General features: G+C 41.2%; 122 protein-coding genes, 2 pseudogenes and 9 riboswitches (2 of these 133 cut by a window edge). Of the genes and pseudogenes, 34 read left to right on the top strand and 90 right to left on the bottom strand.

The window, feature by feature from the left end; translation table 11 throughout:
- Positions 1-32, bottom strand: the start of a protein-coding gene (locus tag GJU41_RS11680; RefSeq protein ID WP_154318649.1) for a sulfite oxidase-like oxidoreductase. 565 nt of this gene lie to the left of the window's left edge; 32 of the gene's 597 nt are visible here — the first part of the coding sequence; it begins with the start codon at positions 30-32; the stop codon falls past the left edge of the window.
- 107 nt (positions 33-139) lie between these two features.
- Here GJU41_RS11680 and GJU41_RS11675 point away from each other — a divergent pair, with 107 nt between their 5' ends.
- Complete coding sequence (locus GJU41_RS11675) at positions 140-724, top strand: biotin transporter BioY (protein WP_070876060.1); 585 nt, start codon at positions 140-142, stop codon at positions 722-724.
- A 182-nt stretch (positions 725-906) separates the two neighbouring features.
- Here the strand turns inward: GJU41_RS11675 and GJU41_RS11670 are convergent, their stop codons facing one another.
- Complete coding sequence (locus GJU41_RS11670) at positions 907-1,440, bottom strand: DUF6241 domain-containing protein (protein ID WP_070876059.1); 534 nt, start codon at positions 1,438-1,440, stop codon at positions 907-909.
- A 188-nt stretch (positions 1,441-1,628) separates the two neighbouring features.
- On the opposite strand from GJU41_RS11670, the gene GJU41_RS11665 reads away from it, so the two are divergent.
- On the top strand, positions 1,629-1,772 hold the full coding sequence (locus tag GJU41_RS11665; RefSeq protein WP_154318648.1) for a hypothetical protein: 144 nt from the start codon (positions 1,629-1,631) through the stop codon (positions 1,770-1,772).
- A gap of 121 nt (positions 1,773-1,893) precedes the next feature.
- Here the strand turns inward: GJU41_RS11665 and GJU41_RS11660 are convergent, their stop codons facing one another.
- From GJU41_RS11660 to GJU41_RS11650, 3 genes are all read right to left on the bottom strand, one after another.
- Positions 1,894-3,222 (bottom strand): Na+/H+ antiporter family protein, encoded by a 1,329-nt coding sequence (locus tag GJU41_RS11660; protein ID WP_154318647.1) that lies wholly within the window; start codon positions 3,220-3,222, stop codon positions 1,894-1,896.
- Positions 3,223-3,529: 307 nt separating this feature from the next.
- On the bottom strand, positions 3,530-5,020 hold the full coding sequence (locus GJU41_RS11655) for a leucyl aminopeptidase (protein WP_070876057.1): 1,491 nt from the start codon (positions 5,018-5,020) through the stop codon (positions 3,530-3,532).
- Between the two features lie 15 nt (positions 5,021-5,035).
- The gene (locus GJU41_RS11650; RefSeq protein WP_070876116.1) at positions 5,036-5,419 is read right to left on the bottom strand and encodes a DUF309 domain-containing protein; all 384 of its coding nucleotides are present in this window, start codon (positions 5,417-5,419) and stop codon (positions 5,036-5,038) included.
- 173 nt (positions 5,420-5,592) lie between these two features.
- Here GJU41_RS11650 and GJU41_RS11645 point away from each other — a divergent pair, with 173 nt between their 5' ends.
- Both GJU41_RS11645 and GJU41_RS11640 read left to right on the top strand, forming a co-directional pair.
- Positions 5,593-6,072, top strand: coding sequence for a divergent PAP2 family protein (locus GJU41_RS11645; protein ID WP_070876056.1), 480 nt, complete (start codon positions 5,593-5,595; stop codon positions 6,070-6,072).
- Positions 6,073-6,085: 13 nt separating this feature from the next.
- Positions 6,086-6,901, top strand: coding sequence for a cobalamin-binding protein (locus GJU41_RS11640; RefSeq protein WP_154318646.1), 816 nt, complete (start codon positions 6,086-6,088; stop codon positions 6,899-6,901).
- Between the two features lie 168 nt (positions 6,902-7,069).
- Here GJU41_RS11640 and GJU41_RS11635 read toward each other — a convergent pair whose 3' ends face one another.
- The 5 genes from GJU41_RS11635 to GJU41_RS11620 all read right to left on the bottom strand — a co-directional run bounded on the left by GJU41_RS11635 (position 7,070) and on the right by GJU41_RS11620 (position 10,910).
- Entirely contained in the window at positions 7,070-7,768 is a 699-nt protein-coding gene (locus GJU41_RS11635; protein ID WP_154318645.1) for a 3D domain-containing protein, read from the bottom strand.
- 140 nt (positions 7,769-7,908) lie between these two features.
- Entirely contained in the window at positions 7,909-8,208 is a 300-nt protein-coding gene (locus tag GJU41_RS11630) for a YuiB family protein (RefSeq protein ID WP_070876115.1), read from the bottom strand.
- A 93-nt stretch (positions 8,209-8,301) separates the two neighbouring features.
- Complete coding sequence (locus GJU41_RS24660) at positions 8,302-8,427, bottom strand: YuiA family protein (protein ID WP_170292796.1); 126 nt, start codon at positions 8,425-8,427, stop codon at positions 8,302-8,304.
- Between the two features lie 163 nt (positions 8,428-8,590).
- On the bottom strand, positions 8,591-9,073 hold the full coding sequence (locus GJU41_RS11625; protein ID WP_170292780.1) for an NUDIX domain-containing protein: 483 nt from the start codon (positions 9,071-9,073) through the stop codon (positions 8,591-8,593).
- A 613-nt stretch (positions 9,074-9,686) separates the two neighbouring features.
- Complete coding sequence (locus GJU41_RS11620) at positions 9,687-10,910, bottom strand: NAD(P)/FAD-dependent oxidoreductase (RefSeq protein ID WP_170292779.1); 1,224 nt, start codon at positions 10,908-10,910, stop codon at positions 9,687-9,689.
- A gap of 391 nt (positions 10,911-11,301) precedes the next feature.
- Here GJU41_RS11620 and yumC point away from each other — a divergent pair, with 391 nt between their 5' ends.
- Positions 11,302-12,297: a ferredoxin--NADP reductase 2 gene (gene yumC / locus GJU41_RS11615; RefSeq protein WP_070876051.1), complete on the top strand. Its 996-nt coding sequence runs from the start codon at positions 11,302-11,304 to the stop codon at positions 12,295-12,297.
- Positions 12,298-12,365: 68 nt separating this feature from the next.
- On the opposite strand, the gene GJU41_RS11610 is transcribed toward yumC, so the two are convergent.
- Positions 12,366-13,112, bottom strand: coding sequence for a hypothetical protein (locus GJU41_RS11610; RefSeq protein WP_070876050.1), 747 nt, complete (start codon positions 13,110-13,112; stop codon positions 12,366-12,368).
- A gap of 122 nt (positions 13,113-13,234) precedes the next feature.
- Here GJU41_RS11610 and GJU41_RS11605 point away from each other — a divergent pair, with 122 nt between their 5' ends.
- Positions 13,235-13,753, top strand: coding sequence for a hypothetical protein (locus GJU41_RS11605; protein WP_154318642.1), 519 nt, complete (start codon positions 13,235-13,237; stop codon positions 13,751-13,753).
- Between the two features lie 55 nt (positions 13,754-13,808).
- On the opposite strand, the gene GJU41_RS11600 is transcribed toward GJU41_RS11605, so the two are convergent.
- The 3 genes from GJU41_RS11600 to GJU41_RS11590 form a co-directional block, all read right to left on the bottom strand.
- A complete protein-coding gene (locus GJU41_RS11600; protein ID WP_070876048.1) occupies positions 13,809-14,171 on the bottom strand; it encodes a HesB/IscA family protein in 363 nt (120 codons plus the stop codon).
- Positions 14,172-14,256: 85 nt separating this feature from the next.
- On the bottom strand, positions 14,257-15,117 hold the full coding sequence (gene dapF / locus GJU41_RS11595) for a diaminopimelate epimerase (RefSeq protein WP_070876047.1): 861 nt from the start codon (positions 15,115-15,117) through the stop codon (positions 14,257-14,259).
- A 139-nt stretch (positions 15,118-15,256) separates the two neighbouring features.
- Entirely contained in the window at positions 15,257-16,477 is a 1,221-nt protein-coding gene (locus tag GJU41_RS11590; RefSeq protein ID WP_170292795.1) for a NupC/NupG family nucleoside CNT transporter, read from the bottom strand.
- 247 nt (positions 16,478-16,724) lie between these two features.
- Here GJU41_RS11590 and GJU41_RS25410 point away from each other — a divergent pair, with 247 nt between their 5' ends.
- Positions 16,725-17,174 (top strand): DUF2225 domain-containing protein, encoded by a 450-nt coding sequence (locus tag GJU41_RS25410; protein WP_318185593.1) that lies wholly within the window; start codon positions 16,725-16,727, stop codon positions 17,172-17,174.
- On the top strand, positions 17,146-17,448 hold the full coding sequence (locus GJU41_RS25405; protein ID WP_396653213.1) for a DUF2225 domain-containing protein: 303 nt from the start codon (positions 17,146-17,148) through the stop codon (positions 17,446-17,448). Before GJU41_RS25410 ends, GJU41_RS25405 begins: the two co-directional genes overlap by 29 nt.
- Before the next feature lie 138 nt (positions 17,449-17,586).
- Here GJU41_RS25405 and GJU41_RS11580 read toward each other — a convergent pair whose 3' ends face one another.
- The gene (locus GJU41_RS11580) at positions 17,587-17,829 is read right to left on the bottom strand and encodes a YuzB family protein (RefSeq protein WP_070876045.1); all 243 of its coding nucleotides are present in this window, start codon (positions 17,827-17,829) and stop codon (positions 17,587-17,589) included.
- 283 nt (positions 17,830-18,112) lie between these two features.
- Between GJU41_RS11580 and GJU41_RS11575 the strand changes: the two genes are divergently transcribed.
- Positions 18,113-19,180: an NAD(P)/FAD-dependent oxidoreductase gene (locus GJU41_RS11575; protein WP_070876044.1), complete on the top strand. Its 1,068-nt coding sequence runs from the start codon at positions 18,113-18,115 to the stop codon at positions 19,178-19,180.
- Between the two features lie 171 nt (positions 19,181-19,351).
- Here the strand turns inward: GJU41_RS11575 and GJU41_RS11570 are convergent, their stop codons facing one another.
- The gene (locus tag GJU41_RS11570) at positions 19,352-19,540 is read right to left on the bottom strand and encodes a hypothetical protein (RefSeq protein ID WP_154318640.1); all 189 of its coding nucleotides are present in this window, start codon (positions 19,538-19,540) and stop codon (positions 19,352-19,354) included.
- A gap of 82 nt (positions 19,541-19,622) precedes the next feature.
- Between GJU41_RS11570 and GJU41_RS11565 the strand changes: the two genes are divergently transcribed.
- On the top strand, positions 19,623-20,369 hold the full coding sequence (locus GJU41_RS11565; RefSeq protein ID WP_070876113.1) for a lipase family protein: 747 nt from the start codon (positions 19,623-19,625) through the stop codon (positions 20,367-20,369).
- Between the two features lie 50 nt (positions 20,370-20,419).
- Here the strand turns inward: GJU41_RS11565 and GJU41_RS11560 are convergent, their stop codons facing one another.
- Positions 20,420-20,743 (bottom strand): YuzD family protein, encoded by a 324-nt coding sequence (locus GJU41_RS11560; protein ID WP_070876043.1) that lies wholly within the window; start codon positions 20,741-20,743, stop codon positions 20,420-20,422.
- Between the two features lie 219 nt (positions 20,744-20,962).
- Here GJU41_RS11560 and GJU41_RS11555 point away from each other — a divergent pair, with 219 nt between their 5' ends.
- Complete coding sequence (locus tag GJU41_RS11555) at positions 20,963-21,184, top strand: NifU family protein (RefSeq protein WP_070876112.1); 222 nt, start codon at positions 20,963-20,965, stop codon at positions 21,182-21,184.
- 199 nt (positions 21,185-21,383) lie between these two features.
- On the opposite strand, the gene GJU41_RS11550 is transcribed toward GJU41_RS11555, so the two are convergent.
- From GJU41_RS11550 to yutH, 7 genes are all read right to left on the bottom strand, one after another.
- Complete coding sequence (locus GJU41_RS11550; protein ID WP_154318639.1) at positions 21,384-23,372, bottom strand: S9 family peptidase; 1,989 nt, start codon at positions 23,370-23,372, stop codon at positions 21,384-21,386.
- A 311-nt stretch (positions 23,373-23,683) separates the two neighbouring features.
- Positions 23,684-24,619, bottom strand: a complete 936-nt coding sequence (thrB, locus tag GJU41_RS11545) for a homoserine kinase (RefSeq protein ID WP_170292794.1) — start codon at positions 24,617-24,619, stop codon at positions 23,684-23,686.
- On the bottom strand, positions 24,616-25,674 hold the full coding sequence (gene thrC / locus GJU41_RS11540) for a threonine synthase (protein ID WP_070876109.1): 1,059 nt from the start codon (positions 25,672-25,674) through the stop codon (positions 24,616-24,618). The genes thrB and thrC overlap by 4 nt, the downstream gene beginning before the upstream one ends.
- Positions 25,674-26,972 (bottom strand): homoserine dehydrogenase, encoded by a 1,299-nt coding sequence (locus GJU41_RS11535; protein ID WP_070876042.1) that lies wholly within the window; start codon positions 26,970-26,972, stop codon positions 25,674-25,676. The genes thrC and GJU41_RS11535 overlap by 1 nt, the downstream gene beginning before the upstream one ends.
- 220 nt (positions 26,973-27,192) lie before the next feature.
- Positions 27,193-27,366, bottom strand: coding sequence for a hypothetical protein (locus GJU41_RS11530; protein ID WP_154318637.1), 174 nt, complete (start codon positions 27,364-27,366; stop codon positions 27,193-27,195).
- 51 nt (positions 27,367-27,417) lie between these two features.
- Positions 27,418-28,383: a 2-hydroxyacid dehydrogenase gene (locus GJU41_RS11525; RefSeq protein ID WP_154318636.1), complete on the bottom strand. Its 966-nt coding sequence runs from the start codon at positions 28,381-28,383 to the stop codon at positions 27,418-27,420.
- Between the two features lie 64 nt (positions 28,384-28,447).
- Positions 28,448-29,443, bottom strand: a complete 996-nt coding sequence (yutH, locus tag GJU41_RS11520; RefSeq protein WP_083328167.1) for a spore coat putative kinase YutH — start codon at positions 29,441-29,443, stop codon at positions 28,448-28,450.
- A gap of 171 nt (positions 29,444-29,614) precedes the next feature.
- On the opposite strand from yutH, the gene GJU41_RS11515 reads away from it, so the two are divergent.
- Positions 29,615-30,115 (top strand): phosphatidylglycerophosphatase A family protein, encoded by a 501-nt coding sequence (locus tag GJU41_RS11515; protein ID WP_070876039.1) that lies wholly within the window; start codon positions 29,615-29,617, stop codon positions 30,113-30,115.
- A gap of 496 nt (positions 30,116-30,611) precedes the next feature.
- Here GJU41_RS11515 and GJU41_RS11510 read toward each other — a convergent pair whose 3' ends face one another.
- Positions 30,612-31,382 carry a TIGR01457 family HAD-type hydrolase gene (locus tag GJU41_RS11510; protein WP_154318635.1) on the bottom strand — a complete coding sequence of 257 codons (771 nt, stop codon included), beginning with the start codon at positions 31,380-31,382 and terminating at the stop codon, positions 30,612-30,614.
- A gap of 82 nt (positions 31,383-31,464) precedes the next feature.
- Positions 31,465-31,902: a DUF86 domain-containing protein gene (locus GJU41_RS11505; protein ID WP_070877935.1), complete on the bottom strand. Its 438-nt coding sequence runs from the start codon at positions 31,900-31,902 to the stop codon at positions 31,465-31,467.
- Positions 31,903-32,047: 145 nt separating this feature from the next.
- On the opposite strand from GJU41_RS11505, the gene GJU41_RS11500 reads away from it, so the two are divergent.
- Positions 32,048-32,314 (top strand): DUF3055 domain-containing protein, encoded by a 267-nt coding sequence (locus GJU41_RS11500; protein ID WP_070877938.1) that lies wholly within the window; start codon positions 32,048-32,050, stop codon positions 32,312-32,314.
- 52 nt (positions 32,315-32,366) lie between these two features.
- On the top strand, positions 32,367-32,654 hold the full coding sequence (locus GJU41_RS11495) for a cytosolic protein (protein ID WP_070877939.1): 288 nt from the start codon (positions 32,367-32,369) through the stop codon (positions 32,652-32,654).
- A 24-nt stretch (positions 32,655-32,678) separates the two neighbouring features.
- Here GJU41_RS11495 and GJU41_RS11490 read toward each other — a convergent pair whose 3' ends face one another.
- Positions 32,679-32,954 carry a YutD family protein gene (locus tag GJU41_RS11490; protein ID WP_070877943.1) on the bottom strand — a complete coding sequence of 92 codons (276 nt, stop codon included), beginning with the start codon at positions 32,952-32,954 and terminating at the stop codon, positions 32,679-32,681.
- A 113-nt stretch (positions 32,955-33,067) separates the two neighbouring features.
- Here GJU41_RS11490 and GJU41_RS11485 point away from each other — a divergent pair, with 113 nt between their 5' ends.
- The gene (locus GJU41_RS11485; protein ID WP_154318633.1) at positions 33,068-33,718 is read left to right on the top strand and encodes a YhcN/YlaJ family sporulation lipoprotein; all 651 of its coding nucleotides are present in this window, start codon (positions 33,068-33,070) and stop codon (positions 33,716-33,718) included.
- A 699-nt stretch (positions 33,719-34,417) separates the two neighbouring features.
- Here GJU41_RS11485 and lipA read toward each other — a convergent pair.
- The gene (gene lipA, locus GJU41_RS11480) at positions 34,418-35,314 is read right to left on the bottom strand and encodes a lipoyl synthase (protein ID WP_070874692.1); all 897 of its coding nucleotides are present in this window, start codon (positions 35,312-35,314) and stop codon (positions 34,418-34,420) included.
- A 271-nt stretch (positions 35,315-35,585) separates the two neighbouring features.
- On the opposite strand from lipA, the gene GJU41_RS11475 reads away from it, so the two are divergent.
- Positions 35,586-36,533 carry a M23 family metallopeptidase gene (locus GJU41_RS11475; protein ID WP_070874896.1) on the top strand — a complete coding sequence of 316 codons (948 nt, stop codon included), beginning with the start codon at positions 35,586-35,588 and terminating at the stop codon, positions 36,531-36,533.
- A gap of 45 nt (positions 36,534-36,578) precedes the next feature.
- On the opposite strand, the gene GJU41_RS11470 is transcribed toward GJU41_RS11475, so the two are convergent.
- The 28 genes from GJU41_RS11470 to GJU41_RS11335 all read right to left on the bottom strand — a co-directional run bounded on the left by GJU41_RS11470 (position 36,579) and on the right by GJU41_RS11335 (position 64,274).
- Complete coding sequence (locus GJU41_RS11470) at positions 36,579-36,683, bottom strand: methionine/alanine import family NSS transporter small subunit (RefSeq protein ID WP_139149042.1); 105 nt, start codon at positions 36,681-36,683, stop codon at positions 36,579-36,581.
- Positions 36,683-38,188: a sodium-dependent transporter gene (locus GJU41_RS11465; protein ID WP_154318632.1), complete on the bottom strand. Its 1,506-nt coding sequence runs from the start codon at positions 38,186-38,188 to the stop codon at positions 36,683-36,685. Before GJU41_RS11465 ends, GJU41_RS11470 begins: the two co-directional genes overlap by 1 nt.
- A gap of 209 nt (positions 38,189-38,397) precedes the next feature.
- Entirely contained in the window at positions 38,398-39,960 is a 1,563-nt protein-coding gene (locus GJU41_RS11460) for a Na+/H+ antiporter NhaC family protein (protein ID WP_154318631.1), read from the bottom strand.
- A 138-nt stretch (positions 39,961-40,098) separates the two neighbouring features.
- Positions 40,099-40,281: riboswitch (Lysine riboswitch) on the bottom strand.
- 74 nt (positions 40,282-40,355) lie between these two features.
- Positions 40,356-41,123 (bottom strand): sporulation protein YunB, encoded by a 768-nt coding sequence (gene yunB / locus GJU41_RS11455; protein ID WP_070874697.1) that lies wholly within the window; start codon positions 41,121-41,123, stop codon positions 40,356-40,358.
- A gap of 130 nt (positions 41,124-41,253) precedes the next feature.
- Positions 41,254-41,556, bottom strand: a complete 303-nt coding sequence (locus GJU41_RS11450; RefSeq protein WP_070874699.1) for a YunC family protein — start codon at positions 41,554-41,556, stop codon at positions 41,254-41,256.
- Positions 41,557-41,617: 61 nt separating this feature from the next.
- Positions 41,618-43,021 carry a bifunctional metallophosphatase/5'-nucleotidase gene (locus tag GJU41_RS11445; protein WP_070874701.1) on the bottom strand — a complete coding sequence of 468 codons (1,404 nt, stop codon included), beginning with the start codon at positions 43,019-43,021 and terminating at the stop codon, positions 41,618-41,620.
- A gap of 185 nt (positions 43,022-43,206) precedes the next feature.
- Positions 43,207-44,031, bottom strand: coding sequence for a sulfite exporter TauE/SafE family protein (locus tag GJU41_RS11440; RefSeq protein WP_070874702.1), 825 nt, complete (start codon positions 44,029-44,031; stop codon positions 43,207-43,209).
- A gap of 20 nt (positions 44,032-44,051) precedes the next feature.
- Complete coding sequence (locus GJU41_RS11435; protein WP_070874704.1) at positions 44,052-44,909, bottom strand: DUF72 domain-containing protein; 858 nt, start codon at positions 44,907-44,909, stop codon at positions 44,052-44,054.
- Between the two features lie 310 nt (positions 44,910-45,219).
- Entirely contained in the window at positions 45,220-46,617 is a 1,398-nt protein-coding gene (gene sufB / locus GJU41_RS11430) for a Fe-S cluster assembly protein SufB (RefSeq protein ID WP_070874706.1), read from the bottom strand.
- Between the two features lie 38 nt (positions 46,618-46,655).
- On the bottom strand, positions 46,656-47,093 hold the full coding sequence (sufU, locus tag GJU41_RS11425) for a Fe-S cluster assembly sulfur transfer protein SufU (RefSeq protein WP_070874708.1): 438 nt from the start codon (positions 47,091-47,093) through the stop codon (positions 46,656-46,658).
- Positions 47,083-48,303, bottom strand: coding sequence for a cysteine desulfurase (locus GJU41_RS11420; protein ID WP_070874710.1), 1,221 nt, complete (start codon positions 48,301-48,303; stop codon positions 47,083-47,085). The genes sufU and GJU41_RS11420 overlap by 11 nt, the downstream gene beginning before the upstream one ends.
- The gene (gene sufD, locus GJU41_RS11415) at positions 48,303-49,607 is read right to left on the bottom strand and encodes a Fe-S cluster assembly protein SufD (RefSeq protein WP_070874712.1); all 1,305 of its coding nucleotides are present in this window, start codon (positions 49,605-49,607) and stop codon (positions 48,303-48,305) included. The genes GJU41_RS11420 and sufD overlap by 1 nt, the downstream gene beginning before the upstream one ends.
- Positions 49,608-49,624: 17 nt before the next feature.
- Positions 49,625-50,410 carry a Fe-S cluster assembly ATPase SufC gene (sufC, locus tag GJU41_RS11410; RefSeq protein WP_070874714.1) on the bottom strand — a complete coding sequence of 262 codons (786 nt, stop codon included), beginning with the start codon at positions 50,408-50,410 and terminating at the stop codon, positions 49,625-49,627.
- Between the two features lie 179 nt (positions 50,411-50,589).
- Positions 50,590-50,760 (bottom strand): YuzK family famiily protein, encoded by a 171-nt coding sequence (locus GJU41_RS11405; protein ID WP_154318630.1) that lies wholly within the window; start codon positions 50,758-50,760, stop codon positions 50,590-50,592.
- 197 nt (positions 50,761-50,957) lie between these two features.
- Positions 50,958-51,326 (bottom strand): carboxymuconolactone decarboxylase family protein, encoded by a 369-nt coding sequence (locus GJU41_RS11400; RefSeq protein WP_070874716.1) that lies wholly within the window; start codon positions 51,324-51,326, stop codon positions 50,958-50,960.
- 169 nt (positions 51,327-51,495) lie between these two features.
- Positions 51,496-52,329 carry a MetQ/NlpA family ABC transporter substrate-binding protein gene (locus tag GJU41_RS11395; protein WP_070874718.1) on the bottom strand — a complete coding sequence of 278 codons (834 nt, stop codon included), beginning with the start codon at positions 52,327-52,329 and terminating at the stop codon, positions 51,496-51,498.
- A gap of 13 nt (positions 52,330-52,342) precedes the next feature.
- Complete coding sequence (locus tag GJU41_RS11390) at positions 52,343-52,999, bottom strand: methionine ABC transporter permease (RefSeq protein ID WP_070874720.1); 657 nt, start codon at positions 52,997-52,999, stop codon at positions 52,343-52,345.
- Positions 52,992-54,017, bottom strand: a complete 1,026-nt coding sequence (locus GJU41_RS11385; RefSeq protein WP_070874722.1) for a methionine ABC transporter ATP-binding protein — start codon at positions 54,015-54,017, stop codon at positions 52,992-52,994. The genes GJU41_RS11390 and GJU41_RS11385 overlap by 8 nt, the downstream gene beginning before the upstream one ends.
- Before the next feature lie 280 nt (positions 54,018-54,297).
- Positions 54,298-54,410, bottom strand: a riboswitch (SAM riboswitch).
- Positions 54,411-54,514: 104 nt separating this feature from the next.
- The gene (locus GJU41_RS11380; RefSeq protein WP_154318628.1) at positions 54,515-55,837 is read right to left on the bottom strand and encodes an O-acetylhomoserine aminocarboxypropyltransferase/cysteine synthase family protein; all 1,323 of its coding nucleotides are present in this window, start codon (positions 55,835-55,837) and stop codon (positions 54,515-54,517) included.
- A gap of 70 nt (positions 55,838-55,907) precedes the next feature.
- A riboswitch (SAM riboswitch) is annotated at positions 55,908-56,016 on the bottom strand.
- A 77-nt stretch (positions 56,017-56,093) separates the two neighbouring features.
- Complete coding sequence (locus GJU41_RS11375) at positions 56,094-56,423, bottom strand: hypothetical protein (protein WP_154318627.1); 330 nt, start codon at positions 56,421-56,423, stop codon at positions 56,094-56,096.
- Between the two features lie 155 nt (positions 56,424-56,578).
- On the bottom strand, positions 56,579-56,887 hold the full coding sequence (locus tag GJU41_RS11370; protein WP_070874730.1) for a thioredoxin family protein: 309 nt from the start codon (positions 56,885-56,887) through the stop codon (positions 56,579-56,581).
- A gap of 33 nt (positions 56,888-56,920) precedes the next feature.
- Entirely contained in the window at positions 56,921-57,268 is a 348-nt protein-coding gene (locus GJU41_RS11365) for a toprim domain-containing protein (protein ID WP_154318626.1), read from the bottom strand.
- 135 nt (positions 57,269-57,403) lie between these two features.
- Complete coding sequence (locus tag GJU41_RS11360; protein WP_154318625.1) at positions 57,404-57,649, bottom strand: YusG family protein; 246 nt, start codon at positions 57,647-57,649, stop codon at positions 57,404-57,406.
- A 53-nt stretch (positions 57,650-57,702) separates the two neighbouring features.
- Positions 57,703-58,086, bottom strand: a complete 384-nt coding sequence (gene gcvH / locus GJU41_RS11355; RefSeq protein ID WP_070874736.1) for a glycine cleavage system protein GcvH — start codon at positions 58,084-58,086, stop codon at positions 57,703-57,705.
- A 58-nt stretch (positions 58,087-58,144) separates the two neighbouring features.
- Positions 58,145-58,507: an arsenate reductase family protein gene (locus GJU41_RS11350; protein WP_170292778.1), complete on the bottom strand. Its 363-nt coding sequence runs from the start codon at positions 58,505-58,507 to the stop codon at positions 58,145-58,147.
- A 153-nt stretch (positions 58,508-58,660) separates the two neighbouring features.
- Entirely contained in the window at positions 58,661-60,445 is a 1,785-nt protein-coding gene (locus tag GJU41_RS11345) for an acyl-CoA dehydrogenase family protein (protein WP_070874740.1), read from the bottom strand.
- Between the two features lie 254 nt (positions 60,446-60,699).
- Complete coding sequence (locus GJU41_RS11340; protein WP_154318623.1) at positions 60,700-61,875, bottom strand: acetyl-CoA C-acetyltransferase; 1,176 nt, start codon at positions 61,873-61,875, stop codon at positions 60,700-60,702.
- Positions 61,876-61,889: 14 nt separating this feature from the next.
- On the bottom strand, positions 61,890-64,274 hold the full coding sequence (locus tag GJU41_RS11335) for a 3-hydroxyacyl-CoA dehydrogenase/enoyl-CoA hydratase family protein (protein ID WP_154318622.1): 2,385 nt from the start codon (positions 64,272-64,274) through the stop codon (positions 61,890-61,892).
- Positions 64,275-64,476: 202 nt separating this feature from the next.
- Here GJU41_RS11335 and GJU41_RS11330 point away from each other — a divergent pair, with 202 nt between their 5' ends.
- On the top strand, positions 64,477-64,626 hold the full coding sequence (locus GJU41_RS11330) for a YuzL family protein (RefSeq protein WP_083328076.1): 150 nt from the start codon (positions 64,477-64,479) through the stop codon (positions 64,624-64,626).
- An 876-nt stretch (positions 64,627-65,502) separates the two neighbouring features.
- Here the strand turns inward: GJU41_RS11330 and GJU41_RS11325 are convergent.
- Complete coding sequence (locus GJU41_RS11325; RefSeq protein ID WP_154318621.1) at positions 65,503-66,423, bottom strand: proline dehydrogenase family protein; 921 nt, start codon at positions 66,421-66,423, stop codon at positions 65,503-65,505.
- 177 nt (positions 66,424-66,600) lie between these two features.
- Between GJU41_RS11325 and GJU41_RS11320 the strand changes: the two genes are divergently transcribed.
- Together GJU41_RS11320 and GJU41_RS11315 are read left to right on the top strand one after the other, a co-directional pair.
- Positions 66,601-66,870, top strand: a complete 270-nt coding sequence (locus tag GJU41_RS11320; RefSeq protein WP_154318620.1) for a hypothetical protein — start codon at positions 66,601-66,603, stop codon at positions 66,868-66,870.
- Positions 66,871-66,882: 12 nt separating this feature from the next.
- A complete protein-coding gene (locus GJU41_RS11315) occupies positions 66,883-67,221 on the top strand; it encodes a spore coat protein (RefSeq protein ID WP_133312510.1) in 339 nt (112 codons plus the stop codon).
- 196 nt (positions 67,222-67,417) lie between these two features.
- Here the strand turns inward: GJU41_RS11315 and GJU41_RS11310 are convergent, their stop codons facing one another.
- Positions 67,418-68,134, bottom strand: coding sequence for a gamma-glutamyl-gamma-aminobutyrate hydrolase family protein (locus tag GJU41_RS11310; protein ID WP_154318619.1), 717 nt, complete (start codon positions 68,132-68,134; stop codon positions 67,418-67,420).
- A gap of 89 nt (positions 68,135-68,223) precedes the next feature.
- Positions 68,224-68,766, bottom strand: a complete 543-nt coding sequence (locus GJU41_RS11305) for a GNAT family N-acetyltransferase (protein ID WP_070874754.1) — start codon at positions 68,764-68,766, stop codon at positions 68,224-68,226.
- Positions 68,767-68,887: 121 nt separating this feature from the next.
- Between GJU41_RS11305 and GJU41_RS11300 the strand changes: the two genes are divergently transcribed.
- On the top strand, positions 68,888-69,112 hold the full coding sequence (locus tag GJU41_RS11300; protein ID WP_070874756.1) for a hypothetical protein: 225 nt from the start codon (positions 68,888-68,890) through the stop codon (positions 69,110-69,112).
- A gap of 42 nt (positions 69,113-69,154) precedes the next feature.
- Here GJU41_RS11300 and GJU41_RS11295 read toward each other — a convergent pair whose 3' ends face one another.
- The 5 genes from GJU41_RS11295 to GJU41_RS11275 form a co-directional block, all read right to left on the bottom strand.
- Positions 69,155-69,421, bottom strand: a complete 267-nt coding sequence (locus GJU41_RS11295) for a DUF2573 family protein (protein ID WP_070874758.1) — start codon at positions 69,419-69,421, stop codon at positions 69,155-69,157.
- 23 nt (positions 69,422-69,444) lie between these two features.
- The gene (locus tag GJU41_RS11290; protein WP_070874760.1) at positions 69,445-70,191 is read right to left on the bottom strand and encodes an IucA/IucC family C-terminal-domain containing protein; all 747 of its coding nucleotides are present in this window, start codon (positions 70,189-70,191) and stop codon (positions 69,445-69,447) included.
- A gap of 2 nt (positions 70,192-70,193) precedes the next feature.
- Positions 70,194-71,003, bottom strand: coding sequence for an ABC transporter ATP-binding protein (locus GJU41_RS11285; protein ID WP_070874762.1), 810 nt, complete (start codon positions 71,001-71,003; stop codon positions 70,194-70,196).
- A 74-nt stretch (positions 71,004-71,077) separates the two neighbouring features.
- On the bottom strand, positions 71,078-72,133 hold the full coding sequence (locus GJU41_RS11280) for a FecCD family ABC transporter permease (RefSeq protein ID WP_070874764.1): 1,056 nt from the start codon (positions 72,131-72,133) through the stop codon (positions 71,078-71,080).
- Positions 72,133-73,134 (bottom strand): FecCD family ABC transporter permease, encoded by a 1,002-nt coding sequence (locus tag GJU41_RS11275; protein WP_070874766.1) that lies wholly within the window; start codon positions 73,132-73,134, stop codon positions 72,133-72,135. The genes GJU41_RS11280 and GJU41_RS11275 overlap by 1 nt, the downstream gene beginning before the upstream one ends.
- Before the next feature lie 242 nt (positions 73,135-73,376).
- Between GJU41_RS11275 and GJU41_RS11270 the strand changes: the two genes are divergently transcribed.
- Positions 73,377-74,375 carry an ABC transporter substrate-binding protein gene (locus tag GJU41_RS11270; RefSeq protein ID WP_154318618.1) on the top strand — a complete coding sequence of 333 codons (999 nt, stop codon included), beginning with the start codon at positions 73,377-73,379 and terminating at the stop codon, positions 74,373-74,375.
- A gap of 88 nt (positions 74,376-74,463) precedes the next feature.
- Here the strand turns inward: GJU41_RS11270 and GJU41_RS11265 are convergent, their stop codons facing one another.
- Positions 74,464-76,104, bottom strand: a complete 1,641-nt coding sequence (locus tag GJU41_RS11265; RefSeq protein WP_154318617.1) for an acyl-CoA dehydrogenase family protein — start codon at positions 76,102-76,104, stop codon at positions 74,464-74,466.
- Between the two features lie 139 nt (positions 76,105-76,243).
- On the opposite strand from GJU41_RS11265, the gene GJU41_RS11260 reads away from it, so the two are divergent.
- Positions 76,244-76,969 (top strand): ZIP family metal transporter, encoded by a 726-nt coding sequence (locus GJU41_RS11260; protein ID WP_070874772.1) that lies wholly within the window; start codon positions 76,244-76,246, stop codon positions 76,967-76,969.
- 186 nt (positions 76,970-77,155) lie between these two features.
- On the opposite strand, the gene GJU41_RS11255 is transcribed toward GJU41_RS11260, so the two are convergent.
- From GJU41_RS11255 to GJU41_RS11220, 8 genes are all read right to left on the bottom strand, one after another.
- Entirely contained in the window at positions 77,156-78,463 is a 1,308-nt protein-coding gene (locus GJU41_RS11255; RefSeq protein WP_224771414.1) for a TrkH family potassium uptake protein, read from the bottom strand.
- 28 nt (positions 78,464-78,491) lie between these two features.
- Entirely contained in the window at positions 78,492-79,148 is a 657-nt protein-coding gene (locus GJU41_RS11250; protein ID WP_154318616.1) for a potassium channel family protein, read from the bottom strand.
- Between the two features lie 99 nt (positions 79,149-79,247).
- A riboswitch (cyclic di-AMP (ydaO/yuaA leader) is annotated at positions 79,248-79,392 on the bottom strand.
- A gap of 410 nt (positions 79,393-79,802) precedes the next feature.
- Positions 79,803-82,217 (bottom strand): heavy metal translocating P-type ATPase, encoded by a 2,415-nt coding sequence (locus GJU41_RS11245; RefSeq protein ID WP_154318615.1) that lies wholly within the window; start codon positions 82,215-82,217, stop codon positions 79,803-79,805.
- A gap of 223 nt (positions 82,218-82,440) precedes the next feature.
- Positions 82,441-82,647: a copper chaperone CopZ gene (gene copZ, locus GJU41_RS11240; RefSeq protein ID WP_070874778.1), complete on the bottom strand. Its 207-nt coding sequence runs from the start codon at positions 82,645-82,647 to the stop codon at positions 82,441-82,443.
- A gap of 20 nt (positions 82,648-82,667) precedes the next feature.
- Complete coding sequence (locus tag GJU41_RS11235) at positions 82,668-82,994, bottom strand: metal-sensitive transcriptional regulator (RefSeq protein WP_154318614.1); 327 nt, start codon at positions 82,992-82,994, stop codon at positions 82,668-82,670.
- A gap of 71 nt (positions 82,995-83,065) precedes the next feature.
- A complete protein-coding gene (locus GJU41_RS11230) occupies positions 83,066-83,743 on the bottom strand; it encodes a response regulator transcription factor (RefSeq protein WP_070874782.1) in 678 nt (225 codons plus the stop codon).
- A 3-nt stretch (positions 83,744-83,746) separates the two neighbouring features.
- Positions 83,747-85,108: a sensor histidine kinase gene (locus GJU41_RS11225; protein ID WP_154318613.1), complete on the bottom strand. Its 1,362-nt coding sequence runs from the start codon at positions 85,106-85,108 to the stop codon at positions 83,747-83,749.
- Positions 85,109-85,251: 143 nt separating this feature from the next.
- The gene (locus GJU41_RS11220; RefSeq protein WP_154318612.1) at positions 85,252-86,499 is read right to left on the bottom strand and encodes a dicarboxylate/amino acid:cation symporter; all 1,248 of its coding nucleotides are present in this window, start codon (positions 86,497-86,499) and stop codon (positions 85,252-85,254) included.
- 162 nt (positions 86,500-86,661) lie between these two features.
- Positions 86,662-86,802, bottom strand: a riboswitch (cyclic di-AMP (ydaO/yuaA leader).
- Between the two features lie 118 nt (positions 86,803-86,920).
- On the opposite strand from GJU41_RS11220, the gene GJU41_RS11215 reads away from it, so the two are divergent.
- The 3 genes and pseudogenes from GJU41_RS11215 to GJU41_RS11205 all read left to right on the top strand — a co-directional run.
- Positions 86,921-87,649, top strand: a complete 729-nt coding sequence (locus GJU41_RS11215) for an alpha/beta fold hydrolase (RefSeq protein ID WP_154318611.1) — start codon at positions 86,921-86,923, stop codon at positions 87,647-87,649.
- A 252-nt stretch (positions 87,650-87,901) separates the two neighbouring features.
- Positions 87,902-88,758: pseudogene (locus GJU41_RS11210) on the top strand (PhzF family phenazine biosynthesis protein).
- Between the two features lie 263 nt (positions 88,759-89,021).
- Positions 89,022-89,324, top strand: a pseudogene (locus tag GJU41_RS11205) (YunG family protein); the annotation flags it as partial.
- A gap of 251 nt (positions 89,325-89,575) precedes the next feature.
- Here GJU41_RS11205 and GJU41_RS11200 read toward each other — a convergent pair.
- Together GJU41_RS11200 and GJU41_RS11195 are read right to left on the bottom strand one after the other, a co-directional pair.
- On the bottom strand, positions 89,576-91,369 hold the full coding sequence (locus tag GJU41_RS11200) for a M3 family oligoendopeptidase (RefSeq protein WP_154318610.1): 1,794 nt from the start codon (positions 91,367-91,369) through the stop codon (positions 89,576-89,578).
- 160 nt (positions 91,370-91,529) lie between these two features.
- A complete protein-coding gene (locus tag GJU41_RS11195) occupies positions 91,530-91,706 on the bottom strand; it encodes a twin-arginine translocase TatA/TatE family subunit (protein ID WP_070874800.1) in 177 nt (58 codons plus the stop codon).
- 222 nt (positions 91,707-91,928) lie between these two features.
- Positions 91,929-92,105, top strand: a riboswitch (Lysine riboswitch).
- Positions 92,106-92,240: 135 nt separating this feature from the next.
- Between GJU41_RS11195 and GJU41_RS11190 the strand changes: the two genes are divergently transcribed.
- Together GJU41_RS11190 and bcaP are read left to right on the top strand one after the other, a co-directional pair.
- Positions 92,241-93,653 (top strand): amino acid permease, encoded by a 1,413-nt coding sequence (locus tag GJU41_RS11190; RefSeq protein WP_224771398.1) that lies wholly within the window; start codon positions 92,241-92,243, stop codon positions 93,651-93,653.
- A 109-nt stretch (positions 93,654-93,762) separates the two neighbouring features.
- Positions 93,763-95,151 carry a branched-chain amino acid transporter BcaP gene (bcaP, locus tag GJU41_RS11185; protein WP_154318609.1) on the top strand — a complete coding sequence of 463 codons (1,389 nt, stop codon included), beginning with the start codon at positions 93,763-93,765 and terminating at the stop codon, positions 95,149-95,151.
- 89 nt (positions 95,152-95,240) lie between these two features.
- Here bcaP and GJU41_RS11180 read toward each other — a convergent pair whose 3' ends face one another.
- A complete protein-coding gene (locus GJU41_RS11180; RefSeq protein WP_154318608.1) occupies positions 95,241-96,419 on the bottom strand; it encodes a D-alanyl-D-alanine carboxypeptidase family protein in 1,179 nt (392 codons plus the stop codon).
- 179 nt (positions 96,420-96,598) lie between these two features.
- Here GJU41_RS11180 and GJU41_RS11175 point away from each other — a divergent pair, with 179 nt between their 5' ends.
- From GJU41_RS11175 to GJU41_RS11160, 4 genes are read left to right on the top strand one after another with little or no spacing between them, the layout of a single operon-like run.
- On the top strand, positions 96,599-97,180 hold the full coding sequence (locus GJU41_RS11175) for a TetR/AcrR family transcriptional regulator (RefSeq protein WP_154318607.1): 582 nt from the start codon (positions 96,599-96,601) through the stop codon (positions 97,178-97,180).
- Positions 97,177-97,515: a DMT family transporter gene (locus tag GJU41_RS11170; protein WP_070874826.1), complete on the top strand. Its 339-nt coding sequence runs from the start codon at positions 97,177-97,179 to the stop codon at positions 97,513-97,515. Before GJU41_RS11175 ends, GJU41_RS11170 begins: the two co-directional genes overlap by 4 nt.
- Positions 97,515-97,829: a DMT family transporter gene (locus tag GJU41_RS11165; RefSeq protein WP_070874828.1), complete on the top strand. Its 315-nt coding sequence runs from the start codon at positions 97,515-97,517 to the stop codon at positions 97,827-97,829. Before GJU41_RS11170 ends, GJU41_RS11165 begins: the two co-directional genes overlap by 1 nt.
- 12 nt (positions 97,830-97,841) lie before the next feature.
- Positions 97,842-98,747, top strand: coding sequence for an EamA family transporter (locus GJU41_RS11160; protein ID WP_070874830.1), 906 nt, complete (start codon positions 97,842-97,844; stop codon positions 98,745-98,747).
- A 114-nt stretch (positions 98,748-98,861) separates the two neighbouring features.
- Here the strand turns inward: GJU41_RS11160 and GJU41_RS11155 are convergent, their stop codons facing one another.
- The 3 genes from GJU41_RS11155 to GJU41_RS11145 all read right to left on the bottom strand — a co-directional run bounded on the left by GJU41_RS11155 (position 98,862) and on the right by GJU41_RS11145 (position 100,930).
- Entirely contained in the window at positions 98,862-99,425 is a 564-nt protein-coding gene (locus GJU41_RS11155; protein WP_070874832.1) for a hypothetical protein, read from the bottom strand.
- Positions 99,415-99,921: an RNA polymerase sigma factor gene (locus GJU41_RS11150; RefSeq protein ID WP_070874833.1), complete on the bottom strand. Its 507-nt coding sequence runs from the start codon at positions 99,919-99,921 to the stop codon at positions 99,415-99,417. Before GJU41_RS11150 ends, GJU41_RS11155 begins: the two co-directional genes overlap by 11 nt.
- Before the next feature lie 112 nt (positions 99,922-100,033).
- The gene (locus tag GJU41_RS11145; RefSeq protein ID WP_070874835.1) at positions 100,034-100,930 is read right to left on the bottom strand and encodes an aldo/keto reductase; all 897 of its coding nucleotides are present in this window, start codon (positions 100,928-100,930) and stop codon (positions 100,034-100,036) included.
- 155 nt (positions 100,931-101,085) lie between these two features.
- Here GJU41_RS11145 and GJU41_RS11140 point away from each other — a divergent pair, with 155 nt between their 5' ends.
- A complete protein-coding gene (locus GJU41_RS11140) occupies positions 101,086-101,940 on the top strand; it encodes an SDR family oxidoreductase (RefSeq protein WP_154318606.1) in 855 nt (284 codons plus the stop codon).
- Positions 101,941-101,970: 30 nt separating this feature from the next.
- On the opposite strand, the gene GJU41_RS11135 is transcribed toward GJU41_RS11140, so the two are convergent.
- From GJU41_RS11135 to GJU41_RS11115, 5 genes are all read right to left on the bottom strand, one after another.
- Entirely contained in the window at positions 101,971-103,155 is a 1,185-nt protein-coding gene (locus GJU41_RS11135; protein ID WP_396653221.1) for a M20 family metallopeptidase, read from the bottom strand.
- Between the two features lie 40 nt (positions 103,156-103,195).
- Entirely contained in the window at positions 103,196-104,026 is an 831-nt protein-coding gene (locus GJU41_RS11130) for a MetQ/NlpA family ABC transporter substrate-binding protein (protein WP_070874840.1), read from the bottom strand.
- 13 nt (positions 104,027-104,039) lie between these two features.
- The gene (locus tag GJU41_RS11125; RefSeq protein ID WP_070874842.1) at positions 104,040-104,690 is read right to left on the bottom strand and encodes a methionine ABC transporter permease; all 651 of its coding nucleotides are present in this window, start codon (positions 104,688-104,690) and stop codon (positions 104,040-104,042) included.
- Positions 104,680-105,711 (bottom strand): methionine ABC transporter ATP-binding protein, encoded by a 1,032-nt coding sequence (locus GJU41_RS11120; protein WP_070874844.1) that lies wholly within the window; start codon positions 105,709-105,711, stop codon positions 104,680-104,682. Before GJU41_RS11120 ends, GJU41_RS11125 begins: the two co-directional genes overlap by 11 nt.
- An 85-nt stretch (positions 105,712-105,796) precedes the next feature.
- Positions 105,797-105,903: riboswitch (SAM riboswitch) on the bottom strand.
- A gap of 82 nt (positions 105,904-105,985) precedes the next feature.
- Positions 105,986-106,095: riboswitch (SAM riboswitch) on the bottom strand.
- 70 nt (positions 106,096-106,165) lie between these two features.
- Entirely contained in the window at positions 106,166-106,585 is a 420-nt protein-coding gene (locus GJU41_RS11115) for a DUF4395 domain-containing protein (RefSeq protein ID WP_070874846.1), read from the bottom strand.
- Between the two features lie 145 nt (positions 106,586-106,730).
- Positions 106,731-106,837: riboswitch (SAM riboswitch) on the top strand.
- Positions 106,838-106,906: 69 nt separating this feature from the next.
- On the opposite strand from GJU41_RS11115, the gene GJU41_RS11110 reads away from it, so the two are divergent.
- Both GJU41_RS11110 and GJU41_RS11105 read left to right on the top strand, forming a co-directional pair.
- Entirely contained in the window at positions 106,907-107,677 is a 771-nt protein-coding gene (locus GJU41_RS11110; protein ID WP_154318605.1) for an alpha/beta hydrolase, read from the top strand.
- Between the two features lie 50 nt (positions 107,678-107,727).
- Entirely contained in the window at positions 107,728-108,462 is a 735-nt protein-coding gene (locus GJU41_RS11105) for an AAA family ATPase (protein WP_070874849.1), read from the top strand.
- A gap of 307 nt (positions 108,463-108,769) precedes the next feature.
- Here GJU41_RS11105 and GJU41_RS11100 read toward each other — a convergent pair whose 3' ends face one another.
- From GJU41_RS11100 to GJU41_RS11075, 6 genes are all read right to left on the bottom strand, one after another.
- On the bottom strand, positions 108,770-109,339 hold the full coding sequence (locus tag GJU41_RS11100) for a DUF4256 domain-containing protein (protein WP_154318604.1): 570 nt from the start codon (positions 109,337-109,339) through the stop codon (positions 108,770-108,772).
- Positions 109,340-109,936: 597 nt separating this feature from the next.
- Entirely contained in the window at positions 109,937-110,320 is a 384-nt protein-coding gene (locus GJU41_RS11095; RefSeq protein ID WP_154318603.1) for a VOC family protein, read from the bottom strand.
- A gap of 103 nt (positions 110,321-110,423) precedes the next feature.
- Positions 110,424-110,702: an ArsR/SmtB family transcription factor gene (locus GJU41_RS11090; protein WP_154318602.1), complete on the bottom strand. Its 279-nt coding sequence runs from the start codon at positions 110,700-110,702 to the stop codon at positions 110,424-110,426.
- A 344-nt stretch (positions 110,703-111,046) separates the two neighbouring features.
- Entirely contained in the window at positions 111,047-111,838 is a 792-nt protein-coding gene (locus GJU41_RS11085) for a putative hydro-lyase (RefSeq protein WP_154318601.1), read from the bottom strand.
- Positions 111,839-111,979: 141 nt separating this feature from the next.
- The gene (locus GJU41_RS11080) at positions 111,980-112,351 is read right to left on the bottom strand and encodes a VOC family protein (RefSeq protein WP_154318879.1); all 372 of its coding nucleotides are present in this window, start codon (positions 112,349-112,351) and stop codon (positions 111,980-111,982) included.
- 173 nt (positions 112,352-112,524) lie between these two features.
- On the bottom strand, positions 112,525-112,892 hold the 3' portion of the coding sequence (locus GJU41_RS11075) for an NAD(P)/FAD-dependent oxidoreductase (protein ID WP_191557507.1). 259 nt of this gene lie beyond the right edge of the window; the window shows 368 of its 627 coding nt (coding positions 260-627); its start codon lies beyond the right edge, outside the window — the gene reads right to left on this strand; the stop codon is at positions 112,525-112,527.

The raw sequence follows: 112,892 nt of genomic DNA, 5'->3' as shown, positions 1-112,892 counted from the left end.
TCTCCCTTGCTTTTGACCTTCCCGAAATACATGTTGACACCTCCTCTTTGTTAACTATCAGAAAATAAAGTTGACATATATGGTCGGATTCAGTACTCTTTTTATAGAAAGATACAAAGCATCTATGGGGGATGAGAGAATGAAAAACAAATTAAAAGCTTATGATTTAGCGCTCGTTGGGATGTTTGCTGCTTTAATGGCAATTGGAGCAAATTTAACTTCGTTTTTAACGGTTGGAACAGTTCCTTTATCAATGCAGCCCTTTTTCTGTATTTTAGCAGGTTTGCTGCTTGGAAGCAGGTTAGGCGCTTTATCCATGATTGTTTATGCGCTGGTAGGAATAGCAGGAGCACCTGTCTTCGCGCAATTCAGCGGCGGCATCGGCGTCATTTTCGGCAGCACCGGAGGGTTTATTTTATCCTATATCGCAGCTGCTTATGCAGCAGGCATTATTGTTGAAGCAAGCAAAAAACCAACACTTCCAGTTTTCTTCCTTTCTTCTTTTGCAGGAATTGCACTTATCTATATCATTGGAACGACTTATATGTACGCAGCTCTTAATTATTGGCTGAACGCAGATATGAGCTATTCAGCCGCATGGCTTGTCATGACGTGGTTTATGGTCAAAGATTTGATCTTTACAGCCATTGGCGCTGTAATTGCTCCGCGCATTTATAAAGCTGTAAACAGAGCGACAGGTCTTGGAAAGCATCGCGCTGCTTAACTTCAAATATCAAATAAGAAAAGCGCAAGCGCCAGTTTAGCTCCGCCAGTAAAGGCGCTTTTTGCCAATACTTTCGGAGCCGTTCTGGCCGAGGAGTTGGGCATTGGAGCTAGACATCGAGGCGCAAAATTTTATACTTTCTTATCTCTTTAAAAAACACATGAGGAAAAATCATGTGTTTTTTATTTGATCTTACTCTTATTTTCTTCAAGATATTTCAATTCTTCTTCCTCAGACAGCAATCCCGTTGCTTTCCCGATCGTGCCCCCCTGAAGGCTCCATATTGCATTGTGGTCCCTGTCTGCTTCTGAATAATCATTTTCAAGCCACCTGCTCAGTATATCCAAATATAATTCTGAGTTATCAAACGCTTTTTCGTCGCTTTCAATTTGTTTGATTAAGTACAAAATTCTCTCTTCCGTAATTTCAAAGTGCACCCACTTGTCTTCGGCCTGCACTTTTTGATGAGACATCCCGTGCAGGTATTTCTGCAATTGATCTTCTGTAATCGTAGCTCCTCCTGTTGGAAATGGATTGTTGCTTAAATCAATTTCAGCAAGCTTGCCAGAACTTTCATTAATCGTTTTATTTACTTCTTCTGTACTTTGAACAGGTGTGTGAATCATTTCAGTGAAAATATAAAAAACAATGCCCGCACAGCATAGCAATAAAAAAATTGCACCCGTGAGAAACTTATGCTGCTTCATCCATTTCATGCACTGCACCCCTATCTTTTTTATACTAATTAGTTCTATTCATCTATTTATATCTCCTTCTCCAGGAAAGATTCTTGCATAACTAGACAAAATTCGATAAAATCTTACAGTATCATAGATTTCATGTATAAAAGATTCCTTAATTGGAAAATACTTAAAGTGAAATCTTATGAAAGAGGTGAGCTTTCATGACAATATTGCAAATGAAGCGTTATTTTTTAGATGAAAAAGAACGCGAAACTTACGAAAATACTCTATTAAAAAGACAGCCAGAACTTTGGGAGAGAATCCTGGAAATGGATGACGAAGAGTTAGTTGAGAGAGTGAAATAACAAAAGCAAATGCTGACACCATAGAAAAGCTCTGCCGTCTTATTATCAAGCAGAGCCTATCATCTAAAAAGGCCTCCCTGCTATTTATGCAGGAGGCCTTTTCTGTTTTTCTATTTTTCTATTAAAGGACAATGGCCGCGATCCATCCAAAAACCAGAAGCGGCAGGTTGTAATGCAGGAAGGTCGGGACAACTGTATCCCATATATGATTATGTTCTCCATCTGCATTTAAGCCTGATGTTGGTCCCAATGTGCTGTCAGATGCAGGTGAGCCAGCATCACCAAGAGCTCCTGCAGTACCGACAAGGGCAATGGTCGCCATTGGACTGAATCCAAGCTCAAGGCAGAGGGGGACAAAAATCGTTGCTATGATCGGAACAGTTGAGAAGGATGATCCAATACCCATTGTGACAAGTAAACCGACAAGCAGCATTAGAATTGCTGCAAGAGATTGATTTCCTCCAACTAAATCAGCCGACGTTTTGACGAGAGTATCAATGTGACCCGTTTCTTGCATAACAGATGCAAATCCTGCAGCAGCAAGCATGACAAATCCGATAAATGCCATCATTCTCATTCCGGATGTTAAAAGCTGATCTGCCTCGTTCCATTTCATTGAACCTGTAGCATACAACACTGTAATTCCTGCCAAAGCTCCAAAAATCATTCCTTCTACTTCAAGTTTCTGAGAAAGAAACAATTGAACACTTAATGAAACGATGATTGCAAGAACAGCAAATCCGACAGTTTTCTTCGTATAGACAGCAGGAGCCTGCCCGGCAATCTCTTTTGTTTCATATGTTCGCTTTTTTCTGTAAGTAAAAAATGCGATGATTAAACCGACAACCATACCTGCTGATGGAATCAGCATCGCCTGCGGAATATCCTTAAGGCTTACATTCAATCCGCCTGCTGCCATGTTCTTTTGAAGAATATCGTGGAAAATAGCTCCAAATCCGACCGGCAACAGCATATAAGGTGTGATTAATCCAAATGCAATCACCACTGCAATTAATCTGCGATCAACCTCCAGCTGATTAAACACCTTTAAAAGGGGCGGAATCAATACTGGTATAAATGCGATATGAACAGGCACCACATTTTGCGAGAAAATCGAAATGATCAAAATAACCATCAATATAAGGACCTTAGAAAGAGATTTCTTTCTGTCTTCCCCTTCTTTGCCAACAAGCTTTACAGCACCTTCCACCATCGCATCAGGCAAACCCGTTTTAGAAAGGGCAACTGCAAATGCGCCAAGCAGTGCATAGCTTAATGCGACTGTGGCATTTCCGCCAAGACCGCCCGTAAATGTTTCAATTGTTGTTTTTAAATTCAGTCCGCCTGTTAAACCGCCTACGAGTGCGCCTGCAACTAATGCAAAAACGACATTTACCCGCAGCAAACTTAAAACAAGCATGACCAAAACAGCTAAAATTACTGCATTCATCTATAAAACCTCCGGAATCTTTATACTTTAGTATGCTAATGTATTAGAGAGATAAAATTCAATAGAATTAAAATAACATACTTTCTTTTTTAGTGTCAATGCAAAAGTTTTATTATATTAGCAGACTAAAGGATATTGAGCAAAATCAGTGGATTGATGAATAGAAAAGGGGATTTTATGGGGTGAAATTGGGATGAATTCGGTATTTTTTGATGATAATCCTCATTTTCCGGAGCGGGGACTACGACCGCGATCAACAAAATGAACAGCAAAAAAGACACTGATTGATCAGTGCCTTTTCCCGTCATTAAACCTCAAATCGTTCCACGAAAGCAGCAAGCGTTCTGGCCATGACGCCAGTGCCCCCTGAAGGTCCAAGGTCATCTGCATTATTAGATGTGGCTGTTCCTGCGATGTCTAAATGGACCCAAGGCGTTCCTTCTGCGAATTCACCAATAAACGTTCCCGCCATGATGGCATGACCTTCACGGCCTGGGGAATTATTCAGATCCGCCATTTTGCTGCCGCGCACTTTATCAATGTCTTTTTTAGTAATCGGAAGTCGCCAGATTGGCTCGCCGCATTCGTGGGATGCTTCCAGCACTTGCTCAAATAATGCTTCATCATTTGTCATTGCACCTGTTGTATGTGTTCCAAGGGCAATGATGACTCCGCCTGTCAATGTAGCAACATCCACTAAGTAATTTGCGCCATGATGCTTGGCATATGTGAGCCCGTCAGCAAGAACTAATCGGCCTTCTGCATCTGTATTCAGTACTTCAATTGTTTTTCCGCTAAGCGAGACAATGACATCATCAGGCTTGAATGCATTGCCGCTGATCATGTTGTCGGTTGAAGGAATTACAGCCAGTACGTTTTGTTCCGGCTTCAGCTTTCCGATGATCTCCATTGCACCTAAAACGGCTGCAGCACCGCCCATATCTGATTTCATGCCGACAATGCCGTCTTTTGGCTTAATTGAGTAGCCACCAGTATCAAAGGTGATCCCTTTTCCAACGAGTCCAATGACATCTGTCCATTCCTCTTTGCCCTGATATTTAAGGACGATCATTTTCGGCGGCTCATCAGACCCCTTATTTACGGCAAGAAGAGCTCCCATTCCCAGCTTCTCCATATCTTCTTTTTCAAGCACTTCATATTCAAAGCCGTATTTTTGGGCAATATCCGCCGAGTATTTAGCAAGTTCCGTTGCCGTCAATATGTTTCCAGGCATGTTGACGAGTGTTCTTGCAGAATTTGTTCCTTCACCGAATGCAGTACCTACAGTTAGACTTGAACGTATTTCAGCTTCGTCATCGCTTGAGATGATTGTCACTTGGTTGAGGTTTCGTTCAGGCTCATTTGATTTTTGTTTATAATCCTGTATTTTATATGTAGAAAGCGGAAGAACTTCAGCTAATGCATGAGCAGCTTCGTTTCCTTGAACATGTTCACTTGTAAATGAATCAAGAACGATCGAAAACGATTGAATTTTTGCATTTTGCAGCGTTTTGAAAAGCTTCGCAAAAGATTCTCTGGCTGCATCAAAATCGTATTCCTTTTCTTTGCCGAGGCCCGCAAAAAAGATTCGTTTTGTAGCGATTTTACCAAGAGTATGAACTTTTGATATTTCTTTCTTTCTGGACGAAATATCGCCGTCTTTTACGAGTGATGAAATTTGGCCTTCGAGCTTATGATCAAGCTCAGCTAAAGGACCTTCAAACTCGCCGTTTTTTTGAAACAATCCAAAGATGATTGTTTCTTCGTTCCATTTAATTGTTGACTGAATATGAAACATGAAAGCACACCTCCATTAATAATTAGGTTTCCCCGGGTCTTCTTCAAGGTATAGAAATAGAGCAGGCAATTTAGGCAGCTGCCCGGCTTCTTCAAAAGAAACAGACTGAATGCCTGCAGGTATAATCATCAGGCATTCCTCAATGAATGCATTTACGTTTTCAAGGTCCACTCCCCAATGGAATGGGCGGTAAGACTGTATGTAAGAGTGTCCTGCTTGCATCATGAGCCTTGCTCCTTTAATATTGCCATATTCATAATGATAAATAGCAACTGTCATTTGCAGCAGACCTTTTAGAAATAAATTATCCTTCTCAGTCAGCCAGATTAATTCAAGCAAATCATGGCAAGTATAATAATCGCCTTCATTAAAATGGATAAAAAACTGATAATATTCCATTGGGTAAAGAGTCACGTGGCATGCACTCCTCTCTGACCTTATTGTATCAAAGGATAAAAAGTTTTTATACTATTTGAACAAATGACAGAGGATAAGGGCATGAATGCATGGAACTATACCATACAGTCAATAACAGAACATTTATTTTTCGAACCGAAAGGATGTCCGACTTCATGGAGATACTGCTTAATTTCCCGCTATTAGCTTCCCTTGCAGCCATTTTCTTTGCGCAATTTGTAAAAGTCCCGATTACGTATATTGCGACCCGTAAAATTGACTGGTCCCTTATTTTTAGCACAGGGGGGATGCCAAGTTCCCATTCTGCTGCTGTCACGGCACTTGCAACGGGAGTCGCTCTTGATAATGGGCTTGCTTCTTCCCTCTTTGCGGTTTCAGCCGTTTTTGCCATCATCACCATGTTTGATGCTACGGGAGTAAGAAGACATGCCGGAGAGCAGGCCACAGTTCTTAATAAACTCGTAACTGATTTTAATACATTTGTAGGCGAGGCAAAATCATGGCCACAGCAGGAAGAAGAAGAAAAGCAGAAGAAATTGAAAGAACTTCTCGGGCATCAGCCTATTGAAGTATTCTTCGGGGGCCTGACTGGAATCTTATTAGCGCTGTTTCTGCACTACCTATTCATATTGTAAAGGAGGAATTATTTTGCGGCTAATATCTATTTGCCCAAGCAATACAGAGCTTGCCGCCTATTTAGGTCTGACTGACGATCTGATTGCAGTTGATGATTATTCTGACTGGCCTGAGCAAGTGAATGATCTGCCGCGCCTTGGACCTGACCTGTCCATTAATATGGATCTGGTTGAACAATTGGAGCCTGACCTTGTTCTCGCTTCATTGAGTGTGCCTGGTATGGAAAAAAACGTGGACGAACTTATAAAAAGAAAGATTCCTCACCTTGTATTAAACCCTCAGTCTTTCGAGGATATAGGAAATGATTTAATGGCTGTAGGCATTGCTGCAGGCAAGGAAAAAGAAGCTGCCGCAGTTGTTTCGCGTTATCATCAAATTTTAAATGATTATAAAGAAAAATCCTCAAAGCTTGATCATTATCCTGATGTTTATTTTGAATGGTGGCCTAATCCCATTTTCACACCTGGTCAAGTAAATTGGCTGACTGAAATGTGTGAACTGGCAGGAGGGCGCAATAGTTTCCGTGATGTTGAGCTTGCGAGTGTCCAAACCAGCTGGGATGACATTATCCGCAGGAATCCTGATCATATTTGTCTTGCTTGGGTCGGCGTTAAGCAAAGCAGGATGAAAGTCCAGCATGTTTTAAAGCGTGAATCGGCAGAAAACCTTGCTGCCGTCAGAGAGAATCGCATTCATCTGCTTGAGGAACAGCTTTATTGCAGACCATCACCAAGGCTCTTAAATGGACTTGCGAAACTTGCAGCCATCCTTCATCCGGACCACTTTCCGCAGCCTGAAGAGAAAGATTCCCTAACTTCTACTACATAGAAAAAGCTCAGGTTAAAAACCTGGGCTTTTTCCGTGACTGAGAATACCGCATCCCGATACTTTTGAGATTAATTCCAAGTCATTGGACTAATCTAGAAAAAACACTCGAATTGTTCAGCAAAAATGTACCAGACCTAAAGCGGTTTTCATCAATCCCGCCATCCATCATTAACTTTTCGTTTTGGGTTTCATGTATTTTTGACGAAATGCCTGCATCGACTTATTTTCATTCAATTTCGCCAGTTCTTTTTCAGTTAACCGTCCGTTGCCTTTTTGGACGATATATATGTCTAACGTTTTTTTGCCCCAAAATTGAAAGACTTCTTCAACAGTATCGTAATAAAGATCCAGTTCATTCCCCTTTATCGCACCGCCCTTGTCTGCTACAACACCAAAGCCGTAACCTGGAATAAACAGAATGGTTCCTACCGGAAACACACTTAAATCAGCTGCTATGGTTGAATACAAATCTCTTTTCACTTTTACTCCAGAATACGTAATGCCATATTCCGGATGTTCAGGTTTTTTGCCTGTTGATTCATAGCCAGCTGTATATCCTGTTGCTGTTACTTCTTGCTTAGGGTATTGTGACCAGTCAATTTCATTTTCAAGCGATATTTGATCTAATGAGCTTCCGCTTGAAGAAATCGCGGCTGCGACCGTTTTTTCACTGTGCAGAGATTTAGGGATGAGTCCCGTCAGCTTATAAGGATGCCCTTCACTTTCCAATATGCCCTTGCTCCACCCATTAAAAACAGGCAGATCCTTTGCCTCTGCACCTGAAAAAGCTTTTAAAGTGGTACCGAGCGCCACTAGTAATAATAGTGTCATTAATAGACGCCTTGACCAGGTTTTCGTCCTATCCATTTACGATGTGTTCACTCCTCTCACATCCATAATCGTTTCCAAATGGCAAACGAAATATTCAGGATAGAAAGGAATCCATATTTTACAAGTTTAGTTTTACCAAAAATAAAAAGACCTGCACACGATGTACAGATCACATTTTAAAACATTTGATATCCTCTTTTGCGGAGCATGTTAATAACAATTCCAGACACAACTGCACCGATAAAACCGCACACAAGAATTAGAATATCTGCCAAAGCCAAAGACAGAATACGCTCTCCAAGGGATGAAAAAGAGGATCCAGGTGAGGTAAAGTACTCGGTGAATCTCACATTATCTACAATCAATATACAGACAATCGGATAGATAATAGCCATGATCCAAGACATGCGTAGCAGCATATTCAGCAAGAAACCGATTCCAAAAAATAAAACAAAGAATAAAAGCATCGAAATCATCAATACAGGTAAAAACAAGTTATCGCCTCCAGTACACCTATTTAAGTGTACTGAACAAGCGATATTCAGTCAATCGGAAAAACATTGAACGTTTTATGAAGACTTCTTTCCAGTTCCGTTGCAGCAATCGCACGTCTCTGAACCGCCAAGAAGCAATTGAAAATAACCTTTACCTGAACAATATGGACATTCTTTCTTATCGATAGCAGATGTATTCATCATCTATTCTCCCCTTTGTCAAGTATCTCTTTTTAGATATTGAAGATACTATATCAGGTTCTTTGTAAAGGATAAAGGGAGAAAATCTCACGGGATTGTTGATGTAAGCGAATACATCAAGCTCATCCTTCTTTTTTCTCAATTTTTCTTATTATTTTGAAAATTATAAAAATATACGATATGAAGTGTATCCAAACTGATCGCCAGGGTTCAGGCCTTCAATTTTATAAAGCATTTTCTCAAATGCTTCTTCTGCAAATGACTGAAGCAGAAGCGATGCATTCTCGTCTCCCTTAAGAATTTGCGGCGGAAAAAAAGCAGCTTCAAACAGTTCATCTTCCTGTACAATAACTGTAGAAGAATTCGCCTTTAATTTAAAAATAATCATATTATCACTGATCGTATTTTGAATGACGCCTGACCGAATCCCAATGACGCCTTGAACTTCTGCTTCTATTCCGGTTTCCTCATGAATTTCCCGAACAATCGCTTCATCCACCGTTTCCCCCTCATTCACAAATCCTGCAGGAAAAGACCACTTCCCTTTCAATCCGCCGTATTTCTTTTTTACGACAAGCCAGTCCCCGTTTTCGTTTTCTACTACACCAGAAACAGCAATCCATACATTCCCCCGTTTATTTGCCACTTTAATCTCCCCTTTTTACTTTTTATATTTCATTCAATTTCCCAACAAGAAAAGCGCAAGCGCCTTGGTCAAATCCGATAGGCAGATAAGTATCCGACGGAAAAGTCCTGGTCCCGCCTTTTTATGTGTTAACAGGTTTAGGAATCTTTGATCGCTGCTACTGGAGCGGGAAACGGGAGGTATTCTCTGCTTTCATTTTTTGGAGAGGTTATCCGTGACATTCTTACCCTCCAATACCGTTATTCGGTTTAGCAGGGTACGATTCCCGCGCTTCCTTACCATCCAATACCATTACTCGGTTTTGCAGGGTATGATTCGAGCGCTTCCTTACCCTCCAATACCGTTATTCGGTTTTGCAGGGTATGATTCGAGCGTTTCCTTACCCTCCAATACCGTTATTCGGTTTTGCGGGGTACGATTCAGCCGTTTCCTTACCTTCCAATACCGTTATTCGGTTTTACGGGGTACGATTCCCGCGTTTCCTTACCCTCTAATACCGTTATTCGGTTTTGCGGGCCGTTTCCAATTACTATGAAGCATAACAAATATGAATTCTGACACTATAAAAAAAGACAAAAGCACAAGGCTTCTGTCTTTTATTTTACTCTACTTCTTAGAAAAATTTAAATTTCCCTTTTTTAACGACTAATCCAGCTCCGCCAACCATTAAGAGAGCACGGTTATCAATCATTTTCTTCATGAATGAAGCTTTTGTTCCCATTACTTTCTTGCCAAATACCATACCTACAGCATCATCTTCGCCAAGTGAAGCAACTGTACCTTTGATGTCTGGTTTGAATTCTTCCATTTCACCTTGGTCACGAACGGCAACAGCAATGTTTTTAGCAGCTGTAATACCTTGCTGCATCGCAATTTGAGCCGTTGGAGGATATGGACGGTTGATTTCTTCGTTGATCACTAGAGAACAGTCGCCAATAATGAATACATCTTCATGGTTAGGAGCTCTTAGGTAAGAATCAACTTTTACACGTCCGCGCATATTTTCAAAACCAGCTTCTTCAACGATGCTGTTTCCGCGCACACCTGCTGCCCAAACAACTGTATCAGCTTTGATTTCTTCCATTACGTCGTCTTTAGCAACAATAATACCATCTTCTACACATTCTTTGATCGCAGTTCCGATCTTGAATTCTACACCTTTACGCTCTAAGTGGTTAACAGCGTATTCTACAAGCTCTGGATCAAATCCAGGAAGAGCTGTTGGAGCAGCTTCTACACAGATAATGCGTACTTTCTTATGATCAACATCGTACTCGCGGCAAAGCTCAGGAACACGGTTAGCAAGCTCTCCCAGGAACTCGATGCCAGTGAAGCCAGCTCCGCCCACAACGATTGCAAGACGCTGGTCGCGTTTTACTTCTTCTGTGTTGTAAGTAGCAAATTGATATTCGATATGCTCGCGCAATTGGCGCGCAGCATTGATGTTAGTAATACCGAAAGCGTACTCTTTCAAGCCTTTGATTCCAAATGTTTCTGGATGAGATCCAAGAGAAATCACAAGGTAGTCATACTCAAGCTCGCCATTTGCAAGAACAATTTTCTTTTCATCTTTCTTAATCGAAACAACTGTTTCTTTCACAAATTTCACACGGCTGTTATCAATAACATCTTTCACTTGGTATCTTGCTTTATCATGATGCAAAGTACCAGCTGATGCCTCGTGCAGCCATGTTGTTTCATAGTGATAATCATTTTTGTTTACCAATGTAAGATCTGCTTCGTTCACACCGATCATTTTTTGAAGACGTGTAACTGCCATTAATCCGCCGTAACCTGCACCTAAAACTACTATTTTGGGCTTTCTCAACCGAATCACATCCACCTTTTTTTCTGAATTTGTTGTAAAGAATGAAATAAATTCTATACTGATTATCTTCCGCTGCTTCACAACATTTTATTTTGTTTTGCCTAAAAAAGTATGTGAAAATGTTCACTTAACTTTTCAAAATAATACCGAAAACTTTGTAAGTAGTAACATAGAATATAAATAATGCCTATATTACATAATAGCATCTGCGATTTATTTTTCAAGACCAAATTGAAGGATTAGAAACGTTAAGAATTTTACAAAAATAAAAACATTCTCTATAATAATCATATTCTTATACAAGGCACATCTCTTTACTCAGGTCACCAGGTGAAAATGTTAAAGAGGTATGATATGTTATAATTAAGAATTATTATCAATTACAAGCGAGGGGATATTTGTGAAGGAAGACACAAAAGTATACGACATAACAATTATTGGCGGCGGACCTGTTGGTTTGTTCACAGCTTTTTACGGCGGCATGCGTCAGGCTTCAGTTAAAATTATCGAAAGCTTGCCTCAGCTAGGCGGACAGCTTTCTGCCTTATATCCTGAAAAATACATATATGATGTTGCAGGATTTCCTAAAGTGCGCGCACAGGAGCTAGTTAACAATCTAAAAGAACAAATGGCTAAATTTGAGCCGACTGTCTGCTTAGAGCAAGCGGTAGATACAGTTGAAAAACAAGCTGATGGCGTCTTCAAATTAACAACAGATCAGGAAATCCATTATTCTAAAACGATTATCATCACTGCAGGAAATGGTGCGTTCCAGCCCCGTAAAATTGAACTTGAAGAAGCTGCTTCATTTGAAAAAGCAAATCTTCATTACTTCATTGATGATCTAAATCAGTTTGCAGGACAGAGAGTTCTTATTTGCGGAGGCGGAGATTCTGCTGTTGACTGGGCGCTTATGCTTGAGCCAATTGCCGAGAAAGTAACACTTGTGCACAGACGAGATAAGTTCCGTGCTCATGAGCATAGTGTTGAAAACTTGAATAACTCAAAAGTACAAGTTCTCACACCATTTGTACCAAAAGAATTAACAGGTACAGAAAATATTGAGCAAGTAGTATTAGAAGAAGTGAAAGGCGACCGCAAAGAAGTCATCGATGTGGATTCTGTCATTGTGAACTTTGGATTCGTCTCATCTCTTGGCCCAATCAAGAACTGGGGTCTTGAAATTGAAAAAAATTCGATTGTCGTTAACAGCAAAATGGAAACAAACGTAGAAGGAATATATGCTGCAGGAGACATCTGCACTTATGAAGGAAAAGTAAAACTGATCGCAAGCGGATTTGGAGAAGCTCCAACCGCGGTTAACAACGCGAAAGCTTATATGGATCCAAAAGCAAGAGTTCAGCCGCTTCACAGCACAAGTTTGTTTGAAAAATAAATAAATATTACTCCTAAAAAAGAGGAAAAGCGGTCTGCTTTTCCTCTTTTTTATGGAATAAACCTCTTTTAGCTCTGCCAGTAATTGCTGTAAGGATTATAATACACCGGCTGATTCCATTGTTGATATCTCTGTCCGCCAAACGGCATGCTGCTTTGATCACTACTTCCCGGTATTTGGCCGAACGGACTTCCCTGGCCCCCCTGCACGCCTCCTCCTTGGTCCATTCCCGGCATTTGGCCGAATGGGCTTCCCTGGCCTCCCTGCATGCCTCCTTGATCCATTCCCGGCATTTGGCCGAACGGGCTTCCCTGGCCTCCCTGCATACCTCCGCCTTGACCCATTCCCGGCATTTGGCCGAACGGACTTTCCAGGCCTCCCTGCATACCTCCGCCTTGATCCATTCCAGGCATTTGGCCGAACGGACTTTCTTGACCGCCTTCAGGTGGAGATCCCCCGCCATTCTGTGGAGATTCCGGCTGCTCCTGCTCCTCTTCTTGCGGCTGCTCCTGCTCCTCAGCTTCAGTTTGTCCTTCTTCTTCTTGGGGAGCCTCTTCTTCCATTTTTGGAGGTTTCGGCATCACTTCGAAGGATTTGATATCATTCACATTTACCTGACTTGTCGTTAGTGCAGGAAAGGACAAAATAAATACCGCACCAGATGGTTTATCTAAGTAGAATACAAATGCCTCTTTTTCCGTACCGTTTATAAAGGTCAATTTCACCCATTTATACAAGCCCTCATTTAATTCATCTGTTGATGACAGACGAAATTGATTATACATCTGATATGGATATGGATAGTAATTCATCATTCAAGCTCCCTTCTCAATTCACACATCAATACTATATGCCCAATATTTGTCCTATGTTTTTTATGGAAAATGTAACCTATTCTTACTTCTTAACGACTATGGTGTTTAAAGGGGGAAAATAGATGAAATTGAAAATCATTCTTTGCTTATTGTTTATTTCAGGCATCTTTTTTGTAAATGAAGAAAAAGGCTATGCTTGCTCTTGTGCACAGCCGTCTTCTGTTCAATCTGAATTAGAAAACAAAACGGCCATTTTTTCAGGAAAAGTGTTAAAAATAATTGAAAACAGCAAGAAAGAAGCGTTAATAGAGGTCAATCAAATTTGGAAAGGCCCTTCTCAATCACAGCTAATAATTGAAACAGAAAGAGATTCAGCAGGCTGCGGTTTTGATTTTATTGAAGGGCAAATTTATCTTATTTATGCATACGGGGAAAAGAATACCCTTGAGACAGGGTTATGCGAGCGAACAGCTTTAGTTACAGACGCAGGGGATGACATAAGGGTTCTCGGTGCAGGAAAAGAACCTGAAAAGCAAGTGAATTTAGAGCATCAGCTTGATTCCAATAGATTAATGGGGGTTATCGTTTTTGCTGTGACTTTCATCCTTATTTTCATCATAGTTTATAAAAGAAAAAAATAAGAAAAAAAGACACTTCACTAGCTTCAGGCTAATGAAATGTCTTTTTCTGTTACAATCAGCACTCTTCAGGAGTACCTGTATTCGAAGCCGTTCTAAAAGATGAACCGCATCCGCATGAAGCAATGGCATTGGGATTATCAATCGTGAATCCGCCGCCCATAAGGGACTCTTTAAAATCAATTTTTGTCCCTTTTAAAATAAGGGAGCTTTCTTTATCAACAAGCACTTTGATGCCATGCACTTCAAATTGAGTGTCGTCATCATTCGGTTCTTGTTCAAAACCCATGCCGTACGATAAACCGCTGCAGCCGCCGCCTTTCACACCAACGCGCAGAAAAGCCTGCTCTTCACCGTTTTCTTTCATCATATCTTTTATCTGATAAGCTGCCGCTTCAGTAATTAGTACAAAATCATTCATTTTCTTGTTCCTCCTTTGCCAATCATCCAAAGGCTATACAGTAAGTATACCCTTTCTATTTGGAACTCTCAAATGAAACACTTTGCTATTTGTCGTAGAAGTAGACCCCTGTACAAATAACCTCTGCAGGACCTGTCATTAAAACATTACCCTCTTTGGTCCAGTTGATCAGAAGATCTCCTCCAGCAAGGTGGACAGTTGTATCCAGCCCTCTTTTCGTATGCCCATTAAGAACAGAAGAGACAACGGCTGCACAAGCACCTGTACCGCATGCCTGAGTAACACCGGAACCTCTTTCCCACACTCTGAAGTGAAGTTCATTTTCCGCTGCCACTTCAACAAACTCAACATTGATGCAATCAGGAAAAAGGGGATCTTTCTCAACTCTTGGTCCAAGTGTTAATACTGGCGCTGATTCAATGCTGTCCACATAAAATATTAGATGCGGATTCCCCATTGAAACGGCTGTAGCATGATAGACACTGCCGTCAAATTCAAGCTGTTCGTTTATGACTTTTTCATCAGGAGTGCCAGCCATAGGAATTTCAGCCCGATTAAGCTTAGGCTGACCCATATTGATTGTTACTCTGCTGACTTCGCCATCTTCCACTTCAAGCCTAGCATGAACCAAACCCGAGAGTGTTTCAATCGAAAATTCTTTCTTTTCTATCAGTTTATTCTCAAATGCATATTTCGCAACGCAGCGAAGACCATTTCCGCAGTTTTTCCCTTCTGACCCATCACTGTTGAAAATCCTCATCTTTACTGACGCTTTCTCAGATGGACAAATTAAGATCATTCCATCTGATCCGATGCCGGTAAATACATTCGATACTTCTTTTGCAAGCTGAGGAAGCATTGATTCTTCAATTTGTTCTTCAAACATATTTACATATATATAATTGTTGCCGAGTGCATGCATTTTAGTAAATCGGAATTGTTTCATACTGTTCTCCCTCTTTTTTTCTTTTTATAAGTATAAAATGCTGGAAACAGGATCACAATAGAAATATCCCCCGTTTGTTATAGATAATAAAAGCTCCCTGCTTTGGTGCAGGGAGCTTTTATTCGTGATCCTACTATGATTAAAACATAAACATCCCTGCAATTGCCGCACTTAAAAGGTTGGCAAGTGTTCCTGCAGCTATTGCTTTAAAACCAAGCCGTGCAATATCCTGACGGCGGCTTGGAGCCATCCCGCCAAGTCCTCCAAGCAAAATGGCAATAGATGACAGGTTGGCAAATCCGCAAAGTGCAAAGCTTATGATAGCTACCGTTTTATCTGACAGCGCATCAAGCTGCGGTGCAAAATTTGAATAGGCAACAAACTCATTCAGTACCAGCTTTTGACCGATAAAGCTTCCTGCCTTCACAGCTTCTTCCCAAGGAACTCCGATGATAAAGGCAAGAGGTGCAAAGACAAACCCAAGAATGTATTCAAGTGTTAAGTTAGAAGCTCCAAAAATCCCTCCGATAAAACCAAGGATTCCGTTTAAAAGTGCTATCAAAGCGATAAAAGCTAAAAGCATCGCCCCAACATTCAAGGCAAGCTGAAGTCCTACAGATGCTCCCTTTGCAGCAGCATCAATTACATTTGCAGTATCTTCATCACTTTCCATCTTAACGCCTTCCATCGTTTCAGGCATTTCCGTTTCCGGAATAAGCATTTTTGCCATAATAAGCCCTGCAGGCGCAGCCATGAAACTTGCAGCAAGCAAGTACTCAAGAGGAACTCCAAGAGCAGCATATCCGAACAGTACAGATCCCGCAACAGAAGCAAGACCCCCTGTCATGACAGCGAACAATTCTGATTTTGTCATTTTTGCTATGTACGGTTTAATGACCAAAGGAGCTTCCGTTTGCCCTACAAAGATATTAGCAGCAGCAGAAAGCGATTCTGCTTTACTTGTCCCTAGTAATTTCGATAAACCGCCGCCTAAGATTCTGATAATCCACTGCATAACCCCAATATGATATAAAACAGAAATTAACGAAGAAAAGAAAATAATGATTGTCAGAACATTAAATGCGAAGATAAAGCCTGTTGGCTGTGATGGATCTCCAAGTGAACCAAATAGAAATCCAATCCCTTCACTGGCATAACCTACAAGGTTCTGTACAGATTCTGTCAGCCCTTTAAAAGCTCTCGTTCCAGGCTCCCATTTTAATACCAGAAATGCAAATAAAAGCTGAATGGCAAGGCCGCCAAGAATCGTGCGGACTTTAATATGACTTTTTCGTTCCGATAGGAGAAAAGCGATGGCAAAAAGGACTGCAATTCCCATTAGCCCCCATAAAAAATTGATCATTTCTTCACCTCAGTCAATCGTTTTTGATGTGTCTAAAATAACAGGCGATAGCGGGTATGTCTATATCATTGTGACAAATAATGATATTTTCCGACAAATTAACTAGTTGCACAAACTTAGGTTGCATCTGAATGGATTTAGTTATTCAAAAAAGGCTATTTACCATTTCATGATACTTTATACCTATATGTATGGTATGATTTCATTACAATTTACCCTGTTTTACTAATGGGAGGAACACTATATGAATAAGCTTGATTTCCTATATGATAAGAATATAGATTGTCCAATTTGCAAACATACCTATACAACAAAAAAAGTAAAAAGAGGCTTCATACTCGCGGTCAATCATGACACTGATTTTTGTTCTTATTATAGTAAAAATGAATTCAGTCCTCTTCTTTACTATGTAAATGTGTGTCCTGCCTGCGGTTTTTCAATGTCAGAAGAATTCTCTCCTGTTTTTCCTTTTAGAACAGAGGAAATAATCAATAATAAGATACGCGCAAACTGGGGGAGCATGAATTTCTGCAAAAAGAGAAGTGTTAAAGATGCCATTCATACATACAAGCTTGCTATTTATTCAGGAGTATTGAAAAAAGAAAAACACGTTTCAATGGGGGGGACTTTATTTAAGGCTTGCCTGGCTCTACCGGACGGAGCAGATGGTATTACAGGAGAATCGCTTTCTTAAATTAGCCTTAGAGGAATATATCGCTTCTTATATAAATGATGATTTCTCTGGCACACATTTAACTGAAATGAAAGTTCTCTATTTAATAGGTGAACTGAGCAGAAGATCAAATGATGAATCACAGGCCGCACTCTACTTTTCAAAAGTCATTGAAAAACAAAAAAACACTGAGGAAAAAGTGATCGTCGAAATGGCAAAAGACAGATGGAGCGAAATGAGGGAAATGAAGCAAAAGTGGACGGTACATAAGAAAAACGAAAGCGCCTTGCTCTGATTCGACAGGCGGATTCGTTCTGACCGAGGATCTAGGCGCTGGAGCTTGCCGTAGATAACTTTATTTCATTATCCACAACCATTACCTTATTTAATTTCCTAAACAGTAAAAAAACGCGTACTGAGTGTACGCGTTTTCCTAGAACATAGGATTCTCATCCAAGTAATCATATATGTTTTTAACTAACTCTTCAGATGATTCCCCAGTTACAACCTCACCGTTTACAAGGGCATAAAGAGAAGCATAGCATTTTCCGCAATATCCAAGACATCCGTATTCAATAATGTCCAGATTAGGATCTTTTTCTAACTTTTCCAAAGCAGCTTGTGAACCGTTCGCTAAATTGCTTATACAAAATTCTATTATCGGTTTCAACTTCATCACCTCACACCTGCAATCCTATGCTACCTCTTTCTATGTACTATCGTCAATAATTAACGTTTTATGTTATACTTTTTTCATAAATACCAACACATTTTCATGAAAGTGATTTACTAATAAGCGGGTTAACAGATTAATAGATGACTTTTTCATAACATATTGTGGTTTATCATCAAATTCGTTATACTTTTAGATGGCATATTGCAAAGGTTTTCTTAATCACTGAATTAACCTATAGATAAGAATATTACTCACTTTAAGAGGAGAAAAAGGGGAATCTGCAATGAAGAACTTAGTTATTCTTGGCGGTGGATACGGCGGCATGCGCGTCCTTCATCGACTTCTTCCAGGTCAGCTGCCTGAAGATGTGCAAATTACACTCATAGATAAAAATCCCTATCATTGTTTAAAAACGGAATATTACGCACTTGCTGCGGGAACGATTTCAGACCATCACATCCGCGTAGATTTTCCAGAGCATGAGCGTTTGCACTTAACATTCGGGGAAATCACTTCAGTTGATCTTGAAGAAAAAAAAGTTCACCTGAATAATCAGGAACCGATTTCATATGATGATCTTATTATCGGATTAGGCTGCGAGGACAAGTATCATAATGTTCCGGGTGCAAAAGAGTTTACACACAGCATCCAGACAATCGATCAATCAAGAGAAACGTATCAGCTTCTTAATAACTTAAGCGGCGGTGCTTCTGTTGCAATCGTTGGCGCAGGACTCAGCGGAGTTGAGCTTGCGAGTGAACTCAGAGAAAGCCGAAAAGATCTTAAAATTACACTTTATGACCGGGGCAAAAACATTCTTTCCAGTTTTCCAGAACGTTTGAGCAAATATGTTCAAGGCTGGTTTGAAGATCATGGAGTAACCATCATCAACAGTGCTAACGTGACAAAAGTAGAACAAAACGTTCTATATAATCATGATGAGCCTGTCTCTTACGATGCCATCGTATGGACTGCAGGCATTCAGCCAAATAAAGTCGTCAGAGATCTTCCAGTAGACAAAGATCCACAGGGACGTGTCGTCCTGACAAAACAGCATCACCTTCCGCATCATGAAGATGCATTCGTTGTTGGAGACTGCGCAAGTCTTCCTCATGCACCAAGTGCTCAGCTTGCCGAAGCTCAAGCTGAACAAATTGTTCAAGTTCTGCTTAAAAAGTGGAATGGAGAAGAACTGCCTCAGGACTTCCCTGCCTTTAAGCTTAAAGGAGTACTTGGGTCGCTTGGAAAGAAACATGGTTTCGGCCTTGTGAATGACCGGCCGCTTATTGGACGAGTTCCGCGTTTGCTTAAGTCAGGAATTCTATGGATGTATAAGTATCATAATGGATAAATAAAAAGGGGCTCTTCAATAAGTTCCTAAAAAAAAAGCAGGACGGAAAAATAACCAGTTTTTCCGTCCTGCTTTTTTTTATTTGTTCTTTTTTAACTGAAAGCAGCCAGGCTACTAATAGAGACGATTTTTTTTGTATATTTTCACTGTTTTTCTTTAAAAAAGAGGCTGTCAAAAGTCAGTATTCACTGATTTTCCGGACAGCCCCTTTTCTTCATTTTCAGGAATAAATGTGTATGACCATTTGCCTTCTTTCAGCACCGCTTCAAACTCGGCTCGCATATTTGGAACTGTGTAACCATGGACGATTAATCGTTGCTGATACTCTTTTACAACAGATCCTTTATTACGTATTTTCAACGATTTTCCATACAGGCACTTCTTTACGTTCCATGCGTATGATAGTGCATAAGCCTATTGCTGCGAGGTGTGGAAGATGTATATGCCAAGACGAAAACCTTTTTACAATAAAGATCTTGTGGAATTTCTCCTCCATATGTGTGTATATTCATACCGCCAGTTTTTAAACAATGGTCCGGTGGAACCTGTTCCGGGATTCAAGCTGGTAAAATCTTTCAAATCCAGCGCAAACGGCGTCATGGAATGGTTCGGATTTATCCTCGAATCAGACGATGCAGTGGTGATTGCATTCCGGGGTACACAATCGGATGCAGACTGGATCGCCGATGCCACCATCCACCAGACTCCTTATCCCTATATTCAAAACGGCGGCCTCGTGCATCAGGGATTTCAGTCGATCTATTCCCAGTGCCGGGACGAAATCTTCCAAACGTATTCAGCCCTCTCAAAAAAGAAAAATCTCTTTATTACCGGGCATAGTCTTGGGGGAGCACTAGCTGTTCTTCACGCTGCCGATGCAGCGGCAAACGCAGGATTCCGGTCTATCGTCATGTATAACTATGGGGCTCCTAGGGTAGGAGACGGGCAGTTTGCGGCTCTCTATGACCGGCTTGTTCCGAATAGCATCCGCTTCGTCAACACCACCGATCTGGTGCCGAAACTGCCTCCTGTCTTTGTTTATAATCCTATGACAAAGCTGAAATACTTTTACAAGCATGTTCAAACTCCGTATTCTTTTACAATTGAAGCAGGCTCCATAGCGGGCAATCATATGCCGGACACGTATTTTCTTGGAATCGAAGGATTATCCAGACTGGTTTACGTGTAAAGCAGTTTTTCTAACATCAAGTGTCATTAAAATGAACAAATATAGAAATATTATGCAGAAACATACCCATGCTTCTCCATTTCAGCATAAATGGTTTTCAGTTTCGGATTGCCTTCCCCTACTACTACTCCATCGATGACAACTAACGGATAAAAATACTCGTCATTTGCGATTTTCTCTGCAAAACCTTTTTTCTCTGGATTTTCTTGAGGCGCAAACACATCGACATATTCTATTTTGAACTGCTGCTGCGGGAATTTCCTTGAAATTGCTGCTTCCAGCCATTCATATGTTTCTTTTGATGAGGGGAGATTCACACAGCTTGGGCATAGTACTTCAGCTCCATAAATACACACTTCCACTTGTTTTTTCATCGTATTCCCCCTTTTCTTAAGTTTCATTGTAAGGGAGTAAGCGTTTTTTTTCCATGAAAACTTATCTGCTGAAAGTATCCGTTTTTATTCGGCGCGGAATATGTTAAAATAGTGGCATTAACAGATATTACATCAATCATATGAATAGATTTTCAGCGGTTTTTTGAATATAATAGCAGGATAAGGAAGGAGTCGATTATTTTGACAACAGAAACACAAATGGTAGAACAAGTACAGGAAGTATTAGATAAATTACGTCCATTCTTGCTTCGTGATGGCGGAGATTGTGAGCTGGTTGATATAGAAGACGGCATTGTAAAATTACGCCTTTTAGGAGCTTGCGGAAGCTGCCCAAGTTCAACCATTACACTTAAAGCTGGAATCGAACGCGCACTTCTTGAAGAAGTTCCGGGTGTTGTGGAAGTAGAACAAGTTTTCTAATAAGAAAAGCGCAAGCGCCCGTTTAGCGCAGGCATGACAGATAAGGAACTGCAAGTAAAGGCGCTTTTTGCCTTTACTTGCAGTTCCGTTCTGGCCGAGGAGTTGGGCGATGGAGCTAGACATCGAAGCGCAAAACTTTATACTTTCTTATCTCTTAAAATGAAAAGATGGTGAGCCCGCTCACCATCTTTTTTTCTGTTTATAGATACTCGTCGAACCAGCCTTTGATATGATTTAACCGGTCAATCCGAAGCTTAGGATGCCCGCTTCTGGATAATTCATGGTTAGCTTCTGGAAAGCGCACAAATTTTGTTTCTTTTTTCAGGCGCTTTAATGCGATATAAAGCTGCTCAGCCTGCTCAACAGGACAGCGGTAGTCTTTTTCGCCATGAAGGATCAAAAGAGGCGTTTCTACGTTTGTGACATATTTTAACGGTGAATGGTGCCAGAGTTTATCAAAATCATTGATTAGATCTCCGCCGATTTCCCACTCTGTAAAGTAGTAGCCGATATCACTCACTCCGTAGAAGCTGATCCAGTTGCTGATTGAACGCTGCGTGACAGCTGCTTTAAACCTGTTTGTATGACCCACAATCCAGTTCGTCATAAAACCGCCATAACTGCCGCCTGTTACACCTAACCGATCTTTATCAATATAATCATAGGTTTCAAGTGCATAATCTACTGCACTCATTAAATCGGTATAGTCGCTTCCGCCATAATCACCGCGAACCTGATCTACAAAATGCTGTCCATATCCATGGCTTCCCCGAGGATTTGTATAGAGGACGGCTTTCCCGCTTGAAGCAAGCATCTGAAACTCATGGAAATAGGTATTGGCATACATGGCGTGGGGTCCGCCGTGAATTTCAAGAACGAGCGGGTATTTCTCGCCATCCTTAAATCCTGCCGGCTTCATGATCCAGCCATGTAGCTCAAGTCCATCTTCTGCCTTCCACTCTATTGCTTCAGGAACAGCAAGTTCAATTTTCTGCAAGAATTCTTCATTAACATTTGTGAGCTGACGATTTTCCCCTGTACTAAAATCAAAGAAATACAGATCCCCAGGATGATCGGGACGGCTGATGCCAAGAACTGCGGTATGACTGCCAGTGTGAACCGATAATCCGTATACATGCTCCTGTTCAAATCTTACCGGAAGGGTTTGTCCTTCAAGTGAGCCATAATAGACTCCCGTATTGCCCTGATCGGTTAAAATAAAATAAAATCCCTGGCTGTTCTCTGTCCAAATAAGGCCTGGATACACACTGCCTGATATAAAATCAGCTACAACGGCATCACTGATGTGAACGTCCCAGTCAGCTGAATAGCACGTTAACTCTCCTGATTTCATGCTGTACAGCCAAATTTTTGAGAAAGTTGCACTTTGGAATTCTTTTTCATGACCCAGAAAAGACAAATAGCTTCCATCTGGCGACCAGGATAGATTGCCAAAGAATCCATTGCTGTTTGTCAGCTGCTGCTGCTCGTTAGTTTCTAAAGATAGAATAAAAACGTCTGAGATTAACGTTTGATCGGGATCATCCGTCATATTCGAAGTAAACCCAATCGATTTCCCGTCTGGGGACCAGGCTCCGTCGTTATAATCAAACTCCCTTGAGCCGATAAGCTCAAGCTCCCCTGTTTTTACATCTATAATTGCAAGCTGTCTTTTACGATTCTTTACAAAACCCGCTGCATCAGACTTATACCTCATATCATCCACGACAAGCGGCTCCGGCTGCTTCTTCTCATCCTTATCCTCTTTGTCTAATTCGTCTGACGGCGCCAAAGAAATGGCTGCAAGGATTTTCGTTCCATCCGGACTCCAGACAGGCTGTGAGACAGATAGATGTTCTTTTGTGAGGGCTTTAGCCTCCCCGCCTGCTGCAGACATGAGAAAAAGCTGATTCAGTCCATTGCGGTCTGATAGAAATGCTAGACTGCTTCCATCAGGAGACCATCTCGGGGATGTGTTTTTACCTTCACCGTATGTCCATTGACTGGAAGTATTCTTTTCCAAATTAGTTAAAAATAGATTCGATATGTATTGATGTTTTTCTTCATGAATGGATGTTTGAACGTAAACGGCTTTTGTGCCGCACGGTGAAACTTGAGGATCATTGACGGATTTCAGCTTGTATAAGTCTTCCGCTGTCATCCCTCTTTTTTGCTTTATACTTTCCATTTTGATCAACACCAAACTTTCCCTATAATTTTTTCCGGCATTCTATTTATTTCGACAAGCTAAATAAATTTCCTCCTAAAGCAGATTAAAATAGATCATGATCCCAAAAGAACAAAAGCGCAGGCGCCAAGGCCCGCGCAGGCAGATAAGAATCCGGCAGAAAAGTCCGGGTCCCTACTTTTGGCGGATTCGTTCTGACTGAGGATCTAGGCGCTTACACTTGCCGGAGATAACTTAATTTCATTATCCACAACCTATTTCCACTAATAATTTCATAAACGACTAAAAAAGCATCCTCATATGAGAATGCTCTATCCAATCGAATCCCGAACTTGTCCAGTGCAGGCTTCATAATAAACATTTGATCCCTCTAAGACTGGTGTCAGCTCATCAACTTCACATTTAGGAAATTGAGCTTTAAGCAGTTTAGCGAGTGTTTTCCCTTTCCCTTTAGCCGTAAATGCAAGGACAGTCGGGCCCGCACCGCTGAGTGCTGCGCCATATGCACCTGCATCCATAGCCGCTTCCTGTACTTTCGAAAGCTCCTTAATCAAAGTTCCGCGGTAAGGCTGGTGAAATAAATCTTTCTTCATCATTTTCCCTGCAAGACGCCAATTGTTTGAAAGAACAGCTGCTACTAAAACATTGCTGACTGCACTTGCTTCTACCGCCCCGGTGTATTCCAAGTATCCGGGAAGCACGTCGCGGGCATCTTTAGTATACAGCTTGTATGGCGGGACAACTGCCACTAGATCAATGTCGACTTCATGAACAGCCACCAATTCTGTTTCTTGCTCCTGATGGAGTCCCACAACTAATCCTCCGTACAAGGATGCTCCTGCATTATCCGGATGACCTTCAATAATACTGGCCAAATGCAGCTTTTCTTTCATGCTTAACTGCAAGCCGCATAATTCATTTGCAAGTTCAACACCCGCCACGATAGCAGCAGCACTGCTTCCCAGCCCCCGTGCCATCGGAATATCGCTCCAGACTTCAACTGAACAGGCGGGCAGTGCAGATTCATAAGAAGATGCCACTCTTTTCGCCACTTGATAAATGAGGTTTTCTTCATCTCTTGGAATATCGAGCATTTCCTCATTTAACGGAATAAAAGACCATTTTGCAGCAGGAATGACCCTCAGTTCCAGATAACGATTAACAGCAAGACCGACGGAATCAAAGCCAGGTCCTAGGTTTGCCGTGCTTCCAGGAACTTTTATCTTTAACATGTCGCCTTCCTTCACCATGCACCAACTCCCTTAAGCTGCTCCATAACGGCAAGTTCATCGTTCGGAAGCACGATTGGTTTAATTTCTGAGAGATCAACAGCCACGTTTGGATCCTTTAATCCATTTCCTGTTAAGACAGCAACTGCTTTAGCTCCCTTTTTATAAACGCCTTTCTTGGCACTCTTTATTAACCCTGCAATGGAAGCGCATGAAGCAGGCTCTGCAAAAATGCCTTCAGTCTTCGCCAAAAGCTGATAGGCCTCAATAATCTCCGCGTCTGTTACTTCATCAATAAATCCGCTGGATTGCTCAGCTGCATTGACGGCTTTGTCCCAGCTTGCCGGGTTGCCGATCCGAATGGCAGTCGCAATTGTTTCAGGGTTTTCAATCACCTGATTGCGCACAATGGCAGCAGCTCCTTCTGCTTCAAAGCCTTGCATTTGAGGGAGGCCAGTCTGATGCATGCTGTCATATTCTAAAAAGCCCTTCCAATAAGCAGAAATGTTGCCCGCATTGCCGACAGGAATTGCCAGAATATCAGGAGCAGCTCCCAATGCGTCGCAAAGCTCGAATGCAGCTGTTTTTTGCCCTTCAAGACGGTAAGGGTTCACAGAGTTTACAAGAGTAATAGGAAGCTTCTCAGACATACTGCGGACCATTGTCAGCGCCTGATCGAAATTCCCCTTGATCGCAATGATTTCTGCTCCGTACATCACAGCCTGTGCCAGTTTTCCAAATGCAATTTTCCCGTCAGGAATGACGATAATGCATCGCATTTTCGCTCTGGCTGCATAGGCGGCTGCAGCAGCGGATGTATTTCCAGTAGAAGCACAGATAACAGTATCACTGCCTTCTTCTTTCGCTTTTGCAACAGCCATCACCATGCCTCTGTCTTTAAAAGAACCCGTTGGATTGGCGCCTTCTGTTTTCGCATATAGCTCCAGTCCAAGCTTCTCTGACAGAGTCGGTAAAAAAACAAGAGGGGTATTCCCCTCGTTCAGCGTAAGTAAAGGTGTTTGATCATTTACGGGCAAGTAATTCCGGTATTGATTTAAGAGACCTTTCCACATCATGAGTAACCGTTCCCTTCTACGCGATATGAGCTTTTAATGCCATGAACGACTTCAAGATCAAGCAGGTTTGCCAAAATCTCATCAAAGTCTTTGTTTGATGCCTGATGCGTAACAATCACAATTTCTGCCAGATTGCTGTTTTTAAGCGGAAGCTGCAGAATCTTCTCAAAGCTGACACCGCGTTCTGAGAACAAGGAAGTGATTGTTGAAAACGCTCCGACTTGATCTTTTACATGAATGCGGAGGAAATGCTGAGCATAGATTTCATCGCTCTGCTTCAATGCTTTTTCAAATTGAGGAAGAACAGCGCTTCGTCCATTTACCCCAAGTCTCATATTTTTCATGACGCCTACTAAATCAGATACGACAGCTGTTGCAGTTGGCAAGCTTCCCGCGCCCGGGCCGTAGAACATCGTCTCTCCTACAGCTTCCCCGTACACATACACAGCGTTATATTCGTTATTAACCGAAGCCAATGGATGATAATCAGGCAGCAGGGTCGGCTGTACGCTGACTTCGACTTTATTGTGATCGCGGTTGGCGATGCCGATCAGCTTCATTGTATATCCAAGTCTCTTGCTGTAGCTGATGTCCTCATCTGTTACTTCACTGATGCCTTTCACACTTACATCCTCTAAATCTACGTGCATAGAAAAGCCAAGGCGGGCAAGAATCGCCATTTTTCGGGCAGCATCCAGTCCTTCTACGTCCGCAGTAGGATCTGATTCTGCGTACCCAAGATCCTGTGCTTCTTTTAGCACTTCTTCATAAGGACTGCCCTGTTTGCTCATTTTTGTTAAGATGAAATTTGTTGTACCGTTCACAATACCCATCATTTTGTTGATCCGGTCTGAAGCAAGTCCATCTACTAAACTTCTTAAAATCGGAATCCCGCCGGCAACACTTGCTTCATAGAATAAGTCACAGCCATTTTCTGTTGCCGCATCTAAAAGCTCCGTGCCATACACGGCCATTAGATCCTTATTTGCAGTTACTACATGTTTTTTCGCCTGAAGAGCCTGAAGAATATATTCCTTTGTATGCTCAACACCGCCCATTACTTCAATAATGACATCTATTTCAGGATCATGAATAACTTCATCAGCATTTCTCGTCAGAAGCCCTTTTCCAAATTCAACTTGTCTTTTTTTATCAACATCCTGTACGAGGACCTTTTTCACTTTAACGGGACAGCCTACCTGGTGCATCAATTTATCCTGGTGATCGTTTATAATTTTCACTACACCGCTTCCGACTGTTCCCAGTCCCAATAAACCAACTTGAATTGCTTTCATGAATTTATCCACTCCCTTGATGTCCTTCTTAGAAATACATTTGTATATGTATGATAGACATTTTCTATTATTGTCATTATAAACAGTGTGCTATTGCTTATCAATAGAGAATTTTCAGTATTTTATATGTAATCGCTTTCTTTGTTGATTATACTAGGTTTATATTTTTTGGAAAATATAAAAATAAAATGACGTGCGAGGGAATCGCACGTCATTTTACTTATTCTCGGTCAAGCTGTATATCATTTTCGCTTTCAACGGTTACATCAAAATGGCCTTTTCGTTCAAGCTTTTCTTTCTCAAGCATGGCTTCTTCCTCGGTTGCAAAGATGGGTCCGTCAAAGACCCTCTCCATCGTTTCTGAATCTGTATATTGCACTAAAAAACTGTTCATCTTGAAACCTCCCGTTTTAGAAGACTATACCCTGTTCTTTGCAGAAGTAATCTAATTTAAGGGTGTGACTGGAGGTTTCCCCGTTAAAACCGACAGGATGTTTTGAACACAGCAATCGATCATGGCGTAACGTGTTTCAGCCGTTGCACTGCCTATATGAGGGAGAGCTACTGTATTTGGCAGCTTTAAAAGCGGGTGATCGGCGCTGATTGGTTCTTGCTCAAATACATCAAGTCCCGCGCCTGCAATTTCACCTGTTTCAAGTGCTTTTATCAAATCTTCTTCCACAACTGTTCCGCCCCGTGAAGAATTAATAAAAAGAGCTGAAGATTTCATTTTTCTGAAACTTTCAGCATTGAACATATGCTTCGTCTCATTTGTAAGCGGCGTCATGCAGACGACAAAATCCGATTGTGCCAGCAGTTCATCAAAGCTTGTATAAGCCGCCTCCAGGTTATTCTCCGCATCGTAATCTCTTGACCGATTGTGGTACAGGATATTCATATCAAACCCCTTGGCACGCTTTGCAACAGCCTGCCCTATTTTCCCCATGCCGACAATGCCGATTGTTTTATGATGAACATCTGCACCCGCAAGCAAAAGGGGGCTCCAGCTAGTCCATTTTCCAGCCTTCACATAGTCTGCCGCTTCAACGACCCTTCTTGCCGCTGTTAGGATGAGCGCAAATGTGAGGTCAGCCGTTGTATTTGTTAAAACATCAGGTGTATTTGTAATGATGACCTTTTTTTCCTTGGCATATTGAAGATTAATATTGTCGTATCCAACGGCAAGGTTTGCAATCACTTTTACGTTCTCTGCCTTATTAAGAAGCTCCTCGTCAACTTGATCGGAGAGCATCGTTAAAAGGGCATCTGCTTCTTTAGCTTTTTCAAGCAGCAGACCGCGGGGACATGGGACATCTTCCTTTTCCCACATTTCCACTTCACCCAATTCTTTAAGCGCTTTCAATCTTTCTTCAGGACATTTTCTTGTTATGAATATTTTTGGCGTTTTCATCCTCTCACCCTTTTTCCATTTTCTTTTATCTTATCACATATGGTGTGAGAGGAATGAACAGGTCTTATAGCCAATGTATAGCCGGCAAATAGATTTTTTTCGTCCGCATGGACAGTAATTGCGCATATGATTTCAGGAAACCCTCATACTTGGAGGAATTCTTTAGCATTTCCGAAAGCTTTGCTTCATAATAGGGTTTATCCGTTTCAGATGATAAATAGTAATCTTCAATGCATTCAAAATAATGAATCGGCAGCAGCAGGCGGCTGTAAATAAGTCTCCATGAAAAAGACGAGAGCGGTGTTGTCCGGTCATAATCCTCTAAAAGTAAAAACCCGTCCTGACGCAGTGTTTCTGGCTGATTGAAAAATTGGTTTCTTAAATATTCGGCAATATCCCTGCTGCAATGATCGAACACCCAATCTGTCGGGATTTTTACAAGTCCTGATGATCTCCAAGTATCCGAATAGAATCTGTGATGGCAGACTGTTGCTGAATCAATAGGCTGAGGCTCATCGTCAAGTTCTGTGTCCACTAAGTATTGAATCGCATTCTCGGCAAGGCCCATATAATATGGAAAAGATTCAGCGAACATTTTTTCAAACGAATCAAGCGGCTGCGAACTGATTTTTCCGCGCCAAAACCCTTCAAGCTGATCTGTTCGCTTTTCCCACAGCATCTTCCATTGGCCGATTCTGCTTATTTTTGAAACCTGATAAGGATAGCTTCTTGCTTTTTGATGAAATCGTGCGAGCTCTCTTCCCACCTGATACACACGCTCACTTTGAACATATGAGGTTTTCAAAATTCCATATTTCCTTTTTTCCCACTCTATATATAAATTCCCTTGCTTTGTTAACAAAAAAACCGCTACAAACGGGTCTCCGCGTTCAAGCAGAAATTGACTCATATTATACAGTTCATAAAGCTCTTCATCGTCTATATGTGACAGCGGGACAATCAAATAGACGTGCTGATGATATGAGAAAGCATCATAATTTCCTACTCTGAATGTCTCTGCCACTCTAAGTCCATATTGTTCCCGTACCAATTTTTCCACGAGTTTCTCCCCCATATATAGATAAAAGTCCTTACCCTATCCTAATCGGAAGTTTACTTATTTATGTATATTTTGGACCGTAAGTTAAACACTTTTTAATGATTGACATTTTCATTACACATTCAGAAGGCCGTTTGCGTAAAATAGTAAAAAGAAAATTGGGTGAAATGGATGAAAGAAAAAGAGAAGATGGACATTGTTGAAAAAACAGCAAGACAATGGATACAGGACCGCGGAGTAAAGGTAGAAGATATCGCAGAACTCGTATACTTTCTGCAAGTCAAATATCATCCTTCATTAACAATCGATCAATGTTTGGAGAATATAGATCGAGTACTATCGAAAAGAGAAGTGCAAAACGCCATTTTAACCGGCATACAATTAGATATTCTGGCAGAGAAAAAAATGCTTGAGGAACCCCTTCAAGCCATCATTGAAAGTGATGAAAGCCTATATGGGGTAGATGAAATCATCGCCCTGTCCATCGTCAATATCTATGGATCAATCGGTTTTACGAACTACGGCTACATCGACAAAGAAAAACCCGGAATTCTTAAATTCCTGAACGACAAATCATCCGGAATGGTCCACACCTATCTCGATGACATCATCGGGGCCATTGCCGCTGCAGCATCAAGCAGGCTGGCGCATCGGGCTAAGAATACGGAATAACACAGAAAAACGGAGCCGACTGGGCAGACCCGACAGACAGATAAGGATCCGACAGTAAAGGCGTTTTTTGCCTTTGCTGGCGGATCCGTTCTGGCCGAGGGGCTAGGAGGCGGAGCTAGACAACATAGAAAGCGGAATCGCCCGTTTAGCGCAGGCATGACAGATAAGGATCCGGCTGAAAAGGCGCTTTTTGCCTTTACAGACGGAGCCGTTCTGGCCGAGGAGTTGGGCGATGGAGCTGGACAGTAAGAAAAGCGGAGCCGACTGGTTAGACTTGGCAGACAGATAAGAAATCACCCGAAAAGTGCGGGTCCCGCCTTTTTGGGTGATTTTGTTCTGGCCGAGGGGCCAGAAGGCGGAGCTGGACAACAAGAAAAGCAGAGCCGCCTTACAATGAGTCTTTCACATTATTAGCTGTTTTGTGTATTAGTTAGCTTATATGACCAGCACAGTAATAGAAAAAAGCGCATCATATCTGATGCGCTTTGTGCGTTCTTTAGATTTTGTCAAACCACTCTTCTAATGAATCAACCGTATATGTCGGCTTTTCATCGTAATTAAGCAAATGCTCGCGAAGAGTAACTCCGGTATGGACTAGCAAAGTATCCAAACCTGTATTCATGCCCGCTTTAATATCTGTGTCATAGTTATCGCCGACCATTAATGTATCTTCAGGGTCTGTGCCCAGTACTTTTAAAGCCTGTTCCATAATGATGCTTTCCGGTTTGCCGATAAAAATCGGCTGGACGGCAGTTGAAACAGCAATCACTGATGTTAATGATCCGTTGCCCGGGAGCAGCCCTCGTTCTGTAGGTATGGCAATATCCCCATTAGTTGAAATGAACGTTGCCCCATTGCGGACAGCGATACAGCCCAATGCTAACTTTTCATAGTTAATGCCTCTGTCTATACCCGTTACGACAAAATCAGGATTTTCATCCACAAGTTTCAGGCCCCGTTCAATTAATGCCTGCTGAATGCCTTCTTCACCAATCACATAAACAGTTGCATCAGATTTTTTCTCATAAATAAAGTTTGCCGTTGCCTGGCTTGTTGTAAATACTTTATCCTCGTCCGCTGGGATGTCAAATAAATTTAATTTATCCGCTACCTGCTTGGGAGTTCTTGATGAATTATTTGTAACAAATAAATACGGTATTTCTTTTTCTATTAATAATTTAACAAAATCGCTTGCTTCTTCAATTCGTTCTTTGCCGCGATACATGGTTCCATCCAGGTCAATTAAGTAGCCTTTGTACTTCTTCATCTATCTCACTCCTTGCTTTATGTAAAAAAATGAGACGCCTTCTTAAATAGAAAGCGTCCATTCATTATAATACGTTTATTCTTTAATGTCTAAAAGCGGAAACCGGCCCAAGTTCATTTTCCAGATAAGCCCTTACGCGGGAAGGAAAATTTTGAAGCACCTCTGACTGTTTTTTCAAGCTGGCTGTAAGAGCAGTGTGATCGATGGATAGATACTCCTGAACGAGCTGTTTACGGAAACCGATGACTTCTTTCAGTCCGGCAGCTTCATCCTGTTCAACCACTTTTTCATCCAGCATAATATCGATAATATCCTCATAGCTTCCCGGGTCTCTCATAATAAATCCGTCAATAATGGCATTCCCGGTATCCAGTATGGCTTCAATCATCATTTGCGCAAGACGTTCAAGCGCTTTCACTTCTATGTCTCTTTTCCATTCATTGTGCTCACCAAATAAAGCAAAGTTCTTTTCAAAATAAACCAAGGTTTCTTCAATTTTTTCACGATCTACAAAATACATCTTTTGACACTCCCAACTTTCATACTCAGTACTTGTATTTTATCACAATTTGGCTGATATCAATATTTCCTTTGCAGCTGGTTTCGGTAAAGAGAAACGTTTGCTATGATATAGGAAAATGATATGGAATAAAGGGGAAATGAAGATGTCCGAACGATTTTATTTATATGATGATACTGTCGAAACAAAAACACGCTTTGTCAGCTTTATGGGAGAAAACAGCCGCTTTGATCTAGCCATTGTTAAATCTGACCGCTATTACGGCAAACATCTTGTTCTGAATTTATTGAGCAGCCGTTTTGCCATTATCGGCGAAGATGACCTGAATGAACCGGGATATATTGAACATGCCTTCAGCCTCGAGGAAGACGAAGCAAATGAGCTGAGGGAATTTTTGTATGAAATGGTGTAAGGATAATAATTAGTCATCGATCGTACACTAAGCTAAAAAAGCAGGTGAGACAATGGATGATAAAGAAAAACGGGAGTACACGGATTTTTCAAATGTTGAAGATATGAGAAATCTGGTGCTGCCTGAAATTTTTCCTGAGGGGCCATACGGTGCACCTCGCGGCAAGGATGAGCCTGTGGAAAACAAGAGTTCCGAGTGGAAAGAAGGCCAGCGGTATTACAGCGCTTTTAACTATGAATTCAAATCGCTGCATCAGAATTTGCCAAGGCAGTACCCTGGAGCACATCCTCCCCACGACGATCCTGAGAAAAACGAAGAACCTCCTTATACGTCAAAATAATAAGCCGCGGATTTCCTCCGCGGCTTATTTCTTTATTCTTTTTAAGACAAAATGGGCACAGCCGAAGTTGCAGTACTCAAATATGTACTCATCAAGTGTGCTGATTTTTGTGTCATAGGAAGCTTTTTGATTTTGATCGTCAAAAAAGCCTTTAAGTCTAAGCTGATTATAGCCCCAGTCACCGACGATGTAATCATACTTATTCAGAATTTCTGAGTAACGCGCTTTGAAGGCCTCTTCATTAAAGCCATTTTTTTCGTCCTTAATGAGCTCAAAGCTATGATTTTGGACCGTTATCACTACTATCACCTCACATGAAAGCTGTCTAAATACTATCATAATCGATTTCCCCATCAATTGCTAAGAAAGATTGCGTTTGTTTTGGTCAACCTAAGGTTACGGAGGTGTTTGCGATGAAGAAAATCGCGTTCACGGCATCCTTAATAGGTATGATCATCATGACTGGATGCCAGAATACTGCAAGTGAAAATGAATTGTTTGAGGAAAACGGCAATACCGTAAATGTAAACAACGAAAATGGCATAAAAAACGGAAAAGACACTAACTCCGGTTTTGGCTATGTGCGTCATGTAAAAAACAATTTAGCCCAGGAAAATGATTACGACAAGGTGCCTCAAGTTGATTACGAAAAGACGGCTAATGCCATTTCCAGCTTAATCGTTCAACTTCCGAATATCCAGGATGTGGCAACGCTTGTTACCGATGAAGAAGTACTGATCGCCTATCAGTCTGATACAAAAAATCGAAATGAAACAGCGGATCAAGTGAAAAAAACGGCGATTTCCGTCGTTCCCAGATACTACCACGTTTACCTGTCCGATGATCCTGAGATGATTAAACAAGTCGAAGGATACTCAGGCCTTGATCCAGAAAGCAGAGATATTGATCAAATTATCAATAACACAATAAAAGAAATGCTGAAATCACCTCAAGGCCGCAAACTGAACAAAGGTGAAAACGCAAACGGAGAAGGCTACGGCGAAACAAACGAAAACCTTGATCAGGACATGAAGGACAAGTACGAACAGACCCGGTATAAATAGAAAAGCGGAATCGCCCCGGTTAGCTCCGACAGACAGATAAGGCTCCGACAGAAAAGGCGCTTTTTGCCTTTGCTGGCGGAGCCGTTCTGGCCGAGGAGCTGGGCGATGGAGCTGGACAATGTAGAAAAGCGGAATCGACTGGTCAGACCTGACAGACACATAAGAATTCCCCTGAAAAGTCCTGGTTTGACTTTTTAGGGGAATTTGTTCTGGCCGAGGGGCTAGGAGATGGAGCTGGACAATGTTGAAAAGCGGAATCGCCCCAGTTAGCTCCGACAGACAGATAAGGATCCGACAGAAAAGTCCTGGTCCCACCTTTTTCTATGAAAACTGGTTTAAGAATCTGGATGGTGAAAGATGATCGCTATACTGAAGCGGGAAACGGGAAGTATTTTCATTTTTTGGAGAGGTTATTCGTGGCATTCCTACCCTGCAATACCGTTATTCGGTTTTGCAGGGTACGATTCAGCCGTTTTCTTACCCTCCAACACCGTTATTCGGTTTTGCGGGGTACGATTCAGCCGTTTTCTTACCCTCCAATACCGATATTCGGTTTAGCAGGGTACGATTCAGCCGTTTTCTTACCCTCCAATACCGTTATTCGGTTTTGCAGGGAGTTGCAACTTGCCATTGAAGCATAACAGATATAAAATCTGATACTATAAAAAAGAACCCGCATCAAAGATGCGGGTTCTTTTATTATGCCTGTGCCTGTCTTGCTTTAGTTGCTGCATTAACCTGCTCATCTGCATGATAGGAAGAACGAACGAGCGGGCCTGCTTCACAGTGGCTGAAGCCTTTGCTCATCGCAATTTCCCGAAGCTCAGCAAATTCTTCAGGTGTGTAGTATTTCATTACTTTAAGATGCTTTTTTGATGGCTGCAAGTATTGGCCGATTGTCATAATGTCAACATTGTTTGCACGCAAATCATCCATTGTTTCGATGATTTCTTCTTTTGTTTCGCCAAGGCCAATCATTAAGCTTGATTTGGTCGGAATATCCGGCTGCATTTCTTTAGCGCGGCGCAGAAATTCGAGGGAACGGTCATATTTTGCACGTGCGCGAACTCTTGGAGTCAAACGTTTTACGGTTTCAATATTATGGTTTAGTATATCCGGTTTTGCGTCCATCAGTGTTTTTAAGTTTTCTTCCACACCGCCCATATCAGATGGCAGAACTTCAATTGAAGTAAATGGACTTTTGCGTCGTACGGCACGGACTGTCTCGGCAAATACGTTTGCCCCCCCGTCACGCAGATCATCCCTTGCAACCGCTGTAATAACAGCATGTTTTAAGTTCATCAATGCTACTGAATCTGCAACGCGTTCCGGCTCTTGTAAATCAAGTTCAGTCGGCAAACCCGTTTTTACCGCACAGAAACGGCATGCACGAGTGCACACAGCGCCAAGGATCATAAATGTTGCAGTGCGTCTTACTGCCCAGCATTCATGAATATTGGGACATTTCGCTTCTTCACAAACGGTGTGAAGATTTTTTTCGCGCATCATTTTTTTTAAGCCTGTGTAATTTTCATTGGTGTTTAATTTTATTTTTAGCCAATCCGGCTTTCTCAGGTATTCTTCTTTCTTAGCCATCTGAATCATCTCCAGTATGTATTGTAAGTATTCCTCTGATTCTGCGAATGTTCAGCATAAAAGGAAAATTTAAAATGAAATAGGTACATTAGTCACTTTAACATAACAGAGCAAGATAGGACAAGGGAAAGAGAGCGAAGCAATTTCTAACATTTTCTACATATGAAATTTCTTTTTTACACCAAACTAAGGTTATGAAATTGGTTTAAAGGAGACCGGTAATGTGAGAAAAATATGGATCCTGTTTATTCTTTGTTTCTTCTGCACTGCCCTGCCTAATCAGGTGCTCGGGGCAGATAAAAGCATCGAACAAATTAATCAAGAACGAATGAACTTATTTAAAAAAGCTGAAACCATTACTCAAATTCCCTGGTACGTACTGGCCTCTGTTGATCAATATGAGCGTAACGTAAGAAGAACCAGGAATGATATCCCTAAAGCAAAAGGCGTTATTGGCATCTATATTAAACCGGAAATATGGACTGGGCTGCAAAATCCAGATCGGTCTGACACCAACCCGACAAGCATCTCTTTATTTGGCGGGATTGGCATTGACGGAAATGGCGACGGCAAGGCGGAGCCTGACAATGACGAAGATGTGCTGTTTACGTTTGCAGCCTATTTGCTGTCTTATGGAATTGATCTCGAAAACATAAAAATTGGTCTTTGGGATTACTATCAGCGTGATAAAACAATTGGATTGATTTCAGGACATATGAAGCTTTTTCAAAAATACGGAAGACTGGATCTTGATCAGCATTCTTTCCCTGTCCCTATCCGCTTCAACTACAGCTATAAAAACACATGGGGAGATGCACGAGGCTGGGGCGGCCGAAGAATACATGAAGGAACAGACATCTTTGCCAATTACGGTGTTCCTGTGAGTTCTACTTGCTATGGAATTATTGAAATGAAAGGCTGGAACAGGTTTGGCGGCTGGAGGCTGGGAATTCGGGACAGCTCCAATACGTACCATTACTTTGCCCATCTGAATGGATTTGCAGATGGCCTTCAAGTAGGACAAATTGTGGAGCCCGGGCAGTTAATCGGTTCAGTCGGGAGCTCAGGCTATGGACCTCCAGGTACCTCTGGAAAGTTCCCTCCGCATCTTCATTATGGCATGTACAAAGATAATGGCAGAACAGAATGGTCATATGATCCTTATCCGCAGTTAAAAGTATGGGAACGTGCAGAATACAGGAAAAGAAAGAAAAAATAAATAAACGGGTCAGCAATACACGCTGACCCGCATTTTAATTATTAATTATGATCTTTTAGCTTTAACAACTGCATTAGCTATACTTGCAGCCAATCCGCCCCAAATAACAACTATACCAACAATCATCATTGTAATTGCTCCGCCGCTCATTAGCGTAATACCTCCTTATCAGCTGGAAGCTCAATTGTATCCTTTTTCCATGAAATGAATGAGAACAGAATACCCACAATTAATGCTCCTGCTGCAACCAGCCAGCCTGAATATAAAAGGAACTCACCTGAATAGGATCCTCCGCCATACGGCTCCGCTCTAAGCTTATCAATCATCATGTAGCCAAGAACGATAGGAGTAATGACCCCTAAGCATACTTTCCACCATGCTCCTAATTGAATATCTGAAATCTGGTTGGCATGTTTTTGAAGATCTGTTGCCTGTCTAAGAATCCAGATAACAACGATTACTTCAACAAAACCTGCCAGAGTCACACCAAAGCTGTTGATAAACTCATCTGCTACGTCCAAGAAGTTAATTCCGCCTCTTGTAGCAAATAAAAGAGAAATAATTGCGGAAACTCCTCCCCCGAATAACACTGCTTTTGTACGGGAAACATTAAACTTATCTTGAACACCTGCTACAAACGTTTCAACGATTGAAATGAGGGATGTTAATCCTGCAAGTGTCAGCGATGCAAAGAACAAGAAACCAAAAAGCTCATTAAATGCCGGGAACTCATTAATAATTTGCGGGAAAACGATAAAAGCTAAACCGATCCCTTTTGAAACAACTTCATTAACAGGAACACCTTGCTGCATCGCCATGAAACCAAGTGCACTGAATACTCCAATACCTGCAAGCAGTTCAAATGCAGAGTTGCCGAATCCTGTAATAAATGCATTGTTCGTGATATCTGATTTTTTTGGAAGATAGCTTGAATAAGTAACCATAATTGCAAATGCGATGGATAAACTGAAGAAAATTTGTCCATATGCAGCTATCCATACTTTACCGTTTAAAATCATATCCCAATTCGGTTTGAAAAATGCTTCCAGACCCTGTGCTGCACCTTCTAAAGTTAATGCACGGATAACAATAATTAAGAATAAGACCACTAAAGTAGGAATAAAAATTTTATTTGCAAGTTCAATTCCTTTTTTAACACCTGCAAATAGCACACCCAGTGTAACTACCCATACAATTAATAGCGGCAAAAGCACGCCTGGCGCAAATCCGCCTAATTCTCCAGGAGCTGCAGCCTGAAGATAATCGCTGAAAAGGAATGTCTGTGTATCTTTTCCCCAGCTTAAATTTAAAGAAAAGCCGCTGTATGAAATTGCCCAAGCGATGATGACCGAGTAATACGTTGAAATGACAAATGCGATGCCGACCTGCCACCAGCCGAGCCATTCAAATTTTTTGCTTAATCTTGCATACGTTAATGGTGCGGAACCGCGGTATTTATGTCCAAGCGTAAATTCCATTACAAGCAGCGGAATCCCTGCAGTCAATAGTGCAAATAGATACGGAATGAAGAAGGATCCCCCTCCATTTTCGTAAGCAACTCCAGGAAACCGCCAGATGTTTCCTAAACCGATTGCCGATCCAACAGCTGCTAAAATAAAGCCTGCCCTTGTTCCCCACTGTGGACGATTATCCATGTGTAAAGCCCCCTTTTGCTGTTTCTTCCCGAATTTGGAAGAATTATAATTTTTACTATTTTCTGATATTTCAGTATAACTATACATAGTATAATCGGACATTATGCCTAAGTCAAAATGATTTTTAAAAATTATTATTTTAAGATGATTTACCTGTCATATTTTCTTACAATAAAAGGCAGAGTCCTCGAGAACTCTGCCTTTTTAACCTATTTCGAAGGAATCTCTTCCTTTTTTTTGAAGATGAGGATGAAAACAACTAAGAGGACAACTACTGTCAAAAGTCCCAGAAGCATGCTTCCTGAAAATCCCAAAACTAGATAGCCAGCCGCTGCTATAATTCCTCCGGTAATGGCATAAGGCATCTGTGTGATGACATGATCGATATGATGGCTTCCTGCCCCTGTTGAGGATAAGATTGTTGTATCGGATATAGGAGAACAGTGATCCCCAAGCACAGCCCCTGCAAGAACGGCTGCCATCGCAGGCAGAAGCATGGAAATGTCAGTTGCTGCTGTAATTTCACCTGCGATCGGAAGCATAATTCCGAAAGTGCCCCATGAAGTTCCGGTTGCAAATGCCATAAAACCTGCAAGAATAAACAGAATAACTGGAAGGAGTGCTGTGTTCATATTCGATTGCTCAACAAGCCCTGCCAGATATTCACCCGTTTTCAGCTGACCGATTAAGTCTACGATCATCCAGGCCAAGCTTAGGATATAGATTGCGGGCAGCATTGATTTAATGCCTTCAAGAAATCCCTTCGGCAAGTAAGAAGCACTGATTCCTTTGCTGAAATAAAGAGCAAGAGTTACGAGTAAGCCGAATAATCCGCCTAAGACTAGAGATTTAGCTACATCGGTATATTCAAACATTGTTAAAAGAGTAAGAGAAACTCCTTCTTCTCCCTGAACACCCTGATATCCGGTCCATAGCATGGCACTTACCGTTCCGATAATTAAGGCAATAATCGGCCATACAAGATTTGCAATCGTCCCTTTATCGCTTGTAGGCAAATCTTCTTTAATATCTCCAAGCGGTTCTTTTTCTGGATCAAAAACAACGCCTGTTTCAATCGCACGCTCTTCGTGCTGCTTCATGCTTCCTAAATTAATATTGAAGTAAGCTGTTGCAAAAACTAAAGCCAATGCTGCAAATACATAGTAATTCATCGGAACCATCGTCATGAATGCTGAAAGAGGTGTGTATTCGCTGACACCATGCGTCGCAAGAATCGTTCCAATCATAGCAATAATATAGGCTCCCCAGCTTGAAACCGGCGAAACTACACAAACAGGTGCTGATGTTGAGTCAATAATGTAAGCAAGCTTGGCGCGGGATACTCTTTGACGGTCCGTAATCGGACGGCTTACCTGACCGACTGCAAGTGCGTTAAAATAATCATCAATAAAAATCAGGACACCTAAAAGTGCAGCTGTAAATTGAGCGCCTGCTCTTGTTTTGACACGTTTTTGAGCCCATTCTCCAAAGGCTCTGCTGCCTCCTGAAATCGAAATAAGCGCTGTAACAACACCTAAGATTAAAAGAAAAAGCAGAATAAAGACATTCCAAGTGTTTAATGCTCCATCTGAAATAAAGATGGCTTTAAAAGCTTCATACACTTTCGTAATCGTTTCTAAAATTGAAAAATTTGTAAGAATAAGTGCAGCGGAAAGAATTCCAACACCAAGGGAAAGCAGAACTCTCCTTGTTAAAATAACCATCAGAATCGCGATGATTGGGGGAAGAATCGAATAAATAGTGCCTGACATGGTATATTGCCTCCTAAAAATATTTTTTAGGCTACCGGCACGAGGAAGGGATAAAAAAGTGCAAATAAAAAAGAGTAGCGATAGAAAATAACTATCATTACTCTTCCCGCATTACGGTGTAATGTTATGTTATCCTCCACGATCAGTAGCCCTCCATTATAGATATCATCCATAATGACAGTGTTACCCTTATTCAAGGTAACCCCAGCCATGCAAATGCTGACACGTTTGCATAACTTCGGCAAAAAAGCCTTTTGTATAGTGGTCTCAGTTGTCATCCTCACACTACCTACTCTTCTTTTTCGCGCCTCTACCTCATCATGAGACAAGGTGAAGTATTCAGTTTATAATTATGGATTATAACAATAAACTATGAAACTTTCAACCTGCTATTGTTACCTTCCAGATGATTCCACCGGCACATCGATTGCGGGAGGGGAACCCGCTCCGCCGCCATTATAATAACTTGGAACCTGCCCCTGTACTGCTTTAATAGCAATTGGTATTGTGTTTCTGACTGTAGCTGTTTGAGTGGAAAAGGGAATGACCACTTCTACATTCACTTCAATTTCAACAGCAATCTCAATTAAAGCATTATTAATTCCATACTGCTGAATCGTTTCTTTTACGTCAGTCTGCACTTCCCCCACTACATAGAAGCGTACCGGCACCCTTGGTCCCAAGTTCCCGATCAGTGCATTATTTGTAGCTTGACCCAATGGGATGGAATAAATAATTCCCTCCCCCTGCTCATCTTTTGATATATGTTCTCCTTCAGGAAGCTCGAGTGCATCAATATTTCCTTTCGAAGCCTCTCTCAAGTTCGTTTGAATTTTATCTGTAGTTTTAGCAAGCACGCTTCTGACAAACTTCGCATTAAAATCGATCGTTGTCACATTCCCTTTTTCATCTGTATCAACCACAAACATTTCATCCACATCAACGTCTTCTTTTATATCTTTATTAATTGCATTTTGAATAACGAGTGTTGCAATCCGTTTTGTTTCCGTTTCTGCTACGGTCATTAATGTCGGTTCAATTCCTTTATTGACGATCCATAGACCTGCGGCTGTAGAAAAAATAAAAAAGACAAGCGACAGCAGGAATACATATCGGAAAGGAAGCGGTCCCTTCTTATGAGGGCGTTTGCGGAATCTGGCCAAAAATAAATCCCCCCTTTACATGATATGTTTATGCAGGCAAGGGGGGATGTACGCATTCTTTTTCATCTATGATTTTGAAATGATATTTAAATAGCGATAGCTATAATTTGGCGCTTTTGTTCGTCTGACATTACAGCATTCTTAACAGTGCATCTCTGCCGCTCATACCTACGTGTATGCCGCGATTTTCAGCCTCGAATGTAATGGATTCAAGAGGTGCATCAAGCAGCTGTTCAATGGTACGGACGCCGACTGCACGCCCAGCAATAATTCCGCGGTCTTTTAATTTTTCATTGAGCAAAGCTACATCAAGCGCGCCGCACATAATGTATCCCTTCTCACTTGTAACAGCCATGAAATTGGTTTTGGGCAATGCTACCGTAATAGCCGTAAACTGATTGTTTTCAATAATAATTGGTGTCATGGATACCATCGTTGTTTCACACTCCCTTCCTTCTACAATTTATGAAGAAAGCAGACATGAAGTGTGAAAATTAGGCATTCTTGGACGATTGTCCCTGCTTTAGCTTCCAGGCTAGCAGATCCCTCAGCATTTCAGGCATATAATACGTTTTCTTTTCCGCATGGCCAATAGATGGATACAGGACACCAAGTGTAAACATATCCACTGTAGCTACTGCATAAATTCGTTCTGGCTGTATAGGTGCCCCTGATACCAGAATTTCTTTTACATGGTGCAGACCGTCTTCTAATGGCTCTGTAAGAACCTCAATTCCGTCAAAAACCATTCGTCCCATAACATGGCCTCGGAAACCAAGACCCTTTAATTTCAGCTGCTCCATCCTTTCTGTGCGCGCTTCTAAAATAACTTCTTTTAAGACGTCTCCTTTTAAATAAACAGTGCATGGATTAATAGGATGCGGACAAATTCGGTGCAGACTTTTTTTTGTAATCGGCCCTTTTTTCAGCGGTTCAAGCAGCATTCCTGCATTCACCATGCTGACCTCACCATTGCACCACTCTTTAAGAGCTGAAGCTAAAATGTCCGGGAATTCAGACTCGCCAAACCAGTCCAATGATAAATCCTTTTCTAAAACGGCGACTGTTTCTGAGAGAATCTCATCACTTTTTATCGCTTCATTTATTAGAAACTGCTTTGTTTCTTCACAGTCAGGCTCTGAAAGAATGTTAATAACTTCAGCTTCCTTTGCGATTAAGTTGCGGGATTTATCCACAGTGAGAGAAATATGCCCGACCAATTCACAGTTTTTACCTGCACCTGTTAATAAAGCGCCATGCAGAAGTTTTCCATTTTCAAAGATATGATGAGTATGCGCCCCCAGTATGACATCAATTTCCGGAAACTCTTTTGCCACGATTTCATCATCATTTATTCCTAAATGAGAAAGCAAAATGAGGATATCCGCTTCGCCTTTTACCATCTCGATTGTTTCTTTCAGACTTTGAAACGGATCTTTTATTTTCCAGCCAAGCAAGTGATAAAATTTTTCGTAAAAAACGCTTACTCCCAGTAATACTGCTTTAGTGCCATCAGAGAGAGTCATGATTTCATAAGGCTTCACCCAGCTAGGACGTTCCCCGAGTTCTGTGTATAAGTTTGAAAGAATAACCGGGAAACGCGCATGTGTGTATAAAGTGTCGAGTGCCGCATGAGGGAGAGTGATCCCCTCATTGTTGCCGATTATAACAGCATCATAATTTAGAGCATTCAGAAGTTCCACATTTGCTTTTCCCTGTGTTGCTTCTGTTATGGGATGAACACGGTCGATGTGGTCTCCCACGTCTACTAAAATCATGTCTTCGCCGTTTACAGCATGCTCTTTTTTCATTCTATTTAAATAGTGAGCAACTTTAGGCCAGTTTTCAAAATAACTGTGCAAATCATTTGTGTGATATAGATGAATGGTCTCTGCCATTTACATTCTCCTCTTTCAATAAGGCTGTTTCGCATATACATTGCTTTTACGTATTGTTCATTTCGTGCTCATTTCCCGTTATACCCAGATACGGGATAAATTCAGCTGCATTTACGAATGTAAAAAATTCTAAAGCCAATTTTTTACGGACTTAATGATTGCAACAAAGTTTATGGAAAGAGCCACTAAAAAATTCCTTCATAAATCAGTTTTAAACCGGCAACGATCAGTACCAGCCGCAGCAGGTTAATTACAGCTTTACCTGAAAGCCTGGTCGCAATCATAGCACCTGCCCTCCCGCCGGCCCAAGCACCTGGAATTAAAGCTAAAGCAAAAAGCCAGTTCACATTTCCAAGAGCAATATGCATAACAGAGCTTGATATACCTGATAAAAAAATGATGAACATCGACGTAGCAACTGCTATATGCGGAGGAAATAAGAAAAGCAGCACCATTGCAGGCACCATTAAAGCTCCTCCGCCAATTCCGAACAGCCCTGAGATAAATCCAACTCCAAATGAAATAAAGACCGCAGGGACCGGCTTGTAAAAATAAGCAGCTTTTTTGCCGTTTTCAGATGGATAATAGCGGATTACATCCCCCTGTCCCGGCTCTCTGTCTTTTGGCTTCCATCTATCTTTCATCATAAGCAGCAGTGAGACAAATATCATGAATAGCCCAAAATAAAGCGAGAATGAGTCCAAATTCAAATATTTATTAAGATAAGCTCCTATAATTCCTCCTGGCCCGCTTCCGATAAAAAAAATCAAGCCGCTTTTATAATCCACTTTTTTAACCTTCATATAAGCAAGCGTTGAGGATAAACCAGTAAAAATGACGACAAGCAAAGAAGTTCCGACTGCCGTCTGCGGAGTTACATGTTCAAAAATCGTAAAATAGGCAGAGGAAAAAAGCATAGCCGGTACAACAATAATTCCTCCGCCAAGACCAACAAGACTCCCGATCGTGCCGGCAATAAAACCGATCAGGACAAGAAAAACCCATTCCATTTATTCCAACTCATTTCCGTTTATTCTCCGCTGAATAAATCCAGCTGTCTGGGTGCTAAGTCTTCATACTCTATATTTAAAAGCTTTTGCATCTGTTTTGCATTGTCTGCTGCATCTCCGCCTGAATTATTATTAAAGAGAAGATAAACATCTTTAGTTGAATCTTTCAATTGATCAATATTCTCACGCCAATCCTGCAATTCCTGCTGATTGTACCGATATAGATACCTGACCTCACGCCAATCCTCACCATTTGCAGGTCTTGTCCAGCCATGCACATTTCTGCCGTGCATCCGGATTAACGTTTTATTTTCATCTGTCGCTCTCACTACTGCCGGAATGGACCCGCTTCCAGCCTGTGGCTCGTCACAAATGCTGTGAATCCACTTTTCCTGTTCCATAAAAGTGAGGGTCTTTTCATATGTATCAGGCACAAACCATGATTGATGCCTGAATTCTAAGGCAACTGGAACGGAGCCCATTTGGTCTCTGCACCATCTCAAAAAACTGACATTATCCTTTTTGCATTCAAACCATGGCGGGAATTGAAATAAAACCATCGCAAGCTTGCCTGCAGCCTGATACGGTTCAATCGAATGATGGAAAGCCTGGAACATCTCTTCTTTAGAATCAAAAGGAATATCTCCCCGCTGATGTCCTGTCATTCCCTGATACGCTTTCACGATAAATTGAAAACTGTCTGGCGTATCCTTCACCCATTTTTCTGCGTTGCGCTGAGGCTGAACAGCATAGAAGCTTGCATCCACTTCAACGATCGGAAAATGTCCCGAGTATTCCTTAAGCTTGTCTCCAGACGAAATCCCATTAGGATAAAGCGATTCATGATCTCCCCAGCCTGTAAGTCCAATGTAAATCATTGCAGCCTCAGCCTCCTTTATTAGTTTATGATACTACAAGGCCTATAAAAATTCATTGAAAAGAACCATTCATTTCTTGCCATGAAAAAATAGCGAAAATTTGAATTTTGGAGAGAACTTATTAATAAGGGAAAATGCTATATTCACCGGTTTGATGCACTTTTTTCAGCAGTTTTATTTTCTTGCTTCATTCTGCGCTTTGAGACATTTTTTTCTACAGGGCCAAACTTAAGACTGAATCAGGAACATAACACTGCATATAAAAAACACAAAAAAGCTCACCACGACTGGTGAGCTTTTCTTCATTCTATTAACCGATAGAGCCTTCCATCTCGAACTTGATCAAACGGTTCATTTCAACCGCATATTCCATTGGAAGTTCTTTTGTAAATGGCTCAATGAATCCCATTACGATCATTTCAGTTGCTTCTTCTTCTGAAATACCGCGGCTCATGAGATAGAATAATTGTTCTTCAGATACTTTTGAAACCTTAGCTTCATGCTCTAAAGAGATGTTATCATTGAAGATTTCGTTATATGGAATTGTATCAGATGTAGACTGATTATCCATGATTAACGTATCGCACTCAATGTTTGAACGTGCGCCTTCAGCTTTGCGGCCAAAGTGAACAATTCCGCGGTATGTTACTTTACCGCCTTGTTTAGAGATTGATTTTGAAACGATAGTTGAAGACGTATTAGGTGCTAAGTGAATCATTTTCGCACCTGCGTCCTGATGCTGGCCTTTGCCTGCTAATGCAATGGATAATGTCATACCGCGTGCGCCTTCACCCTTAAGGATGACAGCTGGGTATTTCATTGTTAATTTAGATCCAATGTTTCCATCAATCCATTCCATTGTTGCGTTCTTTTCACAAACTGCACGTTTTGTAACAAGGTTGAATACGTTGTTCGCCCAGTTTTGAATAGTTGTGTAACGGCAGTAGCCGCCATCTTTAACAATAATTTCAACTACAGCACTGTGAAGTGAATTCGTCGTGTAAACAGGAGCTGTACAGCCCTCTACATAGTGCACATGTGCGCCTTCATCAACAATAATCAGCGTACGCTCGAACTGACCCATGTTTTCAGAGTTAATGCGGAAGTATGCCTGAAGAGGTGTATCAACTTTGATGCCTTTTGGCACATAGATGAATGATCCTCCAGACCATACTGCTGAGTTTAGTGCTGAGAACTTGTTATCTGTGGGCGGTATGATTTTGCCGAAGTGCTCGCGGAAAATGTCTTCATTTTCTTTAAGTGCTGAATCTGTGTCTTTAAAAACAATGCCCAGGTCTTCAAGGTCTTCTTTCATGTTGTGGTATACAACCTCAGATTCGTACTGAGCGGATACACCAGATAAATATTTTTGTTCTGCTTCAGGAATTCCAAGTTTATCAAACGTACGTTTGATTTCCTCAGGTACTTCATCCCAAGAGCGCTCTGATTTTTCAGATGGTTTTACGTAGTACGTAATTTCATCAAAGTTAAGTGCAGCCATATCGCCGCCCCATTGAGGCATTGGCATGTTATAGAAATGCTCCAGTGATTTCAGACGGAAATCAAGCATCCATTGCGGCTCGCTTTTCATGCGAGAAATTTCTTCAACAATTTCTTTAGTTAATCCCCGCTTTGAACGGAAAATCGAAACGTCTTTATCAGCAAATCCATACTTGTAATCGCCGATTTCTGGCATTTTTTTAGCCATCCGTTTTCACTCCAATCATAGTAGAATGAGGTCTGCCCTCATTCTTTTTCTTGGCTATGGACCCCTTTTTCCATCGCCTTCCATGCTAGTGTTGCACATTTGATACGTGCAGGGAATTTAGCAACACCTTGCAATGCTTCAATATCCTCAAGCTCTACGTCATCATCGTAATCTTTTCCTTGCATCATGTCTGAAAAGATTTTAGAAAGCTTTAAAGCTGTTTCGACCGATTGACCTTTAATCGCCTGAGTCATCATTGATGCCGATGACATTGAAATCGAACAGCCTTCACCGTCGAACTTTGCATCCTTAATGCTGCCGTCTTCAATCTGCAGCGTTAAGCGAATACGGTCGCCGCATGTAGGGTTATTCATATCTATAGTTAAACTATCTTCGAGTACACCTTTGTTCCGCGGGTTTTTATAGTGATCCATAATGACCTGGCGGTAAAGAGTGTCCAAATTATTAAAAGACATTCGTGAAGTACTCCTTTGTTTTTATGATTCCTGCAACAAGCTTATCAACTTCTTCTTCTGTGTTGTACAGGTAAAAACTTGCACGAGCTGTCGAGGAAACATTCAGCCATTTCATTAAAGGCTGTGCACAGTGATGGCCGGCACGGACTGCTATGCCTTCAGCATCTAATACAGTGGCAACATCATGCGGATGCACATCTTCAATATTGAATGTCACAAGACCGGCACGCTTTTTAGGACCGTAAATTGTGATGCCTTCAACTTCTGAAAGTCTCTCAAGTGCGTAATCAGCGAGCTTGTGCTCATATGCTTCAATGTTATCAAGACCGATTTCGCAAAGAAAATCAATGGCAGCACCAAGCCCGATTGCTCCTGCGATAATCGGCGTTCCGGCTTCAAACTTCCAGGGAAGCTCTTTCCATGTGGATTCGTATAATCCGACGAAGTCAATCATTTCGCCGCCAAACTCAACAGGCTCCATGTTTTCAAGAAGCGCTTTTTTGCCGTATAGTACTCCGACACCCGTCGGGCCGCACATTTTATGAGCTGAAAAAGCAAAGAAATCACAATTTAAATCTTGAACATCAATTTTCATATGCGGAGCACTTTGCGCACCATCAACAACCATAATCGCACCTTTGCTGTGGGCTAACTCAGCAATTTCTTTTATAGGATTTATTGTTCCCAATACATTTGAAACTTGCATGACAGAAACAATTTTAGCTGAATCTGTAATCGTTTCACGGGCATCATCAAGGGAAATCGTGCCATCCTCCTGCAAAGGAATATACTTAAGTGTCGCACCAGTAGCTTTGGCAAGCTGCTGCCAAGGTATGACGTTTGCATGATGTTCCATATGTGTAATCACTATCTCATCGCCAGCTTGAAGATTTGCACGTCCATAGCTTGCTGCTACTGTATTCAATGCAGTAGTAGCACCGCGTGTGAAAATGATTTCTTCTGCAGAACGAGCATTAATGAACTTTCTTACCTTTTCGCGTGCTCCTTCGTAGCCATCTGTAGCCTTTGTGCCCAGTGTGTGAACACCGCGATGTACGTTGGAATTGTATTCTCTATAGTAGCGGTCCAGTGCTTCAATAACTGGCAGCGGCTTCTGAGAAGTCGCTGCACTGTCAAGATAAACAAGATTCTGTCCATTTACTTGCTGATCCAATATCGGGAAGAGTGAACGGATATCTTGGATATTCATTACTTAACTTTCCTTTCAATTACCTCAACAAGCTGTTTCTTCACGCCTTCAATTGGCAGAACCTTAACGACAGGCGCAAGGAAGCCGTGAATGACAAGACGTTCAGCTTCAACTTTAGGAATTCCGCGGCTCATCAAGTAATACAATTGAAGCGGATCAACGCGGCCTACAGAAGCAGCATGTCCAGCAGTTACATCATCCTCGTCAATTAATAGAATCGGATTTGCATCTCCGCGTGCTTTTTCACTGAGCATAAGAACTCTTGATTCCTGCTCTGCATTTGATTTAGAAGCACCATGTTCGATTTTGCCGATGCCGTTGAAGACAGATGAAGCACTGTCTTTCATTACACCGTGCTTTAAGATGTAGCCTTCTGAATTTTTGCCGAAGTGAATGACTTTTGTTGTGAAGTTTTGAATTTGACTTCCGCGTCCGACAACAACAGATTTAGTGTCTCCATAAGAGCCGTCACCCATCAGGTTTGTTGTGTTTTCAGAAATCGTATTGCCGTCATTCATCAAACCAAGCGCCCATTCAATGCGGGCATCGCGTGCAGCAGTTCCGCGGCGGTTTACATACGTAGTGACCCCTTTATTCAAATGATCAACAGCACCGTAAGTAACTTTTGCATTATTATTGGCAAATACTTCCGTTACGATATTAAAAATCGATTCTTCTGTTTCAGTTGTTGAAATATAGTTTTCAACATAAGTGACAGAGCTGTTGTCGTCTGCTGCAACAATCACATGGTTGAAAAGAGTCGTTTCAGGGTTTTCATGCACATAAACAGCCTGAAGGGGTGCTGTTACCTCAACGTTTTTAGGAACATATACAAATACTCCGCCGTTCATAAGAGCTGCATGAAGAGCCGTTAAACGATGCTCATCAACTTTTACACCGTCAGTCATGAAATACTTTTGCACAAGCTCAGAATGCTCGCGTGCAGCCGTATGAATATCCGTGAAGATAACACCCTGGTCTTTTAATTCCTGAGACAGAGATGTATAAGCAGGTGTTGTATCCAATTGGATATATAGATTTTTATTCTCATCTTCAAGATCGATTAAAGCTTTTACTTCATCACTTAAATCATTAAGAGATGCTAAAGGTTTGCTTTTAACTGAATGTGTCTGGAATTGTGTGAAATTCCATTTATCAATTTTCGTTTTATCCGGTTTTGGCATTGCAAGGTCTTCAGCTTTTGCAAGAGCTTGTAAGCGCAGTTCTTTAAGCCATTCCGGTTCACCGAGTTCATTTGAGAAACCCGTGACATAGTCGTGGTTGAATTTCGTCTCTACTGTCATCTTAATCCCCCTTACGCTTACGCTTCTTGACCAACAGTTTCGTCTTCGATGCCAAGCTCTTGTTTAATCCAGTCATAGCCTTCTGATTCTAAACGCTGTGAAAGCTCAGGACCGCCTGATTTAACGATGCGTCCCTGCATCATTACGTGTACATGATCAGGTGTGATGTAGTTTAACAGGCGCTGATAGTGAGTGATGATCAGGCAGCCGAAATCTTCATTGCGCATTTGATTAATGCCTTTTGAAACAACTTTTAATGCATCGATATCAAGACCTGAATCGATTTCATCAAGAATCGCGATTTTAGGCTCGATCATCATTAATTGAAGAATCTCATTGCGTTTTTTCTCTCCGCCTGAGAATCCTTCATTCAGGTAACGCTGTGCCATATCAGGATCCATTTCAAGGTATTCCATATTAGAGTCCATTTTGCGGATAAATTTCATCAAAGAAATTTCCTGTCCTTCTTCTTTGCGTGCATTAATAGAAGAACGAAGGAAGTCAGCATTTGTAACCCCGCTGATTTCACTTGGATATTGCATCGCTAAAAATAGACCTGCACGAGCGCGCTCATCTACTTCCATCTCAAGAACATCTTCACCGTCTAAAGTAATGCTTCCTTTTGTTACCTCATATTTAGGATGTCCCATGATCGCAGATGATAATGTGGATTTACCAGTACCATTCGGTCCCATGATCGCGTGGAATTCTCCGCCTTTTATTTCAAGGTTTACACCTTTTAAAATTTCTTTTCCGTCAATTTCAACATGTAAATCTTTAATAACTAAAGTAGAACCTGCCATAAATAACTATACCTCCAATAATCTATAAGATCTCAATTTAATCATTCTCATTTTATTCTCATTCTAATTTTATAACAAATGAAATGTGAATACAACTTTTTCGGAAGCTTGCCTGATTGTGCCTGATTTATTTATAACTCAAAAGGAACCAGCCAGTGACTGATTCCTTTAAGATTGTTCTATGAATTCATTTTGCGATCTAATTCTGCAAATAGCTGTTTGCTTTTCTGATAATCTTTTTCACGATTCTTTTCTACTTCCATACGCTTTTCATGGTTTCTGCTGTACACTGCATATCCCATTTTATGAGACTGCATTAAGGCTTTTTCCATTTCAGTTGTGTAATTCAAATCAAGCTTTTGCTGACTTGCGTAGATAATGAATCATCCTTTCAAGGTTTATCAATTAGTACTATTACATGATAACACCTGGGCAAAACAGCCTCAAACATCATATAGATGGATATGAAAGGATCATGGTTCCTCATAAAGGATTTCAGCATTTAAGAATCAGATCTTATATAAATGCTCCGATTTGCTCGAGGATGCTATTGCTTAAGTTGATTCAATTCTGTGATGCACTCTTGGACTAAGGTAACTGATTGGCTCATTGCCGCACCGCCGCCAAAAGCTGCAGTCACTCCGACCGTTTCTAAAATTTCCTGTTCGCTTGCCCCCTGATCTAAGCACCCTTTTGTATGATAAATAATGCAATATTCATCTTGTGAATAGATGCTGATGCCCAGCGCAATTAACTGCTTTTCTTTTTGAGAAAGTGTTCCTTCTTTAAAACATTCTTGAGTGAATTCATTGTAGAGGTGTGCAAGCTCAGGCATCTTCTCTGTAAAAACACCGAGACCTTCTTTGTAATTATGCAAAGCGGCTTCACTGCTGTTTCTCGCTTCAAAATGCTGCATCTTTTTTCAGCTCCATTCCTGATATTAATCACCGTTAGTATGCAAAAAATAATGGAGATGTATGCGTAATAAGAATTTTTCGGGAAGTATCTATTCCTAATTTCTACTATATTATATTGACCTTTTCAGACAAAAAAGAGAGCACCATGTTTCGATGCTCTCTTGCCATTTATTTTCCGTCTACAGGTACAACTGCACCTTCATATTTTTCTTCAATGAATGATTGAATTTCTTTTGAATGCAGCACTTCAACTAAAGCTTTGATTTCTTCTTTATTTTCGTCGCCTTTGCGGACAGTGATAATGTTAACGTATGGTGATTCTGATCCTTCAAGTGCAATCGCATCTTTTTGAGGATTGAGACCTGCACCAATTGCATAGTTCGTATTAATTAAAACGGCATCACCTTCGTCGTTGTTATAAGCCTGAGGCAGAATGCTTGCTTCTACATCTGCTTTAAATTTAAGATTTTTTTTGTTTTCATCGATATCATCAACTGTTGCAGTCGTTTTATCGACACCTTCTTTAATTGTGATTAAGCCTTCGCTCTCAAGCAATGAAAGCATGCGGCCGTGGTCAGCTACAGAATTACTCATGATAATTGTTCCGCCCTCTGGAATATCTTCTAACGATTTATGTTTTTTAGAATAAACACCGATTGGCTCGATATGGATGCCGCCTGCATTAACAAAGTCATAGTCTTTATTTTCTGCCATTTGAGACTCTAAATACGGAATGTGCTGAAAATAGTTTGCATCAATTTCTTTACTGGCAAGTGATTTATTTGGCAGGATGTAATCCTGGAACGGGACGATATCCAGTTCAATGCCTTTTTCCTCAAGCAATGGCTGTGCCTCTTCAAGGATTTCAGCATGAGGTACATTTGATGCACCAATTTTAAGCGTTTTTGTATCTTCTCCTTCGCCGTTTCCGCCACCGGAACCACAAGCAGCAAGAGCAAAAGCGGATGTTGCGAATACAGCACTTAACAATAATTTCTTCATTTGAATTTCCTCCCTAACGTTTATCTAATTTTGATGTAATAAAGTCTCCAATAAATTGGATGATAAATACAATGACTAATATCAGGATTGTCGCAATCATTGTTACAGCATTATTATTCCTCTGGAAGCCTTCAAGAAATGCAAGATTTCCGAGCCCCCCGGCTCCGACTACCCCTGCCATGGCTGTGTAGCCGACAAGAGCAATGGCCGTTACCGTAATTCCGGAGATTAGCGCAGGGGATGATTCAGGTATTAACACCTTCCAGATGATCGTGGATGTTTTTGCCCCCATTGATCTTGCTGCCTCAATGACTCCCTTATCAATTTCACGCAGAGCAATTTCAACCATCCGCCCGTAAAACGGTGCAGCGCCAATGATTAAGGCCGGCAGTGCTGCTTTTGCTCCAAGAAACGTATCTAAAATGGCCTTTGTAAAAGGAATCAGCAGAATGATCAGGAGAATAAACGGAATGGACCTGAAAATATTCACGAATGCAGATATAATGATATTAACCGGTTTATTTTCCCATATACCGCCTTTTGACGTTAAGAATAATAGCAGTCCGAGTATAATGCCCAAGATAAAGGTTGCAGCTACAGAGAATCCTGTCATAAATAAAGTTTCACTAGTTGCTTCCCATACATTTTCCCATCTCACGTTTTCAAACATTCGCAATCACCTCTGCTTCTACTTCCTGACTGCGGATAAATGCCATTGCCTTATCCAGTTCATCAGGTTCCCCGTCCATATGAATGAACAAGGTTCCATATGATCCGCTTTGAGTTTGAGATATTTTCCCCTGAAGGATATTTACTTCAATCGGATGATTTCGGATAAGATTCGTAATGAGCGGACTTTCTGTAGAATCTCCCACAAATGTTAATTGAATAACCATTCCATACTTGTATTTCTCAAGAATTAATTCCATTGTTTCCTGCGTATCGTCCGGCTCTGTAATTTGTTTCACAAAGCGCTTTGTAATAGGCTGCTGAGGTTTTTTGAATACATCAAGTACCTCACCCTGCTCAACAATCCGTCCGTTTTCCATCACTGCAACCCGGTGGCAGATTTTACGGATAACGTGCATTTCATGTGTAATCAGAACAATTGTTAAACCGAGCCTCTCGTTAATATCTACAAGCAGTTCGAGAATGGAATCTGTTGTTTGCGGGTCCAGTGCTGATGTAGCTTCATCACAAAGCAAAACCTTTGGATTATTCGCAAGAGCTCTCGCAATTCCGACACGCTGCTTTTGCCCTCCGCTCAGCTGTGATGGATAGGCATCTTCCCGTCCTTCAAGTCCTACAAGCTTAATGAGCTCTTCTACACGGTTTACCCGCTGCTCTTTCTTTACTCCGGCGATTTCTAATGGAAACGAAATATTTTCCCGGACCGTTCTTGACCAAAGGAGATTAAAATGCTGAAAGATCATACTGATTTCGTGTCTTGCTTTTCTCAGCTCGTCTCCGCGGATTTTATCGATCTTTCTCCCTGCCACTTGAATGGAACCGTCTGTCGGCTTTTCAAGTCCGTTAAGCAATCTGATCAATGAGCTTTTTCCAGCACCGCTATAACCGATTATTCCGAAAATTTCTCCTTGATTTATGTTCAAGTCAACTGAATCAACCGCGGTAACATTTCCGCTTTTGGATTGAAAGACTTTTTTGACATCCTTTAACGTAATCACGACTTCACCTTCTTCCAAAATTCAACTCACTATCATTTTGCGCGAAATCTGTCAGGTTCATGTTGAGATAAGAAAAGCGCAGCGCCCGTTTAGCGCAGGCAGACAGATAAGGATCCGTCAGAAAAGGCGCTTTTTGCCAATACTTTCGGAGCCGTTCTGGCCAAGGAGCCTGAGCGATTCCGCTCGCCATCGAAGCGCAAAATTTTATACTTTCTTATTTCTAAACAAAAATGCCTTTCTGCATAAATGAGCAGAAAGGCATATCAATAGAAGAACCTTCCTCTCATCTTTCAAAGCATTAATAGCAGCTTTGAGTGAATTGGCACCTTTTCAATAAAATTGACGGTTGCCGGGCTTCGCAGGGCACTTTCCCTCCACCTCTCTGGATAAGAGACTTACAATTTATTAAATTAATTTACGTTTAATTTCAGTGAGTTTGTACTACGAGTGTGATTTTATCATGTGTCAAAAGAAGGTGTCAATCCTAAAGTGTTTTATTAATTTGAAAAGACGGATGATTCAATTAATGATTTCACACCTGTTGCTTGTTCAATCGCTTGTTCCAGATCCTCCAGAAGGTCATCAATATGTTCAATTCCAACTGACAATCGGATTAAATCTTCTGTTACTCCTGATTTTTTCAATCCTTCTGCATTCAGCTGCTGATGTGTCGTGCTGGCAGGATGAATGATCAGGCTTTTGGCATCTCCGACATTGGCTACATGTGACCATAGATTAACGGAATTAATGACCTTTGCACCTGCTGCACGGCCGCCTTCAATGCCGAACACGACAACTGCTCCTGCTCCTTTAGCCAAATATTTATCCGCAAGAGATTTATCAGGGTGCTGTTCATCTTCCGGGTACAGGACCCATTTAACGGCAGGATGCTCATTCAAATATTCAACAACTTTTCTCGTGTTAAAAATATGCTCTTTCATTCTTACATGAAGGGTCTCCAGCCCCAGATTAAATTGAAAGGCATTAAACGGACTAATAGCCGGGCCTAAATCCCTCAAAAGCTGAACCCGTGCTTTTACTATGAAAGCTGCTTCAGGCAATGCCTCCGCATATACCAGATTGTGATAACTTGGATCTGGAGTCGTAAAGCCGGGAAACTTATCTGTGTTCCAATCAAACTTTCCTCCGTCTACGATAATTCCGCCGAGTGTCGTGCCGTTTCCAAGCAGCCATTTCGTTGCAGAGTGAATAACAATATCTGCTCCGTGTTCGATTGGCCTGCATAAATACGGAGTTGCAAAGGTATTATCAATAATTAAAGGAATTCCTGCTTCATGAGCAATTTTCGCAACTGCCTCTATGTCAAGAACCTGAAGACTCGGATTGCCGATTGTTTCTGCAAAGATCGCCTTTGTTTTCGGTGTAATGGCGTTCCGGAAATTCTCTGGTTCATTCGCATTTACGAACTTAGTCTGAATCCCGTACTTGGGCAATGTCGTCTGAAAAAGATTGTAAGTGCCCCCGTAAAGGCTTGAGGCAGAGACAATCTCATCTCCTGCTCCGGCAATATTTAATATTGAGAGCGTGATCGCTGCCATGCCGCTTGCCACAGCAAGACTTCCAGCTCCCCCTTCTAACTGGGCAACTCTTTCTTCGAAAACCGTGGATGTAGGATTATGTATACGGGTATAAATGTAACCCTGCTCCTTTAAGGCAAATAAATCCGATGCATGTTCAGTATCATTAAAGACATAAGCGTTAGACTGATAAATCGGCACAGCGCGCGCTCCTGTCGCCGGATCTTTCTGCAGCCCCCCATGTACATTTACCGTTTCAAGCCGATACTTTTTTTGTCCCATTTTCCCCATCTCCCTTAAATAAATTCAAATAAAAAACCCCTTCAAAGAAGAGGTACAATTACCATATCTCTTCTTATCTGCCAGAGCTGTTTGCCTGCTCTGCTGGAATTGGCACCGTGTTGCATCAACCGGTTGCCGGGCTTCATCGGGCCAAGTCCCTCCGCCTCTCTTGATAAGGTTATTCGCACTTAAATCTACATGAATTGTAACACTCCTTTATTTCATCCGTCAATTGGTAGTTTGAATTTTTAGATAATTATTTAGACAGATGAATAATGGATTCAAGTCTCAATACATTGCGAAAAGATCCTTTAACCTCCAGTGCTCCAAGCTTAGCAAGCTGCAGAAGTCTGATTGGCGTATGAAAACAGTCTGAAAGATGATCTTCATTACCAGTCACCAGTACATGTGCTGAAAGATGATCATTGCCGCTGCTCAAATAACAAGTGCCTTTTTTCAGCACTAGAAGAACTGGCTTTTGTTTCGAGCCGGAACTGGTTATCTGTATTCTCAATTCTTCTATAGGGAGCAGCGGCTGGATAAAATGAGACGCATTCATTTTTTCTACAAACGAAAATAAGTCCATTTTTTGTCTCTCCATTTCTTTTCTGATCGTAAAGTATTAATTCGTTTTCATACGAACCAACACCTTTAAGAAAGGTTCGACACTTTATTGGACTTGGACAGACAAAATAATCGTTAATTTCTATTTCCCAAGAAATATGTCAAATGCCGCCCTGCTCAGGCGGCATATTCTTTCATTATTTGATAAATATGTTCTACAGAATGAAAGGCATATATCTTTTGCGCAACTTCTCCATTTTCAAAAATAAGCATGCAGGGTACACTTTCTATTCCCCATTTGATCGCTTGCTTCGGAAGAAAATTAAGGTTTGCCGTATGGATGGTTAAACCAGGCAGCAATTCTTCAACAACAGTCAGCATTTTTTTTGCCAGCTGACACGTTCCGCAAAATGGAGTGTAAAGATAAAGAATGCCAAATTCCTTTTCAGCAAAAATATCTAATTGTTCTTCCTGAATTTCAATCATTGCTTTATTTGATACTCCCTTTTCTTTTAAAAATTATAAGTATTTCGCCTGAACATCAATATTTGCGCTTAAAAGCACTGCAGCAACATGCTGATCAGGTGCAGTCGCAACTTCACGGTACATTCTATCTATAAATAAATGCGCAGCTTCGGGCAGTTCCCGCTTGAATTGTTTTCTGAGGCGATCCCCTGATTCATCTGAGTCGACGAGCACATATACATCTCGATAAAACAGCTCATCAATCATTTCGTCTAAACGTGTAAGACTTATTGTGCCATTCGTACAGATGATTTCCACAGGTTCATTTACAACATTAAGAACCTTGCGTTTGTCAGATGTTCCTTCAACTATTATGACCTTTTCAACCTCAATTGCAGACATCGCCATCACCTATTCAGTCAGTATGTGTTATCTTATAACCTATTCGAATTGCATGAGGTTGTTTCTTAAATGAAATGAAAAGAAATGAAATTGAACAAAAATGGCAGCGGAACATTTCATTCCACTGCCATTCGATTAGCACCAGCCGTTTTTTTCGTCACAATCTACATACTTTTCATCTTGTTTTGATAAAACGTCTGCATACTGGAAAAAGGAATGGTTTTCTTCTTCATATCCATTTTTTAATGAAACCTGATTTCCATTTTGACCAAAAGACATTGTGCCAATTTGCTCTTTTTCAAAATACAAGTTCATTTGACCAGCCGAAAAACGTCCTGTAACCCGGTCTGTAATATCTAAACGTTTCTTTTCAAAAGACATGCTTGAACACCCTCCTTTTTACAACTTAGAGTGTCCTTATTCCATGTCCTTTATCAGTCTTCGTTTGTCATTTCCACATATTGCTCAGCAGTCATTAAGCTGTCAACATCACTTACATTGCTAGGCTCGATCACGATCATCCATGCTTTTTCGTAAGGTGACTCATTTACAAATTCTGGGCTGTCATCGAGATCTTCATTGATTTCTACAACTTTTCCGCTGATTGGCGCGTAAAGCTCAGAAACCGTTTTTACAGATTCAACGCTTCCGAAAGGCTCATCTGCTTTAATTTCATCTCCAACTTCAGGAAGCTCAACAAATACAATATCCCCAAGTTCTGATTGAGCAAAATCAGTGATCCCGATACGTACTTTTTCGCCTTCAACTTTAACCCATTCGTGCTCTTCAGAATAACGAAGTTCTTTTGGTGTGTTCATTTTTATTACCTCCAAGTTTTATCATGTTTATTTGTAAAAAGACTGAAGTGAAAGTCTTCTACTTCTTTCCCCATGCTTCTTCAAATTGATCTTCTTTAAAGCCGGCAGTAACCTTCTTGCCGTCTGTTGTTAATGGCCTTTTGATGAGCATGCCGTCTGATGCCAGAATCTCAAGCAGTTCATCTTCAGATAAAGAAGCAACCTTTTCTTTCATGCCTAATTCGCGGTATTTTTGACCGCTGGTATTAAAAAACTTTTTTACTTCTAGCCCGCTGTTATCAAGCATCGTTTTTAATTCTTCTTTTGTCGGTGGATTTTCGACAATATGTACATCTTCTACCTGCAAATTGTGATCTTCAAACCACTTTTTTGCTTTTCGGCATGTACCGCATTTTGGATACCAGTAAAACGTAAGAGCCACTCTTTTCACCACCTGCAACGTAATTGAACAACATTATTTTACCACAATCATTTGGACAATCATAATCACAAGTTTCTATTATGTAATTTCTATATTTTTCAAATAAATAAGACCTTTTCCGTTGCTGGAAAAGGTCTATTTCTTACAGTCTGCTTAAGCGCGGTAACCATTTTCTTCAATTAATGCAGCTGCAATTTCACGTTTTTTAGCAATCACATTGATCGGAGTGTGACGCGTGAATTTTCTTAGTGCTGAAATCATCATGCGGAGTGTATCGCCCTGCTCAATTGCAACTAAAGATTCTTTTGCATGTGCTTCGATTTCATTAAATGCTTCCTGGCAATACACTTGAGTGTAGAGAAGTTTTTGAGCACTCTTTGCTTCTCCTGTTTTGCTGATTGCTTTTTCAGTGCGAAGTATCGCTGATTCCATTGCATAAATATTGCTTACGATATCTGCAATGTTCACTAATACTTCCTGCTCTTTCTGCAATGACTGGCCATACTTTTGTGCAGCAAGTCCAGCGATCATTAAGCCGATTTTTTTAGCATTTTTCAATAAATGTTTTTCTTGCTCAAGAACGCCTTCGCCAACTTCTTCAGGCATAAGCATCATTAACTCTTCCTGCAGAGCTTGAGCCTTTTGCAGCAATGGCAATTCCCCTTTCATTGCTTTGCGCAAATACGTTCCCGGCACTAATAGGCGGTTAATTTCATTTGTTCCTTCAAAGATACGGTTAATACGGGAATCACGGTATGCTCTTTCCACTTCATATTCTGCCATAAATCCGTATCCGCCATGGATTTGAACACCTTCGTCTACTACATAATCAAGCGTTTCAGATCCCAATACTTTATTTAATGAGCACTCGATCGCATATTCAGCAATGGAAGCAGCTACTTCTTTGCCGTCTTTTACCTCTTCAGGAGACAAGCGGCTCATGCGGTCTTCAAACAATCCTACTGTACGGTAAACAGAGCTCTCCATTGCATAGGTTTTAGAAGCCATATTAGCAAGTTTTTCCTGGATCAGCGAGAAGCTGCTGATTGGCGTTTTAAATTGCTGGCGCTGATTCGCATATTGAACAGAGACATCAATAATGCGTTTTGATCCGCCGATTGTACCTACCGCTAATTTATATCTTCCGATGTTAAGAATATTAAAGGCAATAACATGGCCTTTTCCAAGGTCACCTAATAGATTTTCTTTTGGAACCATCGCATCTTCAAGAATGAGAGTTCTAGTTGATGAACCTTTGATTCCCATTTTCTTTTCTTCCGGACCTGTTGAAACTCCAGGGTATTCTTTTTCTACAATGAAAGCTGAGAAATGCTCGCCGTCAACTTTTGCATAGACTACAAAAACATCAGCAAAACCTGAGTTTGTAATCCATTGCTTTTCTCCATTCAAGACATAGTGAGTTCCTTCAGCATTCAGTCTCGCAGTTGCTCTTGCACCAAGCGCATCTGATCCAGAACCCGGCTCAGTCAATGCGTAAGCTGCAATGCGCTGGCCCGTTGCAAGGTCAGGCAGATATTGCTGCTTTTGTTCTTCATTGCCGAAGAGCACAATTGGAAGAGATCCGATGCCTACATGTGCTCCGTAGGATAATGAAAAGCTGCCTGCACGCGCAAATTTTTCTGTGATTAACGCTGAACTGATTTTATCGAGTCCAAGTCCGCCGTATTCTTCAGGAACATCTGCTCCAAGCAGTCCAAGATCGCCTGCTTGCTTAAGCAGCTTCACAGATTTATCAAATTGATGATTCTCAATGTCTTCTAAGTGCGGCAAAACATCATTTACAACAAAATCCTCTGTCGTTTTAGCAATCATTTTATGTTCATCTGTGAAGTCCTCAGGAGTAAATACACTTTCAAAAGTCACATCATCTAATAAAAAGCTGCCGCCTTTGATTACATTTTCAGTCGTTTTAGACATGATTGGTTCCCCCGTTTACTAAATTTAATTAAATGGTTGTTTTAGCCTGGATTGTTGTTTTTCATTCTAATTGTTGTCCGTTTCTTTCCGCGGGGAGCATGGGAGCCTCCTCGGCTTTGCCTGTGGGGTCTCCCAATTTGCTCTATTTCCCGCAGGAGTCAAGTTCCTTCCGCTGCAATCCACTTAAGGTTTTTATCATTTAGTCCTTTTGAAATTTAATTCGATAGCAACAAAGTTTACGAAAAGAGCATTTATTAAATTAATTCAAATACGCCTGCTGCACCCATTCCGCCGCCGATGCACATAGTAACAATTCCAAATTGTTCATTTCGGCGCTTCATTTCATGAATAAGAGAAAGCGTTAATTTTGCTCCTGTACAGCCGAGCGGATGGCCGAGTGCAATCGCACCGCCGTTCACATTTACTTTATCTTCATCTAAGCCAAGTTCTCTGATTACCTGTATTGACTGAGAGGCAAATGCTTCGTTCAGTTCAAAAAGTCCAATGTCAGATAAGCTTAGTCCAGCTTGTTTTAACGCACGCGGAATCGCTTCAATTGGCCCAATTCCCATTACCTCAGGCGGAACTCCGCCCACAGCGAAGGATCTGAATTTTACAAGCGACTGAAGTCCGAGTGCATCTGCCTTTTCACGGTCCATTACCATCACTGCCGCAGCCCCGTCACTTGTCTGTGAAGAGTTTCCTGCAGTAACCGATCCCTTAACGGAAAATGCAGGTCTTAAATTCGCAAGAATCTGCATGCTCGTTCCAGGACGAACACCTTCATCTCTCGAGAATTGGAACTGTTTTTCCTGAAGCTTATTGTCGCTGCCTACACTTCTATGTGTAACATCTACTGCAACAATTTCATCATCAAATTTGCCTTCCTGGATGGCTCTTGCAGCGCGCTCATGACTGCGGACCGCGAATGCATCCTGATCTTCACGGCTGACGCCGTATTTTCTTGCTACCTGCTCTGCTGTATGGCCCATTCCCATGTAATATTCAGGAGCGGTTTCAGCCAGATTTGCATTTGGACGGACAACATGCCCCATCATCGGAACCATGCTCATTGATTCTGCGCCGCCTGCAATCGCCGTATCTGAGTGGCCAAGCATAATTTTTTCTGCTGCATATGCAATACTCTGCAATCCTGAGGAGCAGTAGCGGTTTACGGTAATGGCAGGAACTGTGTAAGGCAGTCCGGCCAGCGCTCCGATGTTTCGCGCCAAGTTTAATCCCTGCTCTGCTTCTGGCATGGCACAACCGATAATTAAATCATCTATATTTCCTTCATAGCCCCCGGCACGCTTCAGCGTTTCCTTTACAACGAGAGCCCCTAAATCATCTGGTCTGACAGTTGCAAGTGATCCTTTTTTCGCTCTTCCTACAGGTGTTCTCGCACCTGCTACAATGACCGCTTCTCTCATAACAGTGCCCCCTCCTAATTACGTAGTGGTTTCCCTTTAACAAGCATGTGCTGCATTCTTTGCTGTGATTTGCCCTCTTGAACCAGGCTCAGGAAAGCTTCTCTTTCTAAATCCAGCAGGTATTGTTCATCCACTTCAGTACCAAATGGAACCTTGCCGCCTGCAATGACATATGCAAGTTTTTTCGCAATTTTTAAATCATGCTCTGAAATAAAGCCGGATTGAAGCATGGATTGTGCGCCAAGCAACAATGCTGCGTAACCTGTTTCGCCTACAACGGGAACCTTTTTGCGGACAGGTGCTTTATATCCTTTATCAAACAGTTCAATGACTTTCAGCTTTGCATCATGCAGTATATGGTCTCCATTAAAGCTGACTGAGTCATTTTCATTTAAGAAGAAATTGTTTCGTGCTTCAGCAGCTGAGGCTGAAACCTTAGCCATAGCGATTGTTTCAAAGACTTTATTTGCAACATTCTGAAGATCGAAGTCTACACCTTTCGGGATGCTGTTCAGAAGTTTAATGTAAAGCTCTTTGTTGCCGCCTCCGCCCGGGATTAAACCAACACCTGCTTCTACTAATCCCATGTAGGTTTCACTTGAAGCCTGAATGTGTGCTGCCGGAAGACAGATTTCTGCTCCGCCGCCAAGCGTCATGCCAAACGGGGCTGCTACTACCGGTTTAGAACTGTATTTAATCTTCATCATTGCCTGCTGGAAGTGGCGGACAACCATGTCCACTTCAAAGTAGTTATCATCTTGGGCTTCCATTAAAATCATCGCAAGGTTTGCTCCGACACAGAAGTTCTTGCCCTGATTTCCGATGACAAGCCCTTTGTAATTTTTGTTTACTTCATCGATGGAGAAATTAATCATTTGAATGATGTCCATGCCAATTGCATTGTTTGGTGAATGGAATTCAAGAAGTGCGACATCATCTCCAAGGTCGATTAAGCTTGCACCGCTGTTCTTTTTAATGACCCCTTTTTTCTCTTTAATCTCTTTTAAATCAAGGACTTTTTCGTTTTGCTGAATGCGTCTGTAATCTCCATCATGATAAAAATAAGAGATGCCATCTTCTTTTTTATAAAAAGAAGTAAATCCTCGCTCAAGCATGTCTTTAATCCATGACGGAACACTGCGGCCTTCTGCTTCCATTTTTGCAGCTGACTTTGAGAGCCCGATGGCATCCCATGTCTCGAATGGGCCATACTGCCAGCCAAAGCCCCATTTCATGGCTTCATCAATCGCAACGATGTCATCTGCAATCTCACCTAATAATTCTGCTGAATAAAGGAGAGTCGGACTTGTAATATTCCAAAGCAACTGGCCAGCTCTGTCACCAGAGTAGATAAGCGCTTTCATTTTAGCGGCTGCACCTTTTGCCTGTTTTGCCGTCTCAATGCTTTGGGCCTTTAATTTTTTTCTTTCTCCGTATTCGAGTGTATCTGGATTCAGTTCAAGAATCTCTTTTCCTTCTTTTTTGAAGAAGCCCTGGCCTGATTTGCTTCCAAGCCAGCCATTTTCAAGCATTTTCTTCATAAATTCAGGGATTTCAAAGACCGCTTTTTCGCTGCCTTCAACCTGGTCATATACGTTTTTTGCTACATGTGCAAATGTGTCAAGTCCCACAACATCAAGTGTTCTGAACGTGGCGCTTTTCGGGCGTCCGATCAGCGGTCCTGTAACAGAATCTACTTCCCCTACACTGTATTTTCCTTTCAGCATTTCCTGAACAGTAACAAGCAGACCGTATGTTCCAATTCGGTTTGCGATAAAGTTTGGAGTGTCTTTCGCTTCCACAACACCTTTGCCGAGCACATCCTCCCCGAATGTTTTAATGAAAGATAAAACCTCTGGTGATGTTGCCTTAGTTGGAATTACTTCGAGCAATTTTAAATAACGGGGCGGATTGAAGAAATGCGTTCCGAGAAAATGCTTTTGAAAATCCTCAGATCTTCCCTCAGCCATTGCCTCAACAGAGATTCCTGATGTATTAGAGCTGACAATGCTCCCTTGTTTTCTATATTGATCAACTAATGTAAAGACTTTTTTCTTTATGTCCAGGTTCTCAACAACTACCTCAATAATCCAATCAGCTTCAGACAATCTGTGCATGTCATCTTCGAAGTTACCCGCTTCGATCAATGAAAGATTTTCCTTTGCAGTCAGCGGAGCCGGCTTTTGTTTTAATAACTTTTGGATGGCTTCGTTTGAGATTCGGTTTCTGACAGAATGATCTTCCAAAGAAAGTCCTTTCTTCTCTTCGATATCCGTAAGTGAGCGCGGTACAATATCAAGCAATAATACAGGGATTCCGATATTTGCCAAGTGTGCAGCAATTCCTGAACCCATTACACCAGATCCTAAAACTGCAGCTTTTTTAATTCGCTGGACCATGAATGCTCCCCCTTTTGTTAATTTGAATGAATGCTCATTCATTTTTTGATGAAAAAAATAGTCAGGAATCAATTCCTCTATATACTAATATAAAAGATTTCGAAAATTTGTTCAATACATTTACAAAAAATTCACATATTAATTGCAGACAGCATGAAAAAAAGCAGCTGCGGGAAGGATAAAAGCCAGGAGGTGACCAATTATGGCAAGATTAAAGAAACAACCATCTAAAGCAGGAGTAAGTGCATCAAGCGTAAAAGGCAGCTCTGGTCCAACAAACGAGATGGATGGCGGGGGCAAACGCTCTAGTACAAATCAGCAATATGGAAAGAAAAACATGGGACATGAATAAGGCTAATGAAAGCTGATTCTTATGAGAATCGGCTTTTTTTACCTGCAAACTCTCTTTTTTCTTTTTGAAATTTATGATTCCGCAATTTTGGTTTCTGCTCAGAAAAGTGGAATCAACCGTACCCTTTGATTCTCAGAAAAGTGGAATCAACTGTACCCTATGACTCCACAATTTTAGTTCTTGCGCAGAAAAGTGGAATCAACGTACCCTTTGATTCCACAATTTTAGTTCTTACGCAGAAAAGTGGATTCAACCGTACCCTTTGATTCCACAATTTTGGTTTCTGCTCAGAAAAGTGGAATCAACCGTACCCTTTGATTCTGCAATTTTAGTTCTTGCTCAGAAAAGTGGAATCATCCACACGCTATGATTCGGCAATTTTGGTTCTTGCGCAGAAAAGTGGAATCAACCGTACCCTTTGATTCCACAATTTTAGTTCTTACGCAGAAAAGTGGAATCAACCGTACCCTTTGATTCCGCAATTTTAGTTCTTACGCAGAAAAGTGGAATCAACCGTACCCTTTGATTCCACAATTTTAGTTCTTGCGCAGAAAAGTGGATTCAACCGTACCCTATGATTCCGCAATTTTGGTTTCTGCGCGAAAAGCCATGCAACCAATGGTTACCCAATTTAAAGTAGTATCTCCATAGAACAGAATTTTTTTACAGAAAACTCTGTATATACACGATTTTGTCGAGTTGAGTCATCACCCTTTTTATCAGTTAGCGGGGTACCAATGGATTTAGGACAAATACGCCGCGGTGTCAAAATGGGGCCGAGGGTGATTATGAAAAGCGCATACAGAAAAAAGCAGTCAGGAAATAACATTTGTCTTTCCTGCCTGCTTCATTTTAGAGACTTATTGGACATCTCCTTTAATATTTCTTAAGCATTCCCTTCAGTACGAAAGCAACGTTTGCCGGCCGTTCAGCAAGACGGCGCATAAAGTAACCGTACCAGTCTGTGCCATATGGGACATATACCCTCATTTTATATCCTTCCTTCACCAGTTCGAGCTGACGTTCCGGTCTGATGCCATACAGCATTTGAAATTCAAATTGATCACTCGGAATGTTATTTTCCTTTACCAAGCGTTTTGTAAATTCAATGATCGCTTCATCATGAGTAGCAACTGCTGTATAATTTCCATTTAGTAAATGCATTTTTATGATTTTCTTAAAATTTTCGTCAACATCTTTTTTTTCAGGAAAAGCTACACGCGGAGATTCTTTGTATGCTCCCTTAACAAGCCGTAAATTGGGGTGAAGCGGATTCAGCTCTTCAATATCTTTAACTGTTCTGTACAGATATGCCTGAATCACCGTTCCGACATTATCGTACTCTTTCTTCAAGGTTTTAAAAATTTTGATTGTTTTCCCGCACCGCGAATAATCTTCCATATCAATGGTGACAAAAACATTATTTATCTTTGCCGCATCCAGAATCCGCCGCATATTCCTAAGTACCGCCTCATCTGAGATATCAAGTCCCATGGAGGTCATCTTTAAGGAAAGCTGTGACCGCAGATTTTCTCTGCTTATTGCTTCTATTGCTTGAATGGTTTGATTCGCCATTTCATTTGCTTCCGCTTCGTTATCGACGAATTCACCCAAATAATCAATTGTCACATCTAAATTTTTTTCATTCAGCTTTTTTATGGCAGCTGCTGCAAGTTCAATCGTTTCACCGGCAACAAAGCGTGCTGCTCCAAATCTTAAACCATATCTCTTTGCAGCCTTTGTCATTCTTTTATTCTTTGATAAAAACAAGAAAAAACTTCGAAGTAATTGCTCCATTTGAAGTCCTCCACTCTGTTTGGCGCATTAACCAAGAATTATCTGTTACTTTATCATATTTAAAATAGTTTGAATATTATTTACATTTAGCTGCCCGAGATTTGTCACCTAATTTCCGTATAGGATTTCTCGGATGAGGAACGATAAGGAAGAAAATGTTTGAAGGAGGTTATACCTATGCAACAACAGCAGAATACAGGCACGCAGCAAGGCATGATGCAGCAGCCGCCATCAGTCATTACGACTAAAGATCACCTTTACTTAACAGATATGCTTTCGTGGAATTTAATTGCCATGAAAAAAGCTCACTTCTTTGCGGGACAATGCAGTGATCAGCAATTAAAAAGCGAGCTTGAGAAGGTTGGAAAGATGCACGAACAGCATTATTCTAAAATTTTGACTCATTTAAATCCAAATCAGGAAGCATACGGAACACAGCTTCAGTAGGAGAGGTGCAGGATGAATAATAATCAGAATCAGAACAAAATCGGCAACCCTGAAACACAAGTACCTAAAACCCCTCAAATGAATGACCGGGACTTTATCAATGAACTGCTGGCTACTGAAAAATATATGACAGATTCTTATTGCACAGCCCTAAATGAAATGAGCCATGATTCTCTTTATCAGGATATTCAGGGGATCTTCAACGAGACTCAAAATTGCCAAAGAGAATTATATAATCTTATGTACAAAAACGGCTGGTACAAGCTCGAAGCGGCAGACAGCCAAAAACTGCAGCAATCCCACCAGCAGTTCGCTAATTACCTGCAGCAGCAATCACCTTATCTTCAATAACGAAAAGCGGAATCGACAGGCGGATCTGTTCTGACCGAGGGGCTGGGCGATGGAGCTAGACACCACGAAAACCGGAATCGCCCGTTTAGCCCCGACAGGCAGATAAGGATTGCATGCGCTGGCTGAGCCGTTCTGTCCGAGTGCACCGCAAACTAGCCCAAATAAAAAAGAAAGCAGCACTATGCCGCTTTCTTTTTTATTTGCAATTATCCACAAATGTTTTAAACAGGTTATGCATCGCCTCATCCTGGGCCGCCATTTCTTCAGGGTGCCATTGAACGGCAAGTACATACCACTCGTTGTCAGTTCCTTCAAGTCCTTCTACGATCCCATCTGACGCTTTAGCTGTTGCAACTAACCCATCTGCAAGCTTTCCGACTGCCTGATGGTGCATACTGTTCACACGGACCGTATCCGTTCCGAAAATGTCCTGCAGTTTGCTGCCTTTTTCAACCATGATTTCATGAGTTGGATTCGGACGGTCTGCTGTTTGATAATGCTTTATTGGATTCTCGTAAGTACTCTCGATATCCTGTGTGACCGTACCTCCGAGAGCTGCGTTCAGCATCGCAATGCCCCGGCAAATTCCAAATACAGGTTTTTTGGTTTCTTTCGCATATTTCACAACGGCTGTTTCCATTTCATCCCGCACACCGTTTGTTTTTCTAAGTTTTGGATCTGGGTCCTCCCCGTAAGAATGAGGGTCCACATCCTCCCCGCCGCTTAGTATAAAGCCGTCGCATTTTGATACGATAACTTTTGCCATTTCATCGTCTATTAGCGGAATAACAACTGGAATCCCTCCAGCCTGAATGACAGAACTAATATATTTTTGATGCACATGCACGCTCGGAATATCTCCGTGATCTACTACTGAGCTTGATATGCCGATAACTGGTCTTGATTGGTCCATTTTGTGTTCACTCTCCCTGGGAATTACTCTTCTTCTATCTATACCCCTCTCATTCCCTGGTCGAACCCGTTTTTTATCATTTTAAAAATTTACCTTTTTTCAGGCCGTTCTTCCCACTCTTCCCTCAATAAACCGATTCTGATGGAATCATAGTGTTCTCCATTTACCACTCTGCACTTTCTCATGCGCCCCTCTACTGTCATGCCAAGCTTTTCTCCCACTTTAATCATCCTTATATTTCCGGACCATGTGGTGTAGCCGACTCTTACAATAGGCAACGTCTCAAATAAGTGATCGATCCATAAACGGAAGGCTTTCGTTCCATATCCCTCGTTCCAATAAGAGGGATCATAAATGCCTATCCCCATTTCAAGCCATAGTGAAGGCTCATGCTCCCAATAATAGCTTACTGTGCCGATAATTTTGTCACCGGCAACGATGGCCCAGTAATCCTCTTGATCTACGATACTGTCTTTCTGTGAAAGAAAGTCTGTCAGAGTAAGATTTTTATGTTCAAAATAAGGAGCATCCCATTTCTTCCACTCAGGGTGCTCATCTTTATACTTGATCTCCCATAAATGAATAAGATCCTTCGTTTCAATTGGACGGATAATTGCTATTGACTGACACATGATTGGTTAGTCCCCCATTTTTGCAAGAATTTATTCACTGATGAAAGATTTTTCCATTCTTTCACTCTTTCAAAATATACAGTATAATCACAATAAAGGAAAATACTGGAGTTGATTTCAAATGAAATATTATGCGGGATCTGTATTTCTATATCTCTTTTCTGTGGGTCTCTTATATGTGATTGGCTATGCATTTGAAATCGTCTGGCTGAAGTGGGAACACACAGTCACCTATCAGGATGGTACAATTAAAGCGGTTTCAGGTTCTGTCATACCCTTTTTCCTATGCTTGCCTGTTTACTATTTCTTTACAAAAAAAACTGCAAAAGACTATTCTGCCGAATAAAACAAAAAATCCCAGAGCTGTTCATTCGTTCTCTGAGATTAATTATGATTCTTTATTATTCATCTGTGATTTTTCCCGATGCTGTTCATTCAGCTGCTTAATTTCTGCAATAAGCTGTTTTACCTTTTCTTTTTCTGCAGGATACGTATCGTTCCAATGCTTTACAAGAGGCGGCATGGATTTCGCGATATGTGAATAGATCACCCAGTTTTTTACTTTTTCCTGAAGTTCTGGCGTCGCCTCTCCAAGAAGCAGTTCTGTATATTTTTCAATTAGGCCATTCAGCGGTTCTTTAAGATCTTCCTTCAACAAGATCTCCTCCTAATCATCCATTATGTTAAACAATGCTTCGGACAAGTACTGCAGCGATCTCTTTTTTCTGAAGTCAGATAGTAAAGACAGCATGTTTGTCTAAGTTTCGGCGCTTCTGCTGCTTGCCCTGGTTCCCTATAGAAAGGCAAGAAAGGGTTTTTCATTCCTTCTCCGAAAAGTTCTCCGTCTGCTTCATTCACTACATACATATAATCCGCTTGTATTTGCTCTATCGTAACATACTCAGGTTTGTTTGCAAGCAGCGTATCGTACATCCATACAACATAGAGGACGACATTCTCCCAAAGTATCAGCTTGGAAATTCTTGCTTCCTTAGCCACAATCAAAATGAGTTTGCTAATATGGTCCCGGAATAAATCTCTCAGCAATTCGTCTCTCCACGCTTCTCTGCTTTCAGAAACGGGAATACATTCCATCGAACGGAAGTAAAAAGACGGCAGCCATAATGGATCCTCATCATCCGTCACAAGTGAAAGATTTGCAGGGTCCGTATTCAGTTTTTTTCCGAAAACAGTCATAGAGAAAAGAGCCATCGCTGCAAGGAAGGCATACCGTTTTACAAGCATAGACCCTGTAACATTTAATCTGTCTGAATGAATTCTCGGCTGGATCTCCATCAAATATCGCGAGAGAAAATCAGGATGCAGCAAGTTTGCTGCATCTACCGATAAGACTGAATCATTTCGTTCCAAACTCAGCCTGAATCTCGATAAATGCCCTAGTTCTTCTTTTGTAAAATGGTTCATAATTATATTGCCGCCTCTTTAATGATGCACCGGCCCCTGCCATGCGGAATGCAAAGAGGTGTTCCAAACAGAGGATCCATTGTTACCTCGCAGTTCATTTGAAAAACATCCTTCACAAGATTGCAGTTAATGACATGTTCCGGTCTGCCTTCAGCATAGATTTGCTTATCCTTAATGGCAACTATATGGTGTGCATAACGGCAGGCTAAATTAAGATCATGAAGAACCATTACAATCGTTCGCTGTTCTTTTTCATTCAGCTCAAATAAGAGATCCAGAATTTCAATTTGATGAGTCATATCTAAATAAGTCGTTGGTTCATCAAGTAAAATGATATCCGTATCCTGAGCTAAAGTCATGGCAATCCAGGCACGCTGGCGCTGTCCGCCAGACAATGAATCAACTGGTCTTTCAGCCAATTCAAGCATTCCTGTAGACTCTAACGCGCTCATGACTGCCTTCTCATCTTTTTCCGTCCATTGTTTAAGCCAGTTTTGATAAGGATATCGGCCTTGCTTGACAAGCTGAAGCACTGTCAGACCTTCAGGTGCAGCAGGACCTTGGGGCAAAATGGCAAGTTTCTTAGCCACTTCCTTAGTGGGAAGCTTCGCAATAGCTTCACCTTCTAAAAGAACTGCGCCTTTTTCAGGTTTTAAAAGCCGTGCTATTGAACGCAGAAGTGTTGATTTTCCGCAGCCGTTGCTGCCGATGAATACCGTTATTTCGCCTTTTGGGATATCTAAATCGAGCTCATCTATAATGGTTGTTTCTCCATATGACAATGTGAGCGCCTTTGTTTTAATTGCTGTCATTGACAATCCAGCTCCTTTTCACATAAGGATTGTTTATTGGCTGAAGGATGAATTTCAAACTCTTCGGTAACAGCCTAGTTGTTTCTGCTTCTATAAAGCAGGTAGATGAAATAAGGTGCCCCAATCGCTGCAGTGAAAACCCCTGCAGGAATTTCAAGCGGAGCAAAAAGGGTTCTTCCAATCAAATCTGCAACCATAACGAGCACCGCTCCGAGCAATGCCGAGACAGGAAGCAAAGCTCCAAAGGATGATCCTACGAGTCTTCTTGCGATATGCGGGGCAATAAGACCTACAAACCCGATTCCGCCGGCAAATGCAACAGCACTTCCTGTTAAAGCTGTTGCAATCAGAAGCAGAATAAATCGGTTGCGCTGAACGGCGCTTCCCACACCAGCTGCAAGCTCATCCCCTAATTCCTGAATGTTCACGTTTCTTACAAAAATAAAGCTGATGATAACCAAAACAATTGTAACAGGCACCATAATCTTCACTTGATCCCAGGTTGATGAATAGACCGTTCCTGTAATCCAGATATTTGCCTGTGCCGCACGGTAGATCGGTCCTTTTATCATCAGTAAAGTAGTAAGGGACTGAGCAAGCATGGAAAGTCCGATTCCGACCAAAACGAGTCTTATTGAAGAGGACCCGCCTCTCCATGACAGGATATAAACTAATAATGCAATAACTGTCGCTCCTATGAATGCAGCAACCGGCATCCACTGAATCGGAACAGTCAATGAGTTATTTTTATCACTGAAAATGGCTAAAAACATCACAACAGCAACGGAAGCTCCACCTGTAATCCCGATGATATCCGGAGATGCAAGCGGATTGCGGATGATCCCCTGAAGAATTCCACCAGCAACAGCAAGCGATATTCCGACCATTAAAGCAATCAGAATCCTCGGCAAGCGGAAGGATTGAATAACAAGCTCATCCATCTCTGTCCCGTATCCAGCCAGTGTTTTAAGCACTTGAATCGGTCCGATTCTCATGTCACCCATACCTGTACTGAAAAGAAAGGTAAACGCAGTGACCAGGAGCAAAACACTGAAGACCGTTAAGGCTTTTTTATCGATAAGGAAAGAAATGAATCCTTTTCCTATTCTAAATGATTGATAGCTTTTCATTATTTCTGGAACCCCCTGCGTGCGATGTAGATGAAAAATGGTGTTCCGACAAGAGCCGTCATCACTCCTACCGGCACCTCTTCAGGCATCGCTACAAACCTGGCTCCAATGTCAGCCGTTACTAACAGCACTCCGCCGAGTACCGCACAATAAGGAAGAATCCAGCGATGATCATTCCCGACAAAGAAACGTGCAATATGCGGAATGACAATCCCTACAAATCCAACAGGCCCTGCGATCGCAACTGCTCCTCCTGCAAGCAGAATAATCACAGCAGCCGTAATTAATTTAACAGTTCCCGTCTTCTGTCCGAGCCCTTTTGCAACATCTTCTCCCATCATCAGGAGGTTAATCTTTGATGCAAGGAAGATGCAAATAACAAATGCGATGCCTATATAAGGAAGAACACTGTAAAGAAGCTCAAGCTTCCTTCCCTGAACTGAACCGGCAAGCCAAAATAGGACTTGATCCAAAGCCGCTTCGTTGCTCACCAAAAACCCTTGAGTCAGCGAGGAGAACAATGCAGCCATCGCCGCACCTGCCAGTGTAAGCTTCATCGGAGTCAATCCTTCTCTCCCGAAAGACCCTGCAAAATAAACAGTGAAAGCTGCAACTGCCGCTCCTAAAAAGGAAATCCAAGTGAATGCCTGCAGAGAGCTGACGCCAAAAATGGAGACGGCAATTACAACAAAGAATCCAGCTCCGGCATTGATTCCGAATACACCAGGAGATGCGAGCGGATTTTTCGTAAGTGCCTGCATCAGAGCTCCTGCAACAGCAAGACTTGCTCCGACAACAACAGCCACTGCTGCCCTTGGAAGCCTTACAGTTTGAATAATTAAATGTTCATTCGATCCATTAAAGTTTGTAAACGCATTAATTGCTGTATCCCACGAGGTTTGTGTATAGCCAAGTACGACACTTGCGCAAATACTCACTAAAAGCAACATAAAACCAGTGATAAGTCCAGCTGTTTTCACTAAATTAGTCTGTAATAACATATCTATACCTCTTGATGTGAAACCATCACTTTTTCATATTTTTCTAAAACTATTGTAACAAACTCAGGTTGACTTTGAAAATCATTTTCAATTAAATGTTGACATTTGAAATCAGAAAAATTAATATTTTACTTGTAAATGAAAATCATTTTCAATTAAATATTGACAAGTGATAGTGAAAAAATTAATATTTAATTGTAATTGAAAATCATTATCAAAAGAAAATATGGGGGTAACATCAAATGCAAGCTACATATCAAAAAGCATGGCTGGCACTTATTGCTATCGTTTTATCAGCAGTTCTTCTTGCAGCGTGCGGAAACGGCGAGAAAGAAGAGTCTGCAGACACAGGCAGCAAAGATAAAGAAAGCGAAGCATATACTGTTGAGCATGCAATGGGCACAACTGAAATTAAGAAAAAACCTGAAAAGGTTGTTATTTTAACAAATGAAGGAACTGAAGCTCTTTTGGCTTTGGGTGTTACACCAGTAGGAGCCGTTAAATCATGGTTAGGCGATCCTTGGTATGATCACATCTCTGATGAAATGACAGATGTTGAGGTTGTTGGAGATGAGAGTGCACTTAATGTAGAAGCAATTGCTGCATTAAAGCCTGACTTAATCATTGGAAACAAGCTTCGCCAGGAAGATCAGTATGAAAAATTAAGCCAAATTGCACCTACTGTATTCTCTGAAACGCTAAAAGGTCAATGGAAAGATAACTTCGAATTCTATGCAAAAGCATTAGACCGCGAAGAAGAAGGCAAAAAAGTTATTGCAGATTATGATGCACGCATTAATGAAATCAAAGAAAAAGCTGGAGATAAACTAAACAAGGATGTTTCTGTAGTACGTTTCTTAGCAGGATCTACACGCATTTATTATAAAGATTCTTTCTCTGGTGTTATTTTAGAACAGCTCGGCTTCAGCCGCCCTGCTAATCTTGAGAAGCTATTCTCAGATAATCCGGATGACTTGTTCGCACGTGAAGTAACAAAAGAATTGATTCCGGAAATGGAAGGGGACATCTTGTTCTACTTTACGTATGCTCCCGCTGAATCAAAAGCAGATGCTGAAAAAACAGCTGAAGAATGGACAAAAGATCCGCTTTGGCAAAACCTTTATGCTGTAAAATCAGGCAAAGCTTATCAAGTTGATGATGCGATCTGGAATACAGCTGGAGGAGTTAAAGCAGCTAACTTAATGCTTGATGATATCGAGAAACTCGTTCTCGAGAAATAAATCCGTCTCCCACACAAATTTTAATAGATTGTGTTCACCCTTTTAAACGAAAAAAGTCTTCCAGCCGGAAGACTTTTTTCGTTTTCTTCTATATATAAGCATTCAGAGCAGATCCCTTAGATTCAACAATTAAATCATAGTATTTAATGGCCAGCATTTTTTCATCCTTATAGGATTTGTTCCAGCAGTCTTCAAGCCATACATCTGCTATTGCCTGTTTCCGCTGATCCCCTGTATGGGCATCTTTAAGCGCAATCGCACTTAGCAGCAGATCGCACATTAACACGGATAATTTTTTCGCATGAACATTCCATCCCTCTTCTTTTTGTTTTTCCAAAAAAGCAAGCAAATCTTGAAGTTCTCTTATCCCGTTATTAACAGCTGAGCTTCCGCAAGCGTTCTTTCTCATCCATCCGAGAAAAGTTAAATGAACATCATGTTTTTGGATAAGACGCAATACTTCTAAACCTAGTATATTTGCTGTGCCCTCCCACACGGTCAGGACTTGAGAATCACGCAAAAGTCTTGGCGTTACAAAATCTTCAATGTATCCATTTCCGCCGTGCATTTCAATCGCCTCGTGCGAAAATTCAATTGCCTCCTCTGCCGTCTTTGCTTTTAATAACGCGATGAAAAGACGGGTAAGCACTTTTTCTTCGTCTGTAGATTCCTTTTCTCTCATCACCTTTTCAAACAGCTGTATCAATTCGAAACATGCGCTTGTCTGAATTTCCTGCCGCACAGCCATTTTACACAGTGTTTCCTGAATCATCGGAGATTCCGTCAGTCTTTTGCCAAAAGCAGTCCTTTGATCCGCGTAGCCTTTTGCTTCGATGTAAGCTCTTCTCATAATTCCCGCTGATGCGATGGCATTGCAGATTCTTGAAAGATTAAGAGCCTCCATCATATAGTAAAACCCTCTGGAAGGATCTCCAATCAAGTACGCTTCCGCTCCGTTTAATTCAACTTCTGCCGAAGGAACAGCCCTTACCCCCAGTTTATCCTTCAGACGCCTGATATGGATTTGATTTGAAGTTCCATCCTCCTTTTTCCATGGAACCAAGAAAAGAGATAATCCTTTTGTTCCAGCCGGCGCTCCTTCTATTCTCGCAAGAACTGCCGCTACCTTGCATGCACCTGCATTGCTTGCAAAATATTTTTCGCCATAAAGCCTGTAGCCTGATACATTTCTCACAGCCTTCGTTTCATTTGCTCCTACATCGGAACCACCCTGTCTTTCTGTTAAAAAAGTAGCTCCTTCATAAAGTTCAACATCACCTGTTGAGATGACATGCGGCAAAAATTTGGCTTTTAATTCCTCATCTCCATATTCGTCAATTAAATAGGCGGTTGCCATCGTTAGAGTCACTGGACAATAAAAGCCGGATTCAACCTGTGATAGAAGATAGCCTAAAGCATATGAATAGTGATAGTTTGCCTTTCTGTTCAATTCAGGAATGTTCTTATGCAAATAGCCGACAATCCCTGTTTCATAGGTGTCCGCAATCGTTTTTTTATATCCTTCGTTCAGCCACACTTCCGAAACATCATTTCCGAACTTATCATAGCGGATAAGCTTCGGCTGTCCCTCTCTGTCCGTATGCGCTGCGCGCTGATCAAATTCCTCAAAACAAAGCTTTTGAAATTCTGCCAGTTTTTGAACCGTATATTCATAAAGCTCGTCATCCATAAATTTTTTTAGATTAAACAGCAAATTAGCATCCTGCATGTTTCAGCACCCCTCTTTATGTAATCGCTTACAACCTATTTTACAGAATTTTCTTTTCATTTAATATGCACTTTTTGCATTCTCTGTAAGATATTTGGTAAGCTAACAATAGATATTCCGTTAGGAGGGAATCAGTTTAATGCTGCAGGCCGCACTCTGGGGAGCTTTTGCTGGTTCCTCTATACTACTGGGAGCTTTGCTTGGCATCTACAAAGAGATACCCCGCAAATTTTCAGGATTCATTATGTCGTTTGGAACAGGTGTCCTGATTGGGGCAGCTTCCTTTGAACTGCTTAGAGAATCTGTAGATGAAGGTGGACTGCTGGCAGCATCGGGCGGATTCATTTTCGGTTCATTAACATTTACAGTCAGTGAATTGCTTATAAACAAAAAGGGAGGAAGCGACAGAAAACGTTCAAAGCAAAATCCTGAAAACCACTCCGGAGTATCCATTTTCATTGGAACTGTCATTGATGCTATACCGGAGTCCGTTATCATCGGTGTCAGCCTGCTTCAGGAGAATACAGTGAGCTTCTTAATGGTAACCGCCGTTTTCATCAGTAATTTTCCTGAAGGGCTATCAAGCTCTGTCGGTTTGAGAAAAGACGGATATTCCAAGAGAAGGATTCTCAGCATGTGGCTGATCGTTTTACTTCTTTCTTCGCTCAGCTCATTTCTGGGCTTCTCTCTGCTTCAAGATGCAGACATTGCAGTGATAGCATTCATAGGTGCCTTTGCAGCTGGAGGCATCATTGCAATGGTAGCCTCGACGATGATGCCGGAAGCATTCGAAGAAGGCGGACCGATCGTAGGATTGATTGCTTCTTTAGGCGTTCTTGCTTCGTTAATTCTCTCAAATCTATAAGAAAAGCTCAGGCGCCTTGTTTAGATCCGACAGGCAGAAAAGGATCCGTCAGAATAGTCCGGGTCCCGACTTTTTTGGCGGAACCGTTCTGACCGAGGCTAGGCGCTTCCGCTCGCCATCAATACGCAAATCATATATAAATTCTGATAGTATAACAAAAGGCTTCGCACCTGCGAAGCCTTTTTCTCATCCAGTTAAGATGTCTTCATTAGGATATTTAATTTTTTGCTTCTGTGGTTTAGTCAGTGTAAATAATAGCGTAAGCGGCCCCACTTTTCCAATGAACATAATCACGATGATAACTTCTTTTCCAAGATCCGAAAGGCTGCCTGTAATCCCCATCGACAAGCCCACTGTCCCGAAGGCTGAAACGGTTTCAAAAAGGATTTCTATGAAAGATGCTTTTTCAGAAATGGTTAAGATAAAGATTGCTGTTAAAACAAACATTAAACTGACCATTGCGATTGCCAGCGCTTTTAAGATATAGCGTGAATGAATGCTTCTTCTTCCAATTGTAATGTCTTCTTTCCCTCTCAAAAATGTAATCGTTGCAAGCACGATAATAATCGCAGTAGTAAGCTTGATTCCTCCTGCTGTTGAAGCACTTCCCCCGCCAATAAACATTAGAATAATCATGAGAAAAAGTGTGGCCTCATCAAGGCTTGCCATATCCAATGTGTTAAAACCGGCTGTTCTTGGGGAAACCGCCTGAAAATAGGAGGCAAGCAATTTCCCGCCAGATGAAAGATTGCCGAGGGTTTCTGGATTTGAGTATTCAACGAAAAAGATGAACATCATGGCAAAAACATTGATAACAAGAGTTCCGACTAACATGATTCTAGTATGCAGAGATAATTTGCTGAACTTTCTTTTTTTCCATATATCAAGAAGAACTGTAAATCCGATGCCTCCAATAATGAATAGAGACGATATCACAATATTCACTAATGGATCATTCACATACCGGATAATGTTATCTGGCCATAGAGCAAACCCGGCATTGTTAAAAGCAGAAATGGCGTGAAAAAAACTGTAGAAAAGCCCTTTCGACCAGCCGAATTCCGGTACCCATCTAAAAGATAAAAAAATCATGGCGATGAATTCAATCATGATAGAAAAAAGAAATAAGTATTTAACAAGATTCACAACTCCGCCAAGCGAGGTCTGATTGAGGGCATGCTGCATGACAAGCCGTTCTTTGATTCCGATTTTCTTTCCCAAAACCATATATGTCAGAATGGCAAACGACATGATTCCAAGTCCGCCAAGCTGAATGAGAACAGCAATAATAGTCTGCCCAAAAGTCGTAAACGTGCTCCCTGGATCCACTGTAGCGAGGCCAGTTACAGTCATGGCTGAAGCTGAAATAAATAAAGCATCAAGCCATCTGATGGAACCATGTGTCGCTGCCGGCAGCTTTAGTAAAACCGCTCCAAGAATGATACCCGCTGCAAATGCGATTACAAGCAGCTGAGAAGGATTGAAGCGAAGCATTTTTTGCAGTTTTTGTGCAGTGATCACCTTACATCCCCTCCTCCTCAAAACGAAAGATGTCTTTGTTCCGGCCGATGACAAGCAGAATGTCACCGGATTTGATTGATTCATCGGCAGGAGGTGATACAATGACTTCTTCATCTCGCTGTATGCCGACTATGTTACAGCCATATCTTCCCCTAATATCCAGGTCGATCAATGTTTTTCGGTGAATTTTTGCTGAAGCAATGAGCTCTACCATGCTGAATTCCTTTGAAAGCTCAATATAATCAATCATTTTTTCTGAAATGATATGGTGCGCAATCCGCTTTGCCATGTCCCGTTCAGGATGAATGACTTTGTTTACTCCTATTTTGTCTAAAACCTTCTGATGATAGTCATTTTGAGCTTTTGCCCAAACTTGCTGTATCTCCATTTCCTTCAGCAGAAGAGAGGTAAGGATGCTTGCTTCTATATCGTCTCCAAAAGAAACAAATGCGTGGTCTACGTTTCGGACACCAAGCTGTTTCAGGGTCGCTTCATCAATTGCATTCGCTTTTACAGCAAGAGTCGCAAATTGAGAGTAGTATTGCACCTTCTCTTCGTCTTTATCAACGGCTAAAACTTCAATGCCCATTTCATGAAATTCCTTTACAAGACTTCCTCCAAAACGGCCAAGACCAAACACGGCAAATTGCTTTTTCAACAGGATTTCCTTCTTTCGATACCAATTTTTGCACACAAAAAGACACAGAGGTTCCATGAACCGCTGTGTCTCATTTTTTAGGGTCACATTAGTTTCATTATCCTCTCTCAAGAACGCTTGCGAAGTTAGCTGTCGGGTTCGGGCAATGAGAGTAGCCCTACCAGTAAAGGATTCACCCCAAGCTGCAAAAAATGCCAGCAAAATTGGGTCCCCCGCTCCATAATGGATTAAGCGAATTAAGAATATATGAAATGTATTTATGAAAGTATATTACTCCTGTTGAAAAGGACAGTAAAGAGCCAATTATTGCAGGATTTTGCTATAAATGACCAAATACAACTGTTTAAGCGCTTTTAAGTCTTATTTGCTCAGCGTATCTGTTTATTTTAGTTTTTTGTACCGGGTTAAAATGATGAGAGGAAATTCTGGTTTAAGAGGAGTGGTGTCCGATAAGCTGTATGAATGTTTGAAGGCAGATTCAGCTCGCCTGAATCGTGCTCTTTGGCTGGCTTTAAAGATTGGTCGGTGTTACTCGAAGTTCTATCAGTGTAAATCAACGTCCTATCAGTGGAACTTGCAAATTTCCGTATAAATCAAGGTTCAGATATAATCAATCACAAAAACACCAAGCCCATAAGGACTTGGTGCCGAAATTTACAGTTTAGCCCGCTGCAGTCTCAGAGCATTCAGTACCACGGATACGGAGCTGAATGCCATGGCAGCACCTGCAAGCCACGGTGCAAGAAGTCCGGCTGCTGCTATAGGAATGCCGAGCGTGTTATATCCGAAAGCCCAGAACAGATTCTGCTTAATATTGCGGATCGTCAATTTGCTCATATAAATTGCATCTGCAATACTGTTTAAATCGCCTCTCATAAGCGTAATATCTGCAGCTTCCATGGCAATGTCGGTACCTGTGCCAATAGCCATGCCGATATCGGCTGCAGCAAGGGCAGGTGCGTCGTTAATGCCGTCGCCAACCATTGCTACCCGTTTACCCTGGCGCTGAAGCTTAAGTACCTCTTCAGCTTTACCCTCTGGAAGAACTTCTGCTATGACATGTTCAATGCCTGCTGCTTTTGCGATGGCATGAGCAGTTCTTTCATTATCGCCAGTCATCATGACAACGTGGAGGCCAAGGTGCTTCAATCTTTCAACTGCTGATTTTGACGTTTCTTTAATCGTATCTGCTACGGCAACAAGACCCATCAGTTCGCCATCAATGGCGGCAAGCATCGCTGTTTTTCCTTCTGACTCCAAATGCTGCATTTTTTCCAATACAGCTTCAACTCTTATGCTGTACATATCCATCAGCTTCTTCGTTCCCACAAGAACTTGCTGATTTGCAACCTTTGCCCTGATTCCATATCCCGGAATCGCTTCAAAGTCATCCGCATCACTAAATCCTATTCCTCTTCCTGTCACTCCATTTACAATCGCCTGAGCAAGAGGGTGCTCTGATTGCTTTTCAGCTGAAGCCACAGTCTTTAAGAAGTTCTCCTCTTCTATTTCTCGGGCAAGATGAACATCCGTTAACTCAGGTGTGCCTTTTGTAACTGTACCTGTCTTGTCTAAAATGATGGTATCCACTAGATGAGCCGTTTCTAAATGCTCGCCGCCTTTGAACAAAATACCGGCTTCAGCTGCGCGGCCTGACCCTGCCATAATGGATGTCGGTGTTGCAAGACCAAGGGCACACGGACAAGCAATAACGAGTACGGCAATCGTTTTTTCCAATGCACCTGCGAAATTACCGGGATCGATCCAAAGCATCCAAATAAGAAAAGTCACAGCAGCAATTCCGACTACGATCGGGACAAAAATGCCTGAAATCTGATCGGCCATTCTTTGAATCGGGGCCTTTGATGTTTGCGCCTGTTCTACAACCTTAATGATTTGGGCTAAAGCTGAATCACGCCCCACCTTTGTAGCTTTTATTTTCAAAAAACCATTTTTATTTATTGTAGCTCCAAATACTTGATCTCCAGCGGTCTTATCTACCGGTATACTTTCACCTGTCAGCATGGACTCATCAAGAGCGGATCTGCCTTCAAAAATCTCGCCATCAACGGGAACTTTTTCACCAGGTCTGACAAACACGATATCACCCGCAGCAACTTCTTCAAGAGGAACTTCAATTTCCATTCCATCTTTTTCTATTCTTGCTGTCTTAGCCTGCAGGCCCATTAATTTTTTAATGGCTTCAGATGATCTGCCCTTCGCTCTCACTTCAAATAACTTCCCGAGCAGAATAAGTGTAATCAGCACCGAACTCGTTTCAAAATAAAGCTCTGGCATATGCCCATTATGCCGGACCGCCTCAATTGTAAGGTAAAGGCTGTAAAAATAAGCAGCGGACGTTCCTAAAGCTACGAGCACATCCATATTCGCGCTTTTATTTTTTAGCGCTTTGTATGCACCGATATAAAACTGCCCGCCAATGATAAATTGAACAGGAGTGGCTAATAGCAGCTGGAACCATGGATTCATGAAAAGCTCAGGCACATACATCCAAGACGTAAAGGAAAAGTGGCCAACCATTGACCAAAGGAGCGGAATAGAAAGAATGGCAGACATGATAAATTTTCTTTGCTGTTTTTGGATCTCTTTAGCTTTTTTATGGGCGGAATCCGTTTCATTTTCTTTTTTTAAGCTTGCTCCATACCCCAGCTTTTCAACGCGCTTGATCATATCCTGCGGCGCAACAATAGATGGATTGTATTCTACGGATCCTGTCTCAAGAGCGAGATTGATTGCTGCTTCCAAGACCCCATCAAGCTTGCTGAGTCCTTTTTCAATTCTTGCCGAACAAGCCGCGCATGTCATCCCGGTGATGGTAAATTCGGCTTTTTCAGATACCACCCCATAACCTAAATTTTCTATCTTCTGACGGATCATTTCAGGGTCCGCCTTCTCTTTATCAAACGTTACAGTGGCTTTTTCGAGTGCAAGGTTTACGTTTGCTTTCTCTATACCCTCCAGTTTGTTTAAGCCTTTTTCAATTCTGTTTGAGCAGGCTGCACAAGTCATGCCTGTAATCTGAAATTGGGTCTCCTTTAGATCGCTCATTTTGAATCCCTCCATATACCGCATAGGGGTATATTTTATTGAAAAGAAAGCGCGCCGATGATCAGCACGTTTCATTTTTCTAATTTAAAGAAAGTATAAAATTTTGTGCTTCAATGTCCAGCTCCTCGGCCAGAACGGATCTGCAAGTATTGGCAAAAAGCGCCTTTTCTGTTAGATCCCTTTCTGTCATGCCTGCGCTAAACGGGCAATTCTGCTTTTCTAATTATTCTACCTCGTAGCCCTGGTCATCTATTGCTTCTTTAATGACAGCTACATTCACTTCGTTCGGGTTGTAATCTACATCAACTGTTCCTTCGTTTAAATCTACCTTGACCGATTTGACGCCATTAAGTTCGCCAACACTGCTTTCAATTGCTTTCACACAATGATTGCAAGACATTCCCTGAACGTTTAAAGTAACATTTTCCATCTAAAACACTCCCCTTATTATTATTTCATTAATCGTTTAACCGTAACTAAAACTTCATCAATAACTTCTAAATCGCCTTCTTGAATGCGTTCGACCAGACAGCTTTTCATGTGGCCTTCTAAAAGCAGCTTGCTGACGGAGTTCAAAGCAGATTGTATGGCTGATATTTGTGTCAGTACATCATCACAGTAAGTATCTTTATCAATTAATCCTTTTACTCCGCGGATCTGACCTTCAATTCTGTTTAATCGCGTGACAAGATTTTTCTTAACCGCGTCTGAATGATGGCTTTTTCGATCCGATCCTGGAACATGACAGCTTTCTGGTTCGTTCATATTTTCAACCATGCCATGCACCTCCTTGTATATAATTTACCATACCCCCCTACCCTATGTAAAGAGATAAAATTCAGATTTATTTATTTTTTTTCATCCTTCCATTTGTATCCCGCTCCCCAAACGGTTTGAAGGTGATCATCAATGGGAAATCCAGTTTTTCTCAGCTTTTCTCTAAGATGACGGACGTGGGAATCAACCGTACGATCTTCCGTATCTGCATCATACCCCCAAATGGAATGAATTAAATGTTCTCGATTAAACACTCTGTTTCTGTTCTTTAAAAAGATGCCAGCCAGCTGAAATTCTTTAGGCGTAAAAAAGATAGGCACACCTTTATAGCTTGCCTCCTGACTTCGTTCATTCCATTTAAGTCCTTTGTATTCCACAGCATGATTGTTTCTGGTTCTTCTTAATATCGCTTCTATTCTTGCCAATAATTCCATTTCATTAAAAGGCTTCGTAATATAATCATCGGCACCTGTCTGAAGTCCTTTTACAATGTCTTCTTGCTGATCTCTTGCCGTCACCATGATGATTGGAACATCTGAAAAGCTTCTGATTTCTTTACACACTTCAAAACCATTCATTTCAGGCATCATTAAATCAAGAATAATAAGTGCTGGCTCTTCCTTTAAAACATGGTCTACTGCGTTTTTTCCTGATAAAGATTTTATGCACGAATACCCCGCTGGAGCAAGGTACAGCGCAAGCAGATCCAGCATCAGTTTTTCATCATCTACAAGCAAAATCTTTTTCATGATTTAATCCTTTCTAAAGCAAATGTATATGGATGTTCCTGAACCAAGCGTACTTTCCGCCCGGACGGTGCCGCCCTCAGCCTCAACTATTTCTTTTACGATGGCAAGGCCCAGACCTGTTCCCCCGCTGTGGCGTGATCTTGATTTATCCACGCGGTACAGTCTGTCAAATACATATGGGAGGTCTTCCTCGGGAATTCCAATGCCTTGATCCGAAATAACAATTTCAATCTTTCCTTCATGGTCAAGCAGCTTGACTTTAATGGAGGTCTCTTTTTCAGAATAATGGATGGCATTGTCCATAATATTGAGAAGCACTTGTTCAAATCTTGCCGGATCTATCAAATGCTGAACAGAATAATCCGGTAAAAGAAAATTCACTTTCCTCTTTTCATTCATTAAGATCGGATTCATCTTTTCAATCGTTTTTTTTATAAAAGAGCCGAGATCCAGTTTCTCTTTTTCAATCTGAAAAGAATGATGATCAAGCTTAGCGAGTTCAAACAGCTCACTCACAAGCTTTGATAAATGCTCTGTCTGTTCCCTTATAATGGCTAAATATTTTCCCTGATCAGCACTGGACAATCCAGGCCTCTGCGCAACATCTGCATACCCTTTAATATACGTGAGGGGGGTACGCAATTCATGGGCAATGCTTGCTAAAAATTCATTTCTCTCTTTTTTTAAATGAGATAAATCATCCGCAAGTTTTTGAATGGAATGTCCAAGCTCCCCAAGCTCATCGTTTCTCTGCATATGAAGCTTAACTGAAAAGTCCCCTTCGCTCAGACGTTCAGTCGCATGTTGCATGGAGAGCAGCGGTTTTGTCACGATTTTTGATAAAAACACAACGGCTATGATGGTTAAAATAACAGATACGGTTCCGATAAATATGAAATGATCATTCAGTCTCGCAATCATCGACTGAAGAGATTCTGTGCCTTTAAACATATAGACGAACCCAGTTATTTCACCATTCTTCTCTATTGGACTGACAGACCAGATAAAAGGATTGTCTTGCCAGTTGGAAAGAGCGTCCTTTTCTTCATCACCGCGGGCAATGACTGCCTTGTGCATGAAAGGATGAATCTCTTTAGAAGAATGAAGAATTTCTCCGTCTTCATTTGTGAGGACAACATCTGTATCTGCTTCGGATTCCATCAAAACAACATGCTCCATTGTCGTTTCATCATTATGCTTGTTCAGGACATCACGGTGGCTGTTGCCCCTTGTCTGGAGGGCAGCCACCTCCTCATTTACCCGTGAATTGACCAGGCTTCGGTATAAGAATAAAAAAAGGCATGTTTCTACTATAAGAATGATTGTAAAAAATAATAGTCCGATCTTTATGGCCAGTTTGTTCATCTATGAAACTCCTTGAAAGGACAAGTACCTGTCTTAGTCCTTCAGCATGATAAGTTTAACAGTACCAAATACTTGTGTATTTTTGGTGCAGAATCAGAAAAAATGCTTAAAAAAAAGCGGCCTATGTCAGGCCGCTTTGATCATTAAGATAATTTCTCTTCCATATCAGGAATCTTGTAATCACCGTGTTTCTTTTCTGTTTCTGCTACAATGACTGCACAAGCTGCATCACCAGTGATGTTGACAGCTGTACGGGCCATATCAAGCAAGCGGTCGATACCGATGATTAAGGCAATACCCGCTACTGGAAGACCTACAGAGTTTAAGACCATCGCAAGCATGATCAGTCCAACACCCGGTACACCCGCAGTACCAATTGATGCAAGAACAGCAGTTAGAACAACTGTAAGCAATTGCGTAACAGATAAATCAATATTATAAACTTGAGCAATAAAAATTGTTGCTACACCCTGCATAATAGCCGTTCCATCCATATTAATCGTTGCGCCCAAAGGCTGAACGAAACTTGAAATCGGCTCTGGCACTTTCAGACGCTTCTGCGCCGTTTCCATAGATACAGGAAGGGTTGCATTACTGCTTGATGTACTGAAAGCTACTGCCATTGCAGGAGCGAAATTCTTAAAGAACCAAATTGGACTTTGCTTTGCAATGAAAAGAATGGATGATCCATAAGTGACGATTGCATGAATCACTAGAGCCAGCAGTACGACACCCATGTAGAGTCCCATTGCTTTAAGAGCGTCTAATCCCTGACTGCCTACAGCAGTTGCGATAAGACCAAACGTACCGAATGGAGCAAATTTCATAACGACGTTTACAAGGTACATCATTAAATCGTTTCCTTGTTCAACGACTTTATATAGCGTGCTCGCTTTTTTTCCGAGGAACGTGATTCCAAGTCCTACAAAGATTGAGAAAATGATGATTTGAAGCATATTTCCGTCAGCGAATGCTTTAATAGGATTCGTAGGAATCATATTTAAAAATGTATCAGCAACGGATGGAGCTTCTTTTGCTTCATATTCAGCAGACTTTGTATCAAATTCGCCTACGTTTCCAGGCTGAATTGTCATGGAAAGAATTAAGCCGATTACGATAGCTACAGCAGTCGTTACTAAAAAGTAGGAAACAGTTTTAACTCCAATTCTCCCCAATTTCTTTGGGTCCCCCAACCCTGCAACTCCCAGAGTAATAGAGAAGAAAACAATTGGCACTACAAGCATATTAATTAAGTTTAAAAAGATTTTTCCAAGCGGAGTAAACAAGAACGTGTCTAACTGTTTAAATAAATCCGGAGCCGTGATATTAAGGATCAGACCTACGATGGCACCCAGAATGAGACCAATGATGATTTTCGTTGCTAGTTTCATATAAAACCTCCGTAAAATAAGAATAATAGAAAGATAATGCTTTATTCCCAAAAAGCGGGATGGAGAAACATAAATGTGAGAGTTTTTTGAAAAATACAAAAAACCGCGAGAGAATTCTCGCGGTTAGCATTCGTCAATTTGAATAATTATGACTTTTCCACAGATGAGTCTCTCCAGTGCATACGAGGTTAGCTGTCGGATTCGGACGAAGAGTTGTCCTACCTAGTACTTTAAGGATTCACCCCAGTGCAGATGCACAGTTCGGTTCCCCCGTTCCCGTTAAGGATTAAGCGTATATTTATTAAGTTATACTACTATTCTAAATAAAAGATCCTGTTTTGGCAAACATCAAAATTTGCCTTTAGTTGGATTTAAACATAAAATTTAACAGGAAACGTTATATTTTAAGGAGTTTTAAGCCATGAAAAGATGGATGAAAAATTTTTTCCTGATAGCTTTAGCGCTCTTAATTCTATCTTTTGCAGGGTTTTATATATGGTCCCAGCAGACATATAAACCAACAGAAAACCTTTATCATTCGACAAATATCCAAAAGAAAAACAACGTGAATGGGTATCTGCTTTTTGAACCGGTGAATCAGAAGACCGAAACAGGCATTATTTTTTATCCAGGGGCGAAAGTAGAGCCTGAAGCCTACGCCTATCTTGCTGAGCAGCTTGCACAGAGAGGGTATACAGTCGCTATATCAAAAATGCCTTTCAACCTGGCCATTGCAGGAATCAACAAAGCCGACAAAGTCATTAATGAGCACCGTGACATTAAGAAGTGGTATATCGGAGGCCATTCACTTGGAGGCGCGTCAGCTTCTATCTATGCCTATAACCATCAGGATACAATCAAAGGACTCTTTCTGCTGGCAGCCTATCCTACTGATTCCAGCGACTTTTCCGGGACGGACTTTCCGATTCTGACGATTTGTGCCGAAAAAGACGGCCTGACAACTCTTGCAGATATACAGGAGAAAAAGCATCTGCTTTCAGAGGATACATTCTTTTACAAAGACGGAAACCATGCACAGTTCGGAATTTACGGCGAACAAAAAGGCGATAAAAAAGCGGACATTAATGTCTTTATCCAGCAGGATCTTGTTGTTAATGAGATTGATCGGTGGATAATGATGAATCAGTAAAAAAATAGCATCTCCAGGCTTGTTTATGTTCGAATCGTCCAAACGGGCGGTTCGATTCAGAGGTGTTTTAAAACCACATAATAAATAAAACATCAGTTAACACACCAATTAGCGGCATAATTGGTGTGTTTTATATGTAAAGATGAAAACTGTGTATTTGTGATAAAATGGAAATAACGGTTATATAGCAATCGGGCAGCAGTTTAACGGAGTAAGCATATTCAGAAGTTTTCTACATAAGGGAGAATAAAATTGTTATATTATGTAATTGATGCTTTTACAGAACCTAAATTTGGCGGGAATCCAGCAGGCGTAGTAATCCATGAAAATTTAGACGAAAAGTTCATGCAGAAATTTGCTGCAGAAGTTAGGTTTTCAGAAACAGCCTTTATTAAAAAAATAGACAATAAAAATTTTGAAATTAAATTTTTTACACCGACTTCACAGGTGAATCTTTGTGGCATGCTACCATTGCCTCCTTCAAAGCATTATTGGACTGCAATTTTATTGAAGATAATAATACATATTTTATGAAAACACTCGCAGGTACACTTCCTGTTGTTGTAAATAATTCCTTTATAATGATGGAGCAAGCTGAACCAAAGCTCGGAAAAGCTTTTGACGATTATGATGATTTATCTAACATATTTAAAATTAACAAAAATCAAATAGGCGATATAAATTTTAATTTAGTTCCTCAAGCTGCAAGTACTGGACTATGGGATATAATGCTTCCACTAAAATCAAAGGATGCTCTGAATGCTCTTAACCCCGATTTTAAATCACTGGCTGAATACACCATAATTCATGATGCAGCAGGAGTTCATGCATTTACTCTTGATTCTGAGGAAGGGATAGCATTATGCAGAAACTTTTGTCCACTCTTTGGTATTGATGAGGAAGCCGCAACAGGTACTTCAAATGGGGCTTTAACATATTATCTTTTCAAGAACAAAGTATTAATTAATTTTAATCAAGATTACTCTTTCCATCAAGGGTATAGTATGGGCAGACCATCTCATATTGTTACTAAGTTAGTAAATAAAAATGATTTAAGGGTTATGGTTGGAGGAAACGCAGTAATATTAACGAAGGGTAAATTACTCTAAACATTGTTTCTTCTTGAACTGGTGCTTAGTAAATAACTAAGAAGTCATTTCTTGATTTTTTTCGCATTATTAAAATTCCGCTATCGGGCGATTTTCTTCGATAAGGCAACATAAATGATATTCCACAAAAGGGGGCGATTGCTAAATAAAGTTTCGCCTCTATTATAGTAAAAGGCTGTACTGCTTTTAAAAGGGGACCATTAATGAGTACACTTAAAAAAGTTACAATAGCACAATTATTACACGCTTTTAAAAAAACGTGATCATTAAAATCAAGTTCCAAATGGAGTATGGATAATCCTTCGAAAGGACAATGTGGTGTAACAGCATTAGTAGTCAACGACATTTTAGGTGGGGAAATACGAAAAACCCCCTTATCTGAGGGGTGGCACTTTTACAATATGATTCATAATACACAGTATGATTTTACAGAGTCTCAATTCAGTGAAAGTATAAATTATGAAGATATTCTTTCAAATAGAGAAGAGGCTTTTATGGATACAAACTTTAATCAATACAACTATCTAAAAACTAGTGTTTTAATAGAACTAAGTAAAACTGAATAATAAGTTTTCTAAATATAAAACTTACTTATTCAACAATCGGGGGCAATAATAGAAGAACGACCCATTATGGCTCGTCCTAGTTCTTTTATTTGTATAGCGCTTATTGCAAAAATGTTTGCTGCACGAACTGTTTCAAATTTTATCGAGTTCGCGCTCCAAAACCCCGTTTGCACCCTTTTTTATCCAATCGAAAAAAAAAGCTGCACCTCAGCTAAAAGCTGAAAATGCAGCATCACACAATAACCTTGTTTTTACTTAGTCGCCTCAAGAAACTCCTCTGCATCTTCCACAGTTAGAGCAACTGCTTTTTGCCAGAAATCTTCTTTTGTCAGATCCACTCCCAAATGCTTCATCGCGAGGTCTTCCACCTGCATGGAGCCTGTATCTTTCAGCAGCGCAATGTATTTTTCCTCAAATGCAATTCCTTCTTCAAGGGCTTTTGCATAGATTCCAAGCGAGAACAAGTAGCCGAACGTATACGGGAAGTTATAGAAAGGCACTCCTGTAATGTGGAAATGGAGCTTGGATGCCCAGAAATGCGGGTGATATTCCCCTAATGCATCGCAATACGCTTCTTTTTGTGCCGCCTCCATCAGCTCGCTGATGCGCTCAGCGCTTACCATTCCTTTTTTACGCTCCTCATAAAACGCTGTTTCGAAAATGAAACGACCGTGAATATTCATCAGAAGGGCAACACTGCGCTGCACTTTGTCTTCAAGCAGGGCCAGTCGTTCTTCTTCTGTTTTTGCTTTTTTCACAGAAGCATCTGCTACAATCATCTCCGCAAATGTTGATGCCGTTTCCGCCACGTTCATGGCATAGCTGCGGTTAAGCGGATGAACGCCTGCCATTGCATGCTGATGGAAAGCATGACCAAGCTCATGGGCCAGTGTCGCTATATTCGAAGGCGTTCCTGAGAATGTCATAAAAATGCGGGACTGATCGCTTTCAGGGAAGCTTGTGCAGAATCCGCCCGGCGCCTTTCCAGTTCGATCCTCAGCTTCAATCCAGCGGTCTTCAAACGCTTTTTTCGTGAATGTTGTCAGCTCCTCGCCAAAATTGCTGAACTGATCGAGAATAAATTCTGCTCCCTCTTGATAGGTGACCTTTGTCTCTTTCCCGCCAACCGGCGCATCAAGGTCATACCAGCTGAGTTTATCCACATCAAGCATCTCTGCCTTTCTTTTTAAATACTTTACTAGAGACTGCTTATTTTCAGAAATAACCTTCCACATGACATCAAGCGTCTCCCGCTTCATTCTGTTGATTTCAAGCGGCTCACTAAGGACATCTTCCCATCCCCGCTTCTCGTAAACATTCAATCTGAAGCCTGCAAGATGGTTCAGCGTCTGGGCAAATAAATCCGCCTTGCTTCCCCATGCCTTTTCCCACTCTTCGAACACAGATTTTCGGACTTCACGGTCTGCACTGGAAAATTTATTGGCTGCCTGGCCGACAGAAAGTTCTTTCACTTCCCCATCTTCTTTAAAAGGAATTTTAACAGTCGACACAAGGGTGTCATAAAACTGTCCCCATGCATGATAGCCGTCTACTGACAGAGCATTGATAAGCGTCTCCTGCTCCATCGGCAATTTATTTTTTGCTTTATTTCTGCGTTCAGTAAGCACATATGCAAGTTCAGAAAGACTTTCTGTCCCGATAAGTTCTTCCCATACTTGATCCTCCACTTTTACAAGCTTCTGATCGAAACTGGCAAGAGCATTTTGAAACTGAGAGCTGAGCTGCGTTACTTTTCCTCTGAGCACACCAGCATGTTTATCCGTTGTATCCTGAGCCTGCAGACAGCCTACAAAAGCACCGGCCTGTCTCACTCTCTTCGCAATCCCCTGGAACGCTTCAAGAATTTCATCAAGGTAAATATGATCCTCTTTTGAGCTTGGCACCTTTAACTGATCGGCCTGTTCTTTAAACAAAGGAACATCTTTTTCAAGCTCTTCTAAATGACTCTTGAAGCTTTCAGACTGGCTGCCTCCTTTGAAAAAAACATCCAAATCCCAAGTCTCTGCATATGTAGCGGCTTTCATAGCCATACCCCCTACTATATATTTCGTTACACTAAATAAACTCTCAGGTCTATTATATATTATTTTACTAAATATTTGTATAATTCTAACACTTCTAATGAAGAAAACTTAAAAGCGCAAAAAAAAACAGCCAGGCATTCCGCCGAGGCTGTTCGATCCTTTATTTCACTGATTTATCTGACTTACCTTCTTCGTCATCCATCAGACCTTTTGTTGCGTTTTTAAACTCTCTTAGTGTTTTGCCGGCAGCTTTTCCGAGCTCCGGAAGCTTTTTCGGTCCGAAAAGCAGGAGTGCCACGAAGACAATTAACATGATTTCGCCGAATCCCAAGTTCATCATGTGCCCTTCTTCCATGTTATATTTTCATAAAAATAGAAAGAAAACGTTATCTTTGTAAATTATAGTAGATTCGCGGGCGGATTGCAAAGTGAAGTTTCGGTGACAGTTATTTCAATATAGATTGAAACTTCTGGTAAAAAGTTTATCTTGTTGACATCCTCTGATCATCCTGTTAAATTTACTCTATTAAAATAATGAATAAAAATCCTCACGGCATCTCAGTGAGGTAGAGGTTGCGCCAATTAAGAGTAAGTTGCAAGAGGCTAGTGGAGCTGTTGACTGCAAGTGAAAGGATTTGGCGCCGAAGTTTGAAACAGCCACTTTGTTTCACGCTGGGACAGTATCGAACAGGTACTGGACTGCCGCAGAGTCAATTTGCGGAGTGCTATCTGGAGATGATTCCCTGAGTTTTTGTGTTTTTAGCGCATGGACTTATTCTATGCGCTATTTTGTTTGCAAAAAAATGAGCACATTCATTAAAAACTACACACAATATCGATAGAGCATTGATATGTATAGGAGGTTTCAGTTTTGAAACAAAAGAAATGGGGATTTTGGCTTTTAACAGCCTTCGTAGTAGGAAATATGGTCGGCTCAGGCATATTCATGCTGCCAAGCACGCTTGCCCAGACTGCAAGTCCGCTTGGAGTAACCAGCGCCTGGCTCGTAACCGGATTTGGAGTATTAATGATTGCGCTGGTCTTCGGCAATTTATCGATTCGCAGACCCGACCTTACAGCTGGCCCGCAAAGCTATGCAAAAGCGTTATTTGATTCACCGAAAAAGGGAAACGTTGCAGGATTCAGCATGGTGTGGGGATATTGGGTCGCTAACTGGATCAGCAACGTGGCAATCATCACTAGCTTTGCAGGCTATCTTTCTTCATTCTTTCCTATAATGTCAGACGAATCTGTTCTGTTCTCAATAGGCTCACAGGATATTCAGTTAGGAAGAGCGGTCACATTTATTGTTTGTACCATTTTGCTTTGGGGCACTCATACCATTTTATTAACAAACATGAATGGTGCGGGAAAATTGAATTTTGTTGCGACTGCATCAAAAGTAATCGGTTTTATGCTTTTCATCATCGCTGGTTTATTTGCACTGGAGTCAGCATCATTTGGGGAATTTTATTTCCCTGTAGAAGCAGAGCCCGGTGTAACTTACGGCCTTGGCAATCAAGTACAATTCGCTGCTATTTCAACCTTATGGGCATTTGTAGGCATTGAATCTGCCGTCATTCTGTCAGGCCGCGCTTCTTCTCAGCGAGATGTGAAAAGAGCGACCATTACCGGCTTAATTATAGCTGTGTTCATCTATATGATTATCACACTTATCACAATGGGCGTTCTGCCCCACGATCAGCTGCAGTCATCTGACAAGCCATTTGTTGATGTTCTTTCTGTCATTATTGGAGATGCCGGTGCAAATGCAATGGCACTATTAGCAGTCGTATCTTTATTTGGTTCAACCATAGGATGGATCCTGCTTTCAGCTGAAGTACCGTATCAGGCTGCAAAAAAAGGCATTTTCCCTGCTTTCTTTGCAAAAACAAATAAAAAAGGCAGTCCTAAAAATGCGCTGCTAATAACGAATTTGATGTCACAGATCTTTATTTTCTCTACCATTTCAGGAACAATAAGCGAGGCTTTTACATTCTTAACAACGTCCGCTACACTTGCTTATCTTTTCCCGTATCTTGTTTCATCTATTTTCTTCTTGAAGCTGATCGCTAAAGGAGAAACATATGATTTAATTCAAGGATCGCGAGTAAGAGACGGAATCATTGCATCCATTGCATGTATTTATTCTGTTTGGGTCATTGTCACCGGTACTGCTGATTTAAAAACATTTGTACTGGGAGTCGGCCTTTTCTTGGCAGGCTTTGTGATTTATCCGTTTTTGACGAAATATATGAACAGATCAGATTCCTCTTTAACTTAATGAATAAAGGCTGCGCTTAAAAATGCAGCCTATTTTATTTTGCATGAAGTCCTCTTCATTTGCTCACACTAAACTATCTGATTTTATAAGTGCTGAGCAGGAGGTTGCTATGAATTCATTATTCAGAAAGAAATCTATTACAGAGATGGTGAAGCAAAGCGAACAAAAATCGCTCGATCGAACGATGGGGGCTTTTGATTTAACGCTGCTTGGAATCGGGGCCATTGTCGGAACCGGCATCTTCGTTTTAACAGGTGTGGTCGCTGCTGAAGCTGCTGGACCTGCCCTGATTCTCTCTTTTATATTGTCTGGAATTGCATGTGCTCTGGCTGCCTTTTGCTATGCCGAATTCGCCTCATCTGTTCCAATCTCAGGAAGCGTTTATACTTACACATATGCAACTCTCGGAGAACTGTTTGCCTTTTTGATTGGCTGGGATTTAATGCTTGAATATCTGCTTGCAACATCTGCTGTTGCAACTGGCTGGTCTGCCTACTTTCAATCACTGCTTGCAGGATTTGACATCGCATTACCCGAGGTCATTACCTCAGCACCCGGTGCGGGAAAAGGCGGATTGATTGATTTGCCTGCCGTTTTCATTATTTTCTTAATTACGGCACTTTTATCAAAAGGAATTAAGGAAAGTACACGGGTTAACAATATCATGGTATTTGTTAAGCTTGCTGTCATCGTCGCCTTCATCATTGCTGGCGTCTGGTATGTAAAGCCTGCTAATTGGACGCCGTTTGTTCCATTTGGCTTTGATGGGATTGTAACTGGCGCTGCAACAGTTTTCTTTGCTTACATAGGTTTTGATGCAGTCGCTACCGCCGCAGAAGAGGTAAAAAGACCCCAGCGTGACGTTCCGATCGGCATTATTGCTTCCCTTACTGTTTGTACGATTCTCTACATAGCTGTATCTCTTATTTTAACTGGTATGGTTCCTTATACTGAGCTCAATGTGGCTGATCCCGTATCGTTTGCCCTGCATTATGTCGGACAAAATACTCTTGCAGGTTTTGTATCTGTAGGCGCAATTGCAGGTATTACAACTGTTCTGCTCGTGATGATGTATGCTCAGGTCCGCATTTCGTTTGCCATGAGCAGGGACGGTTTGCTTCCAAGTGTTTTATCAAGTGTTCACTCCGTATTTAAAACGCCTTTTAAAAATACGTGGATTACTGGTTCAGTTGCAGCCGCGATTGCAGGATTTGTGGATTTAACAACACTTGCCCACCTTGTAAATTTAGGGACATTGGCTGCGTTCACACTTATCTCTATCGCTGTAATCGTCTTAAGAAAAACCCATCCAAACCTTGAGCGGGCATTCAAGGTGCCATTTGTGCCTGTTTTCCCTGCAATCAGTGCATTATTTTGCATTTACTTGATGACAAGCCTGCCTGGCATTACATGGACAGCATTTTTCATCTGGATTTCAATAGGGACTATCATTTACTTTGTTTATGCACGGAAAAACAGCAAGCTTGCAAAGGAATAAAAGCGGAAGCGCCTTGCAATTCCTTTCTGAGCGAGCCCATACTCTTTCATAAAAAAATCCTTCCTCCGATTAGTGGAGAAAGGATTTTTTTATGATCTTCTTACTTGTCTGAAGAAATAGCCGACAAGCAGCAAAACAACAGCAAATGAAGCCATAACAATAAATTTCAGGTGATCATGCAGCATGCTTTGACCAAGCGATGGTTTTACATCTGGAACCGCTTGTTTCATCACGTTCCCGGCATCTGCTGTTTCAGGTTTTAATTTATGAGTGGCGAGCTCTCTGCCATCTTCTCCTTCTACAGCAAGCAGTCCATCTAAATCGACATCTGTTGAGATGCTTTCATTAATTTTTTTAGCATAATAAAGAGGTTCATTCAGTGTAAACTTTTGCCCGCTCTGATCTTTAAAGGCTGTACCTTCTGAAATAAATTCAGATGTGAAATGATTAAAGCCAAAATCCATTAATTTCACGGTATCTTTATATGACATATGGTCCGTTTTAGCATTCAGTACAATAGCAATCAGACTGATATTCTCTCTTTCAGCAAGAGTGGATAAAGTAAAGCCTGATTGGCTTACATAACCGTTCTTTCCGCCAATCATACCCTCATACGGTGTTACTTTAAGAAGCTTGTGATGGTTATGAAGCGTTGTATCCCATGTTTCCCCGTCCCACTTCAATTCTTCTGTTGAAAAAATCTCTCTAAATATATCATTTTTTGAAGCGTACTGAGTCAGTTTTGCAAGATCTTCAGCAGTCGTTACATGTTCAGGATCAAACAGGCCGTGCGGGTTGGTGAAATTGGTGTTCCGAAGCCCTGCTTTTGACTTTAAAAATGCTGTCATATCTGCAGAAAAGGCCTCAGTATCACCGCTGATATGTTCAGCAATCGCCACACCTGCATCATTTCCTGAATTGATCATCAAGCCCTGGATGAGCTTTTTCATGGGAACCTGCTCTCCTTCTTCAAGGTAAACCCTTGTTCCATCAACACTTCTGGCATTTTTGCTGACCGTCACAATATCTTCCATATTCCCATTTTCAATCGCATAGATAGCTGTAGCCATCTTCGTTACACTTGCAGGGTACATGACCGCATCACTGTCTTTTGAATAGAGAATCTGACCTGATGCAGCATCAATCAATACTGCCGATTCACTTTGTATATCTGGTTCTTTTAAAGGGAGTTCTTCAGCAAACGCTTTAAATGAAAATAATGCTGATAAAAACATGCATCCTGTAAGGATCAAAGAGGCTTTAATCATTTTAAAAAATCTCCTGTATAGTTGTAGATTATTATTCTATATTCAATCCATATACAAGCATAACAGGAAGGAATAAAGCGTGACAATGTCAAGATATAGAAATGGCCGTATATTCTTGCATTTGACTTTCATAATCTCCGGAATTATAATTGACTGACGAACGTCAGGAAGGTGAAAAAATGACATCAGATCAAATTAAAGAAGCTGCTATACGCAATTTTGCAGCACATGGATATGAGGGTGCATCTTTAGCAGCGATCGCAAATGAAGTCGGCATCAAAAAACAATCCATCTATACTCATTTCAAAAGCAAGGATGAACTTTTTCTTACTGTCATGACTGAGGTGCAGGAAAACGAAATTGAGTATATAAAAAACTACTTCGTCTTCTCTAATTCCGTTTCCTTAAAAGAAGCGCTTTATCATTATCTGTCAGAATATATCAGCCGCTATGAAAAAGACGATAAAACAAAGTTCATGCTCAAGATCAGTTTTTTGCCGCCAGTTCATCTCTACGATGAAGTGATGAAGAAAGTGTACACCTATTTGGATACTTTTGAAGAGCTGCTTACAGCCATATTCAATGATCAAAAAGCTATATCAATAAATCAATCAGATGCAGTGATAGCCTATATGGGACTGGTTGATGCAGTTCTGGTTGAAATTCTTTACGGCGGCGCAGAACGATTTAAAAAGAGATTAGATGGGTGTTTTAGCGTTTACTGGAACGGGATTATCTCTCAGAAAGGAAGAACATCATGAATCGTGACTGGATAAACGTTTTTTTAGCCGGATTCATTGAAGTGATCTGGGTGGCGGGATTAAAATACTCAGACATCTGGTATGAGTGGCTTATTACCATTATTACGATATGTGTCAGTTTTTATTTGCTGATCGGCGCAACTAAAAGACTGCCGGTGAGTACAGTTTACGCAGTCTTTACAGGACTTGGCGCTGCTGGAACCGTTATTTCAGAAATTCTCTTTTTTAACGAGCCATTTCAGCTTATCAAAATTCTGTTAATCATCGTCTTAGTTGGCGGTGTCATTGGATTAAAAACAATGTCTGATGATAAAAAAGAGGAGGCTGCGAACTAATGGACTGGATTTTACTGATAGCAGCAGGCCTATTTGAAGTTGTCGGAGTCATAGGAATCAACAAAATGAAAGATTCTAAAGGAACTGTTCCCTTGCTGATCATGATTGCAGGCTTTTCATTCAGCTTTCTTCTATTAAATCAATCTCTGCAAACCATATCGCTTGGAACGGCATATTCTGTTTGGACAGGAATCGGATCTGCAGGCAGCGCACTTGTGGGCATTTTATTTTACGGAGATTCAAGCAGCTGGAAAAGAATTCTTTTTATCAGCATGATCATCTCAGCTACAGTTGGATTGAAGCTTGTTTCATAAGGAGTTTTCATTGTGAGCCATTTAGTTAAATATTCATTTCTTGTTCTGGTCGGCGCATGCAGCTACGGCGTTATTTCTACCATCATTAAAATTGCCTACATGCACGGATTTACAGTGAACGAAGTGATTGGAAGCCAATACCTGTTCGGTTTTTTCATGTTTTTGATCTGTGTGACCCTTTTCTCAAGAAAAAAAGTTTCTTTAAAGCAGGCGCTTGTCTTAATGATTACAGGAACCACTACCAGTTTGACTGGTATTCTTTACGGAAAATCTCTTGAGACGGTTCCCGCATCTATTGCCATTATCCTTTTGTTTCAATTTACTTGGATTGGGATTGTCATTGAGGCAATCGCTGTGAAAAAGCTGCCGGGTCCTGATAAGGTGCTTGCTGCAGGCATTCTTTTAATAGGCACAATTCTTTCGGGAAACATCTTTGGCCATAATGCTTTTAGCGTCAGTGATCCCGGAATTATCTGGGGACTATTATCGGCTGTTTCCTTCTCACTGTTCATTTTTGCAAGCGGAAGAGTGGCTGCCGAATTGCCGTCTTTAAACCGGAGTTTGTTTATGTCATTGGGTGCTGCACTCTTTTTATTAATCGTCTTTTCACCTGATTTTCTGACTAATGGCTCCATGCAGTCAGGATTATGGATATACGCATTGCTGCTGGGCTTTTTTGGTGTATTTATACCCGTTGTATTGTTTTCAATTGGAACGCCTAAGATTGGTTCAGGCATTGCAACGATTTTAGGAGCGGCTGAACTGCCGACGGCCATTCTCTGCTCTGTACTTATCTTAAAAGAGCAAGTTACACTTTTACAAACAGCCGGCATCGGCATGATTCTTGTTGGAATTGTCACACCTCAGCTTTATCATTTTTTAAAAAATAAGCAGCCGGAGAAGGAAAGCATTTCTTAGTGACAGAAAAAAGAGGGTGAATGTTCACCCTCTTTTTGAATTATGCTTTAAGATGAGAAATCAGCAGACTTCTAATATGAAGAAAAAACAAAGTCAACTTTTCTTGACTTCAGCTTACTCAATTGAAAATGTTCGCATAGCTTCCGCAGCTTGTTCTTCTGTAACGTAAGGTGTATGGAAGTAAACTCTTACCCAAGTTTTTTCATCTGTCTGAACGAAGTAGTGATAGGTTTGCGTGGCAGTCATTGTTTTTACATGCTGGAGTATTCTTTCAGCAGGATACATTAAGTCATTTATTTCTTTTCTTTCAAAAATTCCTGGCCCGTTTTCAAGGCTTTGCTTTTCTTCAGATTTAATTGGAGCTGCTCCTCCTACTGTCCTTTCACCTTGTTTAAAAATCAGTGTTTTTCCGCTTCTCTCTGCTTCAATTCCATCAGGTAGCTGTATGCTGTAGTTCGGTCCCCCATTTCGTGCATCCTCCCCTTTTTCACCACTTACAAAAAAGAGAGAAAAGATGCCAACTCCGATTAAAAGGACCAATGTGACTGACAGCTGAAATACTCTGTGCATCACGGCAAGGGAAACTCCTGGCCGTTTCTCGGAGAGAGCCTTTCTGATTCTCTCACGCTGTCCCGGCGACAATGTTTTTTTCGGAAACTGCAGATTTTCAGGACTCAAGTTCAGCCCCTCCTTCTTTAATAGCCTCTTGCCCGTTCTGATTTAGTTTCTTCAATGCCCGGTAATAGGTTCTGCTGACTTTTTCCCTTGTCCAGCCCAGCACATCTGACGTTTCTTCAACGGAAAGCTCGGAGATGACTCTCAGCATGACAACATCTCTATATTCTTCTTTCAGTTCATTAATTGCTCTGTAGGCTTCCATTATGTTTTCATGTTCCATCAGGATATCATCGGGGCTTTTTGGCTGCTCGGGTTTTGGCAGCCAAGAAAGAAACCGTTTCTTCCGGCGCTGATCGATGACAAGTCTTCTTGCAATGCCGATCAGCCATGTTTTCGGATGAGAATCACCGCGAAACTCGCTTTTTAAAGCCCTGAAGAACACTTCCTGGACATCATCCTCCACATCATGAGATCCTTTGTAATAAACAAGAAAGTGATAAAGATCATCCCCGAACAGCTTAAACATCCGCTCGATTTCCCTGTGATGTTCGTTCATTTACCCACCCCGTTTGAACTCTTTACTTAATTAGACGTCTATTTATCTTCATTCTCTCACTTAAATAAAAAAAATTCAGTCTTTTTCAGACTGAATTTTTTAACGAAATTCACTAAACTTGTCCAATCCAATCAGATTGGGCTGCTTTTTGGAAGAGAGACCTTATTTCTTTGTACTCTTTTTCAGTAAGGTTTCCCTTGCCTGCGAGTTTGGCATTCTGGGTCCACCTGTCTGGCTTTGCTGTCCCGACGATGGCCGTATGGACACCGGGAACGGTCAGAGTGAAACGAAGAGCTTTTTCAACAGCTTCTGTCAGGTTCCCCTCTAGAAAGCTATATTCCAGCTTATGAAACCTCTCCCAATATTCCTGATAGTAGCCATTCTCAGGCTTCTCTTGATAGTTCCAGGCGACATTGGCAATCGGCCGTTTTGCAATGATGCCCATTTCCCGTTTCAAAGCCTCTGGAATTGTGAGATCAATCGCTTCCTGATCCGCTATACTTACAGACGTTTCAAATGTATCAAACGCCCCGGTTTTTATGGCGTAAAGGGCATCTGTATGATCTCCGCTGTAGCCAATGTACCGGGTTTTGCCTTTTTCCTTTGCCCGCCTTAAAACATCAATAACATCCCCTTTGCGCAGGACTTCCTCAGAACAGCTATGGAGATGAATGGTATCCACACAGTCCGTTTTCAGCCTTTTCAAGCTGCGGTCAATCGATTGTTCAAGCATGGCCGGATCCCAGTCATCACCGTCTAAACCCGATGTATGACCGCATTTTGTAAACAAATAATAATCGTCTCTTCTATGAGACATGGTGCTGCCGATTAATTCTTCGCTGATGTTGTAGCATTCTGCCGTATCTATGACATTCAAACCTGCATCAAGAGCGGTGCCAAGCAGACGGTCGACTGTTTCAGGCGTTGCTTCTGAAAAGCCTATTTCTGCTGCTCCAAAACCGAGAACACTTACCTTCATATCTGTTTTACCGAAAGCACGCCGTTCCATATCATCATTCCTTTCTGCATGTCTGCACTTAAATTTTATAATAATTCTGATAATTATACGAAAGATTCACCTTGAATCTAGTAATCTCTTACGCCCGCTTTTCGATGAAAGCATCTATAATAAAGGAAAGAATATAAGATACGGAGGAGAAAAGGATGCCCAAAAAGACCGTGCTTATCACCGGGGCTTCAAGCGGATTTGGCATGCTTGCCGCACATAGACTTGCAAAGGCCGGATATGATGTGATTGCAACAATGAGGAACATAGGAAAGAAGGATTTGCTGATGAAATCGATTGAGGATGATGGCTTGCGCGACCGTGTGACTCTGCTTAAGCTTGATGTCACGTCCGCTGAATCCATTCATGCGCTTACCCATTTTTTGAATGAAAGAGGCAAAATAGACATTCTTATTAATAACGCTGGATATGCATTTGGAGGCTTCGGCGAAGAAATTACAGTAGATGAGTACAGGGAACAATTTGAAACAAATTTTTTTGGTGTCATTGCCGTTACACAGGCTGTCCTGCCTTTTATGCGGTCACAGCGAAGCGGCAAGATTATTAATATGAGCAGCATCAGCGGATTGATCGGCTTTCCGGGATTGTCTCCGTATGTTTCGTCAAAGCATGCACTTGAAGGCTTCAGTGAAAGCCTTCGGCTAGAAGTAAAGCCGTTCGGAATTGATGTCATTTTGGTTGAGCCCGGGTCTTTTTCTACAAAGATTTGGACAACTGGCAAGAAAGTTTCGCCTGTTTCAATGGAAGCAAGTTCTCCCTATTACCCATATATGACTGGAATAGAAAATGAACTTGAACGTGGAAGAGAAAAGCTTGGAAATCCAGCCGAAGTTGTTGAACTCCTAGTAAAAATATGTGAAAAAAAGACGGGTGTTAAATTGAGATATACAGTCGGGAAAGGGGTTCGAATGTCTCTTTTCTTAAAAAGAGTTCTGCCGTGGAGCGTTTGGGAAGCGATTATTATTGCAAAACTTCTGCCCAATAAGAAATAGAACCCATCGTTTTGATGGGTTCTTTCGATTCTATTCCTCTAATTTTTTGCGTTCCTTAAACTCTTCCTTTATATCATTCAACACGTTTTCATCAGTCAGAAGTCTTAATGCCGTCAGCGCAAGACCCTTTGCCCCCAGTATCAAGGCTTCATCCCCGCGCTCAGATTTAGCAGCTTCTCTGAATTCATCCGTATGTCCAATTAAGCTGTCAGGACCGATTTTAATATAAGGATGTATCGTGGGAACAACCTGGCTGATATTGCCCGCGTCCGTTGATCCTAACCCGTCCCGTTCACCCGTTTCAACATGCTCTCCCAAACTTTCAAGCTCCTGCTTAAAAACAGCATCAAATGTGCGGTTTAAAACCAGGTTATCGACTTCATTCTGAAAGGCGATGACGTTCAGCTTTGCACCTGTTGCAAGTGCCGCCCCTTCTGCAACAGCTTTTACGCGTGCAGTCGCTTCACTGCATGTTTTTCGGGCAGCTGCCCTGATATAAAAGCGTGCTTTTGCATATTCCGGCACGATATTCGGCGCATCACCGCCATGTGTGATAATCCCATGAATTTTCACGTCATCTGTTACATGCTGGCGCAAAGCATTGATGCCGTTAAAAAGCTGTATGACTGCATCTAAGGCATTAATGCCATGATGAGGAGCAGCTGCTGCATGTGCCGGCTTTCCGATAAACTCAAAGTCAAGAGGATCGACAGCCAGTGAATTCCCGGTAATTCTTGTGGCATTAGCCGGATGAACCATTAAGGCAGCGTCAATTCCTTCAAGCAGGCCCTGTTTGACAAAGCTGCCCTTAGCACTTCCGTTTGGACCCCCTTCTTCAGCCGGAGTTCCGAGAACCACCACTTCTCCCCCTGCTTCATCGATCACTTTGCTCAGTGCAATTGCTGCTGCCGCGCTCGTTGTCCCTATAATATTGTGGCCGCATGCATGGCCAAGTCCGGGCAAAGCGTCGTATTCAGCTAAAAACGCGATAACCGGCCCATTCTTAGAGGCTGATTTTTTTCTGGCAAGAAAAGCCGTTTTATGTCCGGCGACTCCGCGTTCAACGCTGAAGCCTTCTGATTGAAGAAGATCAGCGAGGAGCTTTGATGCAAAGTACTCCTCATTGCCGATCTCAGGGTTTTCATGAATGGAGTGGCTGATCTGAAGATATTTCCTCTCATTCTCATCAGCGTTCAAGATGATTTGATCTCTCAGTGTTTCAACAACTGTCCTCAAGATTAACCCTCCTTAGTTTTTATTCTCCGATTTTGCTTAAAGGCACAAATGTAGGAATCGTGCTTCCGTCATATTCTTTTTCAATAAATTTTGCAGTATCTTCTTCCTGATATAGTTCAACAATTCTCTTTAATTCTTTGCGATCTTTATCTTCTGTACGTGCTGCAATAATGTTGATATATGGAGTAGCCGTGTCATCTTCATGGAAAATAGAGTCCTTCACTGGGTTAAAGCCTGCATCCACTGCAATACCGTTATTAATGATCGATCCTGCTACGTCAGGAAGCACACGGGGTGTCTGCCCTGCAACAACCGGGACAATTTCTAAGTTTTTCGGATTGGAGACAATTTTGTCCAATGAACCATTTCCATCAAAGTCCTCCGGCAGTTCAATTAAGCCTGCATCCTGAAGCAGAAGAAACGCTCTGCCCATATTTGTTGCTTCATTAGGTACGGCAATCTTTCCGCCTTCTGGAATATCATTAACTGATTTATATTTTTCAGAGTAAAGACCAAGCGGTGCGATAACCGTTGTACCGATCGGTGATAGGTCAAGATCGTGTTCTTTTTTAAATGCGTTGAAATAAGAGATTGTCTGGAATGCATTCGCATCAAGTTCGCCTTCTGAGAGTGCCAGGTTTGGCTGTACGTAATCTGAGAATGTGACGATCTCAATATTGATGCCCTCTTTTTCAGCTTTCTTTGCAACAAAATCCCAAATGCGGTTATCGGATCCGCTGACGCCAATTTTGACATTTACTTCTTCTTTCCCGTTTGCTGTTTTGTTTCCGCAGCCCGCAGCAAAGGCTCCCAATACTAGAATTAGTGCTAAGATCATAAATTTTTTCATCCTGTTTCTCTCCCTATCGTCTTCTGATTTTTTTAGATAATAAGTTACCTGATGACTGAAGTCCCTGAACGAGCACAACAAGGATTGTAACGGTAATAATCATGACCAATGTATCAAAGCGCTGATAGCCGTATGTAATGGCGAGATCCCCGAGTCCTCCTCCGCCGACAGCACCTGCCATCGCTGATGCTCCGACAAGACCGACTGTAGCGATTGTAAGGCTTAAAACTAGCGAGCTTAATGCTTCCGGAACGATGAATTTAAAGATGATTTGCGTTGGTGTTGCTCCCATGGCTTCTGCTGCCTCGATGACCCCTGGATCCACTTCTAATAATGAGTTTTCAATCAATCTCGCAATATATGGACCTGCATAAAAGACAAGCGGTACTACAGCTGCTGCTGTCCCAATTGAGGTTCCTACAATTAATCTGGTAAGAGGAACAATCGCGACCATTAAAATGATAAAGGGTACAGAACGGAAGATATTGACGACACCGTTTAAGATATTAAAAATAATGGCATTCTCCCATAGGTGACCTTTTCTTGTGATGACCAGCAGCACACCAAGCGGCAGTCCGATCAAGGTTGAGAAAAGCAATGAAAAACCGGTCATCGCAAGTGTTTCTATCAGTGCATCAATAATTTGCTGTGAATCAACTAGCATGTGCTTCCACCTCTTTCACTGTGACATTTTCCTGATTCATCACTAATAAAGCCCGTTTAATTTCACTTTCCGTTCCCTGAAGTTCAACAATCAAATGACCGAACGGAATGCCCTGAAGCTCTGTGATGTTTCCAAATAAAACATTGATATCAAGATCAAACCGTTTTGCAATCTGAGATAACAGCGGCTGTCCTGAAGATTTGCCGACAAAGTTAATTTTGAAAATCTGTCCCGGAGTATTCTCCTCCTGCACTAATTTCAGCACAGATTCTGGGATGGAATCGTTTAGAACCGAGCTGACAAAGTTCGAAGCTGTTTTTGTTTGCGGATTTGAGAAAACATCGAAGACTGAGCCTGATTCGATAATTTTTCCGCCTTCAATCACGGCCACTCTGTCGCAAACCTCCCTGATGACGGACATCTCATGGGTAATCATTAAAATCGTTATGTTGTATTCCTGATTAATCTTTTTCAAAAGCTTCAGAATGGAGCCTGTTGTTTGAGGATCAAGTGCGGACGTTGCTTCATCACACAATAGAATAGAAGGCTGTGTTGCAAGTGCTCTGGCTATTCCGACACGCTGCTTTTGACCGCCTGATAATTGGTCAGGATATTGATTTGCTTTGTCTTCTAATCCTACAAATGATAATAATTCCGTTACTCTTTCTTTCATTTCTTTTTGAGAGACTTTTGCAAGAAGGAGCGGCATCGCAACATTGGCGAATACCGTTTTAGAATTCAGCAGATTGAAATGCTGAAAGACCATGCCGATTTTGCGCTTAACCTGCCTTACTTCCTTTTGGGAAAGAGCCGTCAAATCAAGATTATCGACAATGATTTTCCCAGAGCTTGGGCGCTCAAGCAAATTCACTGTGCGGATCAGTGTACTTTTACCGGCTCCGCTGAATCCGATTACACCGCAAATCTCCCCTTGTTTAACATGAAGATCAATGCCGTCAAGTGCTCTCACTTCATTTCCGCCGCTGTTATAAACCTTTGTAACGCCTTCAAATTGAATCATATGTATGCCTCCCGAAATGAAATAAAAAAACCCTCTTCTATCCGACAAGAAGAGGGCATGAATTCATAAAGAATCACTAGGTCTCTTCTTATCTCCCAGGCTTCTCGCCTGCTGGAATTGGCACAGTACTTTTAAAAAAAGTCCGCTGCCGAAGCATCATCAGGCCAGTCCCTCCGCTTCTCTGGATAAGAAATCTATTTATTTTTCAAAAAACAAAAAACCTCTTCTTGAAAGCCAAGAAGAGGGTAAGATCATAGTAAAAGACCGTTCACTCTTCTTATCTCTCAAGCGAAATCACGCTTGTTGGAGTTGGCACAGTTCTCATGAATGAGTCTGCTGCCGAGGTTTCAAAGGGCCAAATCCCTCCACCTCTCGTGATAAGAAGTTTCATATTTTCGATGTGAGTCCTACTTTACGCTGGTATTTTCAGAAAGTCAACATTTTTTTAGAAAAATTATGACTGCTTAGTAAGCCTGCGGTATCGATATTGCTGCCACTGAAAACGAATAAAGCAGCCAACACAAAAGCCTAAAATGGCAACGAATGCAGCAAGCGCGACCATAACGGTAAAGATATATGCCAGAGTCATCCAGTTCATCATAAACCCTAGAAAACCAAGGCTAAGGCAGATCACTGCAATAAGCTGATTAAACTGCTGCTGGTCAAAATCCTCTGGTATATATTCTGAAGGCTTTTTTCTCAAAAAGAGCTTTGCCGTTTTCATAATGGGGTTAAATTTAAAAAGAAGTCCCATTAATCCTGCTATTAGAGGTATTAGAAGAAACCAGCCGAATCCTGTAATCCAAGTGGCTGCAGCAGCTAAAACAATAAACCATTGATTCGTTAATACAAGAGGTTTAGGAATGGTATTCACTTAAATCCCACCTGTCTGATTGGAATATAAGTATTTTACTCTTGTTTTCCTCTTTTGTGAAGACAATTGCTTAAGGAATCTATTGACAGTTAAAAGCTGCTCATGATACGATCATCAAAACCAACTAAACCAATCAGAATTAAATAAATTATCAAGAGTGAACGAGAGATCTGGCTCAGCGACTTCACAGCAACCACCGGCAAACGGTAAGGTGCTCCCGCCAGCAAAGCTATCCGCTTTGGTTGATAAAGAAAAGCCCATTCTTTATTACCAGGAAGAGTGGGCTTTTCTTATATTATTGTTGAAATGGAGGAAAGGAAAATGACCAAAATATTTGACTCTGTATTGCCTGGTGCTGAAAGCTTTTTTTATAAAGGAAATGAGATTGGCATTCTGCTTTGCCATGGATTTGTAGGAACACCGCAAAGTGTTGGAGAGCTCGGAAAGCTGCTTGCAGACAAAGGCTTTACTGTTCTTGCTCCGAGGCTAAAAGGTCACGGGACTGATATTCTCGAGCTTGAATCCTGCTGTTATACAGATTGGATCAGAGACGTTGAACAGGCTTATTTAAAGCTGAAAAAAATCTGCCGCAAAGTATTTATTGCAGGTCAATCGATGGGCGGAATCCTTGCTGTGCATTTGGCCGCAAAATATAAACAAATCAGCGGTGTGATTACAATCAACGCAGCTTTACGCGTGCCTGGATATGAGTCTTTTGAAAATCAGTCAGAACCAAGGTACATCCCCGAAGGAAAACCGGATATAAAGGCAGAAGGAATTGAAGAAATCACATACTCAGCTGTTCCGATTACAGCCGTCCACAATCTCCTTAACCTTATAAAATCCGTAAAACCAAAGCTTTCAAATGTTTCATGTCCGGCGCTCATCTTTAAATCCGAAGAAGATCACGTCGTCCCTCCGGACAGCTCCGATACCCTTTATGAAAGAGTCTCATCACCTATGAAACAAATCATCAGTCTAGATAACTCCTATCATGTTGCTTCCATGGATTACGATAAAGAGATCATTGCCGATAAAACAGCGGATTACATTCGTTTATGCTGTCATCCAATTTATAAAATGTCCGTTTAAATTATGACTTTAAACGGACATTCCTGCTAAAATAAAAGCAGGTGATAAACATGTTCTTAAAATCAATCAAATTAAAAAAAGAAGAGATTCCTTCGTTTGAAACATATCCTTTTTCCATTCCAGCCATTTCACATTTGGATGAATTGAAGATTAAAAGCCCTGTTACTTTTTTTGTCGGTGAAAATGGGTCCGGCAAATCAACTTTGATGGAGGCAATTGCCTATCAGTGCGGGTTTAATACAGCAGGCGGCAGCCATCATCTTTACGAAACGAGAAGCTCTCAATCTGATTTAGGGAAGTATATCAGGCTTGCCTGGATGCCAAAAATCAAAAATGGCTTTTTCCTGAGAGCCGAGTCCTTTTATCAGTTTGCATCCTATCTGGAAGAACTGAATGAAGACCCGTTATCGGGTAATGTATTTGGATCATATGGCGGAAAATCGCTCCATCATCAATCACATGGCGAATCCTTTTTATCTCTTTTTCTCAATCGCTTTGGCAAAAAAGCCGTCTATTTACTCGATGAGCCAGAGGCCGCTCTTTCCCCGTCAAGACAGCTGACCCTGCTGCGCATCATTCATGATTTAACAAAAGACGGTGACACACAATTCATTATTGCCACCCATTCTCCTATCTTGCTTGGATTTCCCGGGGCGAATATAGTAAGCTTTGATTCGGACCGCATTGCCGAAATCGATTATAAGGACACAGATCATTATCAGATTACAAAGTATTTTTTGGAGAATCGGGACCGGTTTTTGGAGGAGCTTTTTAAGGAAGAATAAACAATGACCTCTTGAGCTTCAAGCAGGACATGATGACAATGGACATCATCTGTAGGCTGTAACGTGGTGCCTGACGTTATAACAGCACAAAACGTATCGTCACGTTTTGTGCTCCGTACGAATAAAGGAAATTATGTGAATGGTCTGTAAACTAAGGTGCTAACGCGAATACAAAACCTCATCCTAAAACTTACTTAAGTCTATGGATGAGGTTATTTTGTGTCCAAAAAGGAGGATAAATGACACGTCTATTTTTATAGGAAGAGCCTCGTATGAAACATTATCAGTATTGGGCAATAGGTGATCTTCAGACCTTCAGCAAGCCGCGGAAGCCTCTGGCAGCATAGTAGGAATCTGCTCCATTGTGATACACGAAGACGTTGCCATAGCGGCAATCACAAAAAAGTGCACCGCCGAGTTCTCTAATATCATTGGGTGTTTGCACCCAGCTTGATGTTTTCATATCGAAATTTTCAAGTTTCTGCAACTCTCGATATTGTTCTTCATTCAATAGTTCTATGTCCATGAAAGCTGCCATGTCAATAGCGTTATTTTCAGGCTTATGTTTTTTTCTTGACTCTAGCGCTTTACGGTCGTAACAAACACTTCTGCGGCCTTTAGGGCTTTCTTTTGAACAATCACAAAAAATGTATTCGTCCTTTTGTTCATCATAGCCAACAACATCAGGCTCTCCGCCGGTCATTTCCATTTCATTGAGCGACCACAGTTTTTCAGGATTAGCATCCAGCTTTGCTTGGACTTTAGACCATTCAAGACCTTTATGACGATTCATGTTTTTCTCAAAACGAACTTTTAATATATTGAGTAATTCTGCACTTTGTTGTTGTGACAAATGTTTGTTATTGCTTTTTGTCATGTCAGTTCCTCCTAATTGTATTTACTTATAATGATTTTTGTATAAATATCTATTTGTTTTATAATAAATTATTGTCTGATCTCAGCTTACAATAAAAGATAGGAGTAAGTAAATTCGTTTATTCCCTTCCAAAAACAAGGAGATCTTAGAGAACGAATCATTCAGCATCACCTGCAAAGTGTCTCCACTTTTCTCTCCAAAAACCAATTTGAAGAAATCATCGCATACGTTTGATTCCACTTTCCTGCGTAAAAAACAAATTGGAGGAATCATACCGGATGTTTGATTCCACTTTACTCCCCAAAAACCAAATTGGAGGAATCATCGCATACGTTTGATTCCACTTCCCTGCGCAAAAACCTAATTTGAGGAATCATTGCATACGTTTGATTCCACTTCCCTGCGTAAAATCCGTAAAGGAGGAATCATACCGGGTGTTTGTTTCCACTTCCCTCTACATAAACCAAATTGGAGGACACGTATAACCCCGTCCAAAAATTAAGACAGGGTTAACATAAAGTTGTTTAATTTTTGATAAAAAACACTTCACTAACTTAAAACTTACCAATAAAGTCGTTTAGAAACTAGGTTATTTCGTCACTTCTGCACTATCTGAATAAGGTTGCCGCATGTATCATCGAAGACTGCTATTGTGACTTCGCCCATTTTTGTCGGTTCCATAGTAAACTTCACGCCTTTTTCCATTAATCGTTCGTACTCTTTGCGAATATCCGCAACGCCGAACATTGTTGCTGGGATGCCCTCGGCAGATATCTTCTTTTGATACTCCTTTGCGGCAGGATGTTCATTCGGTTCAAGTAAAAGCTCGGTACCGTCTTGATCATCGGGAGAAACAAGCGTTATCCATCTGAATTTCCCCATGGGAACGTCATGCTTTTTTAGAAATCCCAGCTTTTCCGAATAAAATTCCAGTGCCTTGTCTTGGTCTTGTACGAATAAACTGGTAACAATGATTTTCATATTATTTTTTCCTCCTTTGATATTTGCGACGTATGGTACTCTGCTGACAATCTGGCTCCAAGCAGAAAAACACATACATTCGTCAGAAGTATTTTTAATAAAATTACTCTATCCATCCTTTCAGCAAATTTTCAAGTGGTTTGTTGTTGAATATAAGTATTCGATATTTTCCCTTTCGTTTTGATTTTACGAGCCCTGCATCTTCCAATGCAGAAAGATGTTTAGCTATCGCCTGTCGCGAAATGGAAAGGTCGTGCTTCATAATGAGACGTACCGTAAGTTCATACAACGTCAGCTCGTTGCGTTCGGATAGTTCGTCTAATATAAGCCGCCGAGTCGAATCGCCAAGTGCTTTGAATATAGCGTCTTTATCCCAATTCATATATCCAGTTTAAGCAACTCTACGGTTGCTTGTCAAGCATAAGCAACTTTTCGGTTGCGTGACAAAGGAACCGTATCATCCAATCTTAACAAGTTAAAGTCACATAATAGTAGTTTGAACCATTATAGAAATTTAAACTGTACTTCAATAAAAAAATGTATTAATCCTCCTTGGATTACCAACACAACGTGTTAAAAATAAAAAAACATACAAGGTTCTTATAAATTTTACTAACGGCCACGTTAGAGATTTTCACTCTATAGCGTACGTGCTGCTGCTACACACAAAAAAGGATCTTCGATTAGAAGATCCTTTTTATACTGCTGATCCAACTATATTAATTTTTATAAAATACTGAATTCCTCATCTTTTACATCACTAATGAACATATGACCCGGGGCATGAGTAATCATTATTGAAGGTTTACTTTGTATGGCTGCAGCTTGAGGGGTAACGCCGCAAGCCCAGAATACTGGAATTTCACCTTCTTTGATTGTTACTGAATCACCGAAATCCGGCTTTGAGATATCGGTGATTCCAATTTGACCCGGGTCGCCAATATGAATTGGTGACCCATGTACAGCAGGAAAGCGGGTGGTGATTTGAATCGCGCGGATGGCATCTTCGGGCTTCATTGGCCGCATACTGACAACAGTCGGGCCTTCAAATATCCCCGCTTTTTCACATGGAATATTGGTTTTATACATAGGAACGTTACAGTTTTCTTCAATATGACGAATAGGAATCCCGCTATCCATTAGCGGGGTTTCAAATGTAAAACTGCATCCCAGTAAAAAACCTACCATATCATCTTTCCAATACTCTGTAATCTCATTTACTTCTTTCGTATATATACCATCTTCATAAATACGATACTTAGGGATATCCATGCGAATATCTGCATCTTTTGCCATTTTGCCTGGAATGAAAGAACCAGGTTCCGTTACATCTAATAATGGACAGGGCTTTGGATTTCGCTGACAAAACAACAGGAAGTCAAAGGCATATTCTTTTTTTAAAATAACGAGATTTGCTTGTGTAAAACCTTTTGACATGCCAGCGGTTGGTCCAGTAATGGTTTGTTTGCGAATAAGCTCCCTTATTTCACTTGGGTCCATATTTTCATAGTTTTTCAACTGTAATCACTCTCCTAGAAACTTAAGGCTGTTTTCGCATTCATTGTTGTTATTGGTTATACATTCACCCGTGGATTTCCGCTGCCATCCACTTATAAACATTTCCATTAATTCTCATGTTATTTCAACTCATCCTATAGTCTATCTGTGCTGATCTACAAGGATGGGATTGCCATCAGGATCTTCAATTGTAAAACTTGCAGGCCCTTCGCTTGTTTCATCTGCTTCAGACAGTATTTTAATTCCTTTTGCTTTAAGCTGCTTTTGGATATCGCGAATGTCCGTAAATGATTGAAGATTTTCGGCATTTTCATTCCAGCCTGGATTAAAAGTCAAAATATTCTTTTCGAACATCCCTTGGAATAAACCAATTATGCAGCTTTCATTCTTCATAATGATCCAATTTTGGGTAATATCCCCTCCCAAGGCTTGAAATCCAAGATTTTCGTAAAATATTTTTGATTTGTTTATGTCTTTTACACTTAAACTTACAGAGAATGCGCCAAGTTTCATATTCATATTTCCTCCAGTTTGAAAATTAATAATTTTGAAAGTTCACAGTATTAATTAAGTATACCTTATTACTTATAAGAACACATTTCAGTTTTGCCCAATCCTTATAAGATAAAACTAAAGAAGCACTCCAATTTTTATGATTGAAGTGCAAAATTTGCTAGTTTTAATGATTACAAAATCTCTTCCTTCAGTCTCTCAATTCCGTACCTCTTCAAAAACTTCGCAAAATACTCGCGTTTCTTCCCGTTTTCTGCGTATACGGCAATGATTTTTTCAACGGCCTGATAGAGGTCTTCAGGCTGCAGGCTTTCTAAAAACAAATGACCAATTTGTGCATTTTTTCCTTTTGCACGGCCTCCAATGAACAGGTCATAGGCGTCTTTCATTTTAATGATGCCAATATCATTGACGAGCGGCTCTCCGCAGGCATTCGGACAGCCGGTGTAAGCAACCTTTATTGGAAAAGGAACAGGCTTTCCTTTTATTCTCTCATTTAGTTTGGCAGCAACCGGCATTCCTTCTTCTTCAGCACCTTTGC

It is taken from the genome of Metabacillus idriensis, assembly GCF_009674765.1.
Classification (GTDB): Bacteria; Bacillota; Bacilli; order Bacillales; family Bacillaceae; genus Bacillus_P; species Bacillus_P idriensis.
This window is presented reverse-complemented; position numbering and strand designations above follow the sequence as displayed.

Excerpts from the sequence above, each read along its gene's own strand:
- GJU41_RS11195 (WP_070874800.1), bottom strand. The coding sequence starts at position 91,706 with ATGAACTTGGGATTCGGCGAAATCATGTTAATTGTCTTCGTGGCACTC.
- GJU41_RS11530 (WP_154318637.1), bottom strand. The coding sequence starts at position 27,366 with ATGAACAGTTTTTTAGTGCAATATACAGATTCAGAAACGATGGAGAGG.
- lipA (WP_070874692.1), bottom strand. The coding sequence starts at position 35,314 with ATGGCTAAGAAAGAAGAATACCTGAGAAAGCCGGATTGGCTAAAAATA.
- GJU41_RS11180 (WP_154318608.1), bottom strand. The coding sequence starts at position 96,419 with ATGATTAAAGCCTCTTTGATCCTTACAGGATGCATGTTTTTATCAGCA.
- GJU41_RS11555 (WP_070876112.1), top strand. The coding sequence starts at position 20,963 with ATGGTAGAACAAGTACAGGAAGTATTAGATAAATTACGTCCATTCTTG.
- GJU41_RS11080 (WP_154318879.1), bottom strand. The coding sequence starts at position 112,351 with ATGAAACTTGGCGCATTCTCTGTAAGTTTAAGTGTAAAAGACATAAAC.
- GJU41_RS11130 (WP_070874840.1), bottom strand. The coding sequence starts at position 104,026 with ATGAAAAAATTTATGATCTTAGCACTAATTCTAGTATTGGGAGCCTTT.
- GJU41_RS11335 (WP_154318622.1), bottom strand. The coding sequence starts at position 64,274 with ATGGTCCAGCGAATTAAAAAAGCTGCAGTTTTAGGATCTGGTGTAATG.
- GJU41_RS11280 (WP_070874764.1), bottom strand. The coding sequence starts at position 72,133 with ATGAAAAGCTATCAATCATTTAGAATAGGAAAAGGATTCATTTCTTTC.
- GJU41_RS11175 (WP_154318607.1), top strand. The coding sequence starts at position 96,599 with ATGACATCAGATCAAATTAAAGAAGCTGCTATACGCAATTTTGCAGCA.
- GJU41_RS11605 (WP_154318642.1), top strand. The coding sequence starts at position 13,235 with ATGAAATTGAAAATCATTCTTTGCTTATTGTTTATTTCAGGCATCTTT.
- GJU41_RS11145 (WP_070874835.1), bottom strand. The coding sequence starts at position 100,930 with ATGGAACGGCGTGCTTTCGGTAAAACAGATATGAAGGTAAGTGTTCTC.
- GJU41_RS11370 (WP_070874730.1), bottom strand. The coding sequence starts at position 56,887 with ATGATTGAAATTCAGGAAGAACAATTAGATATTTTTGCTGAAAAGGAA.
- GJU41_RS11500 (WP_070877938.1), top strand. The coding sequence starts at position 32,048 with ATGTCCGAACGATTTTATTTATATGATGATACTGTCGAAACAAAAACA.
- GJU41_RS11365 (WP_154318626.1), bottom strand. The coding sequence starts at position 57,268 with ATGTCTGCAATTGAGGTTGAAAAGGTCATAATAGTTGAAGGAACATCT.
- GJU41_RS24660 (WP_170292796.1), bottom strand. The coding sequence starts at position 8,427 with ATGAATACATCTGCTATCGATAAGAAAGAATGTCCATATTGTTCAGGT.
- GJU41_RS11220 (WP_154318612.1), bottom strand. The coding sequence starts at position 86,499 with ATGAAACTAGCAACGAAAATCATCATTGGTCTCATTCTGGGTGCCATC.
- GJU41_RS11660 (WP_154318647.1), bottom strand. The coding sequence starts at position 3,222 with ATGAATGCAGTAATTTTAGCTGTTTTGGTCATGCTTGTTTTAAGTTTG.
- GJU41_RS11260 (WP_070874772.1), top strand. The coding sequence starts at position 76,244 with ATGCTGCAGGCCGCACTCTGGGGAGCTTTTGCTGGTTCCTCTATACTA.
- GJU41_RS11675 (WP_070876060.1), top strand. The coding sequence starts at position 140 with ATGAAAAACAAATTAAAAGCTTATGATTTAGCGCTCGTTGGGATGTTT.
- GJU41_RS11100 (WP_154318604.1), bottom strand. The coding sequence starts at position 109,339 with ATGACAAAAAGCAATAACAAACATTTGTCACAACAACAAAGTGCAGAA.
- GJU41_RS11420 (WP_070874710.1), bottom strand. The coding sequence starts at position 48,303 with ATGAATATCCAAGATATCCGTTCACTCTTCCCGATATTGGATCAGCAA.
- GJU41_RS11140 (WP_154318606.1), top strand. The coding sequence starts at position 101,086 with ATGCCCAAAAAGACCGTGCTTATCACCGGGGCTTCAAGCGGATTTGGC.
- GJU41_RS11560 (WP_070876043.1), bottom strand. The coding sequence starts at position 20,743 with ATGAAAAAACAAGTGGAAGTGTGTATTTATGGAGCTGAAGTACTATGC.
- GJU41_RS11575 (WP_070876044.1), top strand. The coding sequence starts at position 18,113 with ATGAAGAACTTAGTTATTCTTGGCGGTGGATACGGCGGCATGCGCGTC.
- GJU41_RS11235 (WP_154318614.1), bottom strand. The coding sequence starts at position 82,994 with ATGGTTGAAAATATGAACGAACCAGAAAGCTGTCATGTTCCAGGATCG.
- GJU41_RS11655 (WP_070876057.1), bottom strand. The coding sequence starts at position 5,020 with ATGTTTCATATTCAGTCAACAATTAAATGGAACGAAGAAACAATCATC.
- GJU41_RS11390 (WP_070874720.1), bottom strand. The coding sequence starts at position 52,999 with ATGTTTGAAAACGTGAGATGGGAAAATGTATGGGAAGCAACTAGTGAA.
- GJU41_RS11395 (WP_070874718.1), bottom strand. The coding sequence starts at position 52,329 with ATGAAGAAATTATTGTTAAGTGCTGTATTCGCAACATCCGCTTTTGCT.
- GJU41_RS11485 (WP_154318633.1), top strand. The coding sequence starts at position 33,068 with ATGAAGAAAATCGCGTTCACGGCATCCTTAATAGGTATGATCATCATG.
- GJU41_RS11470 (WP_139149042.1), bottom strand. The coding sequence starts at position 36,683 with ATGAGCGGCGGAGCAATTACAATGATGATTGTTGGTATAGTTGTTATT.
- GJU41_RS11270 (WP_154318618.1), top strand. The coding sequence starts at position 73,377 with ATGCAAGCTACATATCAAAAAGCATGGCTGGCACTTATTGCTATCGTT.
- GJU41_RS11450 (WP_070874699.1), bottom strand. The coding sequence starts at position 41,556 with ATGGTATCCATGACACCAATTATTATTGAAAACAATCAGTTTACGGCT.
- GJU41_RS11580 (WP_070876045.1), bottom strand. The coding sequence starts at position 17,829 with ATGAAGTTGAAACCGATAATAGAATTTTGTATAAGCAATTTAGCGAAC.
- GJU41_RS25405 (WP_396653213.1), top strand. The coding sequence starts at position 17,146 with ATGGTATTACAGGAGAATCGCTTTCTTAAATTAGCCTTAGAGGAATAT.
- GJU41_RS11565 (WP_070876113.1), top strand. The coding sequence starts at position 19,623 with ATGCCAAGACGAAAACCTTTTTACAATAAAGATCTTGTGGAATTTCTC.
- GJU41_RS25410 (WP_318185593.1), top strand. The coding sequence starts at position 16,725 with ATGAATAAGCTTGATTTCCTATATGATAAGAATATAGATTGTCCAATT.
- GJU41_RS11340 (WP_154318623.1), bottom strand. The coding sequence starts at position 61,875 with ATGAGAGAAGCGGTCATTGTAGCAGGTGCGAGAACACCTGTAGGAAGA.
- sufU (WP_070874708.1), bottom strand. The coding sequence starts at position 47,093 with ATGTCTTTTAATAATTTGGACACTCTTTACCGCCAGGTCATTATGGAT.
- GJU41_RS11650 (WP_070876116.1), bottom strand. The coding sequence starts at position 5,419 with ATGGAATATTATCAGTTTTTTATCCATTTTAATGAAGGCGATTATTAT.
- thrC (WP_070876109.1), bottom strand. The coding sequence starts at position 25,674 with ATGTGGAAAGGTCTCTTAAATCAATACCGGAATTACTTGCCCGTAAAT.
- GJU41_RS11380 (WP_154318628.1), bottom strand. The coding sequence starts at position 55,837 with ATGGGACAAAAAAAGTATCGGCTTGAAACGGTAAATGTACATGGGGGG.
- GJU41_RS11665 (WP_154318648.1), top strand. The coding sequence starts at position 1,629 with ATGACAATATTGCAAATGAAGCGTTATTTTTTAGATGAAAAAGAACGC.
- GJU41_RS11440 (WP_070874702.1), bottom strand. The coding sequence starts at position 44,031 with ATGGAATGGGTTTTTCTTGTCCTGATCGGTTTTATTGCCGGCACGATC.
- GJU41_RS11635 (WP_154318645.1), bottom strand. The coding sequence starts at position 7,768 with ATGGATAGGACGAAAACCTGGTCAAGGCGTCTATTAATGACACTATTA.
- GJU41_RS11300 (WP_070874756.1), top strand. The coding sequence starts at position 68,888 with ATGAAATATTATGCGGGATCTGTATTTCTATATCTCTTTTCTGTGGGT.
- GJU41_RS11460 (WP_154318631.1), bottom strand. The coding sequence starts at position 39,960 with ATGTCAGGCACTATTTATTCGATTCTTCCCCCAATCATCGCGATTCTG.
- GJU41_RS11150 (WP_070874833.1), bottom strand. The coding sequence starts at position 99,921 with ATGAACGAACATCACAGGGAAATCGAGCGGATGTTTAAGCTGTTCGGG.
- GJU41_RS11360 (WP_154318625.1), bottom strand. The coding sequence starts at position 57,649 with ATGTCTTTTGAAAAGAAACGTTTAGATATTACAGACCGGGTTACAGGA.
- GJU41_RS11345 (WP_070874740.1), bottom strand. The coding sequence starts at position 60,445 with ATGTCTAAAACGACTGAAAATGTAATCAAAGGCGGCAGCTTTTTATTA.
- GJU41_RS11435 (WP_070874704.1), bottom strand. The coding sequence starts at position 44,909 with ATGATTTACATTGGACTTACAGGCTGGGGAGATCATGAATCGCTTTAT.
- GJU41_RS11165 (WP_070874828.1), top strand. The coding sequence starts at position 97,515 with ATGGACTGGATTTTACTGATAGCAGCAGGCCTATTTGAAGTTGTCGGA.
- GJU41_RS11305 (WP_070874754.1), bottom strand. The coding sequence starts at position 68,766 with ATGTGTCAGTCAATAGCAATTATCCGTCCAATTGAAACGAAGGATCTT.
- GJU41_RS11670 (WP_070876059.1), bottom strand. The coding sequence starts at position 1,440 with ATGAAATGGATGAAGCAGCATAAGTTTCTCACGGGTGCAATTTTTTTA.
- GJU41_RS11510 (WP_154318635.1), bottom strand. The coding sequence starts at position 31,382 with ATGAAGAAGTACAAAGGCTACTTAATTGACCTGGATGGAACCATGTAT.
- GJU41_RS11265 (WP_154318617.1), bottom strand. The coding sequence starts at position 76,104 with ATGCAGGATGCTAATTTGCTGTTTAATCTAAAAAAATTTATGGATGAC.
- GJU41_RS11400 (WP_070874716.1), bottom strand. The coding sequence starts at position 51,326 with ATGCAGCATTTTGAAGCGAGAAACAGCAGTGAAGCCGCTTTGCATAAT.
- GJU41_RS11445 (WP_070874701.1), bottom strand. The coding sequence starts at position 43,021 with ATGGCAGAGACCATTCATCTATATCACACAAATGATTTGCACAGTTAT.
- GJU41_RS11630 (WP_070876115.1), bottom strand. The coding sequence starts at position 8,208 with ATGATTTCGATGCTTTTATTCTTTGTTTTATTTTTTGGAATCGGTTTC.
- GJU41_RS11505 (WP_070877935.1), bottom strand. The coding sequence starts at position 31,902 with ATGTATTTTGTAGATCGTGAAAAAATTGAAGAAACCTTGGTTTATTTT.
- GJU41_RS11645 (WP_070876056.1), top strand. The coding sequence starts at position 5,593 with ATGGAGATACTGCTTAATTTCCCGCTATTAGCTTCCCTTGCAGCCATT.
- GJU41_RS11125 (WP_070874842.1), bottom strand. The coding sequence starts at position 104,690 with ATGCTAGTTGATTCACAGCAAATTATTGATGCACTGATAGAAACACTT.
- GJU41_RS11310 (WP_154318619.1), bottom strand. The coding sequence starts at position 68,134 with ATGGACCAATCAAGACCAGTTATCGGCATATCAAGCTCAGTAGTAGAT.
- GJU41_RS11375 (WP_154318627.1), bottom strand. The coding sequence starts at position 56,423 with ATGGACTTATTTTCGTTTGTAGAAAAAATGAATGCGTCTCATTTTATC.
- GJU41_RS11110 (WP_154318605.1), top strand. The coding sequence starts at position 106,907 with ATGACCAAAATATTTGACTCTGTATTGCCTGGTGCTGAAAGCTTTTTT.
- GJU41_RS11225 (WP_154318613.1), bottom strand. The coding sequence starts at position 85,108 with ATGAACAAACTGGCCATAAAGATCGGACTATTATTTTTTACAATCATT.
- bcaP (WP_154318609.1), top strand. The coding sequence starts at position 93,763 with ATGAATTCATTATTCAGAAAGAAATCTATTACAGAGATGGTGAAGCAA.
- sufC (WP_070874714.1), bottom strand. The coding sequence starts at position 50,410 with ATGGCAGGTTCTACTTTAGTTATTAAAGATTTACATGTTGAAATTGAC.
- GJU41_RS11535 (WP_070876042.1), bottom strand. The coding sequence starts at position 26,972 with ATGAAAGCAATTCAAGTTGGTTTATTGGGACTGGGAACAGTCGGAAGC.
- GJU41_RS11315 (WP_133312510.1), top strand. The coding sequence starts at position 66,883 with ATGAATAATAATCAGAATCAGAACAAAATCGGCAACCCTGAAACACAA.
- GJU41_RS11215 (WP_154318611.1), top strand. The coding sequence starts at position 86,921 with ATGAAAAGATGGATGAAAAATTTTTTCCTGATAGCTTTAGCGCTCTTA.
- GJU41_RS11170 (WP_070874826.1), top strand. The coding sequence starts at position 97,177 with ATGAATCGTGACTGGATAAACGTTTTTTTAGCCGGATTCATTGAAGTG.
- GJU41_RS11245 (WP_154318615.1), bottom strand. The coding sequence starts at position 82,217 with ATGAGCGATCTAAAGGAGACCCAATTTCAGATTACAGGCATGACTTGT.
- GJU41_RS11275 (WP_070874766.1), bottom strand. The coding sequence starts at position 73,134 with ATGTTATTACAGACTAATTTAGTGAAAACAGCTGGACTTATCACTGGT.
- GJU41_RS11230 (WP_070874782.1), bottom strand. The coding sequence starts at position 83,743 with ATGAAAAAGATTTTGCTTGTAGATGATGAAAAACTGATGCTGGATCTG.
- sufD (WP_070874712.1), bottom strand. The coding sequence starts at position 49,607 with ATGACAGTAGAGACGAAATTCAACCACGACTATGTCACGGGTTTCTCA.
- GJU41_RS11550 (WP_154318639.1), bottom strand. The coding sequence starts at position 23,372 with ATGGAAAGTATAAAGCAAAAAAGAGGGATGACAGCGGAAGACTTATAC.
- dapF (WP_070876047.1), bottom strand. The coding sequence starts at position 15,117 with ATGAAACAATTCCGATTTACTAAAATGCATGCACTCGGCAACAATTAT.
- GJU41_RS11095 (WP_154318603.1), bottom strand. The coding sequence starts at position 110,320 with ATGAAAATCATTGTTACCAGTTTATTCGTACAAGACCAAGACAAGGCA.
- GJU41_RS11105 (WP_070874849.1), top strand. The coding sequence starts at position 107,728 with ATGTTCTTAAAATCAATCAAATTAAAAAAAGAAGAGATTCCTTCGTTT.
- GJU41_RS11330 (WP_083328076.1), top strand. The coding sequence starts at position 64,477 with ATGGCAAGATTAAAGAAACAACCATCTAAAGCAGGAGTAAGTGCATCA.
- GJU41_RS11515 (WP_070876039.1), top strand. The coding sequence starts at position 29,615 with ATGAAAGAAAAAGAGAAGATGGACATTGTTGAAAAAACAGCAAGACAA.
- GJU41_RS11600 (WP_070876048.1), bottom strand. The coding sequence starts at position 14,171 with ATGAATGATTTTGTACTAATTACTGAAGCGGCAGCTTATCAGATAAAA.
- sufB (WP_070874706.1), bottom strand. The coding sequence starts at position 46,617 with ATGGCTAAAAAAATGCCAGAAATCGGCGATTACAAGTATGGATTTGCT.
- GJU41_RS11495 (WP_070877939.1), top strand. The coding sequence starts at position 32,367 with ATGGATGATAAAGAAAAACGGGAGTACACGGATTTTTCAAATGTTGAA.
- GJU41_RS11120 (WP_070874844.1), bottom strand. The coding sequence starts at position 105,711 with ATGATTCAATTTGAAGGCGTTACAAAGGTTTATAACAGCGGCGGAAAT.
- GJU41_RS11525 (WP_154318636.1), bottom strand. The coding sequence starts at position 28,383 with ATGAAAACGCCAAAAATATTCATAACAAGAAAATGTCCTGAAGAAAGA.
- GJU41_RS11320 (WP_154318620.1), top strand. The coding sequence starts at position 66,601 with ATGCAACAACAGCAGAATACAGGCACGCAGCAAGGCATGATGCAGCAG.
- GJU41_RS11285 (WP_070874762.1), bottom strand. The coding sequence starts at position 71,003 with ATGACAGCAATTAAAACAAAGGCGCTCACATTGTCATATGGAGAAACA.
- GJU41_RS11255 (WP_224771414.1), bottom strand. The coding sequence starts at position 78,463 with ATGCTTCGCTTCAATCCTTCTCAGCTGCTTGTAATCGCATTTGCAGCG.
- GJU41_RS11290 (WP_070874760.1), bottom strand. The coding sequence starts at position 70,191 with ATGAACCATTTTACAAAAGAAGAACTAGGGCATTTATCGAGATTCAGG.
- gcvH (WP_070874736.1), bottom strand. The coding sequence starts at position 58,086 with ATGAACACACCAAAAGAACTTCGTTATTCTGAAGAGCACGAATGGGTT.
- copZ (WP_070874778.1), bottom strand. The coding sequence starts at position 82,647 with ATGGAAAATGTTACTTTAAACGTTCAGGGAATGTCTTGCAATCATTGT.
- GJU41_RS11610 (WP_070876050.1), bottom strand. The coding sequence starts at position 13,112 with ATGATGAATTACTATCCATATCCATATCAGATGTATAATCAATTTCGT.
- GJU41_RS11325 (WP_154318621.1), bottom strand. The coding sequence starts at position 66,423 with ATGGAGCAATTACTTCGAAGTTTTTTCTTGTTTTTATCAAAGAATAAA.
- GJU41_RS11465 (WP_154318632.1), bottom strand. The coding sequence starts at position 38,188 with ATGGATAATCGTCCACAGTGGGGAACAAGGGCAGGCTTTATTTTAGCA.
- GJU41_RS11200 (WP_154318610.1), bottom strand. The coding sequence starts at position 91,369 with ATGAAAGCCGCTACATATGCAGAGACTTGGGATTTGGATGTTTTTTTC.
- GJU41_RS11090 (WP_154318602.1), bottom strand. The coding sequence starts at position 110,702 with ATGAATTGGGATAAAGACGCTATATTCAAAGCACTTGGCGATTCGACT.